Here is a 113,305-nt window from a genome sequence, read left to right as displayed (position 1 = left end):
GATGCCCATCGCAAGACGCGCCGGGTTGGTCACAAACAGGTCATCCCCTACGAGCTGAATCTTGTCACCCAGCCGGTCGGTCAACAACTTCCAGCCGTCCCAATCATCTTCCGAACAGCCATCCTCGATCGAGACGATAGGATAGTCGTCGCAGAGCCGCGCGAGGTAGTCGACATTCTCCTCGGATGTCAGCAACAAGCCTTCGCCATTCATGTTGTATTTGTCGTCGCGGTAGTACTCAGTCGCAGCACAATCCATGGCCAGGTAGAAGTCCTCGCCAGGCTTGTAGCCTGCATTCTCAATCGATTTGAGGATAAAATCCAGCGCATCGCGGGTCGAGCCGATCTCTGGAGCGAAGCCGCCTTCGTCGCCGAGGCCGGTCGACATGCCGGCCATCGAAAGCTCTTTTTTCAGCGTGTGGAACACTTCCGAGCCCATGCGCACGGCTTCGCGTATGTTCGCCGCCGCAACCGGCACAATCATGAATTCCTGGATGTCGATCGGATTGTCGGCATGCTCTCCCCCATTGATGATGTTCATCATGGGCACAGGCAAGACGCGTGCCGAAGTTCCGCCGACATAGCGAAAGAGCGGTTGACCGGTGGACTTGGCCGCTGCTTTGGCAACGGCCAGCGACACTCCGAGTATGGCGTTTGCGCCAAGGCGACCTTTGTTTTCGGTGCCGTCGAGTTCGCACATGGCCATGTCAATGGCCACCTGTTCGGTAGCGTCAAAGCCGACGATGGTCTCGGCGATCTCTGTGTTGACCGCCGCCACTGCCTCTAGAACTCCCTTGCCCATGTAGCGCGCCATATCACAATCGCGGCGCTCAACCGCTTCGTGCAAGCCGGTGGAGGCCCCTGATGGCACGGCAGCACGGCCAAGCGTGCCGTCGTCGAGGGTGACATCGACTTCGACAGTAGGGTTTCCCCGGCTGTCAAGGATTTCGCGTGCGTGGATGTCGATGATGGAGCTCATGGTGTTTCAGCCTTGTTCATTTTGATCAGCGGAAGGTCGCGACACGGATGTTGTTGGTGCTTCCCACTTGCCCGAAAGGGACACCTGACAAGACCACCATCTTGTCCCCGACATTCGGTGCCAGAAGGCGCTGGCATTCCGACCTGGCTGTTTCGACCATGCTGTCATAGTCCTCCGCTGTCGCCTCCAGAACCGAGCGGGCGCCCCAGACCAAAGCCATTCGGCGCGATACGGATTGGTCGCGAGTCATCACGATCAAAGGCAGTTTTGGACGTCGTGCCGCAATGCGCAGGCCTGTCAACCCTGACATGGAATAGGCCATGATGCACTTTGCGTGCAGTGCGCATGCGAGCGTTGCACCAGTATCGGCAATGGCATCGGCATCCGTCTGTGATGGCTCGCGCGAGGCTGTCATCGCCTTGGTGTAAAACGCATGACTTTCGGTTGATCGGATGATCCGGTCCATCACCTCGACGGCCTCAGACGGATAGGCTCCGGTCGCGCTCTCCGCCGACAACATCACGGCATCGGCACCATCATAGATTGCGGTGGCGACGTCTGACGCTTCGGCGCGGGTGGGCGCGGGGGAGGCTGTCATGGATTCCAGCATTTGCGTGGCCACGATCACCGGGCGGCAGGCGCGGCGGCACAGCGCGATGATTTCCTTTTGCCGCGCGGGCACGTCTTCGGGCGGGATTTCCACGCCGAGGTCGCCACGGGCAATCATGATGGCATCGGACCGGTTGATGATCGCGTCGATGCCGTCGAGCGCGGATGGCTTCTCGATCTTCGAGATCAGACCAGCCCGGCCGTCGATGATCCGGGCGATTTCATCGAGATCGGAGGATTTCTGCACGAAAGACAGCGCCACCCAGTCGACGCCGTGGGCAAGGCCGAACTCAAGATCTGCTCGGTCCTTTTCGGTTAGCACCGGCAAGTCGAGCACGCAGTCGGGCAGGTTGACCCCTTTGCGGTCGCTGACCTTGCCGCCTTCGATGACTTCGGCCTCAAGTTTGCCCGCCTGCTTGTCGGTAATTCTAAGTCGCACGCGCCCATCGTCGATGAACACCCGATGGCCCAGCTCAATAGCCGCGAATATCTCAGGGTGAGGCAAAGGCAGACATGTATCGTCTTTGGCCGTTTCAACGGGTAGAAAGCATACCTTCTCATGTCGGTCGAGAATACGAGCGCCACCGGCAATTCGCCCAAGTCTGATCTTCGGTCCCTGCAAATCCTGGAGGATCCCAATCGGCACGCCGACCTCGCTTTCCAAAGCACGGATTGCTGCGATGGTGGTCGCATGAATGTCATGTTCGCCATGGCTGAAATTCAGCCGGAAGGTATCAACCCCCTTGTTGAACAGGCTGCGTAACATGAACGGCGAGGCGCTGGCTGGCCCAACGGTTGCAACGATCTTGGCGCGTCTTTCGCGGATCATGGGATGTCCTTCGGTTAGGCCTGAGCAGGCGTCAAAGCACCACGACGGCGCGGAAATCATTCACATTGGTTAGGGTCGGCCCGGTGCGAATCAGGTCACCAGTGGCCTCGAACAGCGAATAGCTGTCGTGGTTCCTCAGATTGACAGTGCCATCCAGGCCTTTTGTTTGCGCGCGCTCCAGAAAGTCTGGGCCGATCACAGCACCAGCGGCATCTTCGGTGCCGTCGATTCCGTCGGTGTCCACCGCCAGGGCGTGAATGCCGGGATGGCCGTTCAGGGCAATCGCGAGGCTCAGCAGGAACTCGGTGTTCCGTCCGCCGCGCCCCGAGGAAGTATCGCCAATGGACACGGTTGTCTCACCCCCTGACAGCAAGACCACCGGGGCACGCGCTGGCGCAGCGTGACGGGCAACAGATTTCGCGATGCCCGCCATGGCAATGCCCAACTCGCGCGCCTCGCCTTCCAAGGCGTCCCCCAGCAGAACCGGCGTCACTCCAGCCTCTCGCGCCACCGTCGCTGCGGCCTCCAGCGACATCTGCGGTGTCGCGATCATCCTGAAATCGACCTCGAAATCAGTGGTTTTCTCGGCTTTAGCTAAAAGGATTTCACGCGCAGTCAACGGCAGGTCCGGGCCAAGCCGGTCGACCAGCTGCGAGAGGTCGTCGCCCGAAGTGGGGTCAGGCACAGTCGGTCCAGACGCAACAGCCGCAGGATCGTCGCCAGGGACATCGGAGATCGCAAGAGTCACCAATCTCGCTGGACTTGCGGCCTGAGCCAACCCGCCACCCTTGATCTTCGACAGCCTGCGCCGAACGCGGTTCATATCGTCGATGGTCAGGCCGGATTTCAGCAGCAGCTTGTTGACCGTGATCTTCTCTTCCAAGGTCAGCGGCGGTGTCGGCATAGGCATCAGCGCCGATCCGCCGCCCGAGATTAGCGCAATCACGAGATCGCCCTTTCTGGCGGCTTTTGCCGTTTGAAGAATGTCGCGTGCCGCTTCCAAGCCTGCCGCATCGGGTACGGGATGGGAGGCTTCTCGCACCGAAATGCGATCGGTGGGGACCGCGTGGCCAAAGCGGGTTACGACGACGCCCGAAAGCTCGACATCGGGCCAGGCCTTCTCCAGGGCACGCGCCATAGCCGCGGCAGACTTGCCCGCGCCGATGACGATGCAGCGACTCGTGGGCTTTTCAGGCAGGTGCCGTGCCAGAACCGTCGCCGGGTCAGCTGCCGCGATGGCAGCCGTCATCATGCGGCGCAGCAGCGCCTTTACATCGTCCTCGGTCATTTGGCTGTCCTCAGATATTCTCGCCGCGGATCGCGTCGCAGACCGCATCAGTGACGTCCTGAGTGGTCGCTGTGCCGCCCACATCCGGGGTCATGATGCCTTCGGCGCACACCTTTTCCACGGCGCGCATCAGACGTTCCGCCGCAGCGGTCTCGCCCAGATGCTCCAGCATCTGGCTTGCGGTCCAGAAGGTGGCAACTGGATTGGCGATCCCCTTGCCGGTTATGTCGAAGGCCGAACCGTGGATTGGTTCGAACATTGACGGATAGCGGCGCTCGGGGTCAATGTTGCCGGTGGGCGCAACGCCGAGAGACCCCGCCAACGCGCCGGCAAGATCAGACAGAATATCTGCGTGCAGGTTGGTGGCCACAATCGTGTCGAGCGATTTCGGGTTCTTAACCATGCGAACGGTCATGGCGTCGACCAGCATTTTGTCCCAAGTCACATCCGGGAAATCCTTGGATACTTCCAGCGCAATTTCGTCCCACATCACCATGCCGTGGCGCTGTGCGTTCGACTTGGTCACGACAGTCAGGAATTTGCGAGAGCGCGACTGTGCCAGTTTGAAGGCATAGCGCATGATCCGCTCTACGCCGACGCGGGTGAAGATCGACACTTCAGTCGCCACTTCCTCCGGCATTCCCCGATGGGCGCGACCGCCTACGCCGGAATATTCGCCTTCTGAGTTTTCGCGCACGATCACCCAGTCAAGATCGCCCGGGCCAACACCGGCCAGCGGCGAGGAGATTCCCGGCAGGATCTTAGTTGGGCGCACGTTGGCGTATTGGTCAAAGCCCTGGCAGATCGGCAGGCGCAGACCCCAGAGCGTCACGTGATCGGGCACGTCCGGCGCGCCAACCGCACCGAAAAAGATTGCGTCGAAATTTTTCAGCTGTTCGGTGCCGTCCTCTGGCATCAATGCCCCGGTCTTCTTGTAGCGCTCTGAACTCCAATCGAACTCGGTAACATCGAACGCAAAACCGCCGTCACGGCGTGCCAACGCTTCCAGCGCCTGGTGCCCGGCGGCGATGACTTCGGGGCCGATACCATCGGCGGGAATGGAGGCGATCTTGTAGGTTTTCATTTCCTGGGTCCGTTCGTTGAGTTCCTGCGACTGCACTGATGCGCCATTTGCAGGGGCTGTTTGCTGGATCGTCATCTTATCTCCTCCTGTGTGACGTCAGTCCGACACTTGACATGACGCTACAGCTCTGGACTTGCCGCCCTCAATCTGCGTAAGATTATATACAGATGTGAAATAGTGGCTATTGGAACCGCGAGATTGGATACCGACCAGATCAGATGCTTCCTTGCGGTCGCGGAAACCCTGCATTTCGGGCGGGCCGCGCAATCGCTCGATATGTTGCCTGCCTCTCTGGGACGGCAAATTCGCTTACTTGAGGACAAGCTTGAAACGCGACTGTTCCTCCGGACCACGCGCAGCGTATCCCTTACCGAAGCGGGCACCAGCATTCTCGAAGAGGCTCGCGCTCTGGTCGCGCAGGCTGAGCAATTTGAAGAAAAGGTGCGCAACGTGCGCAAGTCAGAGACGCCGGTCCTGAAAGTTGGCGCCATCGATAGCGCGGCCGCAGGATTGATCCCGCAACTCTTGAAGCTGGTGCGTGAGGAGCAACCTGATCTCGAAATCCAGCTCTTCGAACAGAAGACCATCCACCTCTTGCCGAAACTGCTGAGCGGCTCGCTCGATATCGCTTTCTGTCGACCTCCGGATGTGCGCGATCAACGGCTCAACTTCCGGGCGCTGTTTTTCGAAACCGCCGTAGTCGCCTTGCCAGAGAACCATCGGTTGGCTGATCAAAGCAGTATTGCGATCTCTGATCTGGCAGACGAACCTCTGATCGTGCCGGATCGCCGGTCCCGTCCACATTCGCACGATCTGACAATCAAGCTCTTTGTCGATGTCGGACTGACCGCGCGCATTGCCCAGGTGGCCGAAGAAAAGCAAACCATCGTCAACCTCGTTGCGGCGGGAACAGGCCTCGCCATCGTCCCGCGCTGGACGTCGCGGCTTCAGGTTCCGGGCGTGACTTTCGTTCCCCTGACCATTCCGGATGGCACGACGCGGTCAAAACTGATCCTCGCGGCGGCATGGACGCGCGGCACAAGAGATCCGGCACGCGACGCATTTCTGGCCGTGCTTGAAAGCCATCTGCCGGAGTTGGAAGCTACGGCCTGATTATTTCATAATTGAATATAAAATTTGGCGCATAGCCCAAGGCCGTCCATCCCCGCATGATCTGTTTATTGTTGCTGCCCCCAAAATACGGGGCGCATCGGAGGACTCATCGGAGGAGGAAGTTCCATGAAATTCAAGACCATTTCCGCAGTCGCGGCGCTGTGCGCCACGATCGCGATGCCCGTCGCCGCGCAGGATCGCGACGGCTGGCCCAACAGCATCACCATCGGCACCGGTAGCCAGGGCGGCACCTACTTCACCTATGGCTCGGGTTTCGGTGCCATGCTCAGCGAAGAATTGGACCTGAACGCAGGTGTCGAAATCACCGGCGGCCCGGTGCAGAACGTGACGCTGGTGGAAACCGGCGAGCACCAGCTTGGCTTCGTGACGCTTGGACCCGCCGACGAGGCCTATCGCGGCGAAAGCCCGCTGATGCCCGGCGTTCCGCATGAAAACGTGCGCGCGTTGTTCCCGATGTACCAGACGCCGCTGCAGGCGGCGGTCCTGGCTTCGTCGGACATCCAGAACTTTCAGGATCTGAACGGCAAGCGGATCGGCGTCGGCCCGGCAGGCGGCACCTCGGCCACCTACTGGACGCGCTACTTCGAAGCGACCGACTCGGGCGCCACCATCAGCAATGCTGGCGGCTCGGACACTGCGGGCCAACTCAAGGACGGGCTGATCGACGCCTTCGTCTACGCCGCGGGCCTGCCGACCGGCGCCTACGCCCAGCTGGCGGTGGAAAACGACGTGCGCTTCCTGTCGATGGGGCCGGAAACCCTGGCGACGATGAAGGAACTTGCGCCCGCGATGCAGGAGTTCACCATTCCGGCCAACACCTACGAGGATCAGCCGGAACCGCTCCAGACCGTGTCGCTGTGGAACTTCGCCATCGCGCATCAGGACATGCCTGAAAGCCTGGCCTACGAGATCACCAAGCTGGCGATGGAAAACCCGGAGCGGATGGTCCAGAACCACGCCGCTGCCAAGGAAACCCTGGCCGAGAACGTGCTCAAGAACACCGTGATCCCGTTCCATCCGGGGGCCGTCAAGTGGTTCGAAGAGAACGGCTACGAGATCCCTGCTGACCAGAAGTAAGCGCGTCCCGCGTTTGCGCTGCACGGGCGGTCGAGCCTTGTCTCCCGCCCGTGCTCACCATTCAACCCCTTTCATGGGTGACCCATCATGACCAAGACACAGGACTCTCATGGCCGGCCCGAGGCCGAGCCGGACCTTTCGCTGATCGAACAGGAAACCGCCAAGGCGCATGTGGATGAAGACCCGCTTGCCAGCAATCAGCGGGATTTCACTGGCACGCGCAATATGGCCATCGCCACGATGTGTGTCGCCTACTCGGTCTTTCATCTGCTGGTCATGAACGTCTATCCGCTCGAGACCTGGGCCTATCGCCTGAGCCATGTCGGCGGCGGGCTGTTTCTGGGCTTTCTATTGTTTGGCGCCACGTCGCTGTCCGAGGACGCCGAGGGCGAAATCCGCAACCCGATGTCGCTGGCCCTGCTGGGTCTTGCCGCTGCAGGCATCGGCTATGCGCTGATCTCCGTTGCCGCGATTTGGATCAATGGCACGCTCATGGGTGTGGCGCTGCCCCCCGCCTGGGCCATGTCGTCCTTCGGCATTCCGCTGGCCGCCGGGACGGCGCTGGCCATCCTGCATGGCTGGCTTTTCCCGCAACGCGACCGCCGCGCATTTTCCGCCGGCGACATCCTGTTGGCCGTCGCCGCGCTGGTCGCGACCGCCTACCTGATCTTCTTTGCACGCCAGTTGCAGCTGCGCGCCGGTATGCCGATGGCGCTGCCCGGAGACATGTGGGCGGCGATCACCGGCGTGATCCTGATCATCGAACTGACCCGCCGCCTGGCAGGTATGGCCCTGGTGATCATCGCGTCGATCTTTGTCGCCTATTCCTTCCTCGGACCCTGGCTGCCGGGCATTTTTGAGCACCGCGGATATGATGCCAAGCGCTTCTTCTCCTACATCTTCACCGACAACGGCATCCTTGGCGCACCCATCGCGATCTCGTCGACCTACATCATCCTCTTCGTGATCTTCGCCGCCTTCCTGCAGACCACGCGGGTCGGCGAATACTTCGTCAACCTTGCCTTCGCCGCTGCCGGGCACAAGCGCGGCGGCCCGGCCAAGGTGGCGATCTTCGCCTCCGGCCTGATGGGCATGATCAACGGCACCTCGGCGGGCAACGTGGTGGCCACCGGATCGCTGACCATCCCGATGATGAAAAAGGTGGGCTACAAGCCGCAGACCGCCGCTTCGGTTGAAGCCGCGGCATCGACAGGCGGGCAGATCATGCCGCCGATCATGGGCGCAGGCGCCTTCATCATGGCCGAAATCACCGGCATCCCCTACATGGAGATCGTCTCGGCCGCGATCATTCCGGCGGCGCTCTATTTCCTCTCGGTCTATTTCATGATCGACCTGGCGGCGCAGAAGGCGAACCTGAAAGGCCTCCCGCGGGAGCAACTGCCCAAGTTCGGTGTGCTGATCCGTCAGATCTATCTTCTGACCCCCATCATCGTGCTGATATATGCCCTCTTCGCTGGATACTCGGTGATCCGTTGCGGAACCCTGGCGATGATTACGGCCGCCGTGGTTTCCTGGCTCACGCCGCACCGGATGGGGCCGAAGCAGCTGTTTAACGCGCTCGACAATGGCGCGCGCATGGTTCTGCAACTGGTGGCGGTCTGCGCGACCGCGGGCATCATCGTGGGTGTCATCGCCCTGACTGGTATCGGCTCCCGCTTCTCGACAGTTCTGCTGGCGCTTGCGGACCAGAGCCAGATCTTGGCGCTGTTCTTCGCCATGGTCGTTTCCATCGTGCTAGGGATGGGAATGCCCACAACCGCAGCTTATGCTGTCGCAGCAAGTGTCATCGCACCGGGCGTCGTCAATCTTGGCGTAGAGCCGTTGATTGCTCACCTGTTCATTTTCTACTTCGCTGTGATGTCGGCGATCACCCCGCCTGTCGCCCTGGCGGCTTACGCCGGATCTGCGTTGGCAGGGTCCGACCCGGTAAAAACCAGCGTCGAGAGTTTCAAGATCGGCTTAGCGGCCTTTGTGGTCCCTTATATGTTCTTCTACTCCCCTGCGATGCTGCTTGAAGGCACTTGGTTCGAGATCGGCCACATCGCTATCACTGCGATTGTAGGCGTCTATCTTCTCTCCTGTGCCGTTCAGGGGTGGTTCATCGGACACGCAGGTGCTGTCGTTCGGGTTGCCCTTCTGGCAGCGGGTTTGTCAATGATCGCAGGTGGCTGGCTGACGGACGCCTTTGGCCTTGGCCTTGTTGTGCTTATTGCGGTCCTGCAGAAGCGCATTCTGACAGCGAAAGACCTCGCGCACGGCGCAGATTAGTAAAACCGAGGCGGTCGAAATGTTGACCGCCTCGACCACACAAGTTCCAGAGAAGTTAATGGGTCCAGATGATCGCGAACGTCTCTCCAGTCACCAGTAACTTACGTCACAGCTTTTTTGGGTGATGGTGGTATTGGTTAGGTTTATATATGGCGATTTCCGCATTGTTGGGTCACTGCCAAGACGCTTGAACCTAGATTCAGCTTTCCTGAAGTTTTGCTGACCTCCTTGCAGTCGCAAGACTTCAGAATTTTCGTGCAGCGCTCGATAAGACCATGTCCGCTTAGGATCGTAAACGCTCATTTCTTGCGAGGGAGTGAACTGGTGCTATGTCCGCTGACCTGGTCATTGCCCTGTTGAAAATTCTGCGCAGTTCACGAACGGCTGGTTTGGAGAAGCTGCGTTGCAGCGCTCGTCGATTATGTGAACGGCAAGTCTGGGCCGGCAACGACAGGTGGCCCGCTTCAGTCCAGATCGACGCCGCCGAGGCGCGGCGCATGGACATGCGTTTGCACAAGCAATGCAGCGGCCGCGCCGGCCAAAGCGCCGAACAGATGAGCCTCCCACGAGACGCCAGGTTGACCCGGAAGAACGCCCCAGAGAATGGAACCGTAGAGCAAACCGACCACCAGTGTCGCGCCCAGCGTGATCAGTGAGCGATCCACGAGGCCGCGCGCGACGAGGAAGCCAAACCAGCCGAAGACGAGCCCTGACGCGCCGATATGGATGGCCGAGCTTCCGAACAGCCAGACAAAACCGCCGCCGAGGCCGATCACCACGGCGTTCACCGGCAGCAAGGCTCGCGTGGTCGTTGCCACCAACAGCCCACCCATCACCAATAGCGGCGGCGTATTTGCCATAAGGTGCGCGAAACTTCCATGCAGGAGGGGCATGGCGATGACACCATCCAATCCGCTTACGTGCCGGGGGATCAGGCCGAAGGCCGGGTTCAAGCCGTAACCGATAGTCCAATTGAGGAGGTGAACCGCCCAGAGCAGTGCGACAAAGGAGACAAGCGCCGCGGTGCGCCGAAAGAAGGCGCGCATGTGATCCCGGTTCATCATGTTGGCGACAGTAGACGTCCCCACAGCGCCTTCAACGGCTTTCGCGCGCTGCACAGGGTGCCACCTTTGGGAAAGGGGGTTTGAGGCGGCCAACCTCGGTACGGCTCAAGCCAAGAGAATGGCTCCGATCTTACACGGTGTTCCCCGGACGAAAGGGCTGCGGTTCACGCTCGGGGCGCTTCAAGGCTTCGGCGTATTTACGGGCATTGTCATCGATCGTGCCGTGCCAAAGCTTCGAGAAGAAGGCCCGGGCGTCTTGGACTGTCATGTCTTTCAGCGAAGAGGACAGCACCATGAAAAGCTCATCCTCGCTGATCGCAGCGGCGCGGTGCATGGCATCCGCGTAAAATGACGGGTCGTTGAGAACCTGCTCGCTCAGCGGCATCCGCGCGAGGTTCTCTTCCGGGATCGCCATGAAGATCGTGTCCTGCAGGTCGGTCAGATAAGCCCTGTGCGATGTGGACACCGGTTTTCCCGCCGCCTTGGCCTCCAGATATGCCTGCCTTGTCCTGTCGAGCTTCGCCCTTGCATGGGTCATGATGACTTCACGCTTTCGGGCGGGTAGCGCGAATCCGGTGCAGCGCTCGATATGGGCGAGGAGATCTGCAACCTCTGCCTCAACATTAAAGCTCTCGAACCATGGAACCGTCCCTGATCTAGCCGCCACGCGCCCGCCCTCGATGTTACGATAATATATTTATGCATCACATTTACACCTGATCGCAAGCGGGTGGCGTCCTTCACGCCAACGGACACGGAAAGAGGGGAACCGTGATCCCACGGTTCCCCTTTGGGTTCAGATCGTCTCCCCCTCGCGCGCCGATTAGGCGACCAAGGAGAGCCCCGCGCCCGCGTCCTGCGGCTGCTCACCGCTGTCGATGAACGGGATGATCGAGAAGGTCTGCCCGCCGCGCTGTTCTTCGTTCTGCACGGCGTTGACGCGCAGGTCGCCATCAGGCGTGTTGATCAGCAGTGACAGGTAGTCATTGCCCGTGCGGCTGCTTTTGGCCATCCAGGCCGAGCCGACGCGGATCGGTGTGCCCCGGGGCGAGCTGACCTCGACGCGGTAATCCGGGTGGGTCTCCTCGGATTTGTAGCTGTTCTCGATCAGCATGAACTCCAGATCGAACATCATGTTGGCGATGTAGCCGGTGAAGGCGTTGTCAGCGTCCATGGCGGTCAACTCGCCCGAGATCGAGCCGGACTTCATCAGGCCGTTCGAGACCAGCGGGATGATCTCGAATTCGCCGCTTTGGGTCGCGCGCGCCTCTTTCGTCTGCACCGCGTTGACCCGGAACGGGCCCAAGCCGACATCGATCTGCATCGAGACGTAGGGGTTGCCGCTGGTATTGCCGGTCTCGTTCCAGGCCGTGCCGATGCGCACCTTGCGACCGGATTTGTTGACTGCCGTCACGTCAAAATCCGGGCTGCGTTCGGACATCTTGGCCCGCGCCTCCAACTGGATGGCGATGTCAAAGCGCGTCGAGTGGATCATGCCGGTGTACTGAGCGGCTGCGGTCTCGACATTGCGGGTGAGGGTTCCTGCGAACATGGGATGGTTCCTTTTCAGATTGTTCGGTGCCTGACGTTCTTGCCAGCGCATCCGGGATTGCTTTCTCGACCCCTTGAGGGATCACAAATCAGAAAGCCTGCTTTCCTTTCAGCCCCGCCCACGGGTCAGAGCTGCCGTCCGAGTGGGAAGGCCCCCGCGCCTCCGGGTGCTACGCCCCTCCCCTGCCCGTCTGGTCTTGATTGGCTGCCCGAATTTTCAACGCTGTCCTCCGACCGCGCGATGAAGAACTCCGCCTCTTTGCCGTTCAACCGTTGCCCTTCCTGGTCGGTCAGACCGATGCAGCTGCCGTTCGGCACATAGGTGATCAGGTACTGCCCAAGCCGGTCCTTGTGGACAACGTAGCCGGTATTGGCCCAATGCACGGTCTGGCCGGCATCGACGGCCGCCTTGATGTCTTCGAGTGTCATGCGATCCTCCTCAAGAAGAATGGTGGGGAAACGATGCAAGAAGCCCGATCGTCCAACCGGGCTTCCATGCAGTATTCGTTTGGCAAACGGCCAAGAGCTGTCAGGCGCTTTGCGTGGCTTGCGTCGCGCGCGACGCCATCCAATCCTTCAGGCCAAGAACCGTTCTTCCGGCGGCGACCTCGGAGGCCCAGGCAACCCTTGGGTCGCCGCAGGGCTCATTGCCGACATGCCGGTCGATGTGGCCATTTGCCATCCATGGCTCAGGCTGGATCCGTCGAAGCCAGTCCGCCATGCTCGGAATGCGGCCCTGACAGTCTTCGCGGACATGCTGCTCGCCGATCCAGCGCACGGGGATCTCTCGACCTGCGCTATTGGTCAGGGTCAGGCCGAAGACACGTTCGGCCTCGAACAGGCCTTGAGCGTGGTGGCGCATGGCTCGGTGCGTGAAGAGCGCGAGATGCTCTTTCGAGGCGTCAAACCAATCGTGCACAGCCTGATAGTCAGACGGCACCCCGCCGAATTTCCGGGCAGAGCTTTCAGCATGATGAAGCGGATGGGCCATCTCACAGCCCCTCGTCATAGCTGTGCGAGCATTCGACATAGCGGTCGGCATGATCGAGGGTGATGCTGTCTAGTGCTATGTCCCAGGTCAGCGTGCCGTAGCCGCCCTCGTTGTTTTCAAACCCCGGGTGATGATGATAGGCGAGCGACCAGGCGAAATCGCCAACCTCTGTGGCAAGCGCCTCCGGCAGTTGGACCTCTGCAGGCTGCACCGTCACATCCTCGACATTGCCGGAGTCGCCATAGCCTTCGTATTCGGCAGTGACCCCGCTGATGCCAAGCGCACGTAGTTGCGCGAGCAGCTCCGCTCGGGTCGCCTTCAAGGTGGTTTCGCGCTCCGCGCGCAACTGAGCCGCCATCGCGGCATAGTCGATCTGGGGATTGGTCATGGGTCTGTCCTCTCGTCTGAATTTGGGGGGGGCCGGGCGTGGCATTGGTCAGCGCGCGCCCGGTAAGCGCAGACCGGCAAACCCCGATCCGCGACGCCCGACCGGAAGCCCGCTTTGACTTTTCAGGCGGCTTGTTCTGCTGCTCTAGCGGCTCGCTGCCCCACGATCCGGGCCAGAATGCTTCCCGCGTCGATCCCGTCCCCGTGCGGCAGGAACACCCGCAGCTGGAAGGCGATGATCTCAGTGAAACACCCCATTGCCTTGAGGCCATCAATCATGCCCCGATCCGCGCCGCCCAGCTCGAGGCGCATCTCGCCTGCGACACGGCGACGGGTCAGGGTCAGACCCCGGCCCAGATCGACAGGCGCGGTGGTGCCGAGGGCGGCGGTCAACATCTCCTGTGGCGTTTGCGGATTGGAGACGAGGAAGCGGGCGCGCAGCGCGGCCGCCCCTTCCTCGCTCAGCGTGCGCCCGATCATGGCGGTCGCCCCATCGGGCGTGACCCGGTAGATGCGCTCATTGGTGGTCGGAATATCCTTCCAGATCGGCAGCAGCAGCCCGGTCAGCAGGTAGAGCTTGGTCGTGGTGGTTTTTGGCAGGGACGCAGCCTCGGCATCCCAAAGACGTGCGAACTCAGGCCTGTCGATCTCTTCCCAAGCCGAGGACTCAAACCGTGCCTCTTCGAGATAGCTCGACCCGTTTGGCCGCACCGCCTTGCGCATCAGCGTGACGATGTCCTCGTCATACATCTGCATGGGCCGCGCCGAGATGAGCGCCGCGCGACCGGAGACGCGGTTAACCATCGGCAGCTTGTCGGGATTGCGCGATATGGCCTCTTTGGCGCCCAGGACATACACTGGGTCCGTCACCTCAAGTCCGATGATCCGCGTCACGGCGCCGGATTTCGGGCAGGTCCAGAGATCCTCCGTGGAGACCTGTTCGATCTTTTCGCCGCGCAGGGTTTCGACGCCGAGATCGAGCGTGCCCGCCGCGCGCGCCCGTTCAGTCTGATCGGCAATCCGGCGCATGAACTCGGCAAAGAGTGCGTTCTGCATGTGGATGGGAAGGGCCAGAACTCGGTTGAGAAACCGCTGGATCGGCGGCAGCTCCTCGAGCAGCACCCCGTCCTTGTCGATCAGCCGCAGGGCGGTCCAGTCGGTGAAGCTCTCGTAGCCCATCGCCTCAGCGCGCCCGGCGGCAAGATCGGCGAAATACCCACGCAGCGCCGCTCGCGCGATCGGGCTTTCGAGATTGTCCTCCTCGCGGAACATGCCTTGCGAGCCGGTCTCGCGCTGACCCTTGGTCAAGGCCCCCAGCTGGTCGAGGCGCTTGGCTATAGTCGAGGTGAAGCGTTTTTCGCCATGCACATCCGAGGTGCAGACCCGGAAGAAGGGCGCGCTGACCTGAGCCGAGCGATGCGTGCGCCCGAGCCCCTGGATGGCCGCATCCGCGCGCCAGCCGGGCTCCAGAAGATAGTGCCGCCGCCGTTTCTGGTTCTTCGCCGTTTGCGCCGCGTGATAGGACCGGCCCGTCCCGCCCGCATCGGAAAAGATAAGGATATCCTTCTCGCCGTCCATGAAGGCTTGGGTCTCGGATGAATTGCTGCTGGCGGCGCGCTTCTCGATGAAGAGATGACCATCCTCGGCCTTCAAAGGGCGGATGGACCGACCCGTGACCTCTGCGACGGCCTCGTCGCCAAAAGCCCAGAGGATCTGATCGAGCGCCGAGGGGATCGGCGCCAGCGTCATCAACTCCATCATGGCCGCATCGCGCAGGGCGAGCGCCTCGCGCGAGACGACGAGCGCGCCGGTCTCATCCCGCAAGGGTTCCGCCACCATATTGCCGTCGACCTCGACCAGCTTTTGCGCATGGATCGGGAAGGCCTGTTCGAGGTAGCCCAGGACGTAATCGCGCGGCGTCAAGGCACCCTCGACGAGTTCATCCTCGGGGTCCATCGTCTCAAGCCGGCGTTTCAGCAGGCTCTCGCCTGTCGAAACCACCTGGATGACGCAAGCCTTGCCCGCCGCCAGATCGTCCTTGATCGCGCGGATGATGGTCGGGGCTTTCATGCCCATCAGGAGATGGTTGAAGAAGCGCTGTTTCGTGCTCTCGAAGCGGGACTTGGCCGAGGCGTGAGCAGCCGACGCATTGGTCTCGCCCGAGGCGTCGTTGACGCCGGTCGCAGTCAGCGCCGCTTCGAGATTGTGGTGGATCATCCGAAAAGCACCCGCGTATGCGTCGTAGATCTCGATCTGGGCCGGGGTCAGCGCGTGTTCGAGCACGTCATACTCCACCCCATCAAAACTGAGGGCACGCGCCGTGTAGAGCCCGAGCGTCTTGAGATCACGCGCGACCACCTCCATGGCAGCCACGCCGCCGGCTTCCATCGCAGAAACGAAGCTCTCGCGGCTTGGGAAGGGGTATTCGGGGCCCTGCCCCCAGAGACCGAGACGCGCGGCATAGGCGAGGTTCGAGACGCTCGTGGCCCCCGTAGCCGAGATGTAGAAGACACGAGCGCGCGGGGCGGCCAGTTGCAGCCGCAGGCCAGCAAGGCCCTGCTGGGAGGGTTTGACCCCCCTGCCCTGCTCGGACCCTGCCGCGTTCTGCATGGCATGGGCCTCATCAAAAGCCAGCACGCCGTCGAAGTCTTCGCCCATCCAGTCGAGAATCTGGCTCAGTCGCGTGGTGCCGCATTTGCCCGCGGACCGCAGCGTGGCGTAGGTGACAAAAAGGATACCGTCGCCCATCGGGATGGACTGGTCCGGTTTCCATTTGGAGAGCGGCTGGATGTCGGCTGGCGAGCCGCCGAGATCGGTCCAGTCGCGGATGGCGTCCTCGATGAGCGTGGCGGATTTGGAGACCCAGATCGCCTTTCTGCGTCCGGAAAGCCAGTTCACGAGAATGAGCCCGGCGCATTCGCGGCCCTTGCCGCAACCGGTGCCGTCGCCGAGGAAATAGCCAAGGCGATAGGCCCGTGCGTCCGGATCATCATCGGCGCGCGTCAGCTTGGTCTGGTCGTCATCGATTGTAAACCGACCGGGCAGATCACGCCCATGGGCATCATGCGCCATGATGATGGTTTCCAGCTGCGCCTCGGATAGGTCTCCCTCCTCGATCAACCGTGCGGGCAGGCGCAAGTCATCACTGACCGTGTTTGAGGGCATCGGCGGGGCAACCGAGGCCATGGCGATGCTCTCGACGAGCGGGGTGGGATGTTCCTGCGCACCCGCGATCTCGATCCGCTGCGGACGGTAGCGCGCATAGATGTCCGAGACCGGCGTGTTGTCGCGAGGGGTCTCAAAGCTTGTGAAGCTGAGCGGACGGACGGCATTGGCCCGGGGTTTGGAGGCCGCAACAGGCGCAGCGGCGGTCTTGCGCGGGGCAGATGGTGCAACGGTCGGTCGCGCAGCAGTAACCGCTGCCGCCCGTTGGGCGGGGCGCATCTCGGTCCGGGTTGAGGCCACAGCATCAACATATGCCAAGGCTTCATCCAGATCCCGCACAGGGACGCGGATCATCTCGCCGTCCTCCTGCACCTTGTCGAAGACCATCAGCTGGGTTTCGACAGAGGTGCCGAGTTTGCGGTAGACCTGCCCCGGCATCGTCAACGCCAGTCGCAGCGTCAGGAGACCGCAGGCGCGGGACCAATGCGCGGCATCGCGTTCGGGTGTGAATCCCGGCGGCATGATCGCCACCAGCCGCCCACCGGGCGCGAGACGCTTGGCAGCCGCGACGAGATGTTTGGCGGCGATGTGCTTGTCTTGGGAGCGATCGACCGATGAGGCGAAGGGCGGGTTCATCACCACGACGTCGGGTAGAACCGGCGTCTGCAGCAGATCATCGATATGCTCGCCGTCATGGCCTGTGACCTCTCCGCCGAAAACCGCGCGCAGGAGGCGCTGGCGAGAGGGGTCGATCTCGTTGAGCAAAAGCGTGGCACCAGCCCGGGCGGCGAAAGCGGCCAGTGCACCGGTGCCCGCCGAGGGCTCCAGAACGGTCTCGCCCTTGCGGATCGCCGTGGCCTGCAAGACCAGCGCCGCAAATGGCAGCGGCGTGGAAAACTGCTGCAGCCGGATCTGCTGCTCGGAGCGGCGGGTTTCCGTCAGGAGCCGCGAGGCAAGCAGCCTTGCAGCGGCGATATCACCTGCCGCGCCGTCCCCACGCAGCAGCACCTGAACAGCCGCGGCCTGCATCAGGTCATAGGCCATGCGCCAGTCCCAGGCACCGCCGGCATCGCTGCCATGAAACGTCTCGCGCATGATACGCGCGAGCGCTGAACTGCGCAGGGGTTGGTGGTCGATCTCCGCGCCGATTTGCGCGATGGCATTTGCGAGATCAGTGTCAGAGATTGGGAAAGCCGGGTTTGCCGGTTTGGGCTTGGACATGGGGATTTTCCTTTGGATCAGGGTCTGAATTCCAAAGGACAAAAAGCCCGCTTTCGCTTTTCAGGGTGGCGGGATCAGACCACACTGACCTCCAAGGCTTGCTCAGGGCTTGGATTGGCCCTGACGCGTCGCATCAATCAAAGCCTGCGCGGCCTGCATTACCTGAACCTGTGAAGTTCCAGCGCGTGCATCCTCAAGCGCGGCCTTTACCTGCGCGCGAAACCACGCGTCATACGCATTCGCTTCAGCAGCCACGGAAATGCTCTCTGAGACCACGGACCAGAAGCTTTCCGAGGTCATCGGGCATGTCTGCAAAGTGCACATCAATTGGGAAACGGTGACCCGTCAGGTCAGTCGCGCATTGCCCTTCGAGATCGAGGTGCTGACCACCCTTTCCCCTTTCGTCCATCGCGCTTTCTCCGAGCTTATCGTTAGCCAATACTTCATCATTCCGCGTGGCGTCGTAAACGGCAAGGCCATTGTGATCACATCAAGTCGCACAACTCGGGGATCGAATGCCGGAGGGACATAATCATATGTGAAGCTCGAAGCCGCCGTTCATTGGAAGCGCGGCGAAATCTGACTCTGAGCCCATAGTGAAGTATTTCCGCAATGCAGCTAATGTCGGCTTTCAGGTTATTGCCGACTATTCATCAGTGGGCGAGTAACTGGTGTGCATAGCGACGTCACTTTCGCCGTCGCTATCCTCTTCAATCATCGCCGACACTTTAATGTATCAACTGGCCATCCGCTCTTCGTGGGCGAAGGGGCTGAGGCCAAGCCATTTCTGCATGCAAATTGCGATCTCGGGGGTGCCCGTCAAGACCATCCGCCCGCCTTCCACCGCTTTCTCAACTGTATCGACGCCCATCCAGATAGCCGTCATGGTTCGCAAGTGGCTTTCCGCGTAGAGGTCAACTTCGTGACCTGGGTCAGTATAACAAGCCTCAACGCCGGTATTTGGATCCACCAGAAGCCAGTTGTTCTGCTTTGCGGTCGCAAGATCATTGAAGACAAACTGAAGGCACACTCGTTTCTTGGGCAACGGGTCAATGTTTAGGCCGCGGTGCATGTCCCAGATCAGCAATTCTGGGTCGAGATTGTCGAGCGAAAGCCCGCTTTCGACCCATCGTTGCCCCCACACACCGATCCCCATAACGAGGGGCCTTAATTCTTCGCCAGCCATTGTCAGACGATACTCTTTGACGCCTTTGTCTGTCTTGGTGGACTTGATCACGCCTGCCGCTTCTAATTCGACCAATCGCTTTGACAGCAATGTCGGCGACATGCGCGGTAAGCCACGCCTGAGGTCGTTGAACCGCGTGCTGCCGCACAGGAATTCCCGTATCAACAGTAGCGTCCAGCGCGAACACAAGATCTCCGCTGCCATCGCAATTGGGCAAAACTGCCCGTAACCACCTTGCATGATGTATCTCCTGTTGAACCGCTAACGCGTCTATCCGAGCGTAGTCGGGATGCCCGAATGTAGCCAGTACAGTTTCTGGACTATCGCAAAGCAGACCGTCCTGTGACCCTGAGCGAGCATTTTGATGGAAACGGAGATTTCGCTATGAACAAATTTATTGATCGAGCTACAACCGCTGCAAGCCTGAATGAGACAACCAATGCTCTGGCAAAAACGTTCGCTGAACGGGCGGCTGACTATGATGACAATGACAGGTTTATCGACGCCAATTACGCTGAGTTGAAAAGCGCAGGACTGATTTCGGCAGGTGTTCCGTTAGAGCTTGGCGGCGGCGGGGCCGACGTACGAGCGCTATGTGACATGCTGCGCATTATCGCCGGGGCCTGTGGGTCAACCGGGCTTGCCCTTTCGATGCACACCCACCAGGTCGCTATTCCAGCGTGGCGCTGGCATCATCAGGAAACCGCTGGTCATATTGTTGAACCGCTCCTGCGACGGATCGCGGAAGAAAAAATTGTGTTGTTGAGTTCAGGCGGGTCCGACTGGATCGGTGGCTCGGGCACGGCTGAAAAAGTAGACGGCGGGTATCGGATCACCGCCCGCAAAGTGTTCTCATCCGGCGCGCCTGCTGGTGATCTGCTGATGACGGGTGCCATCAATGACGAAGACGGCGACAAGACGGTCCTGCATTTCGGCGTACCGCTTGCCGCGCCTGAGGTCACTGTGCTGGATACGTGGCGCACCATGGGCATGCGGGGAACTGGTTCGCATGACATCACAATCGACGGGCTGTTCATCGCGGATGACAAAATCCCCCTCAAGCGCGTTGCGGGCGAGTGGCATCCGGCGTTTCAGATGATCGCCACCATCGCGTTTCCGCTGATCTACTCGGTATATTTGGGCATTGCCGAAAGCGCGCGAGAGATTGCGGTGAGCATTGCCGCAAAGAAACCCGTGTCGCATAGGGTGCAATCGATTGCCGGACGAATGGATACAGCATTGGCCGCTGCACGTATAGCGCACAACTTCATGATCGAAGCCGTGGAACGCAATGCCCCCTCTGCCGAAACCATCAATGACGTGATGATTGGCCGCCGCTTGGTCGAAGAAAACGCGATCCGGACGGTGGAGCTGGCTATGGAGTTAGCTGGCGGCGCGAGCTTCTATCGCAAGACAGAACTTGAGCGCCGGTTCCGCGACATTCAGGCCGCACGCTATCATCCGCTGCAAAAAGAGGTGCAGGCCGAATACGCCGGAGCCATGGCGCTGGGACAGCCAATTGAGCAGATATTCTAGCGGCCATACTTGCCCAATTTCGAACAATCCCCGCACGCAGGGGCTAATCACAACAAAAAGGATATCGTCATGAAAGTCGCAGTTGTCCAGGAACCGCCCGTCTATCTGAACCTCGCAGCCAGCATGGAGTGCGGGATCAATCTTGTTACGCAGGCCGCAAAAGACGGTGCCAAATTGATGGTCTTTCCAGAAACATGGTTTCCCGGATACCCGACGTTTTGTTGGCGTCTGTCGCCAGGTGCGGACATGGGCAAGACGGACGAATTGTTTGCGCTTTCGCAGGCCAACTCTATCGACTTGAGCCGAGATGGCATGGCCCCGTTGCAAGAAGCTGCCGCAGAGCACGAGATGGTCATTGTGGTCGGCTATCAGGAAATCGACGGGGATGTATCGGGTTCGACGATTTTCAATTCCTGCGCGATCATTGATGCCGACGGTCGGATCGTGAACAATCATCGTAAGCTGATGCCGACCAACCCCGAACGCATGATTTGGGGCTTTGGCGACGCGTCTGGCCTGAACGTGGTCGAAACTGCGGTCGGGCGTATCGGTGCGCTACTGTGTTGGGAAAACTACATGCCCTTGGCGCGCTATGCGCTTTATGCACAAAACATCGACATCTACGTCGCCCCGACCTGGGACACAGGTGAGACGTGGCTTGCCACGATGCAGCACATCGCGCGCGAGGGCGGGTGTTGGGTCATTGGATGCGCAACGGCACTTGAAGCGTCTGACATTCCCGAAGGTATCCCTCATCGCGACATTCTATTCCCGAGCAACGATGAATGGGTCAATGCCGGCGACGCCGTCATCTATAAACCTTTTGGTGGAATCGCAGCCGGTCCGATGCACCGCGAAAAGGGGCTTCTTTGGGCCGATATAGACGTATCCGCTGCCCGCGCCTCACGTAGAAAATTCGATGCAAGCGGCCACTATGCCCGCCCAGATGTATTCTCGCTCACCGTCGACAGAAGCCGAAAAGTGCCGGTTTCATTTAGTTGACCGACTGTCACTGTTTCAGCTACGCATGCATTTAAAACGCGCAATTGGCTGGGATATTTTCACCGTTGGCTCGGTCCGAACGCATTGATAGCAGTCATTCGTACGCGCGCAGCGAAAGCCAGCTTTGTCCTGCACAGCTGCCTCTCGATTGATTGATGATGAAGGTCCGCTCAGACCCGCCGTGGGCGAGATCCATGTCATTCCCGCTGCCCCGCCATAAACTCGGCCAGCACAGGACTTGCCGCGCCCTTTGCGGAGCTGAGCAGCTCCGAGCCAGCGAGCGTCGCTTTCGACAGGCGCACGAGCGCGCCGGTTTCCTCGATGCGATAACAGCGGCGCTTTTGCCGCCCGCGCCTGTAGTGCGTCGCTGTGACGATCTGGCAGGTGCTGCCATCGGAGAGCATCACAGGCGCTGCGAGCCTGATCTTGTCGCCTTCGGCGTAGTCGGGAATCGCGGCCCAGTTCTGACAGCGCTGCCGCCAAGCATGAGCGTAGCTGTCCGGATCTTTCAGCTCGGACAGCAGGGCCAACAGGCTCAGTGGCGCGCGGGATTCGACCGGCCCCGCACTTTCCTCCATGTCCTTGTAGCCCCAGCAGCCGTCATCGTATCGGGTGAGGAAGACAGCCCCGAAAGTGATGGAGCCATCCGGATCGGTCACATAGGTCGCGTCTTCGACAGCGGTGCCGTCGAGATTGGTGACCCTTGCCGCCGCATACCAGGTGGAGCCGACCTTGTAGGCCTTGACCAGTTCGGTATTGCGCCTTTCGCCTTCGAAGGTACACAGCCGGGTGATCTCCGCTTTCTCATCCGCGTAGGTTTTGACGCGGCGGTCGGTGTAGAAGAGCCATCCCATCAAGCCGCCCTCCGATCATCGAGTTCCATCAGCGCATCGAGCGGCACGCGATAGGGCTGCATGGCGTCGAAATCCTCGCAATTGCCGCAGTTCTGCACGATCGCGAAGGTGTCGCAGGCATCCTTGAGGATGACCCGGAAGGTGCGGCCAAGACCTGAAGGCACCTCGTAGGTCCCGCCGATGAGATAGTCCGAGGCCCGGCGCACGAAGACGCGGATGCTGTGGCCATCGGTGGAGAGCCGGATGGCCCCCTGCCCCCGGTCGATGAGCACCTGCACATCGTCGAGGATGTCGGTGTAGAACTGGCCGGTCAGATCGCGAAACGCCATGCGGCGCTGCGCCATCCAGTCTGTATCCCGGAAGGGGTTCATGCCATCAGCGAAGGCGAAGGAGGGATCGGCCTGTTCGGTGGTGACGATACGGGTGGTCGTGCCATCGATGCCGTTTGAGCGCAGATGCACACCATTGCCGACGATCAGGATCAGGGCCGGTTTGTCCACGGGCCCGTTCCAGTTGGGCAGGAAGGTTTTGCAGGCGCGCGCATGGGCGATCTGCGCCGCAACGGCTGAGGCAGAGAACTTGAGAATAGCCATGGGGATGTCTTTCCGTTGGGTGTGGGAGGGTCGACCCGCGCGTGTGGCATGGTCCACGCGCGGGTCGCGTGATGGCTCAGGCCGCTTGCGCGACCGCGCTGTCAGGCTCCGGGGTTTCCACAGTGGGCTCCGCCTCATCTAAGGCGTCCCCAGCCGTCTGCATCATCGGCGGGCACCAAGCGGCCACGGCAGCGCGCTGCGCGTCCGTGAGCGTGGCGAAAGGCTCGGCGAAGAGCTTGTCGCAAAAGGCGACGATCTCCTTCTTGCTCGACGAGGCCAGCGTCACCGCCTCCTGGGCCAGGCCCAAATCCTCGCCGAGGATCTTCAGGAGCCAAGCCTTCTTGAAGCGGTTGAAGAGCGCCGCATTCGGCGTCCAATGCGCCCGGATGTCGGGCATGATCTCGATCTCGAACGCATGCATCAGGCTGTCGCGCTGGCGGACCCGGGCAAAGCAGGACTGCGTGGTGCTGGCGGTGGCACAGGCGACGAGCTTGGCCTTCTCCGCTGCATCGAGCGCGCGGAACGCCGCGAACTGATCGGCGGGCGAGCGGGTGTCATCGAGCCAGGAGAGGTCCAGCGCATCATGCGCCGCCGCCACCTGCTCAAGCGAGGTCTCGTCGATCTCGTCCATTTTGGCATGGCTGCGGTATTCCTTGCGGGCATCGATCTTGATCGCCTGCGTGACACTCATGCCGCTGGCCAGAACGTCGCTCACCAGCTTGAAGAGCGTCAGATCGAGCGTGGCCTCGGGATGTAGCGCCATCGCGGCACCGAGTGCCATGGCCCGCTCGGTCTTGAGGTCCTCGGCCAGCGAGGCTGGATAAGTGATTTCGCCCGGGTCCGGGGCCTCCTCCCCGGTTGGGCTAGCCGAGGAGCCGCGCGCGCCCTCCTCTTTGACGGTGTCTTCCGGGCGGACGAGACCAACATGGAGCGTAATCTGCCCACCCTGCCACGACGCTATCACCCCAGACCGCGAGAGGTCCTCGGCGCTATAGGCCTCCTGCAGATCGCGGGCTTCCTCTTCCAGAGCGTCCACGCGCTCGTAAAGGGCATTGTAGGCATCGTCTTCGAGCCCCTCATCCTCCATCTCGAGTTGCAGTTTCTCAAGTTCAGCGGTGATCTCATCCACGCGCTTCTGGGCGGTCTCATCCGGCTCGACGGGTCCTGGGTAGACGCGGCCATATTCGGCCATGGTCGCGTAATCGTAGCGGACCATCGCATCGGCCCAGGCAAAGCCCAGTTTTGCGCGAGCCTCCTCGGCGGCGACCCCGAGCTTCTCGAGCAGGATGGTCTCGACCAGCGCCGCATCCTCTAGCACGGAATGCTCTTCCAGAAGGTCAGCCGCGACGGCACCGCCACGCGCCTCGTAGTCCGCGCGCACGAAGGCTCCGATATCGTCGCTGACCTGCACGCCGCGGGATTTGAGCGCTTGCCGGACGGTATAGGCCTGCAGATAGCTGTCTTCCTTGGTGAGCGCCTCGTAGACCTCGCGCTGAACCTCCTGGCTCGGGTGCTCGGCAAAGGCCTTCATCGTGTCGAGCGTGATCGTCTTCGCCCGAGCGGCGGCGCGGATATCGGGGTGGATCAGCCCGTAGCGCAACCGGCCTTTCACGGCCGCCACCGTGGTGCCGAAGGTCTTGGCGATCGTCTCGGGCGTTTGGCCGTCGACTTCCATCATCCGGGCGAAGGCCTCGAACTCGTCGATGGCATTCATCGGTGCCTGGGTGATGTTCTCGGCGAGCGACAGTGCCGTGGTGACGTCGCAGTCTTCCGGCACGAGGCGGCAGTCCACCTTGGTCTTCGCCGTGAACCCCTTGGTGGCCTTGTCGGCGATCAGCTCCTTCAGGGCTGCATGGCGCCGGCCACCGGCGAGGACAGCATATTTGCCGTCAAGCTTCTGGACCAGGAGCGGCTGGAGGAGACCCAGAACGGCGATACTGGCTTTCAGATGGGCGATGTTCTCGGGGTCATAGGTTTCCGGCGCGTTGCTGCGCACATTGGCGGGATGCGGGACCAGATCGCCGATGGCGACGGAGACGGGTTTGAAGCTTGTGGTCATGGGGTTTCCTTTTCGGTGGGTTTGGAGCGGCCCGCGCATTCAGATGCGCGGCCAATCCCCGTCTTCAGGGATCACCACGACAAAAGGCCCACTCTCCCTTTGAGGGGTCAGTGGGCCTTCATTGCCTGGAGCGTCAAGAGGGGGGTGTCCTCTGCCCTACCAGTCGCGGGCCAGCATGATGGTCAGCACGCGCATGGTGGTGGCGGGGTTGTCCGGGGTCGCGGCCCCGTAGCGGAAATCCGAGCCTGCTTCATACAGATCCAGTTTCCAGAACACGGTCTCGCCCCGGATCTCGACCGCCCCGAAATCATGCCATCCTTCGGGATCATTCTCCTGCTCGAACGTGGCAAACTCACCGGTGGCCTTCACCGCCTCGGCCATAAAGCCGTCGCCGGCCTCCATAAGCGAGCGGGTGACATGCATCCGGCCCTGGATGGGCTGCGCGGGCGGCACCCCGAGGCACGCAAGCTTGCGAAACGCGTCGTTCTGCGCTGCGATCACACTCGGATTAGGGCTGTCTGTCTGGGGTTGTACGGCGATGGTCATGGGGCATTCCTTTGAAAAGCTGAAACACCCTCCCCAAAGCCTGCTTTCCCTTTACTGGCACAAACCGTTCAAGCAGCCTGGGCGCCCTCCCCTGCACTACCCGCCTCCGACCGTGCGATCAGGTAGTCGCAGGCGCGCTGCGCGTCGGCCGCGTGCTTGAAGATCGCGTTCTTGTCAGAGCGCAGCACGCGCAGCCAGTTGTAGAGGTACGCCGCGTTCATCTCGATTGTATGGGCTGTAAAGCCGAGCGTCTGGCCAACGAACACCGAGGTCAGCTCGGCGACGATTTCTTCGCGGGCATAGGCCGTGTTGCCGAAGCGTGACAAACCGTAGTCCCGGTTCAGCCGATGGCGCGCCTTGGTGGCATGGGCGAGCTCATGCGCCCAGACCCCGTAAAAGTTCCGCGGGTTCTCGAACCTGGAAATGGATGGCATGAACACCTTATCCACGGGCGGCAGGTAGTAGGCTTCCGTCCCGGTGAAGACGGTTGTGATGTCGATGGCATCGAAAAACGCCTGCATGTGCGGGATGGGCTCGGACGGAGGATGCTCGGGCACGGGCTCCGGGTCGGGGAAGAAGCTGTCGGGCAAGCCCTCGATCTGGCAGGCATTGAACACGCGGTAGGATTTCTGGAAGCGGAAGATGCGGGTCTCATCCCCATCTGCCTCGTCGGCGTCTCCAGACGCCTCGTCCTGTTTCCGGCTCTGGCCGTAATAGACCACCACGGAGGACTTCTCGCCCTTGCGGATCTTGGCGCCCAGGGCATTGGCCTGTGGGATGGTCATCCAGAAGGGTGAGTTGTGGCCAGCCATCACGGTCCGCATGGTCAGCAGGAAGTTGTTGACGCCTTGATATGCCTCGCCGTTGTGACGGAGCGGGCGGGAACTGCCACCGGCGGTCCAGGGCTTGCGCCATGGCAGGACGCCGCGCTCGATGATGCGGATGATTTCGTTTGTGATGACCTCGGAGGCATCGAATTTGGGCGTGCGGGATCGGGCCATGGCTGGCCTCCTTTCGAGTTTTGGTGAGAGGGAATGGTGATCAGGTTGACTGGCGGGGGCGCGGATCGTTGGCGATCCTGGCACCGAGGGCTTCGACCATGTCGATGTAGGTGGTCAGCGAGACGGACCTGCCAGGACCGCAAGGGTCAGGGTCAACCGATCCGTCCCGCGCCACGCACGGCAAGTTCGCGAAGGCGATGACGTCACTGATGGGTCGGATATCGATGAACGGGGTTCCTCGTGCGACCGCGAGGGCGGCCAGGGGAAAACGCTCGATTGGCGCGAAGGTCGACACGGTGGTCCAACCGAGATGGAGGAATGTCCCACCCTCCCCGCAGATCACATGCGCGTTTGGCAATGACACTGCCTGCTTCAGATAGCCGAGATCACGCAGGACGGTCTGGCGTTCGAGCCGCTGTGCCAATTCCAGCTGGCCAGTTCGGCGCAGTTCCTTGTGCCGCCACCAGGAGGCGGCGGTCACGCGCAGCACGCGCAAGACACCTGTTTGCATGGGAATGCCCTTCATCAGGAAAGACAGACCGGAACCCGGCCCGGACCCGTCCAAGGAACCCCAAAGCCCCTCATCCGTCAGTCACAAAACCCGAAGGACACTTTCACTTTTCCTGGCCCCACCAGCCCGGGAAAAGAACTTCAGGGGCCGGCACGGCCCCAGTTTTCTTCATTGCACGCAGAAACTCCGGATCGGCAACGAACATCGGCAATGCCAGACCTATGGGTTCCATTTTTAGAATTTATATCAATGAATTATGGCAAATCTCAGATCGGCAATTTTTGCTGGCGACTGTCTGACATATCCTGGCGGTGCTTGTCCTGGGCACCGGATGCGACAAGCCTCTTCACTTCGCTGACAGGGAATAGCTGGTACTACGTCCACCAGCGTCATCCTTCTCAAGTGCTCCCAAGTCGATCAGGTCCAGGATGTCGCGATATGCGGTGTCCTGCGAACACTTCTCGATCTTCGCATATTTCGACGTCGTGAGTTTTCCTTCGAACCCATCCAGGAGGCGGTTAAGCATGTCCCGCTGGCGGTCGTTGATGTTGGCCGTTCCGTATTTCTCCCAGAACCGCGCCTTTTGAAACACGGCCTCCAGAATGATCTCTGCGCCATCAAAAGCACGGTCGAGGCAATTGAGGAACCAATTGAGCCAGGCGGTGACATCAAGCCCGCCCTTCTGCGTCGTCTCGAGCATATCATAATAGGCGCTCCGCTCCTGCCGGATTTGGGTCGACATGCTGTAAAACCGCTGTGAACTGCGTTCGGATCGCGCCAACGCCATATCCGCGATCGCACGCGCAATGCGCCCGTTGCCATCGTCGAAGGGGTGGATCGTGACGAACCACAGATGTGCAATTGCGGCATGAACAACTGGATCCGTGTCAGGGACCTGATTGAACCAGGTCAGAAACCGCCCCATCTCTGTATCAAGCCGTGCTGCTCCCGGCGCCTCAAAATGCACGCGTTCACGACCCATAGGTCCTGAAACAACTTCCATAGGGCCTTCACGCCACTGCCCCACGGTGATCCGGGTCATTCCGCTTCGCCCCGTCGGGAAAAGGGCGGCATGCCAGCCGAACAATCGCTCCGCGTCCAGTGGTTGTTCATACGCTTGCGTCGCGTCCAGCATCATCTCGACGACCCCATCGACATGGCGATCAGACGGGATCAGCCCGCCGATTTCGAGCCCCAGCCGTTTTGCAATGGACGACCGAACCTGATCCTTGTCGAGCGTCTCGCCTTCGATCTCGCTGCTCTTGACGACATCACTGGTGAGAGTTCTCAACATCGCCTCATTGCGAAGATCAAAGCCAAGGCCTTCCATGCGTCCCAAGAGCTTGCCTTGTCGGTGGCGGACAGCGGCAAGTTGTGATGACAGCTTGGCCTTGTCCCAAGAAAACTGCGGCCAATCAGTGAGTTCGTGAATGTAGGTCATATTTTGCGCACTCCTTGCGGAGATTATACCGGGCAATCTCCGCAAGACAACAGTATTCGCCGCGCAATATGCGGAGAATACTGGCGCCAATCTCCGCGTACCCCTCCGGACATCTGAATGTAGAGAAACTGCTGCCCCATCCCATCATGCCGCCTGTCCGCTCAACCGGCCATAGAAACTGCGCTCGAGATGCAGCTCCCCTGCCCCCGCTTTCTGGACAATTCCACGCAGATATCCACCAGGAGATGTGACTTCGCCTGCACAATGCTTTTCGAACGTGAGAACCAGCGCTGCTGTCGCGACTTGAGGCCCAAGCCGGTCCTGCGCTATGTTCCAGGCGTGCTCTGAGACGCCGATCATTGGCCTCAACTGCCCCACGACACGGTGCAGATCGCCCCAATCCTTCAGATATCCGCCCATATTGCGCGCCCAGGACGCAAACTCAGGACAGGCTTGCATGACTGTCGGCAGATCCAGGCTTGCCCCGCGCTTCTTGCGGGTTTCGGCCACCCAGTCTTCCAACTCCTTATCCACCCGCTCTTCCGGTGGCGCATTGGGCACCACGCAAGCCGCTTGCTCAGTTTCTGAGCGATTACAGGTTACAGGATTAAGTTGATTTGTAATTAGTATATGAGGTTCGGAATTGACCTCCCTGGGGTCCATTACTTGAGTCTTCTGAAGCACTTGCTCCGTGGTTTCAACGGTGTTTTCCACATCCTTATCCGCTCGAACTGCCTTGAGGTACGCCGCATCTACACGTTCCTGGAGCTCTTTGAACCACGCGAAGAGCCGTTCCAATGCCTCAGAGGTCGTGTTCCTGCGCGGAAGGCGGTCCAAAAGATCTTCGAAAAGGCTTGTGAGCTGCGTCCATGGGCCTCTCAGCGCGCCGCTGAGCGCAGCCTCGATCCGCGCGCGGATCATCCTGCGGGCCACAGTGATCTGCCGCTTAAGGCGCTGACAGTGAGCGCGCTCAGCATGCAGCTCTGCGTGTAGCTGCTCGAACTCTTCGACGCGCGCGGACAGCGGCGACAAATCAAAGCCGTAGGCCTCAATGATACGGCCCTCTGCGTCCCTGTGGCCCCAACGCTTGCCATTAGGGCTGTCTTTGAAGGCGATTACACCTATTTCGGCCAGGCGACGCGCATGGCGCTTGAGCGCAGAGAGTGAAAAGCCCGTCTGCTCCATCAGATAAGCATTGGAGGCCCAGACGATCGGGCGCTGACCCTCTTCCCAATCTTGCGCCTGCGTGAAGGCCCCAAGCGTATCGAGGAGCATCATGTCTCCTGCCTTGAGGCCAATATGCGCACCTACGCGTTTCACGGCAACAAAGGCCCGTGTCTTGGGCACGGCTGATCCTTCACCAGCCTGTGCGTGCTGTTCAGCGACGGCGAGTCCGGCCGTCGCCTTCCGCCACCCCGTGGGTTGGTTGATATTGGACATACCTTCACCGTTCTGAGGCATGCCTGTCTCAGTCGCTCCATGCGGAGCATCATTGAATTTTGTCATTTTTTAGCTAGGCACAGAAAACCTGTTCGCCCGAAGACGTTTTTCGTTGTTTAGCGATTCGCGGGCTGCTAGGATTGTAGTGTGAAAACAAATCGCGCCTTGTGCGCAGCAGCCCTCGGGACTTCGGTTTCGAGGGTTTTCTATTTGGTGCCGTTCTCCTTTTTGCTCGTTGCCTCTATCTTGGCGGTTAACAGCTGTTAACCGCCGCTATCCTTCGTGGCTCTCTGATTGGAACCGATCGAAGGAATCCTGAATGAGCTTGTCCAGATTCTGATCCAGCCAATTCGCGAATCTCGTGTTCTCCCCTGCCCGCTTGACGGTGACTGAGAGCCCAGACTTACCGCTTTTGATCTGCACACCGGGAACGGGCGAGCGCTCCTCGACAGATCGTTCTTGCTTACCTCGCTTGCCAATTTCCTTGAGAACAAGGTCCAGCCGTCCGTCGGAGTCGAGATCACCAGATTGACCAAGAACACTCAGAACACCCTCCTCCGAGAGTTGTACTTTCTCAAACGCCGTTGCGAGCGTGGTCCATTTCGGGCGCCCTGCCCCTGGAGCTGCGCCAATGGCTTCACCGACAGCCAAGGGTACTAGCCGATTGATACGCTCAAGCTGCGAAAGAGTATTCTTGCTGATAGCCAAAGCCTGACACGCCTCCGCACGTGAGTAGCCTTGCTCCAGGATCGCGTGCGCGAACCGGACACGTTCATAATAGCTCAGCTCCGCGCGGCCGGCATTTTCGAGGCCTTTCGCCATCAATGCATCGGTATCATCGAGCGTCCGGATCAGAGCCCGCACTGGTATCCCTAGGTGGCGGCACGCAAGTATTCGTCTCTGACCGTAGATGATCTCAAAATGCCCATCACGATCCTTCGAAGGACGTAGAAGGACCGGGACTTGCTGCCCGGCATCAGCGATGCTGGTTGCGAGATCCTTGATCGATTCATTCGGTGCGGCGCTGTTAACAGCTGTTAACTCGATATCCAGCCGGTCCTTGGGTCCCCAAGCCAAGATAAGATTTGTATCGATATCCTGGATGCCGCCGAGACCCGCACGAACAGAGCCGATAGTTCCTTTCGGCAATGTTCGATGAGCTCTATCAGAAGCCCCATCTTTCGACGTCTCCGTCGCCGCAGTAATCGCAGCCATGATGCCGGTTTTGTTTTTACCCATAGCCATGATTACCGCCCCCAAGCCTGTTGAAGCATTCCCGCAATCTCCGAACCAACCGCATCCATGCTATTCTTTGCGCGATCATAGGTCGACCTTGTCATCTCGGATCGCGCAACCTCGTAGATCGACATCTTGAGCATCGATGCGTCGCCGATAGCCGTACTACGTAGTCCGGTCGCCCCAACGACACGATCCTGGAACAGAGCACGCATGAGGCTCACGATCTGCTGACTGGGGATATCGCTCGGATCGTCCCGCGTGATGAGGAAGGAAAAAAAATCATGATCGAGTTTAACGCCCGTGTCCTCGATCACACCAAGATAAGCAGAAGTCATTTCGACAAACTGCTGGGTGGAAGCAAGGTCGAGCATGCTCGGCGTCATCGGCACGATGACCGAGGTCGCAGCGTAGAGGCCAGTTAAAGTCAAGAACCCGAGAGCTGGTGGGCTGTCGATAACCACCACGTCGTAGTCGCCCTCAACGGACTGGATCGCCAGGCTGAGCTTCTCAAAAAATGCAACGCCGCGACCTGCATTGACCGCAGTTTCCGTTTCAAACTCGCTTAGAACAAGCCGGGCAGGAGCCAGATGAAGACCAGGGAAATAGGTTTCTACGATGGCCTCGGACATCGGCACCGGGTCTTCATAGCGAAGTGCGTCGTAAATTGACGCCCCTTCAAACTCCAGTTCAGTCTGAATCCCGCAAAAACCCGTGAGGCTCCCTTGCGGATCCAGGTCAATCGCCAAGACCCGGTAACCGTTCAAAGCAAGGTAGTGACACAGATGGATCGCAGAGGTGGACTTCGCAGATCCACCTTTGAAGTTCATCAGCTGAATAACCTGAAGCTTGTCGCCCTCGCGACGACCAGGAAGATATTTGCCGGGCTTACGAGAGCTAGCCTCCAAAAAATGGCGGGCTTGCAGGATCTCTTCACCGGAATAAAAGCGCCGTCCGTTCTTGATTACTTCCGGCTCCGGCAAGGACCCGTCGCTATGGCACTTGCGCAAGAATTGCCCGGTCACCCCTAGAAGATCAGCAGTCTCTGTAGCGCTGAATAGTCTCAAATTCTTGCGTTGATCGGGCGCATAGGCTTGCTGAAGATGCGTCGTGAGCGCGGTGTGTAGACGCGCTGCTATCTGGCTTGTAAGCTCGGATTGAGACGCCGCTTCGATTGGTGCCGTCTGGAACATGGTTGCTATTTCTCTGCTCGAACGCGCTTATTTGCGCAACTTGACTCTAATGGCCGTGATTCACCATGTTAAGTCAAGGATTTTATCCACAAATTGTGCTGTCGGACCAAAGGGCTACTAGGGAAGCCACGCACCCTCTAGAGTTAACAGCTGTTAACAGCACCCACGAACTAGTGGTACAGCAAGACATCTGTCGTCGATTGGCCGTCGCTCCCAACCGATCCAATAACGGTCCCTCGACCGAAAATTAGGCTGGCGAGAGAGACAATGCACATAGGCGGATTGAAACCAAGCACCGACAGATCTACCGCGGAACAAGAGCCCTAATGGGCCATATGTCGAAGTTACATTGATGCTCAAGAGCCGAGGTTAAACGCCGAGAACACATTCGCATCGCATCAACAAGGTTGGTTAAGACCCTGACGTCTGGCGCGTCAACGGTGCCCAGCAGGGTAGGGGGGCAGCACCGTTGCTTTCCCGGCAGGAACAATATTCGACGTAGAGTACCGAGTAGATAGAACCAATTCGACTACACCTCGCCGGACCTCAAAACCTGCTAGTTGAGCCCTCGTTGTTTAGGACGGATGAGTGGCGATACGTGGCAATCTAAGTTCCCGAGTTTGTCCGTAGAACGAACGGTCGGCACTCCCTGCAGCCGATGCGCTCGCTCGGCCGCTTCGGAAAAGCGCTGGAAATGAAGCGCAGATACCGTGCTTGCCGCCGCCCAAACTACGGCTCAATGACGCAACTCCTTCACCAGCTTTCTGGGGGCAGGTTGCGCCCAGTTTCGCTGTCCAGATGATCCACGTTGAACATCGATGACAGTTGCCTTGCGAAGCTCAAACGTGCAGAAACACCCGCCGACGAAATACTAGGGCAGGGGCTCCGGATCAATGTCCAGGTCCTGATCGAAGCGCTTTTCAATTGCCGGAGGCAAGCGGGTTCAGCTGTGACGACGCCGGAGCTTCTCTCGCGGGCATCCAGTCCTTTTGCCTGGTCGAGGATCTGACGATCCAAACCTATCAGGTGGGTCGCGCTATAACGGAGAAGTATCAGTTCTCGGTCTATGACGCGGTGATCGTGGCTGCCGCGCTGATCGCCGGATGCACGACACTGTGGTGCGAGGACATGCACGACGGATTGCTCGTGGAAGAGCAGTTGCGCATCATCAATCCATTCTCCTGACCGAAAAACGGGCGGCAACCTCGCAATCGTTCCATCGGATGGAAGAATTGCAAGGTTGTGATTATTGCGCGGGCTCCAGCAAACCCAACTTCTCCGCCCGTTCCAGCAGCATCCTCACGGACGACGGCTGCCAACTGGCGCGTCCACGCGGGGTGCGTTCGCGCATCGCCTCTAGCCGGTCACATATCGCCTGAAGCGTGATGTCGGGGTCCGCGCCCTTGATGCCAGCGACGATGGCGGGCAGGCGGTCGTCGGTTTCGCGACGTCCGGCGCGGCCAAGAACCTCGGCGGGCAGGAACGCGTCGCGCACATATGCTTTCACGGCGCGCAGAAGGCGGCTTTGCGTCCAGCGGCGATCATGGGGCAGGGGGCCGTTAATGATCCGCAGCACGTCTTCCCAGGCCATATCGGGCCGCAGACGCCGCACATGGGGCACCCAATCCTGCGCGGTCTCGTTTAAGCGCTCCATATATCCGTCCTGCCGCGCCAGCCGCACCTTGCGCAGCGCGGCGGGGTCTTTGGCGCGAAGCCCGGGGTTGCCGCCCACGCGACCCTTGGCGCGGGCCGAGGCAAGCCCGGCCTTTGTGCGCTCGCGGATCAGAGCGCGTTCGAACTCGGCCGCGGCGCCCAGAACCTGCAGCGTAAACTTACCCTGCGGGGAGGACGTGTCGATCGGGTCCTGCAGCGAGCGGAAGAAGGCACCCTTGGCCTCCAGACGTTCGATCACCTCGAGGAGGTGCGACAGAGACCGCGCGAGTCGGTCAATCCGAACGACAACCAGCGTGTCGCTCTTGCTGATGCGATCCAATACTCGAGCAAGCACCGGCCGCGCGCGATTGCCGCCTGAGGCGTGCTCTTCAAGGATTTCGACACATCCCGCAGTTTGCAGGGCCTCAGACTGGGGCAGGGGGGACTGATCGTCTGTGGAAACGCGGGCGTAGCCTATCAGGGGCATGAGAACGGGCCGTTTGCAATTTTAGGTATCACTACTAAACGACCGTTTGTAAACGAACGCAAGCAAGTGTTTTCTCGTCGTGCTGGTGCACAATCCCTTGGTTTCCTTGCGCTGAGCGCAATCTGAGAGGTTCCGCCGGCGGTCGCGCGCGCATGCTATATAAAGAGCATGGGCAATGGCCACAAAACCACTTGGGTAATGTGCATAATACTATTATTATGCACATATGAAGCCGCAAGCATCTACTTTTATTGATGATTTCGACGACCCTCTCATCACTACGGAGGGGGATGAGGAGGCTCACGAAGACGACCTCTGGTTCCTGCCGGGGCCGCTCGAAGAAGGACCGGATGATTTGCCTCCCGGGCCACGGGCGGAACCGCCTGATACCGCGGTCATAGACGATTGGGCAAAGGCAGAGGGGGCTCACTCTGCGCGGCTGGCAAAGGTGGCTGGACGCTTGGGTGCGCTGGATGACCGGTTGCTGCGTGGCCCGAATGGCTGGCGACACAGACTGGCACTGATCGAGGCGGCAGACCTCAGCTGGCTTGCAGGGGATCGGGTGAGTTCTGACCGCCTCGCTCTTTGGATATCAATGCGGTTGTCTGGCGCGCAGGATGATCCGGAAGCGCTGGCCCGAATTGGGTGGGCTGTTCGTCGTCTGACAGGTGGTCCCGGACCGAAGGTCGATCTTGCAGCGTTTCTTGACCGCCGCGATCCCGAGAACATCGAGGACGCCGCCGAGCGTTTCGAAGATCGCGCTGGCGGATGGCTAGCTGTGATGACGGCAGCTTCCGATCTGCACCCAATTACACGCGCCTGTATGGGGAATCACCTTTGGAGCATGGCGGGTCTCGGGCAACACGGCGGCCAGATCGAAGCGGCCGTCACAGCTGCCAGGATCGCGGCCAGCGACGGAAGCGGTGCCATCTTTGCACCGCTGGCCATGGGTGGGGTAGGGGGGCTGCGTGCCTCCGGCTTGCCGCTAGAGCGGTTGGACCGCTGGCTGGATGGCATGGACAGCGCCATTTTGACTGCGATGCGTCATCTGGATGGCATTGAAGTATGGGGCGTTCGCGCGAAGAGTGCGATGGCGCAACTGTCGGGTCGTACACCTGTAGCATTGCGCAAAGTCCTCACGGAATGGCCTTTGACCTCGGCTCCTATGGCCGAGGCCTTGACCGGTGCGAGCAGGGCTGCTGTGCAACGCAATCTGGTCAGGCTGGAAGAAAGCGGCTTGATCCGTGAGATGACAGGGCAGGGGCGCTTTAGGATGTGGCGGATCGACATCTAGGTGTTTTGACAGACCCTGCGCCAACCAAGCCTTGCGGGAAAACAGCCATTCGTTCTGCGCGCAGAGAACGACGGCAGAGAGCCCGAACTCCCTGATGCTGCATCAAGTAGGAATGTCAGCTTTCAGCCTCTCGCCCTAAAGCATCTGGCCCAGCTCGAAGTTGACGGAGGGCTAGACAGAGTCCGTGCCCAGATGGTCATTCATGAACTTGGCGTCAATTCGATGGGCCTGTCGGTTGAGTGGACGAAAGGTAGAAAAACAGCTGCTCCAATTTGGGTGGCTTTTTCGGGAGTTAACCGAAAGCCGGTTCCGGCAGGTCTTCCACGTTTCCACGCTTCAAGATGCTCGTCACAGCAAAATGCCAACATGGACTGGCATTGCGTTTTAGCAGCACACCCGTTCACGTCCGATACTGCGGCCCAGATGACGGTAGCTTCGGGGTGCACGGCTTCTACTTCCAATCCATCCCGGTTGATTGAAACCTTGATCTGCCCTTCACACTCCGGACAGGAAGACTGAACAGTCGTCTCGTGGCCAATCATCGCAGCGGTTCCTAATGCATCAATGGCACAAATAGCGTTGATGCGCCTGCCGCCCAGTGAAACTCGATGCTGCGTCGGGGTCGCGGAGAATGGATAGGCCGCTACAATCACGTCGTCTTCAAAAAGGACCAGATCGCGTCGTTGCAGGCTCCGAAGTGCTGATCTTAAATTCACCAATGTTTGCCCAGTGGACATCTTGAGGTCGTTCAATGTTGGGGGCATTCCAGCCCTGACGAAACCGAGCAGCACCTGTCGGTGAATGGCAAGCTCTTGCGGAGTAATCCCATTCCACCGATCTGCCATCCGTTCCGCTGTCATTAACGCCTCAAGAGCCTTGGCAACATACCCATCAGACACCACTGACCAGTCGAGATAGCTGCTTCGCGCCATGACCGCCTTCATCCTGCACAGCAGGACAGTTTGGCTACATCCTTATCAAATGTTTGTGCGGCCAGCTTCAGCCCCTCGACTGTTGTGAGATAGGGAAAGATCATTGCGCCCAGATCGTCGTAGGTCATTCCCATTTTGATAGCCATCGCTGCGGTCTGGATACTGTCTGCTCCTTCCGGGGCAATGATATGCGCGCCCAATAGCTGCTTAGTGTCCTTGTCCGCGATCAGTTTGATCAGACCGCGCGTGTCGCGGGCAGCCAACGCACGAGGCACGTGCTCCAGGCCCAAGACCGATGTGGCCACTTCATGACCAGCGGACTCGGCCTGCGCCTCGGTAAGGCCGACACTGGCGACCTGTGGATCAGAAAAGACAACAGCGGGCATGACGCCGTTGTCATAGCTGAGTGTGTTTCCATTCATCGCATTCTTGGCGGCGAGCTTCGCGCCATAGGCCGCCATATAGACAAACTGATCAGACCCAGTCACATCGCCTGTGGCATAAACCCCGTCTCGGGTACTGCGCATCTGCGGGTCGATGACAATTCCGCCACGCGCGTTGATGTCGATCCCAGCGACATCAAGCCCCAAAGAACCCGTGTTCGGGATGCGACCCGTCGCCAACAAGAGCTTCTCGGCTTCGATCCTGACCGCCACGCCGTTATGTGTCGCGTGCAACGTGACAACCTCGCCCGATTTTTCAAACCTGTCGTATGATAGCCCGTCCAGCACCTTGATGCCTTCATCGACAAAGGCTTTCGTTAGAGCTTCGCTGACCTCTGGTTCGGCTTCTGGAAGCAAGCCACGACGCGTGACAATGGTTACTTCGACACCTGCGCGGGCAAATATCTGAGCAATCTCAACGCCGATGTAGCCGCCACCCATCACCATGAGTGACTTGGGAAGTTCTGACTGTTCAAGTGCTGAGGTGCTGTCCAGCCAATCGACGTCTTCCACTCCGGGGATATCTGGCACGAGTGGCGAAGACCCCGTCGCGATGATGACTTTTGGCGCGCGAATGGTGCGATGTCCGACTTCTAGAGAGCCATCGCTTGCGAAACGCGCCTGGCCTTCGATGTAGCTCACGCCTTCATAGTTTGGCAGAACGTCAACGTATTTTGCTGCCCGCAGATCATCCACCAAGGCTTGCTTTTGGGCGACCAAGGCCGCCCAATCGGTCACTTTTGCGGTGGCTTCCACACCATCAAACCGGTCAGCGGTTTTGGCTGAATGCAGTGTTTCCACTGCGCGGATCATTGCCTTGGACGGGACGCAACCGACATTGACGCAAGTGCCGCCGATGGTTCCATATCCAATGAGCGCAACGCGGGCATCGCCTTCGGCTGCCGTGATCGCGGCAGAAAATCCAGCAGATCCAGCACCAATGACAGCGAGGTCAAATGTATCGGCATCTGCCGAATTCGAAGAACAACAGTCGGACATGTTTTTGGTCTTTCGGTATCAGGTTATCCGCGCACGGCGGATGAGAGCATAAATCGTGATCAGCGCGAACACAGCAAGAGCGGGCAATAGGACATAATCGAGATGGCCAACTACGGCCGACAGCCCCACAATCCCGAAAAGCACAGCGAGAATTGGCGTGAAGCAACACAGCGCGGCTATCACCGTGCCAAAGATGCCCAGTTTAAGAAGTCTGTCGCTCACCTCGGTCGCCCTCTTTGAAATCGCGGTCTTGCCCGCGCAACCGCATGAAGGATCGTGCCGCCAGAAACGCGATTCCGCCAAGTGTTGCCAGGAGTGCGGTCAGCACATTAGCGCCAGATAGAAAACCAACGGTTCCGAAAAGCGCAGTTCCAACCAGAGCCACCTTTCCACCACAGCAGATGACGACAACCGGGGCAGTCACGATGAAGGCCAGCAAACCTCCTGTTGAGCTATCTTTCATTTGAAGCTCAGGAATTGCCGTCGTTAGAAACAAGCTCGGCTTCGTAGCCCGCAGCCGTTGACGCAAACGCTATATCTTCTGCATTGGCTATGGCGTCGTCAAAGACTACAACGGCCGTTCGAGTGTCTGCATCGGCGCTCACTTGTATAACACCTTCGACGCCGCTCATCGCCGATTCAACAATGAATGGGCAGCTGGCACAGGTCATACCCGGAACCGAGAATGTCACTGTTTGCTCAGCCGCAAAGACAGGAGCGGCGGCCATGAAGCCAATCAAGGCCAAAACTGGTGTGTAGAGTTTCATTATGGTTCCTTTCACAGACCAAGAAGAATGGGGGCGACGACCGGCGCAATCCAATTCCAGAATAACGCGATCACGATGAGAATGGTTGATGCCCAAAGTGCAGATTTGACCAGCCGATTGGGAAGCGGTCGGGCACAAGTCTCTCCATCCGCACAGGCTTTAGGTTTGCGGTAAACCATCCAGTAGCCGTAGCCGAGAAGCCCAAGCGTGATTGCTATGAAGATCGGCTTGTAAGGTTCAAGCGCCGTCAAATTGCCAATCCATGCGCCGGATACGCCAAGGCTGAACAAGATCAATGGAACAATGCAGCAGGTTGAGGCCGCAAGAGCTCCAAGAATGCCGCCCGCCGCAATCATGCGAGCCTTGCGGCTATCAGGGTCGTGTTTGTTCAGGTCAGCGTTTGTTGTGTCAGTCATTCAAGTGCTCGCAATTCAGGATTCTTGGTGTAGCATGCGATCTGTAGGGGCTACAGATGCAAGGGGTTTCTTCAATGCCTGAGGTAACAAAAACGCGAGGCTACGCAATCGGTGAGATGTCCAGACGCACCGGTGTGAACATTGAAACGATCCGCTACTATGAGCGTATCAAACTGATGCCAAAACCGGATCGCACGTCGGGCGGCAACCGGCAGTACAACCATGATCAACTCAAGCGGCTGTCCTTCATCAAGACGTCGCGAGAGCTTGGGTTCAGCATTGATGAAATTCGCGAATTGCTAGAAATGGTTGACCGGCAAGACTTTACCTGTGGCGAGGTGCATGGATTGACCATCGGGCACTTGGCTTCTGTGCGTGAAAAGATCAAAGGGCTGCGCAAGTTGGAAAAGGCACTTGTGGGGATGGCAGCGGAGTGCAGCCAAGGTGACGTTCCCGACTGCCCTATCCTGGAGACGTTGTTCGAAGCGCGGTGAAAGCTGAGTTCCATACCGTGAGCAACCAAGTTCGTAATATTGCGTACGACGCAAGCAGACATTGAAACACGACGGGCCAATTTCCGGTTCGTTTAAGGTTTTTCGATGCAGGCGCAAAATCTCAGAGGATGACTTCACCTGGATCAAAGCAACAATTCAAAAACCGCCCTATTGTTTGCTTAGTAGAAATGGAGGCAGTTATGGCCAACGCAGAATCAGGCGCACATGTCAGGTCTAAGATAACAGGTAGGGCCATATCGGTTTTTGGCGTGACCTTTTCTTTTCTGGCGATGCTGGTCAGCGGTGCGCTGTTGTATTTCGCACCGAAAGGAAAGATTTCCAACGCGATTGACTGGCAGGTGATGGGTGTGGACCGGCAAGGATGGGATGACATCCATATTGTCTTGGCCTCGCTGTTTGTCGGGTTTTCACTTTGGCATGCCGCGCTACATCTTCGAACCTTCCAAACGATGATCTTGGGCAACAGAATGTGCCCTCATGGGCATAGGCTTGAAGCCGTGATCGGTCTGGCGGTCGTGATTGTGCTGATCGTGTTGACAGTATTTGGCCTGCCACCGGCGAGTTGGCTTCTCGACCTGAATGATTTCTTTAAGCATGAATTCTGGTCGAGTTGATCACACATGAAACCCCCACAACGATTGTACGCTGTGGGGGTTTTGTTGGTTGTGGGTCGCCAATTAGTCGTCGTTTTTGTCGCCGTAATCGCTAGCCTTGTTGTCATCATCATCGTCCATGTCTGACATCTGGCGCAGCGGCTCACCGGTTGTGGCGTCTAGGTAGGCCTCGACTTCAAAGCCGTTGGCGTCGCGCATTTCGACCTCATAGAAGCGGCCATCTTCGCGCTCGATTTCCAGAACCTGATAGCCCTGTGCTTCCATCTTGGCGACGATTTCGCCCACGGGCATCCAGACGATGTTTGCAGGTGAAGCCGGTTGGACGGTGTCGGTCGCGGCGTTGACGGCAAAAGCTGTGGCAGTGACGGCGATCAGGGTGGTGGCAAGAAGGATCTTTTTCATGGTGTTCTCCAGTTTCAGTCGGGCGGGATTGCCCTGTTGATGCCCTCTTTTGTCATATGAACACTGATGCCGATCTGACGATGAGTGTCAGTGAACTGTCAGTGCAAAAGCGTTAGGCTACGGGTATGAAACATGTTCTCATCATCCTGATGTGTGCCTTAACCACACCCGCAGTTGCGTCCGGCGATCATGATGCGGCACGCGACGCGGTGCGTCAGAAACAGGTGATTCCGCTCGCAGAAATCATTCCGGTCATTCTGAATGAATTCGACGCCCGGCTTCTTGAGGCGGAGTTCGAACGCGAACATGGCACCTATGTCTACGAGCTGGAGCTGATCACCCGCGCTGGCCGAATGATCGAGGTCATGGTGGATGCCACCACGGGCGAGATACTCGAAGTCGAACAGGAAGGCTGGCAGGAAAGGAACGATTGATGCGGCTTCTCGCGGTCGAAGATGATCCGGTCATCCGCAAGGATGTGAAGGCGGCTCTGCAAGCCTCCGGTTTTCATGTGGAAACGGCTGAGGATGGCGAGGATGCGTGGTTCCTGGGCGATACCGAGGATTACGACCTTGTTGTGCTTGATCTGGGGCTGCCAGGCATGGACGGCCTCAGCGTCCTGAAACGCTGGCGTGCCAATGGTCGGGAAATGCCGGTGCTGGTGCTGACCGCGCGTGGTGCCTGGCATGAACGGGTCGAAGGGATCGAAGCCGGGGCTGACGATTATCTGCCCAAGCCGTTCCGCATGGAAGAACTGGTTGCGAGAGCGCGGGCATTGGTGCGCCGTTCCGTCGGTCAGGGTTCACCAGTGCAGACCTTGGGTGATCTGGCCATTGATACGAACAGGATGGCCGTGTCAGTTCGCGGGGTACCGGTTTCGGTGACCGCGCTGGAATATCGGCTGTTGTCTTACCTGATGCTGCATCGCGACCGCGTGGTTCCGCCAACCGAACTTCTTGAGCATCTTTACGGCGATGATGATGCCCGCGAAGCCAATGCGCTCGAAGCCATCCTGACCCGGCTGCGCAAGAAGCTGGGCGCCGGAGTTATCGGCACGAGGCGCGGGTTCGGATATTTCCTTGACGCGGCGGAGGGTCGTGGGTGAAGACCGGCTCACTCCGCCTTCGGTTATTCGCGGCCTCGGCAATTTCCGTGTCCGTCGCACTGTTGCTTGCGTTCTGGGGCTTGGGGCAACTGTTTGCCTCACACGTGGAACGGCGTGCCATTGATGAGCTTTCGGTTCAACTCGACCAAATCCTCGCCGGGGTCGAACGCGATGCAACCGGACAAATCAGGATCGGATCGGCCCCTGCAGATGCGCGGTTTATCACCCCCTTTGGTGGCCTGTATTGGCAGATCGAAGCCGCGGACCAGCAGATGCGTTCCAGATCGCTATGGGACTTTGCGTTGGACCTTCCGCCTGATCACCTGAAGGACGGGGCGGTGCATGTGCACGACCTTGCCGGCCCGGGCGACACGCAGCTGCTTGTCATGGAGCGTAGCGTGCAGCTCCCCGCGCGCCTTGGCGGCATTCCGCTGCGTGCTGCGGTGGCCATGGACGCCGCCAAACTGGCGGAAAGCACCGACGAGTTTCGCGAAGACCTGTTGCCCTATACGCTTGTCCTGGCCCTCTTCTTTGTAACAGCCGGGGTTGTTCAGGTTGTTTTCGGTCTTCGCCCCCTGAACGCTGTCGAACAGCGTCTTGCAAGGATAAGGACCGGCGAAGAGGATCGTGTGGGTGCGGATTTTCCATCCGAGATTCGCCCGCTAACGGGCGAGGTCGACGCCCTGCTGGTTCAGCGCGAGAAAGACATCGAACAGGCGCGATATCGGGCGGGTGACCTGGCGCACGGGCTTAAGACACCGCTGCAGGCGCTTCTGGGCGAAGCAGGCCGGGTGCGAGCGGCTGGATTGAATGACACCGCAGAGTCCATCGAGCATATTGCGGACAACATGCAAAGGCATGTCGATCGGGAACTCAACAGGGTTCGCATTGCTTCACGCGGTGCTGCCGCCAAAACCGACCTTGCCAGCGGGGTAGATCGGGTTGTCGCCGTTGTTCAGAAGGCCACCCCGAGCAAGGAGATTAACTGGGAGGTGGATGCGCCGGGCAACCTGATGGTTGCGGCCAGCACGGAGGATTTGTTTGAAATCCTGGGCGCAATTCTGGAAAATGCCTCCCGCCACGCGAAGAACAAGGTCACTATTGTCGCAAGAAAGCGTGCCGCTCAGGCGATTGTGAGTGTTCTTGATGATGGCCCTGGCATTCCCGGGGAAAAGATCGAAACCCTCATGCGCCGAGGTGGACGTGAAGACGAAAGCGGCACGGGCCTCGGGCTGGCAATCGCGCAAGAGTTGACCGAAACCCTGGGCGGGTCTTTGGAGCTCATTGGCCGCGATCCCGGATTGATGGTTCGGATAAAGCTGCCCCTGGCCACAACCTGACAATTTCCTGACAGCCCCCATCAGGCCAGCATCAGGGCGTCTCTGACAAACTGAAGCCGAGTTTGATGAGAGGCAGAATCGATGAGCGACATTCCCGCGCCGTTCGAAGGGCTGGTCGATGACAGACACCTCGTCTGGGACAGGTTCATTCGGGTGTTCCATTGGGGGTTGGTGGCAAGTGTGACCACGGCCCTGGTGTCCGGATTCCTGCTGGATGCCTCGTGGATACGCCTGCACCTGACGTCCGGCTCCTTTGCCGTTGCGCTAGTCTCGGCCAGGATAGTCTGGGGGTTTACCGGTCCGACCTACGCCAGGTTTTCACAGTTTCTTCCAAGTGTCGGGCAAGTAGTCAGTCACCTGAAGACGGGCACGTCCCATGCTCGTCATATCGGGCACAATCCGCTTGGCGCGCTGATGGTTTTTGCCCTGCTGATGCTGATCATCGGCTTGGGCGTTACAGGTATCGCGGCTTTGGGTAGTGGGTTGAAGAGCGGGCCGCTTGCGGTCTTTTTGCCCGCCGCCCAGGGTTCATTCTGGACCGAATTTCACGAACTGGCTGGGTTTGCCTTGCTGGGCCTTGTTGTCCTGCATGTCGCTGGCGTCATCATCGAAAGCCGACGTAGTCATGAAAACCTTGCCCGCGCGATGATCACTGGGCGCAAGGAGATGCGCGACGGTGATCTGGTTGCGCCGCCGAAACCAGCGCAGTTGATGCTTGCGGTGCTTTCGGTTTCCGGTTTGGTGATTGGAGTCGGTGTCACACTCAACGGTCTGTCGCAACGCCCCCTGACCCTTCCGCCAATTGCGCCGATGGCACAAATCTATGTTGACGAATGCGCCGCCTGCCACATGGCCTTTCACCCGTCCACACGCCCAGCCGAGTCCTGGCAATTGATGATGAACCGGCTGAATGATCATTTCGGAGAGGATGCCAGCCTGCCGGACGACACCGGCGACGAGATTGCGGACTGGCTGGGCAATCACGCCGCGGCATCCACGGACAGCAAACCGGCAACGCTATGGGCAGATTTGCAGGAAACGACCCCCGTCGGTCTGCCTGACACCAAGATGTGGCAACGCCTTCATGCCTCGATTGACGAGGACACGTTCAAGCACCGGACCATCTACAGCCGCTCGAATTGCATCGCTTGCCACAAGGATGCCGAAACCGGTTGGTTCAGCCCGTTCCAGATTTCCATTCCCAAGGAGCCCTCCCAATGAAACACGTACTGATCCTAACAGCTGTATTGCTGGCGCACCCGGCGCTGGCGCAGGACACCTCGCCACAGGCCCTGATTGACCAATACAGCAACGAGGCAGGCGCAACACCGTCGCCGGAAAATGGACAGGCCCTGTTCATGGCCACGCATTCCGGCGGCAAACCCGACACGCCGTCCTGCACGACCTGCCATACGGCTGACCCCACGAAGGGCGGTCAGGCCCGCACCGGCAAGCCGATTGATCCGCTTGCCCCCGGCGTGAACAGCGAACGCTTCACCGACACGAAATTTGTCGAGAAGTGGTTCGGACGTAATTGCAACTCGGTACTTGGGCGCGACTGCAGCGCGCAGGAAAAAGCCGACATTATCTCCTGGCTTATGAGCCTCTGAAGAAAGGATCCTCCTATGAAACACACACTTCCAATCGCCGCATTGGCGTTTGTCGCGGCACCGGTATTCGCCAGCGAAGGCGAATACATGCAGCCTGTCACCCATGCCGCCACCAAGGCCGAATGCAGCGAATGCCACATGGCCTACCCGGCCGGGTTCCTGCCACAGCGGTCCTGGACGATGATCATGACCACGCTGGAGGACCACTTTGGCGAAAACGCGACGCTGGATGAAGCCTCCCGCGCCGAAATCGAGGCCTACCTGGTTCAGAATGCTGCCGATGCAGGTGGGCGGTCCTCGGGGTTGTTGAACCGGGTGGCGCCAGACGACACACCGCTGCGGATTTCCGAAATGCCCTGGTTCCGCTCTGAGCACGATGGCGAGGTTTCTTCCCGCAAGCTCAAGAAGGCCGGGTCCATGGCGAATTGCGCCGCGTGTCATCGTGGCGCTGACCGAGGAATCTTTGAGGACTGAGTGATACGCCGAAGGTGCATGGTGCATCTTCGGTGCAAATCGCTCTCGCGAGCTACTCAGTTTGCAGATAGCAAGGGGGCGAACTCCGTAAGAGGATCACGTGTCGCGCAAATTTGCCCTCTGGTCGATCCCGGTTGCCCTGCTGGTCTTCCTGCTCAAGCTTTTAGCATGGAAGATGACCGGCTCGGTCGCCTTGTTGTCGGATGCGCTTGAAAGCACCGTCAACGTCATCGCGGCGGGCTTGGCCTACTATGCTGTGCGCCTGGCGGACAAACCTGCCGACAGCCGCCATCCATACGGCCACACCAAGGCCGAATACCTGTCTGCAGTTGCGGAAGGCGTCATGATCCTGATCGCCGCGCTTCTGGTCATTCGAGAAGCTGTCGCAGCGCTGCCCAATCCTCATATCGAAGACGCCCCCATGCTGGGGATCGGAGTCAATGTAATTGCTGCGATCATCAACGGGCTGTGGGCCTATGCCCTGTTGCGCGTCGGAAGGCGAAACCGCTCGCCCGCACTTCAGGCGAGCGCCCGCCACATCTTTACCGATGTTCTGACTTCCGCCGGGGTTGTGGTCGGGGTGATTTTGGCTTTGGCAACCGGATGGCTGATCCTCGACCCGATCCTCGCCATCCTCGTCGCGCTGAACATTCTGCGAGAAGGCTGGCACGTGATTTCAGAAAGCGTTGATGGTCTGATGGATGCCAGCATAGACAGCGACACCCGCGCGGAGGTTAAGCGCATTATCGAACAGGAAATGGACGGCGCACTTCAGTTTCATGATCTGAGGGCGCGGTCCTCCGGCGCCGTTTTGTTCGCAGAGTTTCATTTGGTCGTCGGATGCGACATGGCTGTCGGGGACGCACATGACATATGCGACAGGATCGAAAAGGCGCTTGAAACCCAATTCCCAGGGTCTTCGTTCACGATCCACCTTGAACCGGACACCGAACTCAAAAAGTGAACCTGTGTATCGGTGAAGAAGGTTCTTCCCACGCCGTGGTTTTCAGTGCGGGATTTGGGATGGGGTTTCGGCACCGGCAATTCCGGTTGTGAAACGAGAACGGCCGAGCCGACGGCCGTCAATTGCGCGGGCCCAGGCATCGTTGAGTGACAGGACGGGTAGGCATACACTTAATCCGTCCAGCTCGGAGATTAACATGTCGGCAAAGCAAGGCGGTGAAGAGGCAACTCAATCTATATCTCCTGGCCAGTGGGCCAGATTGGGTGTGGTGTATCTTCTGATCCCGCTGATCCTGTTGATTTGTGGCGGGGACCCTGGTTGGTGGCAGGCATGGCTTTACTCCCCTCTGATCATAGTCGCTGGAATAGGGGGGCGCATTTGGGCGGAGCGCCGACACCCGGGATTGACGGCTGAACGGCAAGATACTGAAATTATTCAGAGCGCCAAACCCTGGGATAAAGTGCTCGCCCCACTGATGGCGCTGAGTGTCGGATACCCCGCCGTCATCGTGGCAGGGCTGGATCACCGCTATGGTTGGTCTCCCGAAATCCCGCTTTGGCTCGTTGGTATTGGCTTCCTCATAATATCGGCCGGATACGCATTTGCGGCATGGGCCTTTGCGGAGAACCGCTTTTTCTACAGCGTCGTGCGCATTGGAACAGATCAAGGGCATGTGGTGTGCGACAGCGGTCCGTACCGATTTGTGCGGCATCCGGGTTATGCCGGAAACATCTATGCCCTGTTCGGTATCGTTCTTGCTCTTGGTTCGGTGTGGACCCTGATTCCTGTTGTGGCCGCAACTGCCATCTCGGCCCTAAGAACTACATTGGAAGATCGGACCTTGCAGGAAGAGTTGCCAGGTTATCGAGACTATGCGCGTCGTGTGCGCTACAGGCTGGTTCCCGGGCTATATTGAGAAACCTGGAAGGTGGGTGGTCCGGTTCGTGCCGTTAGCGCTGGCTGCAAGGGTTCGACCCAAGGACGAGATAGTCCCACTACCCAGTATTAGCTTAAGCGTGGGCTGAAGGCGAAAAGACGATCCACCGCTTTGTTTCGCCTTCAGCCCACGCCACGTCGCACAGCTTCGACTCGGCGGTTTATTCCGCCAATCAGATGCCGATAGACCCACATTCGGAAGCCATCCGGTCGGTTTCGGTAGTTCTCACTGTCATAATAAAACGACGGATCATCCCACGTGCCATGGTCATCGGTCACCGCTGCCATCTGTTGATAAACCTCATGATCAAGGTTCAGATCGGCACCGGCCTCGCCGTCCTCCAGCGCCACCGAATAGCCCACCGTCCAGCCTAGGTGCTTAATCTTGGCCTTGGCCGCATCGAATAGCGTCTTGTCGTTGATGAATGTGTCGACCCGCCGCCATTGGCCCTCGATTTCCACCTCGATCCACGAATGAGAGATTTCCTTCGGCATCAGCCAATAGGCGAGACCCCTGAAGAAACCCTTCTGGATATCCTTGGTGATCAACGAGAAATGGATGCGCGACGGTATCTCCGCCGCCTTACACAGGGCAAGCAAAAGCGTCGCCTTGGTGTTGCACTGCCCGTATCCCAGCCTGATCGTTTCCGACGCCTTCACGAAGTCGCCGTTTACCGGAAACCCAAATCGGATTTCGTCGCGCACAAAATGGAAGATCCGGTCGAGCATTCCGCGAGGCGTTGTCTCGGATCGGGTCAATTTGGTTGCTAGCTTTTTGACGACCTGATTGTCGTAGTCAGCAAGTTTATCCATCACCGCTAATTATCGGATTCCGGTGTCGTTCGCGTTGACGCAAATCAAGGCTCCATTTCAGCTTCAGACCGTAACTGATCAAGGGCAACACATAGAACTGGCAGCCGTGTTCAACAGCGGCTTTCTGCACTAGCCCGCCTTTGGAACGATCCGCAGCATTAATCACTAATGGGATGTACCGGCTGCTTCACCCGGCAGGTTAGGCTCTGCCTATTTCTGCAAAGAGGAGAAGTAGCTATGAAATCGAAGAACTCAGAAGCCATCGCCAAGATCGCAGTTATTGGCGTCGACATCGGAAAAGACACGTTCCACCTCGTTGGCTTTGATGATGCGGGTCATCGCGTTTTGCGCAAGAAGATTAAGCGATTGGCGTTGCAGCCGACGTTTGAGGGTTTGCCGCGCTGTATCGTTGGCATGGAAGCCTGCATGAGCGCGCATTTTGTCAGTCGCATGCTGCGTAAACTTGGTTTTGAGCCTAGGATCATTCCTGCGATCTATGTGAAGCCATTCAATAAAGGTCAGAAGAACGATTACAATGATGCGGAAGCCATCGCAGAGGCCGCAATGCGGCCGAACTTGCGGACCGTTACCGAGAAAAGCCAGGATCAATTGGACCTGCAGGCAATGCATCGTGTTCGGTCGAGGCTGGTGGCACGCCGCACCGCCACAATCAATCAGATCCGGGCGTTCCTGATCGAGCAAGGTATAACTGTGCGGGCGGGGCGGCATAGGTTGCAGGGCTCGTTTGAGGCAATCCTTGAAAACCGGCGCGATGAAATCTCACCGCGGATGCGCAGCACGCTCTTGGGGCTTTACGGCGATTGGCTCTGGGTCGATGAACGGATCAGGGCAATCTCGTCAGAGATTGAAGAGATCAGTAAGTCAGAGGAAAACAGCGCCAACATCATGACTATCCCAGGGATCGGTCCACTGATCTCGACAGCTATCGTGGCTGCCATTGGCAAGGGTGAGGTGTTTGATAGAGGTCGTGACTTCGCGGCATGGCTCGGCCTCGTTCCGCGTCAGTTCAGCACCGGCGGGCGGACAATCCTTGGTCGGATCAGCAAGCGGGGCAACGGCTATCTCAGGATGCTTTTGGTGCAGGCCGCCAATGTCATATTGATGCGTCCACACCGCTGGGATGCCTTGGGATTGGGGCCATGGTTGCGAGGTGTCGTAGCCCGTATGCCCCACAACAAGGCCGCTGTCGCCCTGGCCAACAAACTGGCCCGCACCGCATGGAGCATTCTGCGTCACGGATCGAAGTATACGGTTCAAGGAGATGAGGCCTTAGGTGCCATCTGAAGCACCCGAAGCCCAAAGAAGTTCGCGAAGGAGAAAAGCATGGAACGGAGACAATACGCCCCCAGAATCTGAGAGCCCAAATGGTCGTCATCGACCTGGTCACTAATGAGATCAAGGCGCGTGCGTAACCCAAAATGGCCACGGCCCGCGAGCCGATAAACAGGCCGGATACATATCAGCGACTACCGCTAGCCACGCCAATATCTCACTTGCGAACAGCAGCCGGTACAAACATTGGGCTCTTCCAGTGATTTCGCCGCGATCCGCTCGAAGGTCGGCTTATGATACGATTCCGCCCCCAACCGGAATCGACCCCAGACAGTCGTTCGATCAACATTTGGCGCACGGTTCCAAAGCGCTTCGCCTCCTGGCAGCCTAACCAAATCTTAACCAACAGCGAACCGCGCTGAAATCTTGCGGGATTATTCTGTCTGCATCCGGCTGCTGTCTGGAATGGGCACCAGCGGGGAGGAAACGTCGAATCCAACCAGACAAAGGATGATTAGGATGAACAAATTTGCTAGAATTACCGCGGCGACGGCTTTCGCGGTGCTGTCGGCGGGCCCGGCATTGGCCGTGGATGAACATTACATCGCCGGCGATGCGGTCGTGGGTGGCTATGATGTGGTCGCCTATCATACTGTCGGCGCACCGACGATGGGATCAGCGGACTACTCCGCGACCTATCAGGGCGCGACGTGGTATTTCTCATCGGCTGAAAACCTCGAGATGTTCAACGCCGACCCGGCGAAATTTGCCCCAGCCTACGGCGGCTGGTGCTCGGCCGGAGCAAGCAAGGGCAAAAAGGTGCCCACGCAACCTGACCTTTTCGCCATCGTCGACGGTCAGCTCTATCTCAACAGCAGCCCGGGAGCACACAACAACCTGTTCCTGGCGGACACGGAAACCGTGATCCGCAAGGGCGAGGGCAACTGGAAGCAAATCTTCGCAACCCCAGCCAGCGACCTGTAATCAAGACTGCACCCCGCCGGCCGCCCCGATTTCCCGGGGCGGCGGTTCTCTCAACGGAACCTTAGCGGCGCGCTTTGCGGATCACTGGATTGTCAGTCCGTGTGATCCCCAATCGCGCTTAAGGTGAGACACTCGTTTTTCGCGGAGCCCGTATCATCGAACCCATCGCATCCACCTTGGTGGTCGAGGATGACATAAACATCCTTAACCTGCTGAGCGCCTATCTAGAACGCGCCGGGCACCGCGTTGCGACCGCCAGCACTGGCTGCGCGGGGCTGGAAATGGCGATGGGTGCTGACTTTGACATGTGTATTTTCGACGTCATGCTGCCGGGCAAGACGGGTACCGACATTGCCGCCGCCATGCGCGCCGCCGGTGACCAGACGCCTGTTTTATTTCTGACCGCGTTGGGGAACGAGGTCGACATTTTGCGCGGGTTCTCGGTGGGTGCCGATGACTACATCGTCAAGCCGTTCTCCCCCCGGGAGCTTTTGGTGCGGGTAAAGGCGATCTTGCGGCGCAGTTCTTTCCCAAGGCCGGAGCAGGGCAACCAGATCATTGCGGGTCCGATCCGGCTGGATGACGCCCAGCCGACCTGCAATGTCAATGGAGCAACTATCGACCTGACCCCGCATGAATACCGAATTTTACGACGCCTTCTTGGACGTCCGAACCGGGTTTTCGAACGCGGCTCGCTGATTGCCGCCATTTACGGCAACGAGGATGCCGTCAGCCCCAAGGCCATTGATGTGCATGTCCACCACCTGCGCGCCAAGCTTGGGCAGGACGCTGGCGCCATGATCCAGACCGTTCGCGGGTTCGGGTACAAGTTCTCGCCCCAGGGCAGCTTTAAGATGGCAAGCGCCTGTGTTTGAACGATTGCACAGACTGCCGTGGCTGACCTTGCAGATCATCGCGGCCAATGCGGCGGTGATCCTGGCCCTCGCCGCAGCCTGGTATCTGGCATTCATGCGCCAAAGCAGCGTCTATTCTGAACGGTTGATGTCGACATTCAATATCGAGCCAGGTAGCTTGCACGCAATGTATGTCGACGACGTCGAACGCCAGCTTTGGGCCACCGTCATCATCGGATTGCTGGCAGCAATTCTTGCCTCGATCGGGCTGGCATTCCTGATTGTGCGCCCGTTGCGGTCGCTGGCTCGGGCGACGGAACGTCTGCGCCACGGCGATTACCGCGTCCGGTCGGCCATCGAGGGGGGCGAGGTTGGCCATTTGGCCGAAAACTTCAACGCACTTGCCGCAGCGCTTGAACAAGAGGACCAACGCCGCGCCCAATACCTGGCGGATCTCAGCCACGAGCTGCGCACCCCGATTACCAGCCTTCGCGGTTACACCGAAGGGTTGGAGGATGGCGTATTTCAGGCCGATGAAGCGTTCTTCAAACTGATGGCGAGCGAACTTAGCCACCTTTCAGCGTTGACCCATTCAATCGAAGCGATGCAACTGCAACACCCTGCCAACGACGACGACCTGAAACCTTGCAGCGGCACACCGGTCGGCGAGTGCATAAGCGATGCAAAGATCCGTTGGGATGCAAGGTTTCAGAAACGCGGCCTAAAGTTGGATCTGGATGTTTCTTCCACTCTGTTGGGGCAGAGGTTTGCAGTGTCGGAGAACATCCTGCGGCAGATCGCAGACAACCTTTTGTCCAACATGGCGCGATACGCCTCGGACAACAAATCGTGTCGAATTAGCGCAGCCAAAAGCGTTGGCGAGAATGTTGCCAGACTGAAATTTAGCAATGACGCCCCCGACGTCAACCACGCTGCGCTGCCGTTCTTGTTCGACCGCTTCTATCGTGTGTCCGACAGCCGTACTCGTACCCAGCAGGACCACTCTAGCGGGCTGGGTCTGTCCATTGTCAAACAGCTTTGCCTGTCCAATCAGGGCAATGTCGACGCAACGCTGAACGGTCAGCGCTTGGAAATCGCGGTTCATTTGCCGTTGAAGTAAGCGGCTTGAACTTCACGACAGGCCGCTGGTGGAGGATTACGGCGTTGAGCAGCGCTTAACCACTCACCTTTTTTCTTCATAGAGGTATTATCGAGTAGTTATCATGCGGCCTCGCACGCGGATTTGACGGGTCAACTTAGTCCGAAAATCCGTCGACTAGGGCCACTTTTCCAACGGACAGCAACTAGAGGTTCAAGAGGAAAACTCCGTGCTAAGTACGATGGTGACCATCATTGGGCATATGAGCCTGTTTTTGGCAAAACCATTGAGTTTCTGCCACTTTTCTCGGGGAAACATACGTCTTGGTTTGCAAAATCATTGCGCCATATGATGACTGATGCGAGACAAGAGAGCGAAGAAAAAAACCAATGTGCCTTGAGGAATCCCATTCATGTACAAACGAAGCGCAATTCTTCTTTCCACCGTGCTGGTACTTGGAGCCTGCTCCGCAGATTTTTCAAACTCGCAGGGTTCGGAAGCTCTTCCACCTCTCCCTGAAGAAGTTGCGGCGCTCGCGGCTCCAAATCAGGACCTTGCAACAGCCCGTCTGGTCCCCGAAGACAATTGCTACTGGTATATGCATGCCGGTTCCGTCGAGACGACGCTCTTGCCGCTCAGGACAGTTCGTGGAAACCCGATCTGCGTGAAGCAGGCTTCTTAGGCGTCATTGCAAATTTGGACTGCACACTCGACCCCAGGGAGATACCTAGCTGACGATTCTGGCGCGTGACGCCTTGGATGCGTTGCGGATTAACTTCGCGCCGTAACGCTGTCTTCGGCGGAGTAGAGAGTCGCAGTCGAGCCGATGGCGACCTTGGGATACAATTCGTTGATATGCGCCATCACCATTCGAACACATCCCGAACTGGCCCGACCGCCTATTGACCTCGACTGGGGCGACCCATGGATGCGCAGGTATGTGTCACGCTGGCCGACAAAGAGATAAAGGGCACGTGACCCAAGTGCGTTCCTTGGGCCGGGCTCTTGACCATTTGCAAATTCGGCATATTGCGGGTTGCGCTCGATCATCGATTTGGTCGGCGTCCAATGCGGCCACTCGACCTTGCGACGGATAGTGTAGGTTCCCGGCTCATAGAGATTGCCACGGGCAATCGCCACACCGTAGCGCATCGCCGTTCCGCCCTCTTCAATGCGGTAAAGGTATCTTGCCACCGCGTCGACATGAATGTCTCCCGGCGTCAGACCATCCCTTGCTTCGACCCGCCGCGGCAGGAAACGTGGCTGTAATCCCCAGGGATTGGAGGTTTCGAGATCGAAATCCGGTGGGGTCACCTGCGCATCCCAGGCGGCCTTTTAAGAGGCAGTTGGCCATGTGCTGGCGAGCACAGGGTTTGCAATCGGCGTCGAAAACAGCGCCGCACCCGTTGCTATGAAATGGCGTCTCGTCAACATCTCGATCTAGTCTCCATCGTCTTGGTCATTTGGCGTGCCGATTGCCCACCTGTAGGCTTTTGGATACAGCTTACACCCGCTAGAACTTCAAGAAAAAAGACGACTCCACACGCGCTTGTGTATTAGCAGATACTTCCTTGTAAGGCCCAGTCTGAAGAACACCTAATGCTCTAAGCTCACTTCGCTACCACGCAAGACGCCGAAGTTTAGGCAAAGATCGGGAAACTGAAGTCGTTGGAAAGCGAACTCGTTCGAATACCGATAGGATGTGATGAACGCGGCATGTCCGAGGATTGCTATGTTCCGGCGTCTTAGGCGTACCCGGTACTTTGAACGGAAACCTGAGCAACGCCCCTTGAGACATCACGTGCCCATCTTACGCCGCTTTTGCGGATTTGCCATAAACAAGCCAGCCGTAGAGCAACCCTCCTAAAATGGCTGGGATGACCCCGCTCAGAATGAACAGGGTCGTGTTTTTGTCGCCCCCGAAATAGCCCAGTTGGGCGTCGATCTTGCTGCAAAGCCAGGCGCAGTAGCTGCCGACCGCCGCCATTACCAGTGCGGCTCCCCAGACGGCCTCTCCACCCTGGAACCGCTCCTCCACCCAGAGATAGGTCAAGGCGCCGATCACCAGCCCCATCGCGACACCACAAGTCATTGTCCAGACCAATTTACCGGCGACGTTGCCTTCCGGAAACAAGTACAATCCCCAGACCGTGAAGTAGACGATCTCGGCCGCCGTGGTGAGTGTAACGGCGATTATGAAGATACGATGTAGTGCGTGAATGTTTTCATCAGCCATGGCTGTGGTTTCCTTCCTTCTCAATTGCCGACAAATCGATTGCTTCGGCACCGCTTTCATCGAGGCAATGCGTCTCGATCTGAAGCGTGACGAAGAAGAACCCGAAGGTTTCGCGAAGCTGGGAATGCGCTTCCTCCAGGATTGCGTGCTGGTGAGCGCCTTCCGCGATACGCAAATGCGCTGAAAACACGTGCCGCCCGCTCGTCAGCGCCCAGGCATGGGCGTGATGAACGTCTTCGACACCCCCGAGCGCTTCGAGCGCCCGGCTGACCTCGGGCAGGCTGACATCGGGCGGTGTGCCCTCCATCAACAGATGCGCCGCCTCCCTGAGGATTCCCCAACTGGCCCAGATCAGGACAAACCCGAATCCCATGCCCAGAAGCGGGTCGATCAGCAAGAAACCGGTATAGCGGATCACCAGTGCGGTCACGATGATCAGAAGGCTGCCGACGAAGGTCTGGATGACATGCCAGAGCGCGCCCTTGGTGTTGAGATCGTCCTTGCTCTGCTTCCAGATCAGGCCTAGCGATATGAACTCAGTGATTAGCCCGCCGGCGGCTGCGATCAGCATTGGGCCTGTCGGAAGATCGATCGGTGAGGAGAGACGCATAGCGGCCATGGCGATGACGACGAGCGCCATGGCCAACAGAAACCCACCATTGACGAGCGCCCCGATGATCTCGGCGCGATACCAGCCGAAGCTGCGCTCCTCATCCGCGGGTCGCCGCGCCAGCTTTGCAGCCACGATAGCGACCAACACGCCTCCGACCGCCGAGAAAGTGTGAAAAGCGTCCGAGATCACGGCGATGGAACCGGTCCAGAGGCCTATCCCAAGCTCGATGACAAAATACACACCCGTCAGCCAAGCCGAAATCGCCAATCCGCGACCGCTGGAGGGCATGTGTCCCTGATGTCCGTTCGCCATGGGTTTTCACTCCTGTGCCACAATCAAATTTTCACCCGCCGCAGCCGCAGCGCATTCGAAATGACCGAGACAGATGACAGGCTCATCGCCGCGGCGGCAATCATTGGCGACAGCAAGAGGCCGAAAACCGGGTATAGAATACCGGCCGCGACCGGAACGCCGGCGGCGTTGTAGGCGAAGGCAAAAAACAGGTTTTGCTTGATGTTGCGCAAGGTCGCTTTGGCAAGTTTGCGGGCCCGCACGATTCCCACCAGGTCACCGCCGAGAAGCGTGATCCCGGCACTTTCGACGGCCACGTCAGCCCCGGTGCCCATGGCAATGCCGACATCGGCGGCCGCGAGGGCAGGGGCATCGTTCACCCCGTCGCCGGCCATGGCGATATGGGCCCCATTGCTGCGCAGTTCCTCGACCAGGGCCTTCTTGTCCTCTGGCAGAACGCCCGCGCGCACCTCGTCGATGCCAAGTTTTCCAGCTACGGCCTCCGCGGTGCGCTGGTTGTCGCCTGTCGCCATGATGACGCGCAGACCCAGCACGTGCAGGTCCCGGATTGCACCTGCGGTCGTCTCCTTGATCGGATCGGCGACGGCAACAATTCCGGAGAGCGCGTCGTCGACCGCGATGTACATCGCCGTTTTCCCGTCGCTGCGCAGACCATCTGCGATCTCGTCCGCCGATGCCGTGTCGAGACCCAATTGCTGCATCATCGCGGGATTACCGAGCGCGACCGTGCTTCCTTCCACGACACCCTGTACACCCTTGCCTGTGACGGCCTCGAACTGCTCGGCCTGTGACAGGGTTATGCCTTGCTCCTGGGCCCCTTCGACAATGGCTTCGGCCAGCGGGTGTTCTGACCCGCGTTCAAGTGCTGCGGCAAGCGCCAGGACCTCTTGTTCGTCCCGATCCGCGAGAGCCAGCACATCGGTCAGTTTCGGTTTCCCGAGGGTCAGGGTGCCGGTCTTGTCGACAATCACGGTGTCGACGCGCGCCATTCTCTCCAAGGCTTCGGCATCCTTGATGAGAACGCCGACCTGCGCACCGCGCCCGGCGGCGGTCGTGATCGAAATCGGTGTTGCCAGACCGAGGGCACAGGGGCAGGCGATGATCAGAACCGACACGGAAGCGGCAATCGCAAAGACCAGCGCCGGGCTCGGCCCAAATGCCAGCCAGAACAGGAATGCGGCAATCGCACAGATAACAACAGTGGGCACGAAGATTGAGGAGACCTTGTCGGCCAAGCCCTGAATCGGAGCGCGGGAGCGGCGCGCGCCAGAGACCATGTCAACGATCTGGGCCAGAACGGTGTCCGCGCCAACCTGGGTGGCCCGGATGGCAATGGTGCCGTTCTTGTTGATGGTGCCGCCGGTGACCCGGTCATGTTCGGTCTTTTCGACCGGCACTGGCTCGCCGGTGAGCATGCTTTCGTCGATCGAAGTCCGGCCATCGACAACCTCGCCATCGACCGGGACGCTGTCACCGGGACGGACGCGGAGCAGATCACCTTCAACGATGTTTTCAAGCGGTGCGTCATATTCCGTACCATCGGGCAGGATCCGGCGCGCGGTCTTGGGCGCCAGATCGAGAAGCGCGCGGATTGCATCGCCCGTTCGTTCGCGCGCCCGCAATTCAAGCACCTGGCCTACGAAGACCAGGGCCACGATGACCACGGCGGCTTCGAAATAGGTGCCCACGGCTTCGCCGACGCGGTATTGCTCGGGGAACAGCCCCGGAAGAAACGTCGCAATGAGCGAGTAGACATAGGCCGCACCAACGCCCAGCGAGATCAACGTCCACATGTTGGGCGAATTGTTCCTGATAGAGTCCCATCCACGTTGAAAAAAGGGCCGGGCCGCCCATAGGATGATGGGGGTCGCCAAAAGAAACTCGACATATGATGCGATGCGATGCCCGATCCAGTCGCGCACCGGCAGGCCGACCAGTTCGCCCATGGTCAGAATGACCAGCGGGACGGCCGCTGCGGCGCTGATCCACATGCGCCGGGTGAAATCGGTGAGTTCCTCGCTCGGCTCGTCCGACGGCACCATCGGTTCCAGCGCCATACCGCAAATCGGGCAGGCGCCAGGTTCGTCGCGGATGATTTCGGGATGCATCGGGCAGGTCCATTGCGCGCCCGTCTGAACCTGTTGGCCCGCTTTCTCGGCGTTGCCTGAAGCAAAGAACCAAGGATCGGTCTCAAACTTGATCTGGCAACTGTCCGAGCAAAAAAAGTATTCTTGATCGTTGAATTCCGCTGTTCTGGTCTCGGCTGAGATTTCGACCTCCATGCCGCAAACGGGATCGAGTACGGTGTCAGCGCCGGGTTGCCTTTTGTCCGAACCGTGTTCGTGCCCATGGTGGTGGTGATGGTTCATATGGTCGGCCATCGATTTCTCCTGTCTTTCCAAAAAGGTGACACCTCCAGTCACTGGAAGGTCAACGGGAGAACTGTAACAATTGGTATCGAGCGACTTCCCAGAGCGCATTATTATTTTAATTCAGTTAGTTATGGTCAAGCCTGGTAGCGACCATCTGATGGATTGCGTCTCAGTGCGATAATCAGAAGCGGCATTGCGGTGAGAAAACCAAGCCCGAGTGTCAGCCACTCCGCCGCACCGAAATCGCCAGATATGGCCTCACTGCCAAAATGAGCCAACACAAAACTGGCGGGAATGATCCCTGCGAATGTCGCGAGCAAGAACCGCCAAAGCTGAAGGCTACTCAACCCCGCGGCGTAGCTCATCGCGTCGAAAGAAATGAACGGAAGTAACCGGCTTGAAAACACGATCACGGTAAGTGCGTTTTGCGAGCCGAGAAGCCCGTAGTCTGTCTTGCTACCAAGCAACTTCACCACAGCGTCCCTCCCCAGATGGCGCGCGACTAGAAACGCGATCATCGCTCCCAGTTCGGAACCGATTGCGACATAGGCGGCTCCGGCGTAGTGACCGTAGGCTGCTCCGGCAGCCAATGCGATCGGGGCGCTCGGAATCGGGCTGGCAACCACTGCAACAGTCATCAAGAGAACTATGAGAGCTGGGCCAATGACCCCGGTGTCTGAGACAAAGTGCTCAACTGTTTCGCGATCAAAAAAGCTAAACTGCTCTGGAGACCAGGCGAGCAAGAGGAGACCCAGTGCAAAGAGGGCCAACAAAGGCAGCATGGGTCGGATTTGCTTGTTAAACCTGTTTCCCTGGTTTTTGATTTTATCCTCTTAACTTTGTACTTCGCCGCCTTATCGCTTTTTTCAAAGGAGTGCGGCGGGCAAAACGGCCAAGGCTTCGTTCATCGACACAACCGGAAGACCTGCGGCTATCCAACCCGGGCCGAGACGGTTTCCGAGCATTCCTTCCGATACGTCGACAAATCCCGCATGACCGGCTTGCCGCAGGGCATTCATTACGGCGCCAGACCGTCCGCCTGTTGCGCAGATCAGGGCAACGGTTCGGCCTTCTGCCAATTGCCGCGTTGCGAACAACCGTTCAGGGAACCGCTTTTCGTGCATGCTGACCAACCAGGCCCCCTGGGCGACTCCGGTTTCCCGCCACTCTTCGCGGGATCGGATATCCAAGAGCCTGACCTGATCCTTCAGTAAAGCCGCGTGCGCTTGCTTGGCTGACCAGACTTTGCGGCTTTGAGCCAGCGCGGGTGTCGCGAATGTCGGAGCGGAGATAGCGGCCGACATCGCAAGGAATGTTCGGCGATCAAATCTCATTGCGAATTGTCCTCCTAACAACGATCAAGCCTTTTCTACCGCCTCAATCAGCATTTCGCGTACCTCCCCGGCAACTGCGTGCAGGTCCCGGTTGTCCACGGCAGACATTGACGCGACCGGATCGACCGCGCTGATTTCCGTTCCGCCTTCGAGGCTTCGCAGGATCACATTACAAGGCAGCATGGCCCCGATCCGAGCCTCGATACCCAGAGCCTGATGCGCCATGTTCGGGTTGCATGCGCCGAGAATGCGATACCCATCCATATCTACGCCGATCTTATTTTTCATCGTCTCCTTCACATCGATCTCGGTCAGGACGCCAAATCCCTTCTCTTTCAGTGCTTCGCGAACGCGCATATCCGCGTCATCAATGTGAACTCCTGCCAATAGCCGATCATATGTATAGCTCATTCCGATACTCCAGATTGGAAATCGCCCTGGTCAAACGAGAGGACGCAACGTTCAACCAGGGCGGGGGAAACCGCGTTGCCGCGGATCAGTTTTCGTCTTTGCTCATGTCGGTGCCACCCATCATCGCGCCCGGCTTCATGTCCCCGCGCATCATGGTCATGCGCTCCATTTTGTCAGCAGGCGCAGTCATCTCACCAGCGGTCACCTTGCCGTCGCCATCCGCATCGAGATGCTGAAATCGGTCAACCATGGCTTCGCGGATCATGGAACTGTGCAGCATCTCGAACTCATCGATCGAGAGAGTGCTGTCGCCGTTCGCATCAAAACTCGAATGCATCGCTTGAAGTTGCCCGTGCGCTTCTTCCGATGTGACCTTGCCATCACCGTCTGCATCGAACTTGGCCATCATCGGACCCATCATGCCCGATATGCCGCCGTTGCCCATCATGCCCATCTGCCCCATGCCGGTGCCGCCCATCATGCCAGCGTGCATGCGCATCATCATTTGCATCATGTTATGCCCGCCGCCATTCATCATGTTCTGCCCGCCGCCTTTCATCCCGGCACTCGGCCCGGCATTCGGTGCGTTGGCACCATGGCCGTGTCCAGTGTCGGCGAACGCAATACCGGCTGATGCTGTCGAAAGAACGATAGTAACTGCAAGAACGGAGATCTTTTTCATTGGTTCCTCACGTGTTTGGTTTCGATGTCTTTCAGTTCGGTATGAGAAATCGAATTTTGAATGGCCTGCACGGAGCGTTTTGTAATGGCCTGTCGCAAGACCCGTGAGTTGATACAATTGGTGACAAAATAGGCCCTGACCCTTCGAAACCACACTGATTAAAAGGAAAAACATGTCCGAGGCACCGCATATCCTGGTGGTCGATGACCACAAAGAAATTCGAGAGAGCGTATCGCGCTTTCTCGAAAAGAACGGCATGCGCGCGACTGCTGCAAAAGACGCGCATGACATGGACGCCAAACTCGCCTTGGGACATTTCGATCTCATTGTGCTTGACGTCATGATGCCGGGAGAAAGTGGTCTCTCGGCTTGCCAACGGCTTTCTGCAGATCGCAGTTTGCCGATCATCTTGCTAACAGCTCTTGGTGAGGAGACGGACCGGATCGTCGGGCTTGAGATCGGAGCTGATGACTACGTGAGCAAGCCATTCAACCCCCGCGAATTGCTCGCTCGCATCAAGGCAGTGCTTCGACGATCCGAGCGACCGGAAATGCATGCGGGCGACTTCGCGGGCAAAAAAGTGCACTTCGCACATCTGACGCTTGATACCGACAGGCACGTCCTAATTGATGAGGCCGGAGTAGAAACACCTCTGACCACTTCGGACTTCAAATTGCTGACGGTTCTTCTTGAACGGGCGCGCATGGTGCTCAGCCGCGAACAATTGCTGGACTTGACTGCGGGTCGAATGGCCGGGCCGCTTGATCGAACGATCGACAACCAGATTAGCCGGCTGCGCCGAAAAATCGAACCTGACATTCTCCGCCCAAAGATCATCACAACGGTTAGAAATGGCGGGTATTGCCTTGCGGCGGATGCCGAGGTTCTCGAATGATGCAGTGGCCATTCAACACATTGCGCGTCCAGTTGGTCTTGTTGGTCGTGGCAGCGTTGACCGCGGCGCAGATCGTTAGTCTTTGGCTCTTTGTCGATGAGCGAAGCTTGGCGATCCGGGCTGCCTTCGGATTCGAGGCAGCCGGAAGAGCTGCAAACGTCGCGCGGCTAATCGACGAAGCGCCGCCGGATTTACATGCCTCGATTTTGCGTGCAGCCAACTCCCCCTTAGTTCGCTTCGACATGTCGGACGAGCCGATCGTGACGCATACTGGTCACTCCGACGGCGGATTGGTCGAAGCCCGTGTCAGGGCTTTACTTGGTGATACCTACAGCCGCGATATCCGTGTCGAGTTGCATCAAATCGAAGGACAAATACTGCCGTTGCCACATTTGTCGGAAGAAATGGCAGAAATGCATATGGCCATGATGCAAGGAGAATTGTCGGCGGTCGAGATGAACCTTTCTATCGCCATTTCAGGCGGGCAGTGGCTGAATGTGGGCACGAGGTTCGAACGACCGCCGCTTCAATGGCCACTGTTTTCAACACTGACATTCGCGCTTACTGCGGCGCTGCTCTTGATTGTCGTCTTTTGGTTTTTGCTGTCACGCCTAACAGGTCCGCTGCAACGACTGGTGAAGGCCGCTGATGCCCTTGGCAGGGGTGAAGACGTGGCTGATTTGCCGATGTCGGGACCCAAAGAGGTGCGCGATCTCACGACAGCATTTAATCGAATGCAGGACCGCCTCACGCGCTTTGTCGCCGATCGGACAAGGCTGCTTGCCGCCCTGGGGCATGATTTGCGTTCGCCGCTGACGGCGCTGCGCGTTCGAGCTGAAATGGTGGAAGAAGCGGAAACGCGCGACAGTCTTGTGACCTCGATCGAAGAAATGCAGACCATGGTCGACGCAACGCTTACATTTGCACGCGGGCTGACCGGATCTGAAGAAGCAGTCGAGGTGGACATCGGCGAGTTTCTATCGACGCTTCGCATCGATATGGTCGAGCAATTCGAGCTCGAAACAGGTGCAAGCATGCATACGCGTGTTCGTCCGAGTGCTTTTCGGCGCGCTCTTCGCAATGTCATCGAGAATGCGGTTCGTTATGGGAAGAGTGCTCGCGTTAGCTACACGGTCCGAAAGAGTGATCTTCTGATTTTCGTCGATGACTCGGGGCCGGGCATCCCGGCAACCGAACTGGAGCGCGTTTTCGATCCGTTCTATCGGCTTGAAGAATCGCGGTCTCTCGAAACCGGGGGGCATGGTCTCGGACTTGCCATCGCGCGCACGATCATCCGCGCGCACGGTGGTGATATTTCACTGGCAAACCTGGAAGAAGGCGGAGTGCGAGCCAGTATCGCAATTCCTCTCGCTGGCGATGCCATTCAAGGAGAAGAGGAATGAAGAAATGCGATTTTTCAATATGTTGTCCACATCTACGACAGCTCTCTTGCCATCCATCGCGCTCGCAGATCAGCGAAGTGACGGGCCGTGGGACTATGGTCACATGATGTGGGGTGGAGGGTATGGAATGTTTGGCGGTTTGATGATGCTGGTTTTCTGGGGACTGGTTATCTTTCTGATTGTGGTTGCAGTCCGCCGGTTCACCAATGGGAACAGCGCTCCCAAACAGCCGGACGCGCTGGACATTTTGAGGGACCGCTTCGCCAAAGGTGAAATCGACGAGGAGGAATTCCAGAAGCGCAAAAGCACCCTGGAAAGCTGAATCCCGACTCCACACCCTATTTGAGCTTCGAACCCGCAACCGAACACATACGAACTGGAAGACACCATGACACCCGAATTCGGCCACTTCGCTTTGGCACTCGCATTGGCACTTGCGCTCGTCCAAAGCGTGCTTCCCATCCTCGGTGCGGCACGTGGCAACCTAATGTGGATGCGCTCGGCGCGGGCTTTGTCAGTGGCTCAACTGTTGTTCGTTGGCTTGGCATTCGCGGCATTGATGCGCGCGTTTACTGTCAGCGATTTTACGGTTTTGAATGTCGCCGAAAACTCACACTCCCTGAAGCCGATGCTTTACAAGGTTGCGGCGACCTGGGGCAGCCATGAGGGGTCGCTCCTTCTTTGGGTTCTCATTCTGACGGCATTCGGCGCTGCGGTTTCCTTTTTCGGTTCAAACATCCCCGAGCCTCTCAAGGCCCGAACCTTGTCGGTGCAGGCCTGGATCAGCGTCGGATTCCTGTCCTTCATGCTGTTGACCTCAAACCCCTTCGAACGCCTGTTTCCACCGCCAATCGACGGCAATGATCTGAACCCGCTGCTTCAGGATGTCGGGTTGGCGATGCACCCACCGCTATTATACCTGGGCTATGTCGGGTTCTCGATTGTCTTTTCATTTGCCGTTGCGGCCTTGCTGGAGGGGAGGATCGATACGGCCTGGGCGCGGTGGGTCCGACCGTGGACACTGGCGGCGTGGATGAGCCTGACCGCGGGTATCGCACTTGGGTCATGGTGGGCATATTACGAGCTAGGCTGGGGGGGATGGTGGTTCTGGGATCCGGTTGAGAACGTCAGCTTCATGCCATGGCTGCTTGGCACGGCGCTGCTGCATTCGGCCATCGTGACCGAGAAACGCGACGCATTCAAAAGCTGGACGATCCTTCTGGCGATCCTGACGTTTTCGCTATCGCTGCTGGGTACCTTTGTCGTGCGGTCAGGGCTTTTGACGTCGGTCCATGCCTTCGCGGTCGATCCCGAACGCGGGCTCTACATTTTGATGCTTCTGGCGCTGTCAATCGGCGGTTCACTGGCGCTATTTGCGTGGCGTGCACCGATGATGGAAGCAGGTGGACTCTTCAAGCCAGTCAGCCGGGAGGCGGGGCTACTGGTAAACAACCTCATTCTGGCGGCGGCCACTGGAACGGTTCTGTTCGGAACGCTGTACCCGCTCTTTCTGGAGGCTGTGACCGGTGACAAGATTTCGGTTGGACCACCGTTTTTCAACGCCTCTTTCATTCCGATGATGCTGCCTCTTGTCTTTGTGATGGGGCTTGGTCCGTATTTGTCATGGAAGCGCGCCGACCTTGCTGGAGTCTTTCAGCGGCTTCGCTTCGTCGCCATTCTGTCGGTGCTGGGAGTCCTTGCCATTTGGTATATGACTATGGGCGGCCCGGTTCTTGCCTATCTTTCGATCCTTCTGGCGATCTGGCTGTTCCTTGCGACCTTACGGGAATGGGCGCTTAGAATTCGACTGTTCGATGTCTCCTTCAAAGAGGCACTGCGACGCGCGCGAAACCTGCCAAGGGCAACCCATGGTATGACTATGGCGCATGCGGGTCTTGCAGTCGCAATATTCGGTTTTGTTGGATCGAGCGCCTGGAAATCTGAACAGGTCGTGTTTGTCGGGCCAGGTTCGAACATCTTCATTGCCGGTTTTGACGTTACGTTTGAAGGTGTTCAGCGCCTTAGCGGCCCGAATTACTTTGCAGACCGAGGCACGTTGGTCGTGCGTCGCGACGGTGAGATCGTGACGATGCTCTATCCCGAACGCCGAACATTTCCGGTGGCACAAAGCTCGACGACGGAATCCGCGATCCGCTCGACCCTGGCAGGCGATCTATACGCTTCGATTGCAGCGCCTGCTTCGGAAGATGCCGAAGAAAGCGGCGCCTGGACGCTTCGCATTCTTTATGAGCCCCTGGTGAACTTCATCTGGATCGGATCGTTCATGCTGGTTCTTGGAGGGGGGCTGTCCCTTTCGGACAGGAGGCTACGGGTTGGCGCGCCTCGGCGCAGAACCATTGACGCGACCACCTCGGTTCCGGCGGAGTAGAAGATGAAACGTATTCTTGCCTTTGCGCCCCTTGTGATCGCTGTGATCTTTGGAGGGTTCTTCCTCTGGGGTCTGAATCCAAACCGTGATCCAAGCGAGATCCCTTCGGTTCTTATTGAACAGCCTGCGCCGGAGTTCGAGCTTGCAGCGGTTGAGGGTCTGCAAACACCGGGATTGTCGCGCGCCGATTTGACCGGGCATGATCGCCCGATCGTGCTCAACGTGTTTGCCTCATGGTGCGTTCCGTGCCGCGCCGAGCATACAGTGTTGACCAACCTGGTCGAACGCGATGGCATCCGGCTGTTCGGGATCAATTACAAGGATAAGCCCAAGGATGCGGTGCGCTGGCTTGCCAATCTTGGAAACCCGTACGAGCGGATCGGATCGGACCTGAACGGTAGGATCGGGATCGAGTGGGGGATTTCCGGTGTTCCGGAAAGTTTCATCATCGGAACGGATGGCACGGTTCTTTTCCGCTATGTCGGACCGGTCGTGGGCGATGAGGCCATTGCAAAGTTCCGTGAAGCGCTCACTCAGGCTGGCGCGCTTGAGGAAAGGAACAGCTAATGCATCGGTTTGTCGTTCCGCTTGTCTTCATGCTCCTTCTGCCGCTGTCAGCGCAAGCGGTGGAACCCGACGAAATGCTTGCTGACCCGGTGCTTGAGGAACGGGCGCGCGTTATCTCGAAGGATCTGCGCTGCGTTGTCTGTCAAAACCAGGACATCGACAGTTCCAACGCGGGCGTCGCGAGAGATCTGAGGCTACTGGTCCGGGAACGGTTGCTGGAGGGAGACAGCAACAATCAGGTGATGGCCTACATCCAGGCACGCTATGGCGACTATGTCCTGCTGAAGCCTCCATTCAAACCGTCGACCTACGCTTTGTGGGGCACACCGATCGCCTTGACGCTGATCGCTCTGCTCTTTGGTCTGAACATCGTTCTGCGAGGCAGGCGGAAAAGCGCGTTACCTGAATTAACAGAAGCCGAAGAGCGTCAGGTGGCGAAGTTTATCGACAATGAAAAATCAGGAGATCCATCATGATCTGGGCCGGTTTCGGGTTTATGACCCTGATAGCGGTGCTGTTCGCAGCCTGGCCGCTTTTAGCAAAGGGCAAGGGTGTTGTCGCCACCGAGGATGGAACCTCGGCGGTATTGGTGGACCAGCTGGACGAAGTCCAAAGAGACCATGAGCGCGGCGTGATTTCCGAGGGTGAAGCCGACGCCGCCAGGATGGAGATCAAGCGGCGAATCCTGGCGTTGTCGCGTAAAACCTCTGACGCAGGCCCGCAATCAGCTGGCGATGGAAACGCCGCCATGTATTTGGCCGCGTTGTTCGTTCCAATTCTGGCTATTGGATACTATTCGATTAACGGCACTCCTGTTTCATCAAGCCGTGCGTTGGAAGCACTTCAGGCCGAGCGCGAAGAAGAACAAAAAATCGCTGACTTGGCGCAGAAGCTTTTTGAACGCCTGACCAGCGAACCAAATGGCGGTCAATCGGACGGGTGGATGCTGCTTGGGCAGACCTATATGCGCATGGGGAAACACAGTGACGCCGTTCAGGCCTTTGACGTCATCACGCGTCGTGAAGGTGCCACATCTGAAACCTGGTCGCGGCTTGCCGAAGCATTGGTCATGGCAGAGGCTGGGATTGTCACGCCTCGGGCACAGTCGGCGATCGACCAAGCGTTCAGGTTGGACCCTGCCAATCCGGCAGCGGCCTTTTACATGGCGGTCTCATTGGAACAGGCCGGTAAAACGAAGGACGCACATGACCTGTTGATCAGCCGCCTGAATGAAGCGGAGGGTTTCGCGCCTTGGATGGAAACCTTTGTCGCCAAAGCGAACCGAATTGGAAGCGAGATTGGCCGCGCCCCGGTAAACTTGGCCAGCTTTGCTCCGATGGTAGCGGGCCCGGGACCATCGGCGGACGATGTCGCGGCAGCTGGCGACATGACCGAAGAGGACAGGTCCGCCTTTATCCGGTCCATGGTTGAACGCCTGGCATCCCGTCTCGAAGACGAGCCGGACGACCTGGAAGGCTGGATGAGGCTGGCAAACGCCTACACCGTGCTTGGCGAGCGCGATAACGCAGTATCCGCATATGAGAAAGCGAGCGCCTTGTTGCAGAACGCACCGGAAACCGATCCGAGACGACAAAGGATCGAACGCGCGTTATCGGAATTGAAAGGATAGAGCCATGAAACGGCGTGATTTACTGAAAGGCGGGATGGCAATGTCGGCATTCGCTGCGGCAACACCCCTGCTGGCGCATGACGAGATTATCCCGGACTACCAGTTGCCCGAAGCGTTCATGCCCCGCGAGGTCCGGCTCGAAACGGATTTTGAGCCCAATGAAATCCATGTCGATCCCGGCCAGTTTGCGCTCTACTGGACGTTGCCGAAAAAGAAAGCCCTCAGATACACAGTGGGTATTGGTCGACCTGGGCTCTATGAGGCGGGCGAGTTTTTTGTCGGAGCGAAAAGAGAGTGGCCCTATTGGAGGCCCACTCCCGACATGATCAGGCGCGAACCGAACCGGTACGGGCGGCTTTCGAATGGGCTGCCCGGTGGTCTCAACAACCCGCTGGGCGCACGGGCGCTTTATCTGTTCCAGCCCGGTCGTGGCGACACCTATCTGCGGATTCACGGGACCAATGAACCTTCGACGCTGGCACGCCGCGTATCTAACGGGTGTGCGCGTTTGGTGAATGATCAGGTTATCGATCTGTACAACCGTGTTCCCATGGAAACCCGCGTGGTTCTGCATCCCGTCGCCTGAAGTCGAGCTTTGAAGAACTTCCGAGGTCCAGATGGACCTCAGCCGAAACAGCTTTGACCGGGCAACTCGGGCCGACGCAACGATAGGCATACCAAAATGATCCCTTTTCCGGACATCTCCCCCGAACTGTTCGCATTCGACGTCTTTGGCTTTGAGGTTGCCCTCAGATGGTATGCCCTGGCCTATATCGTTGGGATCCTTATTGCCTGGCGGTTGGCCAAGGTGGTGTTGGCGCGGCCGCAAATGTGGCGTAATGACCAGCCTGTGATGCAGCCCGACCAGTTCGAAGATCTGGTCACCTACCTGATCCTGGGCATCATCCTCGGTGGCCGGATGGGATATGTCCTGTTCTACAATCCCGGGCAGTTTTCCAACGATCCGCTGGCGATTTTGAAGATCTGGCAAGGCGGGATGTCGTTTCACGGCGGGCTTCTCGGCGTTGCCATCGTGGCCCTGGTCTATGCATTGCGGCAAAAATTGTCGCTACTTTCGACCGGTGATCTGCTGGCGCTGATTACGGCGCCGGGCCTGTTCCTCGGCAGGGTGGCCAATTTCATCAATGCCGAGCTTTGGGGCCGCCCCACCGATTTGCCCTGGAGCGTGGTATTCCCCGGACGGGCGGCGCAGGATTGCGGGCAGCAGATCGGGCAGCTCTGCGCCCGCCACCCATCCCAGCTCTATGAAGCGGCGCTTGAGGGCATTCTGCTCGGTACGGTCATTATCTGGCTTGCGTTTCGAAAGGCCGGGTTCAGAAGGCCCGGATTATTGATGGGTGTCTTTTTTGCCGGCTATGGTCTGGCGAGGTTTACTGTCGAGTTCGTACGCCAGCCGGACGCGCAGTTTGTCAGCGCGGGCAATCCGACCGGGTTTGCCTGGCAGATTGGCGATCTAGGGCTGACACAGGGTCAAGCATTGACGCTTCCGATGATCGCTGTGGGGTTGGTGCTGATCTGGCGCGCCGCTGCGGGCGAAGGCAAGGCATTGGGCAGATCTGCAAACTGAGTGCCAAAGCGCTTCAAGACCGACCCTGTAGACAGGTGGTTTCAAGACACCCTATTCGCCTTGGTAACTTGCGAATACCTCGGTCGTGCCATCCTTTTTCATCAAAAGCACATCGTAGGCGTCTCGTTCGCTCTCGGGACCCATTCCGGGCGACCCATAAGGCATGCCGGGCACGGTCAATCCAATCGCATCGGGGCGCTCGGCAAGCAGGCGACGCACATCGGATGCTGGAACGTGGCCTTCAACGAAATACCCCTCGATCGTCGCGGTGTGGCATGAGGCAAGGTCTTCGGAAATTCCGTTTCTGAGTTTGTAACCATAAAGAGCCTCATTTGACGCGTTCTGAACGGTGACATCAAACCCCGAAACACGCATTATCTTGATCCAAGCACCGCAGCATCCGCAATTGGGATCCTTGATCACGTGGAGTGTAGAGTTGCTTTGAGCAATTGCAGGCAGGGTGGATGCAATCAGCGCGGCCGCAGCGCTTTGCAAAACGGCTCTGCGGTTGGGGTTGATTGGTGGCATGGTGTTTTCCTTCGTTTAATGTGCCGAGCTTGCTTGGCCGTTAGAAATCAGTTGCGAGTTTGCTCTTGATATTGAACTGTGGCGCTTTGAACCATGACTTTGCTCAAGCTTCACGGCGAAGTGAATTCAAAGCGTGGTATTCGTCAGCGTGCCTTCCTCTGACAAGGAGGACAAATCGTGTGTGCATCGGCTTAGTTCTGTGCCGCGGCAACCGGCGTTGCGAGACGGGCATCTTCCAAAGCTTGGAGAACGGTAGCCGCCGAGAGAATCTCCGACAACACGATCCCGTTCGGGGCACCCGGGCCGTAGACCGCGTTAAACGGAATGCCGAAGCGGTTGAAACCTTCCAAGTAGCGCGAGATGGCCTCGTTTGGCCGTGTCCAGTCTGCTTGCATTTGTGTGACATCATCACTTCGCAGAGCCTGGAGGACGGGTTCGCGATCGAGAACAAGTGCCTTGTTCGCTTTGCAGGTCAAACACCAGTCGGCGGTGACATCGACAAACACCACCTCGCCACGAGAGACCAGGCGGGCAATTTCGGCGCGGTCGAATGCCGTCCATTCCTGAGTTGTTGCGCTTACGTGGTTGGCGGCAGGTTGCGCCAGCATGGTGGATGCGACGAGCGGCAGGATCGATAACACCGCGATTCCCGGCCAGCGCAGCCGGGGTGACAGGCCGCCGCGGGACTGGACCAGGATCAAGGCTGCTGACAGGGCGGCAACCGCAATCGCCGCCCGGGTACCGGCGACGCCTGTGAGAACCCAAAACAGCCAGAGTGCGGTGACAACCAGAAGCAGGCCCAACACAAGCTTCAATCCGACCATCCAACGGCCGGGCTTTGGCAGGAAGGTCACTAGGCGCGGGGATGCGGCGACAACCAGGTAAGGTGTGGCGAGCCCGAGACCGAGAAAGGTGAAAACGATCAGCAGATCGGTTCCACGACCAGCGAGCGCGAAGGCGATAGCGGTACCAAGAAATGGCGCTGAACACGGCGTCGCCATAACCGCGCCGAACAAGCCTGTGAAAAAGTCGGAGGTATAGCCATGCCTGCGGCCAGTATTGGAGAGCCGCGTCTGCAGGCCGGATGGCAAAGCGATTTCGAACAACCCGAAAAGGTTTGCCGAAAACACAGCCAGGACGGTGAACATCAGGGCCAGGAACACGGGGTTTTGAAACTGAAGCCCCCAACCGACCATGACTCCGAAGCGTTGCAGCAGGAAAAGCACGGCGGCAAGCCCCCACATGAACACCATGACGCCTGCAGCGGCCGCAAGAAATCCGCCACGTACTACCTGTTTGTCACGGCCCTGCTGTTTGAGGGCGGAAGAAAGCTTGATCGACAGGACCGGAAGCACGCAAGGCATGGCGTTTAGGATCATCCCGCCAAGAAACGCAACCAGCGCGATCCAGGCGAGTTGGTCAATGCCGGGACCAAGCACATTGAGGCGGAAAGGCGGCGCGGGCTGCGTCTCGACCCGGTCGGGGGTCACGGTGAAGGCGCGACCGGCACCATCAGTAACGGTGACGATCGGAGGCCTGGAGCGCTCCTCGTCATATGACAACACCGTGAAGCGCGCCCAAAGCAGGGTTCCGCGATCGCCCAGCCGAATGTCAGGTTTGCCAAGAGCGGTGCCGGTTCCGAGTTCAGGGAACACGTCAGGCGCCTGAAATGGCGCAGCGGCCTTTACCGAAATCGTCAATTCCGAAAAACCGTCATCAACATGCGCAATGGCGGATTCCAGCTGTGCATCCTTCTCTTCGAGCGGCACCCGCGCAATAAATTCGCTCAGCCGGCTGGCGCTTTTATTATCAATTCCGATTCCCGAGGGAAGGGTCAGCGACAGTTCGAAATTCTGCGGGACACAGACATTCGAGCAGATCAGCAGAGAAACCCTGGCAAAAAGGGAGACGGGTTTGCCTGGCTGCTCCAGTTGAACCTCCAGAGGGAAAACGACCTCATCGCTGTAGCCGAAGTTCTCGATCCCGAATGCCGTGAACCGGGTTGGTGCCGGCCAAAGCATTTTGACATTCGCGACGTTCTGCGATCTGCTCCAGTCGATTTCCGGAGGAAGACCAACCTCTCCTGGCGATCGCCAGTAGGCCTTCCAGCCTTCACCGAGGTCTAGGTCCAGCCCCGCAGATATTGTGTTCGCATCAGGGGCCACACCGTTCTGGACCGAAATGAGCGCCGCCGTTACAGCAGGAGAGTTGAATTTGGCGGATACCTCAGCCTGTGCCGCGTGATTTTGAAGCACAGAAAACACAATTGAAGTCAAAACCAAAAGAATGACTTGGCACTTGCTGCGCGCCATCAGCATACCTGTGCCCATCCTTCTGAGCGCTCCAGGTCGATAATTTTCAGTAGGTTGCGATCGGAAATCTGGCCCTGAATGACAGTACGGCCAACCACCAATGCGGGCGTTCCGATAAACCCGAAAATCTCAGATAAGATCGAGCTGGTATCAAGCTCTTGCAACACATCCTTGCTTTCCATGTCCGAAACCAGGCGTGCGTGATCGAGGTCAAGAGACTCTGCGAGCAATTGTAAGTACTCAGGTGTTGCCTGAAATGGGCTGGAAAGAAGACGTTCGTGGAATTGGACGTATGCACCCTGCCTTTTCGCCGCCAAAGCAGCTTTTGCGGCGAGCATTGATGTATCGCCAAGCAAAGGCAGTTCGTGCCAGACAACTTTAACACCAGCGCCCAGCTGTTCCGCCAAACCAGCCAAGCGTTTTGTCTGAACCCGGCAATATGGACAATAATAGTCCGAGAAAGATGCCAAGGGAACGAAACCGAAGTTTTCGTCCGTTTCCCCGAAAAGAGCCTTGCAGAGGTTCTGCCGAACATCACTAGGAGTGCGCAGCCTAGTTCGCTCGTTCGGATCAGCCAAACCAACAAAAGGATCAAAACCGGTTGATGACGGACCTCCAGAGATTTCTCGAAATCCAACTGGATCGGTCAAATCCTGAAACTCGGGGAGAGGTTCCAGAAATGATCGCGCGTATCGAATGGACATAACACCCGCTGCGAATGCCGCAATGCCAAAGACAACTCCACGCCTGCTTGCCATTCCATAGACCCTCTCGAATGGTTATTTATTTAATAATTACATAGCCCTGGCGCCCGTTTGCGCAGGAAATGGCTTGCACGGAGCCGGAAGGAGATCCTTCAATTCTACACCCTTCTGGAATCGCAGAAGCGGTGCCTTTCGAAGACACCGCCGGGCCATCCGGTTTGACGCATTGATCAACAGTTGAAGAACAGCCAGTAACTGCGAGCCCTAGCAAGCTTACACAAACAACGCGACAACGACCGGCCAATTCACACCCCTTGGCGTTGGGATTTTTCCATTCGTTGGTCCGTGAGTAATGGAATCGCCTTTGTCGTTCCTTCGTCCTCTGAAGCCCCATGACAGGATTTCCCCATCATCTTATGCATCACGAAATGCGCCCCGACACAAAGCACAAGCGGCAGAAAGACCGCTGATTTGCCCCAAAGCCCGCCAATCGTTCCTCCAGCAACAAAATAGCCTGCAATCGGCAATAGCATAACGGCACAGCACACCATCATGCCGTAGTGCATAATCTTTGAGTGGCCTGACCCGGTTGGGCTGGATTTTTTAGTCATCGATTCCTCGCAACATTTGATCGCACCCCCATTTGCAGGCCTCACATATGGTAAGGTCAAGGTTACATATGGATACAAAAATCACTGCCTTGTCAGGTTGATGTCGAGCAGTCTTCTAGTAGAAAAAATCCGAAGACCTAAGCGGATGATCCTACTAATTGGAGGCAAGACATGGGCAGGTTCAGATCAATCCAGATCACCAGACGAACTTTGTTCTTTGGAGCGTCAGCATTCCTTGCCGCTCCCTCGATAGTGCGGGCGCAGGAATCTGAACCTGTGCGCCGCAACATATCGTCGTTCGCATTGCACGACTGGCGGGATCATTTCGACGGCTTGGGCAAGGGAGTAATCGTGTCCGACACAACCACCAAGGTTCTCCAGCATTGGACAACGGACGGGGAGATGCGAGTCTACCCCACGTCGGTGCCACTGACGGACGAGCTGACAAAGCGCGGCTACACCGAAGTTGTCGAAAAGCGAAAAAATCCGGGCTGGGCTCCAACCCCATCCATGCGTGAGCGCAATCCTGAATGGCCCGCATACGTCAAAGGCGGCGATCCGATAAACCCTCTCGGGACACGGGCGCTCTACCTTTCGTGGCAATACTACCGGATCCACGGAACCCAGGACACACGCAAAATCGGGCGAAAATCGTCGAACGGATGCATTGGTCTTTTCAACGAGCAAATCGAGGAAGTGTACGAGCGGACGCCGATCGGGACACAAGTCAAGCTTATCTGAAGAAAACCGCCCCAAGACGGGAAAAGGACGACAAATGAATAAACCTGGTCTGTTCGTTGGAGGGGTCTTGCTTGCGGGTTTGGCCGTGGCAGTGTTGCAGTTTCTGCAACCCGCACCCGCCACTCAGGGTCATTCGATGGTGACACCGGACACAAGCCGGATCGCCCAGGGCGAACCAATCGTTGAGCTTCGCATGCCAGCCAATTTGTCTGCTGAAGCGGAGTTCGGCAAGCGTGCATTCGAGGCAAAATGCGCGGACTGCCACGGTGAAAATGCGGCAGGCCAGAACGGTGTCGCACCTCCGTTGGTTCACAAGATTTACGAGCCAAGCCACCATTCAGACATGGCATTCGTTTTGGCCGCTAAAAACGGCGTGCGCGCGCACCACTGGAAGTTCGGAAACATGCCTCCGGTCAAAGGGCTGACCCAAGCAGACGTGAAATACATTGCGCGCTACGTGCGCGAGCTTCAACGGGAGAACGGGATCAACTGATGCATCTTTCGAGAGGAAATCAGGTAAGTCTTCTAGTCCGTGTTGTCGTTGTGACTGTGCTTGGTGTTTTTCTGGCGCTTCCTGAAGCGGTGCGCGCGCATCCCGAAGTTGAATTCGCCATTGCCGGAGAGCACGAGAAGTCCCACCGGGGTGCGCATGACGCAGATTTCGCGGAGATTTCTGGTCACTGCCATCCCGGCTTGGACTGTTACGTGACCGCCGTTCTAACGCTGCAACCGAACTTTACAGTCGCAAGTGCCGAAACCCCCTTGCCATTTTCTTTCACCAGCCATTCACGCGAAAGCTGGTTGGCTTTGTCTGATCCACCACCTCCGCGCGTTCGGTCCTGATTGCAGATACATCAACTCATACAGATCAAGGACCAAACCGATGAAAAAACTCACCGTAATTACCGCTTTTGTTTTCACCTCGGCCGCGCTCGCCGCCTACGCTCATGGCGGCGCTACCGGAATTGTCAAAGAACGCATGGATGCCATGAGCGCCATGGGAAAAGCTGTTAAAGCGATCACCCCAATGATGCGTGGCGAAATCGAATTCAATGCCGCCACTGTTCGTTCGGTAGCAAAAACGATTGGAAATCACGCAGGCGCTGATCTCACAGAGCTTTTCCCGGAAGGCAGTGGCGGTGCCCCGTCGGAAACCAGGGATGCGGTCTGGACCAACTGGAACGAATTCACCGAATTGGCCGAGCAACTTGAGATCTATGCTGACGGACTGGCGAGAGCGGCCAACAACGGCATGATGGCAGGCACCCAAAGTGGCATGTCTTCTGGCGCAATGATGGGCGGCAGTTCGATGATGGGTGGCGGCACCATGATGGGCGGTGGAATGATGCAGGGGTCGATGACGGCTGACGACATTGCGGGTATGCCGGTGGATGGCGCCTTCGCAATGGTCAGTCAGGTTTGCTCGGCCTGTCATACAAAATTCCGTGCGGAGTCAAAATAAGATGAAGCGAATTGTCTTATTTGGTTCCGGCGTAGCGTTACTGGGCATCGTTGGGCTTGGAACACTGGTGATTTGGCCGATAGGCCTGAAACCCGATCCAATCGAGTTGATAGGTGACGTGGATCGGGGCGCCTATCTCGCGCGTGCAAGCGGTTGCATTGCGTGCCACACTGATTTTGAGGACCGCGGCGCTCCACTTGCGGGTGGTGTGAAGTTGGACACGCCCTTCGGGGCACTCTTTTCCGCAAACCTGACCACCGATCCGGAGCGTGGCATCGGTGATTGGACAATCGAGGAGTTTGCAAAAGCGGTTCGGCAGGGCATCTCGCCCGAGGGAGAGCCGTACTACCCGGCCTTCACCTATCCGTTTTATGCGAATTTCACAGATCAGGACATTGCAGATCTTTGGGCGGCCTTTCAGACCGTCCCTGCGGTGTCTCAACCGGCCCCAAGTCATCAAATGGCGTTTCCGTTTAATCAACGATGGGGTCTGAAACTGTGGCGCGCGGCATTTCTTGAGCCACCTCGGACAGCCCCGATAGAAGGTAACGACCTTGTCTGGAACCGTGGGCGGGAACTCGTCGAAGGAGCGACGCATTGCGCGGCCTGCCACACAGGCAGAAACATCCTTGGCGCTCGAAACTCCGATGACGAGCATTTCGCCGGCAACCCATCTCTTCCAGGAGGCAACAAAGCGCCGGCGATCGACCATGAAACGCTCCAGTCTCGTGACTGGACAGTGGATGCGCTCGCCTACGCCCTGAAGACGGGAATTACGCCCAGCGGAGACGCCTTCGGTGGTTCAATGGGTGAGGTTGTTCTTCAAGGAACGCAATTCCTGACGGATGCAGATCGACAGGCCATCGCAACCTATTTGATGGATGATCATTCTGGTGGGTGACAAGATTGTGGGCGGTCCCAGACTGCCCGCAAAAACGAAAGGGACGACATGCCACAAACACGGCGGGAATTTCTGCAAGCAAGCGGCGCAGTGGGATTACTCGGAGCACTGCCGAATGCGGGATTTGCTGCTTCGGAAGAGATGGCCGTGATGACGGCTCGACCAGCTAGAGTACAGTTGGCGCCGTCAGCGTATCCGCAGACTGAGATTTGGGGATATGACGGGCAAATGCCGGGACCTGCGATCCGGGCAAAACAAGGTGAGCGCGTTGCGAGACGGTTTGTCAACGAGCTGCCGCAAGCAAGCTCTGTCCATTGGCATGGGCTTCGGATCGACAATGCTATGGACGGAGTTGCAGGTCTCACCCAAGATGCGGTGGAGCCGGGAAAAAGCTTTGACTACGATTTCGTTGCCCCTGATGCGGGAACTTTCTGGTTTCATGCTCATAATCGCTCTTTTGAACAGGTTGCCAGAGGGCTTTATGGTGCGTTGATTGTCGAAGAACCGGTTGCGGCGGACGTTGACCGTGACGAGGTGCTGATACTTGATGATTGGCTTCTTGACCCGAAAACGGCCCAAATCGATCCGGAATTTGAGGCTCCGCACGATCGCAGTCATGCGGGCCGGCGGGGCAATTACATAGCGACCAATGGCACGTCCGGTTTCACATTGCCAGTCAAGCGCAACGAGCGACTTCGCTTGCGCTTGATCAACGCGGCGAACGCCCGGATTTTCGAACTGGGCCTTGCTGGGTTGAAAGGTTGGGTGATGGCTTACGACGGTATGCCTTTGGCAAAGCCGGAGTTGGTTGAAGGGGCATTCTTGCTGTCCCCGGGAGAGCGGGTCGATCTTTTCGTTGATGTTGTTGCCGAGTCCGGAGATATGGCTCATCTCGTCCGAATTGATGACCAGCAGCAGTATTCGCAAACGACTTTCACGGTTGCCGGCGACGCGGCTGCAACGTCGCGCGCTGATCCGGTGCCACTTCCGCCCAACCCGAACATGGAAATAGAGGGTGTTGAAACAGCACGACGGTTGCGCCTGAACATGGAAGGTGGGGCGATGGGTGGCCTGAATGCCGCAGAGCTAAACGGTGAGCGCAATTCCTTTCGCCAACTCGCGCAGGCCAACCAGTTCTGGGCATTCAACGGGGCGGTCGGCATGACCGACGCTCCACTTGCCCGTTTATCGCGTCGAGAAACCGCACGTCTGGAAATTTACAATGACACGTCGTTTCCGCACGCGATGCATCTTCATGGCATGCATTTTCGTGAGTTGCTGAAGGATGGTTCGGTAGGGCCTTTGCGGGATACGGTTTTGATGTTTGGCGGTGAAACGCGCGAAATCGCATTTGTCGCGGACAACCCGGGCAAGTGGCTTTTCCACTGCCACATGCTCTCACATGCGGCTTCGGGCATGATGACATGGATCGACGTATCATGAACAAACCAACCATTTTGCTCGGTGCGGCGGCTATCGTCCTCATAGGAGCGACCGGGTGGGTTGTCTCGCAAGAAAGCAGCCCCCAATCCATAACCGCTCCCAACGAACCAGACATCCAAGTTGGACAGGCTTTGTATGGCGAGTATTGCGCGTCATGCCATGGCGATAATCTCGAGGGGCAACAAGACTGGCGCTCACCGGGAGAGGACGGGCGATTGCCCGCCCCTCCGCATGATGAGACCGGGCACACATGGCACCACGCAGATCGAATGCTTTTTGACTACACGAAGCGTGGCGGGAAAGCTGTTTTGGCCGACCAAGGGGTTGAGTTTGACAGCGGCATGCCGGGATTTGGCGATGATCTGGGCGACGAAGAAATCTGGAGCATTCTAGCGTTTATCCAATCAACCTGGCCTGAGCGTCAGCGTCAGCTCCAGGCTGAACGAACACGTTTCGATAATGAACGGGGAGGAAACTGAAATGAGATTCAGACAAGGAATTGCGGCGCTTACGCTGGCAATCATGGCACCTTTCACGGCCTATGCCGATGGACTGGATGAAGCGCGCGTACGAGAGCTGGTTCTTGAGACAATCCGCGCAAATCCGCAAATCGTGATGGAGGCGGTCGCCATCCTTGAACAACAGCAGGCAGGCGCCCAAGCATCTGCGCAAGCTGAGGTTCTGATCAACCAAAGGAACCTTTTGGAACAAGACCCCAATGCACCGGTTCTAGGTAATCCGGATGGAGATGTGACGGTTGTTGAGTTCTTCGATTACAATTGTTCTTTCTGCCGCAGGGCCATGCCGCAAGTTCAGGGCCTGCTTGATGGCGACCCGAATGTGCGGCTTGTCTACCGAGAGTGGCCGATCTTGGGGGACGGATCAGTGTTTGCGGCCAAAGCAGCCCTGGCCGCGCGCAACCAGGGCAAATACGAAGAATTCCACTGGGCCATGATGGGGATGAGCGGCCGCGCCGAAGAGGCATCGGTTCTGCGCATCGCGAAAGAGGTGGGTCTTGATATCGGCCAGCTTCGTCGGGACATGGAGGCACCGGAAGTGCAAGAGCACATTGCGTCTTCCATGCGCCTGACACAGGCCCTAGGTTTCAACGGTACGCCATCATTCGTGATTGGTGATGCTTTGGTACCAGGTTTCGTGGAGCAATCCGAACTGGAGATCTATGTTTCCGACGCCCGGTTCGGCCGGGACGAGTGAAAGAACGGACGTGCCGCCTCAAGTCTGATCCTGAGGCGGCAGTTTTTCAAGCAGCGGCAGGTTCAGACTCGTACCCTGCCGCTTTGATCGCCAGGCTCACATCCGCCTGTGAAAGGGAGGTATCAACGGCCACACGACGGGTGTCGAGATCGCAATTAACCGTTGCCGCTGGATCTACATCCTTGACGGCTTTTTCAATTGCGGCCGTGCAATGCCCGCAGCTCATTTCGGGAACACTGAATTCCATGATTGGCTCCTAATCTTGATGTCTTTTCGGGATATGGGGGCTCCAGTAGGGGGAGGGTCAAGTCGGTTTCGCTCTGTTGAACATATTTCTCTCTCGCCCTTGACCTTACAGTAACTGGAATCCCTAGATGTAAGGTTGAAAGCCGGAATCGGAGACGACAATGACCAACCCAACAAGCGCAACGCTGTCCATTGAATCGATGACCTGTGCGTCCTGTGTCGGGCGCGTGGATCGCGCGCTTGGTTCCCTGGAGGGCGTGGACGATGTTTCGGTAAATCTGGCCAATGAGACCGCCCGTGTGTCAGTCGATGCGCCGGAACGGCTGCGCGAAATCGCAGGGACACTTGACGAGGCGGGTTATCCAGCACGTCGCGCCAGTGTAACGCTCAATGTCGCCTCGATGACCTGCGCGTCCTGCGTTGGCCGCGTTGACAAGGCGCTGGCCGCCGTGCCTGGCGTTCTCGACGTGAACGTTAACCTCGCGTCGGAGACTGCCACTATTTCCTACCTTGAGGGAGCAACGGATGCTGCGGCGCTTGCCAAAGCCGCTACACAGGCTGGTTATCCAGCCGAGATTGCCGAGGCGGATGCGTCGTTGGATCGTGCTGCCCGCAAGGAAGAAGAGGCTCGTGAAATCGCCCGACGAACGATCCTGGCGGCGTCTTTGGCACTGCCGGTGTTTCTGCTCGAAATGGGCGCGCATCTTGTTCCAGGCATGCATGAATGGATCGGTCGCGCGATCGGCCACCAGACAAGCTGGCTGATTCAGTTCGCCCTGACCACGGCGGTTTTGTTGGGGCCGGGTCGGTTTTTCTATCTCAAGGGCTTTCCTTCGCTTTTGAAGGGTGCGCCTGACATGAACAGCCTTGTCGCGGTCGGTACAGGTGCAGCCTATGCTTATTCGGTGGTTGCGACGTTCCTGCCCGCAGTTCTTCCTGCATCGGTGCGGGCGGTGTATTTTGAGGCGGCGGCGGTCATCGTCGTGCTGATATTAGTCGGCCGGTATCTGGAGGCGCGTGCAAAAGGACGCACTGGCGCCGCGATACAGAAACTCCTGGGCCTGCAGGCCCGCACGGCGCGGGTTCTTCGGGATGGAGAACCGATTGAGTTGGCCATCGAAGAACTGAGGGTTGGCGATACGGTTCAAGTGCGCCCCGGAGAGCGCATTGCCGTGGACGGCGAAGTCACAGATGGCGTGAGCCACCTTGACGAAAGCATGATCACCGGCGAGCCGGTTCCCGTGGCAAAGGCGCCGGGTGACGCGGTTACTGGTGGGACGGTCAACGGAGTTGGGAGTATCCAATTTCGCGCCACACGCGTTGGGGCGGACACTACGCTGGCACAGATTATCCGGATGGTAGAAGAGGCGCAGGGCGCGAAACTTCCGATTCAGGGGCTCGTGGACCGGATCACCCTCTGGTTTGTTCCCGCGGTCATGGGGGTTGCGTTGCTGACAGTCCTTGTCTGGCTGTTTGTGGGGCCAGATCCGGCGCTTACCTTTGCGTTGGTTGCCGGGGTGTCGGTTCTGATCATAGCATGCCCGTGCGCGATGGGGCTGGCCACGCCGACTTCAATCATGGTGGGCACCGGGCGCGCGGCCGAAATGGGCGTTTTGTTTCGCAAGGGGGATGCCCTGCAACAGCTAACCTCGGTCGGGGTTGTGGCGCTCGACAAGACCGGCACTGTTACGCAAGGCCGCCCCGAACTTACCGATGTCATCCTGACAGACGGGTTTCAGCGTACAGCGGTGCTGGCGCAAGTCGCGGCGGTCGAAGAAAAGTCCGAGCATCCGATCGCCCAGGCGATTGTACGCGCGGCGCTAGTCGAGAAGGCTGCTGATGTCAAAGCCTCCGGGTTTCAGTCCGTCACGGGCTATGGTGTGAAAGCAGATGTGGACGGTGTCGAAGTTCTGGTCGGGGCCGACAGGTTCATGCTTCGTGAAGGGATTGACCCGGGAACGCTCGCAGAAGCCGAAATCGATCTGGCGAAACGTGGACGCACGGCGCTTTATGCTGCAATCGGAGGACGGATCGCTGCCGTAATCGGGGTCTCTGACCCTGTAAAAGCCAGCAGCCGCGAAGCAATCGAAGCGCTGCATCGCCAAGGCTTGAAAGTGGCGATGATTACCGGTGACAAACAGCAGACAGCCGATGCGATCGCGGCGGAAACCGGAATCGATCATGTCGTTGCGGGTGTGCTGCCGGACGGAAAAGTCGAAGCACTCGACCGGCTCAGGGCAGGCGGGCAGAAAATCGCTTTCGTAGGTGACGGCATAAACGATGCCCCGGCGCTCGCCCATGCGGATGTGGGCATCGCCATCGGGACCGGAACAGATGTCGCCATCGAATCCGCCGATGTTGTTCTCATGTCCGGCGACCTGCGAGGCGTGGTCAATGCGTTCGAAGTTTCAACGCGCACGATGCGTAACATCCGTCAGAACCTGTTCTGGGCGTTCAGTTACAATACCGCGCTGATCCCGGTGGCCGCGGGCGTTTTGTACCCGGCGTTCGGGCTGATGCTTTCGCCGGTTCTGGCAGCAGGTGCGATGGCGCTTTCTTCGGTATTTGTTCTGACGAACGCCCTGAGACTGCGCCGCGTGGCACCACTTCTTGACGAAAATGAAACCAGGGGTAGGGAAGCCGTGCAAGCGGTTCCCGCCCCGGCGGAATAAAGGAGAAAAGCATGAACATTGGAGATGTTGCACGCCAGTCCGGCCTGCCCGCAAAGACGATCCGGTATTATGAGGACATCAGTCTGGTCAAACCCAAGCGTGAAACGAACGGATATCGGGTATTTAACGATGCCGATGTTCACAAACTGACCTTTCTGGCACGTGCGCGCGCTTTGGGCTTCACCATTGAAGATTGCCGGACGCTGCTTGCGCTTTACGAGGACAAGTCCCGCGCCAGTGCAGAGGTCAAGAAAGTCACCGGAAAACATCTCAATGAAATTGAGGCCAAGATCGCCGACCTGCAGGCCATGCACGCCACGCTCACGCGCCTGTCTGAAGAGTGTGCCGGTGATCATCGCCCCGACTGTCCAATCCTGGAAGAGTTGAGCGGCAAAGATCGCCACTCGAACACACATGATGCCAAGCAGTAAGGAATTCAGTTAATGATCACTCGACGCGGTCTGATTACCGGTCTCGGCGCTGGCGCCGTTGCAACGTTCATCCCGAAGCTTTCCTGGGCGAACCGTGAGGCGGGTCCCCTTGCCATGCCTCCGCTTCTGGATGCGACAGGTACGGGGCGATTTCGGCTTGCGGCCCAATCGGGCCAAACGAACTTCCTGGGAAATACAGCGACAGAAACCTGGGGTTTCAACCAAGCCTTTCTGGGTCCAACCGTGCGCGTCGCTAACAAGGGCGCGGTTCAGGCCGAAGTAGAAAATCGCCTGAACGAAGCGATGTCCGTACATTGGCACGGTTTGGTCATCCCTGGTGATGTCGATGGCGGACCGCACCAACCCATTGCACCCGGGGCCACATGGTCACCGGAATTACCCGTCGACCAGGCGTCAGCGACGGTTTGGTATCACACTCATATTCACGGCGAAACCGCGCGTCAGGTCCACATGGGGCTGGCAGGTGTTCTTCAGCTTAGCGATGGGTTGGATGATGAAAGGGGCTTGCCGTCGACCTATGGCATCGATGATCTGACCCTCGTTCTTCAGGATCGGCGTTTTGATAGGCGCGGCCGCATGGACTACAGCTTGTCGATGCCGGACCAGATGATGGGATTCCTTGGCGACACGATGCTCATCAATGGCCAGGTCAGCGCAACGGCAATGGTGCCCCGAGGCATCGTGCGACTTCGCCTGTTGAACGGATCGAATGCCCGGATTTACACGCTTTCAATGTCCGATGATCGCGCAATGCATCTGGTAGCTACGGATACCGGTTTGCTCGACAAACCCATCGAGTTGAACGAACTGACCCTTTCACCAGGCGAACGCTATGAGGTTCTTGTGGATTTCGGGGACGGGAAAGATGTGTCGCTTATAAGCCAACAAAGCACAAACATGGGGATGATGGGTGGCGGCATGATGGGCGGCCATCGAGCGGCCGGACCACCATTCGAAATACTTCCGTTCAAAGTGGACACAGCGCTCAATGCGCGTATCGCTGCACTTCCCCTAGACCTCGGTGGATCGCGGCCTGATATGGACGAAACCAAAGCAACTCGCCGCAAAGTAACACTGGATATGGGGATGGGGCCGGGGATGATGATGCGCCGGAGTTCGAACCGGTTTTCGATCAACGGCCGGTCGTTCGATATGCGACGCACGGATTTCACCATCCAGCGTGGAGCATTGGAGCGGTGGTCCGTGTCGGCAAACATGATGATGCACCCATTCCACGTGCACGGTGTGACGTTCCAAGTGCTTAGCGAAAACGGCCGCGCACCGAATCCACAGAACACCGGTTGGAAGGACACGGTCCTGATTGATGGTCGCGCCGAACTCTTGATGAGGTTTGATCAGCCCGCCAGTGAAGCCTTGCCGTTCATGTTTCACTGTCACATCCTCGAGCATGAAGATGGCGGCATGATGGGGCAGTTCGCGGTTGTTTAGCGCTCAATCCGTGTCGCCGATGGTGATACCGCCTCAAGTATCGCTAGTGGCGCATATCGCCTCGAGCGAGTGCGAGGTGGTGCTGCTGATGGTGCGCGCCCACGGTCATAAGGCCAACAAATCCAAGAGAGCGGATGCGCGGAGCATCACCGGTTGCCGTGAAGGCCACACCCTTGTCTGTTTCCTTCACCGTGAAATCCCAGCCCTCCGTGCCGTTCATGGTCGCGGCATGTGCAAACGACATGCGCCGGATCGATGCGACGACGTTTGCATCGGGGGAGGAAACAACAAAACGCGCGCCGCCGTCGATCGCCTCTGCCTCTACATCCGCACGCATCGTCACATTGTTCATGTCGACAAGATGTTGCCTGAGCGCCGAAACATCCACTCGATCCCAATTGGTCGCCGGGTCAGACATGAGAATCATCACGATCTCCTGAATGGCGGCGAACGCCGCTTGTCCGCCTTGGGTCGGGGCATTCCCCGCAGACGAAGAACCTTGCACCATCATCGTGTGATCAGAGCTCCCGTGATTCATGCCATCGTGGGCGCTCATGCTTTGCGTGATCGCGGGCGAAGGCAAGCCAATGGCTGCGACAAACAAAAGGTGGATTGGTTTCACTGGGGTTCTCCTGGCGCATTCTGGGTCACCCTCTTTGTGACACGTGCGCAGCAAGCCTCATATGATAGCAATCATGTCTAGCGCGCTTGACGATATTTTCGCCAGTGCGATGACCCGCCGGTTGTCACCTGGCCAGAGCCTCTTTTCAGTAGGTGATCCGGTAAAAGTCATGATCCGGGTAAACTTCGGAGCGGTTGCACTGCGCCGGGTGACTGAACAAGGAACCGTCTTGACCCTCCATGTCGCGCGTCGCGGTGAAGTTCTTGCCGAAGCATCGCTCCATTCTGCACACTATCATTGCGAAGCTGCGGCACGTGAAGCCAGCGAAGTCGCATTGCTTCCAACACATGAGTTTCGGGATGCCTTGCGGAGAGACGATGACCTGGTTGAGATTTGGGTTCGAATCCTGTCTCGGACAGTGCAGGAAACCCGAATGCGCGCGGAAATTCGTACGATTCGGACCGTTTCAGACCGTCTCGATGCCTGGCTGTCTCTCAATAATAGCCTTCCGCCATGATCCAGACACTCATCGCGGCAATGCCCCTCGAGAAGAAATCCAATCTGAAGGTCAAGTCACTCAAGCAGATACTTGCACTGACCGGTGGGGTGACCTCGCGCATTTTCGCCCTGATCAAGGATCTTTCCATCGACGCCATTGTAACAGGTGATGAATGCATCACCGATGACGCAATCGTAAAATGGACGCCGGTTTGGTCGCGCCATGCGAACCCCCATCGGCGGCTCGAGAAGTCCGGGGTGTGAAGCCGCACCCGCTGCCCAAGACTGTCGCGCCGCTGCCAGACGAGTTGTTGTCAGGTTGGTTGTCTCGGTTGGCTGCGGCCAACTACTGTGATGACGCCGAACTGCTGGCTCATATCAAGATCGATACCGCGCATAGCACCGCCTTGGACCTCAACATCGAAGCGGTGGCGGCAGAGAAGATTGCCAGCGCTGCACGTGTCGCCCCAGACGTCGTGCGATCTTTGACCTTTCCAATAATGACGCCACGAGAAGCCTCGCTGACAGCCCAGATGCCATTCCAGCATTGCCCGCAATGCTCCCGAGAGGGCCTTTCGCTCAAGCATTGGAGGCGGGCCTGGGCATTCGACTGCCAGGTTTGCGGGGCGAGACTTGTGCAGACCCTCGGCAAAGCAGACGACGAACAAGTATCCGAGAAACTGACATACCGAGCGCGTCGTGGGGCAGGGATGCTTGAGTGCGCCGCGCGATCACGCGGCCCCAGACCACTTCGGCGCGCAATGCGTGCAGTCGCCTTTGCCATGTCACTCAAAACCTTCCGCGGGGATCCGTCGTTCGCTCTCCAGAACCCCAGATCGGAAGTGAGGCTGTTCTGTCTTGCCGCAATCGCCGCTGCTCGGTCTTATCCCTTGGCTAAGGCAGCCATCGCCATCCACAGCATCGACGACTATGCAAGGGTTGCTCTATTGCGCGCCTTCGAGAAGGAGCCACGTCTGCTTGTTGCGGTTGATCATATCGCGCAAAGGCGCGCGAAAAGCATAGGCGCGATGGCAGTCGAATCTCATAATTAAGGGCAAAAAATATCCCCGAACGCGTCGTGTTTCAGATTTAAGGGCAACGCGACAGCTGTCGACCGGAGTATCAGCAGCGACACCTGGATCTTGTAGTCGGTAAGATTGAAAGCCGCAATATGTGCCGACGATTTGGCTTGGTCGCCAATGCGACGGCATCGCCAGGCAGCCGAATGCGAGACGAGCTGTCAGACTTCGGATGGAAGCCAGGCCGTCTGTTGACGGTGATCTCGGACGGCGAGCCAGCTTTGCCAAATCTGATCCGAAATGCCACCAACGGCGACGCCCCGGTGAAGCATATTCTCGACTGGTGGCACATCTCCATGCGTGTGCAGCATGTCGAGGCAGCCGTTCAGGGGCTCGTCCAGACACAAAGTTTTGCCGGCAATCCAGTGCTGTTCCAGCGCCCTGCGAAAAGCCTCCGCTGGTGGCTTTGGCACGGCAGAGCACGTGTCGCGGAAACTTATCTGAAGGGGCTCATGCACGATTGCGCCCGCCTTGCGGAAGAACCTCTGGCTGTCCGCACCGCTGCCGCTCGCGTGCAGGTCCGCTGCGAGACACTGTACACCTATCTCGCGAACAACATGGAATCCCTTGTCGACTATGGCCGACGGTACCGTAAAGGGCTGCCCATCTCGTCTTCTCGTGCCGAAGGATCAGTCGATGACATTGCCAATTCCCGCATGGGAAAGCGCAGAAGGATGAGGTGGTCACCAAAAGGGGCTCACCGAGTTGCCATCACACGGGCCGCCGTCCTCGACGGTCGCCTGACGGTTGCAAACAGCAAACGCGCCACATGACCCCCATGTTCCGTCCACTCCCCGTCGTGTCTCAGTTTTAAGGGCAACGCGACAGCAATTTTTTGAGGTGCCCAAAGAAAAGTCAAACTCTGCGAAGGCACCAATGAATGGTGCTCACTGCAACTCCTTCCCGATCTGGCAGAGATTGCAATCTGACCGCGTCACCGGTCAGCGACAACAAGTTTCGTCCGCCAGGCATCACATGACGTGGCCAGGTCCGCGGGCAAGGGCCGATCGGTAAAAAACGTGTCAATATCAGCGAGTGAGGCAATCCGGGCCGGGGCGCTGCGTGAAAGTTTCGACTGGTCGGCGACCAAATATGTCTTGCGGGACTGGCGCAGGATGGCCTGGCTGACGCTGACCTCCTGAATGTCGAAATCCAAAAGGTCGCCTTCGCGATCCAGCGCGGAACAGCCAATCACGGCCAGATCGAATTTGAACTGGCGGATTGTTTCCGCGGCCAGATTGCCAACCAGCCCGCCATCGGCGCGGCGCAATTGTCCGCCGGTTACGATGATTTCGCAATCGCGGTTCCCGGCAAGGATATTGGCCACGTTCATGTTGTTGGTGACAACCATGAGGTTTTCATGATGCATCAGCTCTTGCGCGACGGCCTCGGTTGACGTGCCGATATTGAGAAACAGCGAAATGCCGTTCGGGATCTCCGCTGCACATGCGCGGGCCATGGCGCGCTTTTCGTCGGACTTGAGCGAGCGGCGCTCTTCATAGCCGATATTGGTTGTGCCCGACGGCAGGACCGCGCCGCCATGCACCCGTTCCAGACGCCCCGCATCGGCAAGATCCGTCAGATCCCGGCGAATGGTCTGAAGCGTCACGTCAAAATGCCGGGCAAGCCCCTCGACCGTAACCTTGCCTTCGCGGCGCACGATCTCAAGAATTTCGGGATGGCGGAATGTTTGCGACATGATCGGCCTTGTCTCCCAATATCGTTTACGGCCGGATCTGTGCGGCGTTGGGGCAAGAGCTTCGCGAAAAACGAATAGAAAGGCAACAAAAATTCCCCAGGTTGGCTCTGTTCTGTCTGATCTCGCGCAAATTGACGTTGGGGTAAGCCGTTGATATTCCCCAGTAAGCTCAGAATCGAACATAAACGAAAATTTTTGTGTTGCGATCTTCCTGCGATTTCGTCACAAATGTGGCACAACGCGCTTGGAGGAGAATCGCGTGGCACACCCGACCGACACGGAAATCACGGACCTGTTCATCATTGGCGGCGGCATCAATGGCTGCGGCATCGCCCGGGACGCGGCGGGGCGTGGGCTATCGGTGACATTGGCGGAAATGAACGACCTTGCCTCGGCGACATCGTCGGCATCGACCAAGCTGTTTCATGGCGGGTTGCGGTACCTGGAATATTTCGAATTCCGGCTGGTACGCGAGGCGCTGATCGAGCGGGAAACGCTTTTGAAGGCGATGCCACATATCAGCTGGCCGATGCGTTTTGTGCTTCCTTATCATAAAGATATGCGGTTTGAGTCGGATACGCCGACTTCCAAACTTCTCAGCCTCTTCATGCCGTGGATGAAAGGGCGCAGGCCCGCTTGGCTCATCCGGTTGGGGCTGTTTATGTATGACCACCTGGGCGGGCGCAAGATCCTGCCGGGGACGTCGACCGTGGAGCTGAGCGGCTCGAAAGAGGGCGCGCCGCTGCAGGATCGTTTTGCCAAGGCCTATGAATATTCTGACTGCTGGGTTGAGGATTCGCGCCTTGTGGTGCTCAATGCCCGCGACGCCGAAGCACGCGGCGCGCATGTCATGACCCGTACACAGGTTGTCAGTGCGACAAGCGAAAATGGGCTATGGCGCATTGAAACGCGCAATACCGAAAACAACCATCTGCGGACTTTTTATGCCCGGATGCTGGTCAACGCGGGCGGACCCTGGGTCGGGGACATCATCCAGACCAAGGTGCGGCTGAATTCGCGTGAAGGTGTGCGGCTGGTCCGCGGCTCCCATATCGTGACCCGCAAGCTATACGATCACGACAAATGCTATTTCTTTCAGGGAGCGGACGGGCGGATCATCTTTTCGATCCCCTATGAGACCGACTATACCCTGATCGGCACCACGGATGCCGAACATTCTGATCCCTCGGTCAAACCGGATTGCACGCCCGAGGAACAGGATTACCTGCTTGGCTTTGCCAACCAGTATTTCAAACAGCAGCTGACCCGCGACGATGTGGTCTGGACCTATTCCGGCGTTCGCCCGCTTTATGATGACGGCGCAAGCAGCGCCACGGCGGCAACGCGGGACTATACGCTCAAGGTTGATACCAGCGCAGGCGCGCCGGTGCTGAATATCTTTGGCGGCAAGATCACCACCTATCGCCGCCTCGCGGAAAGCGCGATGGAGAAAATCGGGGAACACCTGACACTGACCAAGGGCAAATGGACCGCTGGCGTCGCACTGCCCGGCGGGGATTTTCCGGTCGATGGGGTGGCGCGTCTGGTGGCCGATCTGCAGTCCCGTTTTCCGTTCCTGAACGATTTCTGGGCGCTGCGGCTGGTACGCGCCTATGGCACAGAGGCCCTAGGCATTCTGGGCGATGCAAAGCAAGCCACTGATCTTGGGCAGGAATTCGGCGCCACGCTGACCGAGACCGAGATCCGCTGGCTCATGACACATGAATATGCGCGCACGGCAGAGGACGTGATCTGGCGGCGCAACAAGCTGGGGCTGCGGCTGACGGCCGAGCAAACCCAGGCGCTCGATAAGTGGATGGCGCAACGTCGCCATTCCACACCCGCGGCGGCGGAATAAGGAGGAGGACCTGATGACGCTCGAATTGAGAGGCGTATCAAAGACCGTCGAGGGGCAGACACATATCTACCCGACGGATCTGACGCTGGAAAAGGGCACGATGAATGTGCTGCTTGGACCGACCCTGTCGGGCAAGACATCGCTGATGCGGCTGATGGCCGGGCTCGATGTGCCCGCCACGGGACAGGTGATCTGGAACGATCAGGATGTCACCGGCCAGCGCGTTCAGGACCGGAAGGTGGCGATGGTTTACCAGCAGTTCATCAACTACCCGACGATGAGTGTCTATGACAACATCGCCTCGCCGATGAAGCTGATGGGCGCGAACAAGGCCGAGATCGAGGCCCGCGTCCGCGAAACCGCAGAATTGATGAAGCTGACCCCGATGCTGGAGCGCAAGCCGCTGGAATTGTCGGGCGGTCAGCAACAGCGCTGCGCTTTGGCGCGCGCGCTGGTCAAGAATGCCGGGCTTGTACTGCTCGACGAGCCGCTCGCGAACCTCGATTACAAGCTGCGCGAAGAGCTGCGGGTCGAGATTCCGAAAATCTTTGAGGCCTCGGGCTCGATCTTTGTCTATGCTACGACAGAGCCGGAAGAGGCGCTGCTTCTGGGCGGCAATGTCGCCACCCTGTCCGAAGGGCGTATCACCCAGTTCGGCCCGACCCCGTCGGTCTATCGCCAGCCGGTGGATGCCACCACGGCGCGGGTCTTCTCGGATCCGCCGATGAACTTCCTGCCGATCTCCAAGACTGGCGACCGCATCATGTTCGGCGATGGTCAGAGCACCGCGGCAACCGGCAAGCTCGCCGAATTGGCCGATGGCCGCTACACCGCCGGGTTCCGCCCGAACCATCTTGAGATCAGCCAGCATTCGGCAAACGCGATGCAATTCGCCACGAAACTGTCGGTGACCGAGCTGACCGGGTCGGAAACCTTTGTTCACCTGGACCATTTCGGCGAACGCTGGGTCGGGTTGATCCATGGGGTTCATGAGCTGGAACTGGGTGCGCGGCTCGATGTCTGGCTGGACCCCCGCCATGTCTACATTTTTGGCGAAGACGGCAAGCTGGTGGCCCCCGCCGCCTATGCGCTTGCGGCCTGAGGGAGGACACCATGGCCAAGATCACACTTGATAACCTCGCGCATTCCTACCTGCCCAACCCGGGCAGCGAAGATGACTTTGCACTGAAGGAACTGAACCATGACTGGACCGACGGCGAAGCCTATGCGCTGCTCGGCTCGTCGGGCTGTGGCAAGTCCACGCTGCTCAACATCATTTCAGGGCTTCTGCACCCGTCGCAGGGCCGCATCCTGTTCGACGGGCAGGACGTGACACACGCCCCCACCGCCGAGCGCAACATCGCCCAGGTGTTCCAGTTCCCGGTGGTCTACGACACGATGACGGTGCACGACAACCTAGCCTTCCCGCTGCGCAATCGCGGCCACGACGAGGCCTATGTCGCGGCACGTGTGCAGGAAATCGCACGCATGATCGGCATGGAAGAGACACTGCGGAACAAGGCGCGCGGATTGACCGCCGATGCCAAGCAAAAGATTTCGCTGGGCCGTGGCATGGTGCGCAAGGACGTGAACGCGCTCTTGTTTGACGAGCCGCTAACCGTGATTGACCCGCATATGAAATGGGAGCTGCGGACTCAGTTGAAACAGCTGCACCACGATTTCGGTCACACCATGATCTATGTGACCCATGACCAGACCGAGGCGTTGACCTTCGCCGACAAGGTTGTCGTCATGTATGACGGTCGCGTGGTACAGATCGGCACGCCCGAAGAGCTGTTCGAGCGGCCCGAACATACTTTCGTGGGCTATTTCATCGGCTCGCCCGGCATGAACGTGATCCCGGCAAAGATCGACGGCAACAAGGCTTATGTGAACGGCTCCTATGTCGAGCTGGCCCAAGGCTATAAACCGCTCGACGGCAAGGTCGAGATCGGCGTACGCCCGGAATTCGCCAAGCTGAGCCAGACCGAGGGCCTGCCGGTCAAGGTGCGACGTGTTGAGGATGTGGGCCGCCACAAGCTGGTCCGGGCCGAATTCTTCGGCACTGACATCAACATCATCGCGGGCGAAGACGACCATATCAGCGCCGATATGAACCGCGTCACCTTTGATGCTACCCGCGTCAATGTCTACGCCAATGACTGGCGCGTCAGCGGGGAGGTCGCGTGATGGATGGCCGTCCGATCCTGACATCGCAACAGATCATGGAACGCCAGATCCAAATGGTTGACCGTTTCCTCGATCAGGCATCCGCACAAATCGCGCGCCCCGTGGCGCAATCTTCCGGGGAGGGGGCGAAGTAATGGAAAAGACAGTCAATCAAAAGGCATGGTTTCTCGTCCTGCCTATGCTGCTTCTGGTGGCCTTTTCGGCGGTGATCCCGCTGATGACCGTGGTCAACTACTCCGTGCAGGACACGTTCGGGAATAACCAGTTCTTCTGGGCCGGGCTCGAATGGTTCGAAGAAATGCTGCGCTCGGAACGCATGTGGGACGCGCTTGGCCGCCAGCTCATGTTCTCGGGCATCATTCTGGCCATCGAAATCCCGCTGGGCATCTTCGTGGCGCTGAACATGCCGAAATCCGGCTTTTGGTCGTCCTTCTGCCTTGTGCTGATGTCGCTGCCGCTGCTCATTCCATGGAACGTGGTTGGCACGATCTGGCAGATCTTTGGCCGTGTTGACATTGGTCTGCTGGGCTACACGCTTGATGCGCTCGGCATCAACTACAACTACACGCAGGACATCGTTGCGGCCTGGATCACCATCATCGTGATGGATGTGTGGCACTGGACCTCGCTTGTTGCGCTTCTGGCCTTTGCCGGTCTGAAGTCGATCCCCGACGCCTATTATCAGGCGGCCAAGATCGACCAGGCGTCGCGCTGGAAAGTGTTCCGCTTCATCGAACTGCCCAAGATGGCGGGCGTCTTGATGATCGCGATCCTGTTGCGCTTCATGGACAGCTTCATGATCTATACCGAGCCGTTCGTCGTCACCGGCGGTGGCCCCGGCAACGCCACCACGCTTCTGTCGATCGACCTCGTCAAGATGGCGCTGGGACAGTTCGACCTTGGACCGGCGGCGGCTTTCTCGATCATGTATTTCCTCGTGATCCTTCTCATCTCCTGGGTGTTCTACACCGTGATGACCAACCTTGATAAGCGGGAGGGCTGACCCATGGCCGATATGACCGTAAACCAAACCGCGTCCCGCAGGCGTGCGCTGCCCAAGATCAACAGCCGTCTCGTGGTGATGACCCTCTATCTCCTGTTCCTTCTGCTGCCGATCTACTGGCTGCTGAACATGAGCCTGAAGACCAACACCGAGATCCTGAACGAGTTCACGCTGTTCCCGCGCAATCTCACATTCGCCAACTACGCCACGATCCTCACCGATCCGGCCTGGTATATGGGCTATGTGAACTCGATCATCTACGTGACGGTGAACACGGTGATTTCCCTCGCGGTGGCGCTGCCGGCGGCTTATGCCTTCTCGCGCTACCACTTCATGGGCGACAAGCACCTGTTCTTCTGGCTCTTGACCAACCGGATGGCGCCGCCCGCGGTTTTCGCGCTGCCATTCTTCCAGCTCTACAGCTCGGTGGGTCTGTTCGACACGCATATCGCCGTGGCGCTGGCGCATACCCTGTTCAACGTGCCGCTCGCGGTGTGGATTTTGGAAGGCTTCATGCGCGGTGTGCCCAAGGAGATCGACGAAACCGCCTATATCGACGGCTACAGCTTTGGCGCCTTCTTCGTGAAGATCTTTACGCCGCTGATTGCCAGTGGCATCGGGGTTGCCGCATTCTTCTGCTTCATGTTCTCATGGGTGGAACTGCTGCTGAGCCGAACGCTGACCACCGTCGCCGCCAAACCGATTGCCGCGATCATGACCCGGACCCAAGGGGCATCGGGCATCGACTGGGGCGTGCTGGCGGCCGCCGGTATCCTGACCATCGTGCCCGGCGCGCTCGTGATCTACTTCGTCCGCAACTACATCGCCAAGGGCTTTGCCCTGGGTCGTGTGTAAGTCTGAAGCAAGGGAGGACTTTCAATGGACTGGATGGCATGGACCTGGCCGACCGCGATTTTCTTCATGGTCATCGCCTCATTGCTGATCACCTTCACGGTGCTCGCGATCAAATTCCCGGAAACGCCCCGCGTGGGGCTGCTGCGGATCGAAACCACGAGGGGCGACCGGCTCTTCATCACCCTTCTGGGCTCGGCTTTTATCAATCTGGCCTGGCTCGGGATCGTTGGGGCGCAACAACCTTACGCCCTCATCGTCTGCCTGATCTACGCCGCAGCGGTCTTCCGCTGGGTGTAGTCACAGGCCCCCGTGGCCGGGACAGGAGGAGACCCGGCCACGTTTCGAACTTCCTCATTCATCGGTTCAAAATGGGAGGGTAAAACCAATGAACCTTAACCTCAAATCCACCACAGCGGCGCTGTTGGTCCTTGCGGGACCAGCCTTTGCCGACATGGATGCCGCCAAGGCGTTCCTCGATGCGGAAATCGGCGATCTGTCGTCGATCAGCCGCGCCGAGCAGGAAGCGGAGATGCAGTTCTTCATCGACGCGGCCAAGCCGTTCGAAGGCATGGAGATCAAGGTCGTTTCCGAGACCATCACCACGCATGAGTACGAATCCCAGGTGCTGGCCCCGGCCTTTACCGCGATCACCGGCATCAAGGTCACCCATGACCTGATTGGCGAAGGCGACGTGGTCGAAAAACTGCAGACGCAGATGCAGTCCGGCGAAAACATCTATGACGCCTATGTCAATGACTCCGACCTGATCGGTACCCACTGGCGCTATCAGCAGGTGCGCAACCTGACCGACTGGATGGCAGGCGAAGGCGCGGCGGTGACCCTGCCGACGCTGGATCTGGAAGATTTCATCGGCCTGAGCTTCACCACCGGTCCGGATGGCAAAGTCTACCAGATGCCGACCCAGCAATTCGCGAACCTCTATTGGTTCCGCTATGACTGGTTCAACGACGAGAAGAACAAGGCCGACTTCAAAGCGGCCTATGGCTACGATCTCGGCGTTCCGGTCAACTGGTCGGCCTATGAGGACATCGCGGAATTCTTCACCGGTCGCGACCTGTCGCATCTGGGTGTCGAAGGCGAAGTCTTTGGCAACATGGACTACGGCAAGAAAGACCCCTCGCTGGGCTGGCGCTACACCGATGCTTGGATGTCGATGGCCGGTATGGGAGACGTGGGTGAGCCCAACGGTCTGCCCGTGGACGAATGGGGCATTCGTGTGAACGAAAACTCCCAGCCCACCGGTTCTTGTGTGGCCCGCGGCGGTGCGACCAACTCTCCGGCGGCTGTCTACGCGGTCGAGAAGGCCATCGAATGGCTGAACAAATACTCGCCCCCCGCTGCCGCAGGCATGACCTTCTCCGAAGCAGGCCCGATCCCTGCGCAGGGCAACGTCGCGCAGCAGATGTTCTGGTACACCGCCTTTACCGCCGATACCGTAAAGCCCGGCCTGCCGGTGATGAACGAGGACGGCACGCCGAAATGGCGCATGGCTCCCAGCCCGCATGGCGTCTACTGGAAAGAAGGCCAGAAGGTCGGCTATCAGGACGCTGGCTCCTGGACGTTGATGCAGTCCACCCCGGTGGATCGTGCGCAAGCCGCGTGGCTCTATGCCCAGTTCGTCACCTCCAAGACCGTGGACGTGAAGAAATCCCATGTGGGTCTGACCTTCATCCGCGAATCCACTGTGCAGCATGACAGCTTCACCGAGCGTGCCGACAAACTGGGTGGTCTGGTCGAATTCTACCGTTCGCCCGCCCGTGTCGCATGGTCGCCCACCGGCACCAACGTTCCGGATTACCCGAAGCTGGCCCAGCTGTGGTGGCAGAATATCGGTGACGCCATGTCCGGCGCCAAGACCGCACAGGAAGCGCTGGACAGCCTTTGCGCCGACCAGGAGCGTGTTCTTGAGCGTCTGGAGCGTGCCGGTATCCAGGGTGACATCGGTCCCAAGCTGAACGAAGAGATGGATGCGGAGCACTGGTTCGCCCAGCCCGGCGCCCCTTACGCCAAGCTTGAGAACGAGGACGAAGAGCCCAAGACCGTTAGCTACGACGAGCTGATCGCGTCCTGGCAGTAAGCCTTCCTCCCCGGTCGGGGCCCTCTTTGGGCCTCGACCACCAAGTCACTTCCCACGACAACTTGCCCATTGCGGCACCGACAAACATCGCTTTGAGGAGAGGCGGTCATGACCCATATTCTGGCCATTGATCAGGGCACGACATCGACACGGGCGATTTTATTTGACGGCGCGATGAAGGCTGTCGCCTCGGCGCAGGAAGAGTTCCCCCAGCATTTCCCCGACAGCGGCTGGGTTGAACATGATCCGGGCGATCTCTGGGCCACCACTGCCGCGACCTGCCGCGCCGCTATCGAGAAATCCGGCGGCGCCGAAATCGCCGCCATCGGCATCACCAACCAGCGCGAAACCACGCTGGTTTGGGACCGCAAAACCGGCAAACCCATCCACAACGCCATCGTCTGGCAGGACCGGCGCACCTCGGCCATGTGCAAGGCGCTGAAGGATGACGGGTTTGAGGAGGTCGTGACCGACCGCACGGGGCTGCTGCTCGACCCCTATTTCAGCGGCACGAAACTGGCTTGGCTGCTCGACAATGTCGAGGGTGCGCGGGCGCGCGCCGAAGCCGGGGAGCTGGTCTTTGGCACGGTGGATACATGGCTCGTCTGGAACCTCACCGGCGGCAAGCAGCACCTGACCGACGCCACCAATGCCGCGCGCACCATGCTTTATGACATTCGCAAAGGGCGCTGGTCGCAGACCATTTGCGACAGGCTGAACATCCCCATCTCCATGCTGCCCGAGGTCCGCGATTGCGCGTCTGAGTTCGGCGAAGCGCGCCCCGATCTCTTTGGCCGTCCCATCCCGATCCTGGGCATCGCGGGCGATCAGCAGGCCGCCACCCTGGGGCAGGCCTGTTTCGAACCCGGCATGCTGAAATCGACCTATGGCACGGGCTGTTTCGCGCTGATCAACACGGGCGAGACGCCGGTGCGGTCGCAAAACCGGCTGCTCACCACCATCGCCTATCAGCTGGACGGCAAACCGACCTATGCGCTGGAGGGCTCGATCTTTATCGCCGGTGCCGTGGTGCAATGGCTGCGCGACGGGCTGAAGATCATCCGCGAGGCCAAGGAAACCCAACCATTGGCAGACGCCGCCGACGCCGCGCAGAACGTGGTGCTGGTGCCCGCCTTCACCGGGCTGGGCGCGCCTTATTGGAATGCCGAATGCCGCGGCGCGGTGTTTGGCCTGACCCGTGGCTCCGGGCCTGCGGAACTGGCCCGTGCGGCGCTGGAAAGCGTGGGCTATCAGACCCGCGATCTGCTGGCAGCGATGCAGGCGGATATGGGCGGAAAAGGCGATGCGGTGCTGCGCGTAGACGGCGGCATGAGCGCGTCGGATTACACGATGCAGTTTCTCTCCGACATCATCGACGCCCGCGTGGACCGGCCCAAAGTGCTGGAGACCACGGCGCTTGGGGCGGCCTGGCTGGCGGGCAGCCGCGCAGGTATTTACCCTGACATGGATGGCTTTGCCGCGACATGGGCGCTGGAACGGAGTTTCGAGCCATCGATGGCGGGCGAGGACCGCGACCGAAAATATGCGGCATGGCAACGGGCCGTGACCGCGACGATGAGTTTCTGAGCATGTCCGAACCGATCACACTACGCCGCTTCCTGACCCGCTATGCCGAGCCCGGCGGGCTTGATCCCAATCTCATTTTCCTGATCGAGGACATCGCCTCGGCCTGCCGGGTGATCGGCAACCGGCTGCGCAACGCGGCGTTCGAGGGCAACCATGGCCTTGCCGGGGACACCAATGTGCAGGGCGAAGACCAGAAGAAACTCGACGTGATCGCCGACGAGGTCTTTGCCCGCATTTGCGAAAGCTCGCCGCGTCTTGCCGCGCTGGTCAGCGAAGAGCGCGAAGATGCGGTCTGGCTCAAGGAGCCGGAAGAAGGCGATTATCTGTTGTTCTATGACCCGCTGGACGGATCTTCGAATATCGACGTCAACCTGTCCGTCGGCTCAATCTTTTCGGTTTGCACTGCCGAGGCGGACAGCGACCGGGATGTTCTGAAACCCGGGCACGCGCAGCTCTGTTCGGGCTACGCGATTTATGGGCCAACCATGATGTTCGTCCTGACCGTGGGCAATGGCGTCTACGGGTTTTCCTGTGAATACGGGACCGGGGATTTCCGGCTGACCCATCCGCAGATGACGATCCCGGAAGAGACGGCGGAATTTGCCATAAACACGTCACGTTATCGCCTGTGGGACGCGGCAGTGCGGCGCTATGTGGATGAATGCCTGGCAGGTAGCACCGGTCCACGTGGACGCGATTTCAATATGCGCTGGACCGCCTCCATGGTGGCCGAAGTGCACCGCATCCTGACCCGCGGCGGTGTCTTTCTCTACCCGGCCGATGACGACAATCGCGCAGCGGGGGGTAAACTGCGCCTACTCTACGAGGCCAACCCGATGGCGCTTTTGGTGGAACAGGCGGGCGGTGCCGCCACAGACGGTGCGACCCGCATTCTCGATATCCAGCCAACGGGCCATCATCAACGCGTGCCGGTCATCCTTGGCTCCGCGAATGAGGTGGAACGAATTGCACAATATCAAACAGTGGACGCCGGTTCGGCCGCGTCCTGAAGAAAGGACATCTTCATGGCTCTCGTATCCCTGCGTCAGCTACTCGATCACGCGGCAGAACATGATTACGCGCTGCCCGCGTTCAACGTGAACAACATGGAGCAGATGCTGGCCATCATGGCGGCAGCGGACGCCACCCAAAGCCCGGTCATCATGCAGGCCAGCCGGGGCGCGCGCGCCTTTGCCAATGACATCGTGCTGTCACACCTGATCCGCGCCGCGATCGAGCTTTACCCGCATATCCCGGTCTGCATGCATCAGGACCATGGCAACGCGCCCGCGACCTGCCTTTCGGCGATCACCAACGGGTTCTCCTCGGTCATGATGGACGGCTCTCTCAAAGCCGATGGCAAGACGCCCACCACGTTTGACGAAAACGTTGCCGTGACGGCCAAGGTCGTCGAAATGGCGCATCTGGTGGGTGTGTCGGTGGAGGGGGAAATCGGGCATCTGGGGTCGCTCGAAACCCTGCGCGGAGAGGCCGAGGACGGTCATGGGTTCGAAGGGGCCTTGTCGCGTGAACAGCTTCTGACCGACCCGGAAGAAGCGGCAGACTTCGTGCGTCTGACCGGCGTCGATGCGCTGGCGGTAGCCATCGGCACATCGCACGGGGCCTACAAGTTCACCCGCAAACCGGATGGCGACATCCTCGCGATTGACCGCCTGCGCGAGATTCATGCGCGTCTGCCGGACACGCATCTGGTGATGCACGGCTCCTCCTCTGTGCCGCAGGAGTTGCAGGACATCATCAATGCTCATGGCGGCGAGATTGCCCCAACCTGGGGCGTACCGGTCGAGGAAATCCAGAACGGCATCCGCTATGGCGTGCGCAAGGTCAATGTGGATACGGATCTGCGGCTGGCATTGACAGGCGCGATCCGCACGGTCTTTGCCAAACACCCCGGTGAGTTCGATCCGCGCAAATACCTCGCGCCGGGCATCGAGGCCATGTCCGCCGTCTGCCGCGATCGGTTCGAGCAATTCGGCAGCGCGGGCTATGCGCCCCGGATCAAGCCCATCGCCCTGTCCGACATGGCCGCGCACTATGCCCGCCAGGTAACCGGGAGCGCCGCCGCCGCATGACAGGTTTTGCGCTGACCGCCCCGAAACGTACGATTTTCGGTCGTGACTGTCGTGCTACGGCCGCGGCCGAGATCGCCGGGATTGGACCCCGTGTCTTGCTGGTACGGGGAAGGTCGGTGGCATGGGTGGACGAACTGGCCGCGGACCTGATCCGTTCGGGCTGCTGCCTGCAAGTCGTGTATTCGGCGGGAGAGCCGGATCTTGAAGGCGTCCGCAATGCCGTTGCCGTCGCCCGCGATCACAGGGCAGAGTGCATTGTCTCTGTTGGGGGCGGCGCGACTCTTGATCTGGGCAAGGCCGTTGCCGGGCTCTGCGTCAGCGAGGGCGACGTCGCGGAGTATCTGGAACTGGGCACCGCATCCCCGCGACAGCTGAATGATCCCTTGCCATTCATTGCCATCCCGACAACCGCCGGAACCGGCGCCGAAGCGACGCGCAATGCGGTGATTGGCGTTCCCGAACGGCGGGCAAAGATCAGCATGCGGGATCCGCGCCTCGTGCCGGATCTGGCAATCGTGGACCCTGCACTGACCGACAGGTCCCCAAAAAGCCTGACACTGGCGAGCGCGCTGGACGCGATTACCCAGCTTATCGAAAGCTATCTGTGCAACCGGGCCAATCCGGTGACGGACGCTCTGTGCGAGGCCAATATCCGTCCGGCCATGGCCGCATTGCACAGGCTGATGACGTGTGAAGACGCCAAAGCACGCGACGCACTGGCCCGCGCGAGCTTTCTCAGCGGTATAGCCTTGGCGAATTCTGGATTGGGAATCATTCATGGTCTCGCCTCTGTTATCGGCGGGCGGGGCGCGGCCCACGGGGCCATCTGCGGAAGGCTTCTGGCTTCCGGGCTTACCATCAATTCCGAGGCCTTGAAGCGCCGATCAGAGAGCGTCGCGCGATTTGACGAAGTGGACGGATGGCTCGCCAATGGCCTTGGCGTCCCGATGGGGAGCGGAGTGTTATCCCTACACCGGTTTGTCGATTCCAATGGATTGCCGAGTCTGTACGACTTAGGTGTTCTCGAAACGGAAATCGAGACAATCGGGAAGCTCAGCGCGAATGCCTCATCCACCAAGGCCAATCCTGTCGTTCTTGACCAAAGTGAAATCTGCGAAATTCTGCAACGTGCTTGACCGGCAGTTTTTAGAAGTTGCCAGCAATAACTGACGTGGATTTGACGTTCTTCTTAGGATTGCTTACCTCAAAACTGCGATCTAGAGCATCGCCCAGAATTAATTAACATAAACTTCATTATGCGTTTATATATTTAGCGTTGGAGCGCGCTACCATGAAGTGCGACTCCTGTTAGAAAACAATGAGTTATCTAATAGGAGGAATATCGCATGGGAGCGGTTTACACGCAACTGAGCTTGAAAGAACGCCGCAGAATTGAGGATTGGTGGCATGCGAAAGTCCCCGTCCGAGAGATGGCGCGCGTTTTGAAACGTCACAAATCCACGATTTTTCGAGAGATCAAGCGCAACTTTTGGGCCGATGATGCATTCCCCAAGAAGTATGCTGGATACTTCGGTCATGCGGCTCAATTACAAACGGACAAGCGTCGATCCGTGCAACGCAAACTGATCCGGCATCCTGATCTGTGCAAGACAGTTGTGGCTAAGGTTAAGCTTGGCTGGACCCCCGAGCAGATCGGCAACCGGATGATTTATGAAGGCGCTAAGTTACGCGTCTGCCAGGAAACCATTTATCGCTACATCTATTCCAAAGAAGGCATGGATCAGGAACTGTGGTGGTACCTGCCCGAGCATCGCATGACTGCCGAAAAAGGAGATGAGGCCGCCGAGACGTTGTTGTCCGCCACTCCGACGCGGCCCGAGGTCATCATATGTGTGAATGATCTGGTGGTCGTCGGCGCAATCCACGCCTGCCGCAAGGCCGGCCACCGCATTCCCGACGACATATCGATCACCGGGTACAACGATATTCCCCTGATCGACATCAATGATCCGCCGCTGACCATCGTTCGAATGCACTTGTACGAAATCGGACTAGCGGCGGGCCAGCTGATGTTGGATTAATTCGAAGGCCCAAACGTGGCATCCCGCCCCGTCCGCATTGGTTCCGAATCGGTGTTACGTACGTCTTCGTAAGAGCCTTCAGGATCGAATTTTTTAACATTCTGTCGATAGTCAACGGATCAAATTCTTCCTCAGCGCCGTGGCCACAAGCTGATAGTTGGTCTTGCACCCCACTTTACGTCGTGCCGAGGCAAGCCTTTCTTTAGCCGCAGACTCAGATATTCCCAGATGTTCCGCTGCTTCTTTAACATTCTTGTCTTCAGACAGGCATTGCAACACGGCGATCTCGCCTTGCGACAACGCACGCTCGTCTTCAAGGCTTTCAAAAAAATCAGTCGCTAGTCCGGACAGAAACAAGATTTCATGAGGCAGCAATTCCCGGTCATGGCGCGAGACACTCAGCAAGGACCGGTTGGTCCCAGTCTTTCGGCTGAACGCGGCACCATAGACCAATCCATATTTCTTTGCGGAGTTCATGAACCGGCGCAGGTCAGGGATCGGTACCTCGGACCAGCGCTTGTCTCCTGTAGAAAACAGCGACCAGACCAGAACAGGATCAAAGGCAAAGTAGCGCCGCTTCTCGTATTCTTCCTTCCATTCGGGCGGGTACGTGCTTTCAAAATACTCGTATCCGCGCACATTTACATTCACCAGAAGGCTGTATCCGGAAATGGCAATTTCCTCGATATCCGCCCGAAACGGTGCAAAGGCTTTGGAAACAGCATTCGTTGTTTCGATAGCATCGGGGTTCTGTTGGATCCCCTTTTCGTAGATCTCCAAAGCTGATTCCCCCACTCATCACATACCGGACCTGACCCTAGGTCAGATCTGCACCGACGGTAGGTCGGGGCAAACCTGAGGTTTCTGGCCTCAGGTCAGTTTCTATCAATAAGTGAACGATTTTGCTAGACCTGCCCACCCGCTCGGTGACTGATTGGCATGTCAAATCATCGAATCCGAAAGCGAACCATGGCCCACACACAAACAAATGTATTGGCACCCCGATCAAAAGACGGTGTCTCCTGTGTCGTCGCGCAAATGCCGCAAGAGCTGTTTTCCCCACGCGCTGCCTTTTCGTCAGAAATGCGCCTGATCGGGCATTTTCTGGACCTTAGGAAACGCGTCTTTGCCTTGGGCAAGGGCTGGAAAGTCTGGATCTCAGGACAGACCGATCTCGATCAATATGACCGCCCCGACTCTGTCTACATCATCGCTCTGTTGGAAGGCACAAACATGGTTGTGGGTGGTGCGCGACTTGTGCGCACCGACAGCGTTGCAGGTGCTGCAGATCATGGCTTGTTCTCCTACATGATCCGCGACGCATGTCGCGGTCTGCTCGATGGCTTGCCTGTTGATCTTTGTACTGGCGTTCCGCCTGTCGATCGCGGCACCTGGGAACTCACACGCCTTGTCACCGATGGCACGCCCGGCGCTGGGGCTGCGGTGCTGCAGGCATCGAATGCCTTTCTTGCATCACAAAGGGCAGATAGCTGCTTGTTTCTCGGTCCGATCGGGTTTCAGAAAATGGCGCGGTCGATGGGTTTCACACCCACCACGATCGGTCCGATTTGTGGCAATAATGATGGGCGTTTCCAGGCTTTTGCCTGCCCCGTGATCTATGAGGATCTGAACAAGCCGCGAGAGAGCGGCAAATGACTGTAGGTAAGGACAATACGCAACCAGACCTGCCAGCTCAAAGGTTGAGAAGGTCCATGAACCAGGGTGACAGTGCACCCTGCAGCACGCAATCCGTTGGCTTGCGAGGCAAAAGGAACGTCTCCAACCAATATCCCAGTTGGACCGCAGACGATGTGTAAGAAGCTGCTCTTCGCCAAACCCATCTCTGAAGCTGTCATGCGGGAAGAAACCACGGAACGGCTTGTCTGGCGGGACTACCTCTGGAACTCCGGTCAGGTGATACGCGTATGGTTTGAGGATCCTTCAGCAATTGATGACACCATGATTAGTGTGCACTTGCTCGGAGACAATGACATTTCACCCGGTCAATAGGTATACCAGGCCGAATGACCCATCATTCCCTTATAGTCGCCATACTCAACCAATACCGCGCGGCGATAGAGGGACGGAAGGCGTCCATCTTCAGGATAGGGGATCGTTTGACCGTTCTGGCTGACAAAACTGATTGGCCAAGCTGTCCTCGACTTATAAACTCGGATGAGGACCTGGCAGTTGCTGTTCTCATGATCGCATGAGCGAAGGGACCAGTCCCATTTCCGTGGCCCAGTATCTTCCTTATACGACGTCCCATAAAACCAGAGCACACGTGTCCGCCGCAACCAAGCATAATCGGACGTGGAAACATCCACCTCCCATTTCCCGCCTGAACCTCCCAATTCAACTGGCGCCGCCGCGAAGGAGCAGATTCCAAACGGTGGTCGTATCGGCCAGGGCGTGATGCGCCGGATCATTTCCGCATAGGCGGCTGAACAGACCGCCCCCGGCGGAAACCCTCCCGCCATGCAGAGCATGATCGCGCAATCCATGTCGTAGGCGCGACTGGGCTTGGCTGAGATCGGTAGAATCATCGCTGAAAAGATCAAGTTGAGAATGAATGAGCGCATCAGCCCCTCCTTATGGCGGTCTAAATCAAGCTCAACTTAGTGGGGATTTCGGCCTGTTTCCACATATTTCTATTTCCTACGTTTTATATATATTGACTCTATCTATGCTTTTCGTGATGTTTGCATCATGTATGAAGGTCTCTCAAAGGGAGAGACCATGCCGATAGCGAGACACCTGAGTCTGATCACACTGGATGGTGTGAAAGACCTCATTCAGAGGAAGGTGGCGTTCACCTGTCGGTATGAGCTCGTAGGAGGTACAGGTGACGGTAAGCCGCTGTACCAGTGCATCTATTGCGTCGGGGATGAAGAACTCATCCTGGTCGCAGCCAAGGTCCAGAAACACGGACCCAAGGTGCGCCACTTCGCGATCTGGCCGGGGCTTGTCAATCACCACACCAGCTTTGGTGATGGTCGCCCTGTCTCTATCGATCTCGATATCCGCAACGCCGAGGGCGGCGATGGCGGACCTGATGGTGATCAGGGCTGACGGCAGCGTCAGAACGTCCGGCTGGAACGATCACGGGCGAGAATCGGCGGAACACGAGGTCGCACGCCTAAAGCCATCTCATCTTGAAACCCGTCACGCGATCCTCTCGGCCATCCGCGCAACATCAGAACGTCACGTTGCGAACCGCTCCCTGCTTTCCATCAAGCTCTCACCCGCCGATTGGCATTTTCTGTTCCAGGCATTGATCGAAGCCGAAAGTGGTTACAACCCGACTGCTGTCAGCCCCAAAGGAGCTTATGGTCTTGGCCAGCTGATGCCCGCGACAGCACATGATCTGGGAATTGACCCGACCGACCCCGTCCAAAACCTCGAAGGGGCAGCGCGGTATCTGATGGCCCAGATAGGTGCGTTTCGTGATGTCGATCTGGCGCTCGCTGCCTACAACGCAGGTCCTCATCGCGTCAGGGCTTATGGCGGCGTGCCTCCCTTCACAGAGACCCGGGACTTCATCGCCCGCATTCACAACATTCGAGATCGTTTATCCCGTCAACAGACAGGCCTGCCTGGCAATCTGGTTTCAACCAGGCGCAGCACGCGCGCGCCCGTCGTGATCGCGTTGCAATGATCCATCGCAAAGGACCGACTATGAGATATTCTCGCCTCCGACACTTATTGCTCGCCACGGCAGCACAGGCGCTTTGTTCCAACCCTGCGCTTGCGCAAGACCTCTCGCCGATCCAAACCATGCTGGAGACGGTCGAGGCGGCCCTCACGGGTCCAATTGGCATTGCCGTGTCCACGCTTGCCGTCATCGGCACTGGCTTCATGTGCATGATGGGGCGGTTGAACTGGGGATGGTTTGCCTCCGTCATCATCGGAATTGTGTTGATTTTCTCGGCCGGCACTATCGTTGACGGGTTCACCTGATGTTTGTCTCACCCTTCTGGCTCCAATCGGTGAGGTAGGCTGATGGCAGAACGATCCCCTTTGTTTTTGGGTCTTGCGAGGCCTCCCAAATATCTAGGTCTCCCTGTTGGCTATCTGGTTGTCTTAGCCTTGGGGGTTGTTCTGCCGTTCATCTGGACGAAGTCATTGGTGTTTTTCCTGATCGGGATGATCGCCTACCCGGTGCTCTGGGTCGTGGCCGACAAGGAGCCTCATTTTTTCGAGGTGCTGCGGGTCTCTTACGGTTCCGTCCGCGCTACGAAGAACCGCGCCCTGCATGGAGGTGACAGCTTTGGCACTTGATGGCAGCAAATCCACATCCCCTGCGCTTTTGGCAGCGGACGGGCGTACATTCGCACGGGAGAGCTTTCTCGCAGAGCACCTGCCGTATTTTGCGCGGGTGGCGGAAGATGTGCTGATCCTACGCGAGGGCGATCTGTTGGCCACCCTGCGCCTTGATGGTCTCAACCCAATGACTTCGCCGGATGCGGAGCTCGACGCGCTTCGACGCGCAGTTGCCGCCATCGTTGCCCAGACCGGCGATCTCTTCGGCTTCTATGTGCATCGGATCTCGATGCCGCAGGATCTTTTGCTGCATCCCATTGAAGGCGACAGCTTTGCCTCTGAGATTGATCGGCGCTGGCAGCGCCATGTCACAGACCTGCAACCGAAGAAGACACAACTCTATCTCACCATCCTACGCCGTCCTGAACTATCCTCACGGCTGCCGCTCCTGCGTGGCCTCGCCCGCAAAGGCTGGGTTAAGGATCGCACTGCGCGGGTGCATGAGCTGAATGAAGTCATTGGGTTCTTCGAGGTCGCCCTGGCCAATGCTAAACCGAAACGCCTGACCACGGCGAGCGGTGAATGGCTTGGGTTTCTGAACACGCTGAACTCAGGATCGTTTGCGCCGGTGGCGTTTGGCCAAAGCGCCCTGCCCTTGTCTCATCAGTTGGGCGATGTCCGTGCAACTTTCGAAGGCGACACGGTCTGGGTTGAGTGCGCCACCACCGGTACAACCCGATACGGCGCGCTGTTCAGCATCAAGTCCTACCCCGCCCTCACGGATGTCACGCTGCTCGACGGGCTCGACCTGCCGCTCGACATGGTGCTGACCAATTCTTTCACTCCGATTCCGACCAATATCATGGCCGAGCGTATCCAGCGGATCATCCGCCAGATGCACGCCTCGGATGATGCCGCCGTCTCGCTGCGCGACCAACTCGCCATTGCCGCAGATGATCAGGAGGCGGGCCGCATCGCCTTTGGCAATCATCACCTCTCCATCGCCGTCTACGCAGAAAGCCGCGAAATGCTCGAGCGCGCCGCAGCACAGATCAAACGCGCGGGCCAGGAGATCATGGCCGTGATCGTGCGCGAGAACATGGCGCTGAAAGCCACTTATTTCGCTCAACATCCCGGGAACTTTGGCTACCGGGCGAGGCGCACGCCGATCTCCTCGATCAACTTCGCGGATTTCGCGGCGCTGCATGGGTCGGTCGAAGGGCGCGGCGGGCAGGACAGTCCGTGGGGTGAACCCATCACCGTACTGCCAAGCGCTGGAACGTCCGGTTATAGGTTCAATTTCCACGAGGCAGGCGACGCGGTCGAAGAACCCACTGTCGGCCATACGCTGGTGCTGGGCCGCACCGGCACCGGCAAGACGCTGACGACGGCCTTTCTCGCGGCGCAGTCGCAGCGGGTAGGGACCCGGCTGTTCTTCTTCGACAAGGACCGCGGCCTCGAGATGGCCGTGCGCGCCTTGGGCGGCAAGTATCACGAGGTGCGGGCCGGTGTGCCCACGGGTCTCAACCCGTTGGCCACAGAAACCGATGAACGAGGTCGTGCCTGGTTGTCTGACTGGCTGGGCACGCTTCTTTCCACCCACGGCACCCTCTCGGGCGAACAGTCCCGCCACGTCCAAAGCGCGGTGCGCCAGAACGCGGGTGCCGGGGCTTCGCTGCAATCCTTCGAGAGTTTCGAGACCCTGTTCCGCGCACTCGACGATGGCGGCGAGTTGCAATCACGCGTTGGCGAATGGGTACCGGGCGGACGCTACGGCTGGGTGTTTGCCGCGAACTCTTCCGGTCCCGCGCTGTCACTCGACAGCGATATCGTCGGGTTTGACATGACCGAGATCCTGGACATGTCAACCGAGCGCATGGCAGTGCTGTCCTACATCTTCCGCCAAATCGAACGCGTGGTTGAAGATCGCCGCCCCACGATCATCGTTCTCGATGAGGCCTGGAAGCTGCTCGATGATCCCTACTTCGGCGCGCGGCTGGAAAACTGGTTGGTGACCCTTCGCAAGATGAACTGCGTCGTGGTGATGATGACGCAATATCCAAGTCAGTTGCGCGACGCCCGGGTCGGCAAGACCATCGTCGAAACCGTTCCAACCCAAATTCTCTTTCCCAATGATCGGGCCACGCCCGCTGATTATGACTTCCTACGCGTCTCGGAAAAGGAAGCCTCCCTGCTCACCCAGCCAACGGCCGGTCAGCGGATCGCGCTGGTCCGATCCGCCGGCGACAGCCTCTTTGTCGATGCTGATCTGTCAGCCCTAGGGGACTTGCTCCCGATCCTCGGGGGTGGGCGGACCGGCGAGGCCCAGGTCGAACCCGATTGGCGCACCACCCCTGAATTCTGGAGGAACCCATGCGAATGACTTTGTTGATGATCACACTTCTCGGTGTTGCCGCCTGCGAACGTTACACCGAGAAGACCTCCCCCTGTTTCGGCAAGAACGGTGAACCAGGTGTGTCGCGCAACGCGACCCCACACCTATCGTTCTCCACGAAATCCCCTGACATCGAAAGTGATTGCACATTCGAGCCGGTGCTGGGCGGCTGATGCGGGCCACGCTCCTCATATCTGCAGCCACTTTCTGTCTGCCTGTCTGCGTGCCTTTTGACGCGCTCGCGCAAGGCGTGCCGGTCCAGGACAATTCCGGGCTTGGGCAGCTGGTGGCGATGCTTGGTCAGTTGGGTGAGGACGCGACAACACAACGTGAGGTTCTGTCCACGGAGGAGCAACTGGCTGAAATCCAGGCCGAACAGTTGCGTGTGCTGGAAGAGATCACCGATGCCATCACCGGACAGGGCTTCAACATCCAGTCCCTTGAGGGCAATGCCAGTTTCCCGGCCTCGGCGATCTATCCGTCTACCTCTAATCATCCGATGGACAGCCGCATTTTCGGCGAAGGCCGCGAAACCATCGAGATGATGATTGTTCAAGTCGCTGGGGAATATGCCGGATCTCCCGGCGTGGCGCGGGCGGGCCTGTCTCCCACCCAGTGGCGCTGCCTGTTCCAGGCCCTGATCAAGCAGGAAAGTCGGTTCAGCGTCACCGCCCAAAGCCCGGTCGGCGCCTATGGTCTCACCCAGCTCATGCCCGGCACTGCCTCTGACATGGGTGTCGACCGCTATGATGTCATGGACAATCTGCGCGGTGGCGCGCGCTACATCACCACGCAACTGGGTAGCTTTGGCAATATCCCGCACGCATTGGCCGCCTATAATGCCGGGCCCGGTCGGGTGCAGCAATATGGCGGTGTACCGCCCTTCCCGGAAACCCAAGGCTATGTGCGCAACATCTCGCATTTCTACAATGAATACCTCGCCGTGGTCGGCGGCGCGGATGCGCTTGGCACGCTGACGCCGGCCGATATGGCGCTGGCGGAGTATTCCAACATCTCGGATGCGAGCCTTTATTATGCCGCCGATGCTCACGCGACAACCGAGCAGGTGGTCAACCGACTGGCCGCGATCATCCGGCAGATTGATGAACAGCCGAATGTGAAGGCAGCAATCGAGCTCAACTCCTACGCACGGGCCGAGATCGCCCGCATCCTCTCTCTCCGCGTCCGGCTGATGGCTGCAAACCAGATGCGCGAGGCAGCCCGCGCCCAGCATCTCGTCGTGGATCGCCTGGAAGAGAGGAAGTTCATGGCCATGGAGGTATCCGAATGAAACGCATTCTACTCAGCGCGGCCACCGCGCTCAGCCTTTGCACATCCGCAGTCCTAATTTCTCCGGTCCTTGTCACCCCAGCCACGGCTCAAGGCGTGCCCACGTTTGACGGGCAAGCGCTGAAACAACTCCTGCTGCAACTGGAGCACATGGCTGAAGATCTCGGCATCCAGCATGAACAGCTGACAACGCTCCGGAGGGAGTTGGAAACACAACTGATGCAGCTCGAAAACCTTGAGGCCCAATTGCGCTCGCTCATCAACGGCAACGGGCTGGGTGATCTCTTCGCCACGATAGAAGAATTCGAAGAGCTGCGCGGCGCTCTGGTCGGACCTCTCGAAACCTTGCAGGCACTGGCTAACGGGGATTTTACCTCCGGGTTTATCTCCGGATCGGATCTGGCAAGCCAGGTCGAGACCGCACTCACCGGTACCGGACTCACCTCCACCCAGCTCTCAGACCTGTCCGCTTCCACGGAATCCGCCGACAACCGCCTCGCCACCTCGGCAGGTGCCAGCGCCATGCTCTCGGTGGCAGCGCAAGAATCCCACGAGGAAGCCGGGGCCAGCCTTGAGCGGTTGGAAACCATGGTGGGCCTCATTGATGATCAGGACGGGCTGAAGGCGGCGGTCGATCTCAACACCCGTGTCACCGCTGAGCTCGGGATCATCATGACCCAGATCTGGCGCCTCGAAGCAGCCCAGGGTGTGAGCGCAGGCCAGCTCGGCGTTGTCGATGCCGCCACTCTCGCCGCCGAACGACGCTTCCGCTCCATGGAGGTGTCCGAGTGATCCGACGTATCGATATCGCGCTTGGGCTTTTGCTGGCCTTCGCAGGGCCGGGTTTCGCCCAGACTTCCGGCAGCTTTGAATCCATGGCCCAGCCTGAAGAACAGGCTGAAGCATGTGTTGCGCCGCGTCCGCCACGCGAACTGCATTCCTTCGCCCTTGTCCGCAATGGCTACCGTGAAATCTTACGTATCGTCGCGGCGGAAAGGGCCATCGAGACGCGCAACTGTGGCTGCCAGTTCGATGCGGTGTCATGGGATGACGCCGTCGTTGCGCATGAACGGTTCCAGACGTCTGACAACCCAAAACTCCCCTTCGATGTTATCGCATTGCGTGGGCAAGCCGACGCTCTGGAAGCCGAGTTCCAAGAGGTCTGCTCGGAGTAATGGGGATCATTCGCGACATACTCAGCGAGGTGGATGACGCCATCGATTCCGTCGCGGAAGCCGGGTTTGTCCAGGCCGCCGGTCAGATCGGCGACGTGATTTCCATCGGTTCAGGCGTCTTGCTGATCCTGCTCGGCGTCAATGTCGTGATGCAGTTGCGCCCCATGAGTTTCGGCAGCGGATTTGCCTTCGGCATCAAAGTGGCCCTGGTTGGCCTCTTCGCGCAGAGTTGGGACAATTTCTCCATCATCTACGGGATCGCAACGGATGTTCCAGACGCCATCGGGGCCCGCATCCTGTCTCTCACGGCATCCGGCGACGAAGCCGGCGTCTATGAAAGCCTCGATTCCATGGTCAATCGCATCACCGCCTATGGCGATGCGATCGGCGACAATGCGGGCTGGGTCTTTGGCGCAGTGCTGGGCGCGATCTTCTTTGTTCTGTCAGCCATCTTTGCTGCTGTCACAGCCGGGATCATCGCCTTCGCCAAGATCGTCTTCACCCTGATGATCGTGATCGCGCCCTTCATGATCCTGGCCTCGCTCTTCAAACCCACCCAGTCGCTCTTCGAGGCATGGTCGCGCGCCACCATTGGCTATGCCCTCATGCCTGTAGCAGCAGCCGGTGCTGCTGGCATCATCGTCGCCATCGCCGAGATTATCGGGGCCTCCTCGGCCGATCCTGACAACGTGGCCACGGTCAGCCTGATCCTACCCTTCCTCGTCATCCTGATCCTGAGCGCAGGCATCATGGCCTCGGTGCCTTACATCGCCTCGAACCTCACCGGCGTGGTCGGGATCGCCTCCAATGCTATCGGTCTCACCGGATTGGCGCGTCAAGGCGTCGTGAACGCAGGTGAATACGGCACGGGCGGCGGGACCCGCATAGCCACCGGCAAAACACCGCATGAGTTGCGCCATGCCACCAGCGATGGCCTCGTCAAAACCGGTCAGGTCATCCGCCAAACTCCCGGTGCGATGCTGGCGCGCGCCAAGTCTTTCCGCAACACGAGCGAGGCCACCTGATCCATGAGTAAAGCACGTGACGCCTTCGAGGCTGATTTCATCTATGGGCCAAGACGGCGGGAGCGATTTGCGTATTTCGTGGCAGCGGCAGGCGTGGTCGTCGGGCTGGTTGGATTTCTCGGAGCCGTATCCCTCTTCCCTCTGAAATCTGTCGAGACTTTTGTCGTCGTCGTCGATAAGAAAACCGGCGAGATGGATCGCGTATCCCAGGTCGCGGCCCTCACCCTTGATGAAAGCGACGCCATCATCCAGGCCAACCTCGTTTCTTACGTCGATGATCGGGAGACCTATGACCTCACCGATGGCGAACAACGCATCAACTCGGTGCTGGACCGTTCCGAAGGCGATGCCGCCCGTACCCTGCGCGATCTCTGGTCATCGACCAACGAGGATTACCCGATCACCATCTATGGCCGCGAGGCCAAGATCGATGTGGTAATCCGCTCGGTGAACCAGATCGAGCCCGGCGTCGCCCAGGTCCGTTTCACCCGCACGCTTCGCCGAGAACGTGACACCCGCACCGTGACCCGGCCCTACGTCGCCACCCTCGCCTATGAATTTCGCCCGGAAACCCGCCAGCGCCTGCAGGATGTCTGGGCCAATCCCCTTGGCTTTGTCGTCACCTCCTACCGCGTCGATGCTGAAACTCTCGAGAATTGATCCCAAATGAAAATTCTGCCCACACTGCTCCTAGCCCTTTCTTTACCATTAGACGCCTTCGCCGAGGCCACGCCCACGGGCGGCCCGCTTGATGTTCGCATCCGCTACGCCGTCTACAACGAGAACCAGGTCTTCCGAATTGAGACCGATCTACGCCATTCGACCACTCTCCACTTCGGGCGCGGCGAGCGGTTCGAAGCTGTGATCGTCGGTGACACGGAAAGCTTCCAGGTTGATCCAATCCCCGAGCTCGGCAACGTGCTGACGATCAAACCACATGTTGAAGGGTCCTCCACCAACATGACGGTGATCACCAACCGGCGGAGCTACTCTTTCCATCTGCGCGAAGGCTCGATCCCGAACCGAACGGGCATGTTTTTCGAAGTGCGGTTTCGCTATCCGGAGGAAGAACGCAGAACCAGCACGCCCAAAGGCTTTGAGGCGCCGCGCAACTACGCTTATCTCGTCTCCGGCGAAAGCGATTTCCGCACGGCAACGGTCTATGACGATGGGCGCTACACCTATTTCACTTTTCCCGAAAACGGCCGCCAGCCCGCGATCTTCAAGGCCAACGAGCAGGGCCGCGAGCGTACTGTCAACTGGACGCAGGATGGCAACACCGTCCGCGTGCTCGGTGTGAATGACTACTGGACTCTGCGTATCGACGACGAGGCGCTCTGCATCGCGCGGGATCGATCCGCCATCTATGTGAGCAACTGACCATGGCCGATGATCCTGATCTTCAAAAACGCCTCGACACGTTCAAGGACGGTAAGACAAAAACCCGGTCCGGTGGAGTCGGCGTGGGTGCCTTGGCCATCGCCCTGGGGCTGGGCGGTGCTGCCGTTGCCTATTGGCTCGCAACCGCCGCCCAGGACGGTCCTGCGCCGCTCGAGACATCCGAAGTCACGCCATTCCAGGATGGACAACCCGGCGGTGGGCGGCTGGAGTTCCCCCCTGATGAGACGGACCGGCGGGTCAATGACGCGCTCATCGCGGTCGAGGAGGCGCTCGACGTACCGGCCACCCCTGCCCCGGAACCGAGTCGCGAAATGCTTGATGAGCTTGCCCACCTGCGTGAGGCCCTCACCACCAGCCAATCCGAGCGCAATGCGGAAATCCAAGCCGCCGTTGGTGATCTGCGCGATGCTTTTGATGCCCAAACCAAAGCGCTCGAAGGGCAGATCGCAGAAAGGGAGCGCGAGTTGACAGCCTTGGAGCGGGAAAACGCATCCCGCATGAGCAGTCTGCAAAGCCTGCTCGATGCGGAACGCGCGCAGCGGGAAGCGCTCGAGGCCGAGTTGCATCAGGGTGCCCTCATTGCCGATCAGCGCCTTCTCGAGGAACGTCGTCGGCAGGAAGAAGAACAGCGACAACGGGATGCCGAGCGCGAGGCCGCGGAACTCCTCACCGCGCAAATCAGGTCACCTGCTATTGTTTATGCCG

General features: G+C 58.6%; 120 protein-coding genes and 2 pseudogenes (1 of these 122 cut by a window edge). 74 read left to right on the top strand and 48 right to left on the bottom strand.

Annotated elements, in window-relative coordinates:
• The 4 genes in view from eno to Q0864_RS15395 are tightly spaced (at most 31 nt apart) and all read right to left on the bottom strand, a layout consistent with a single transcriptional unit that may run on beyond the window.
• A protein-coding gene (eno, locus tag Q0864_RS15410; protein ID WP_242110408.1) for a phosphopyruvate hydratase crosses the window boundary here: on the bottom strand, window positions 1-978 show its 5' portion. The gene continues 300 nt to the left of window position 1, outside the view; the window shows 978 of its 1,278 coding nt (coding positions 1-978); it begins with the start codon at window positions 976-978; the stop codon falls past the left edge of the window.
• A 25-nt stretch (window positions 979-1,003) separates the two neighbouring features.
• On the bottom strand, window positions 1,004-2,416 hold the full coding sequence (pyk, locus tag Q0864_RS15405) for a pyruvate kinase (RefSeq protein WP_271421647.1): 1,413 nt from the start codon (window positions 2,414-2,416) through the stop codon (window positions 1,004-1,006).
• Between the two features lie 31 nt (window positions 2,417-2,447).
• On the bottom strand, window positions 2,448-3,704 hold the full coding sequence (locus Q0864_RS15400; protein ID WP_298571443.1) for a glycerate kinase: 1,257 nt from the start codon (window positions 3,702-3,704) through the stop codon (window positions 2,448-2,450).
• Between the two features lie 10 nt (window positions 3,705-3,714).
• Entirely contained in the window at window positions 3,715-4,788 is a 1,074-nt protein-coding gene (locus tag Q0864_RS15395) for a tartrate dehydrogenase (RefSeq protein ID WP_242110469.1), read from the bottom strand.
• Window positions 4,789-4,965: 177 nt separating this feature from the next.
• On the opposite strand from Q0864_RS15395, the gene Q0864_RS15390 reads away from it, so the two are divergent.
• The 3 genes from Q0864_RS15390 (at window position 4,966) to Q0864_RS15380 (ending at window position 9,288) form a co-directional block, all read left to right on the top strand.
• The gene (locus Q0864_RS15390) at window positions 4,966-5,901 is read left to right on the top strand and encodes a LysR substrate-binding domain-containing protein (protein ID WP_298571440.1); all 936 of its coding nucleotides are present in this window, start codon (window positions 4,966-4,968) and stop codon (window positions 5,899-5,901) included.
• Window positions 5,902-6,027: 126 nt separating this feature from the next.
• Window positions 6,028-6,999: a TAXI family TRAP transporter solute-binding subunit gene (locus tag Q0864_RS15385; RefSeq protein WP_298571437.1), complete on the top strand. Its 972-nt coding sequence runs from the start codon at window positions 6,028-6,030 to the stop codon at window positions 6,997-6,999.
• Between the two features lie 87 nt (window positions 7,000-7,086).
• Entirely contained in the window at window positions 7,087-9,288 is a 2,202-nt protein-coding gene (locus tag Q0864_RS15380) for a TRAP transporter permease (protein ID WP_298571434.1), read from the top strand.
• A 464-nt stretch (window positions 9,289-9,752) separates the two neighbouring features.
• Here the strand turns inward: Q0864_RS15380 and Q0864_RS15375 are convergent, their stop codons facing one another.
• The 8 genes from Q0864_RS15375 to Q0864_RS15340 form a co-directional block, all read right to left on the bottom strand.
• Window positions 9,753-10,334, bottom strand: coding sequence for a rhomboid family intramembrane serine protease (locus Q0864_RS15375; protein WP_298571521.1), 582 nt, complete (start codon window positions 10,332-10,334; stop codon window positions 9,753-9,755).
• 148 nt (window positions 10,335-10,482) lie between these two features.
• The gene (locus Q0864_RS15370; RefSeq protein ID WP_298571432.1) at window positions 10,483-11,019 is read right to left on the bottom strand and encodes a hypothetical protein; all 537 of its coding nucleotides are present in this window, start codon (window positions 11,017-11,019) and stop codon (window positions 10,483-10,485) included.
• Window positions 11,020-11,175: 156 nt separating this feature from the next.
• Window positions 11,176-11,904, bottom strand: coding sequence for a DUF736 family protein (locus tag Q0864_RS15365; protein ID WP_298571429.1), 729 nt, complete (start codon window positions 11,902-11,904; stop codon window positions 11,176-11,178).
• 125 nt (window positions 11,905-12,029) lie between these two features.
• On the bottom strand, window positions 12,030-12,332 hold the full coding sequence (locus Q0864_RS15360) for a hypothetical protein (protein ID WP_298571426.1): 303 nt from the start codon (window positions 12,330-12,332) through the stop codon (window positions 12,030-12,032).
• A gap of 100 nt (window positions 12,333-12,432) precedes the next feature.
• Window positions 12,433-12,894, bottom strand: a complete 462-nt coding sequence (locus Q0864_RS15355; RefSeq protein WP_090270149.1) for a hypothetical protein — start codon at window positions 12,892-12,894, stop codon at window positions 12,433-12,435.
• Between the two features lies 1 nt (window position 12,895).
• The gene (locus Q0864_RS15350) at window positions 12,896-13,282 is read right to left on the bottom strand and encodes a DUF6878 family protein (RefSeq protein ID WP_271421656.1); all 387 of its coding nucleotides are present in this window, start codon (window positions 13,280-13,282) and stop codon (window positions 12,896-12,898) included.
• Window positions 13,283-13,404: 122 nt separating this feature from the next.
• The gene (locus tag Q0864_RS15345) at window positions 13,405-17,667 is read right to left on the bottom strand and encodes a strawberry notch-like NTP hydrolase domain-containing protein (protein WP_298571421.1); all 4,263 of its coding nucleotides are present in this window, start codon (window positions 17,665-17,667) and stop codon (window positions 13,405-13,407) included.
• Window positions 17,668-17,769: 102 nt separating this feature from the next.
• Window positions 17,770-17,922, bottom strand: coding sequence for a StaA (locus Q0864_RS15340; protein WP_298571418.1), 153 nt, complete (start codon window positions 17,920-17,922; stop codon window positions 17,770-17,772).
• Between the two features lie 4 nt (window positions 17,923-17,926).
• Here Q0864_RS15340 and Q0864_RS15335 point away from each other — a divergent pair, with 4 nt between their 5' ends.
• Entirely contained in the window at window positions 17,927-18,199 is a 273-nt protein-coding gene (locus Q0864_RS15335) for a hypothetical protein (protein ID WP_298571415.1), read from the top strand.
• 204 nt (window positions 18,200-18,403) lie between these two features.
• Here the strand turns inward: Q0864_RS15335 and Q0864_RS15330 are convergent, their stop codons facing one another.
• Window positions 18,404-19,093: a helix-turn-helix domain-containing protein gene (locus Q0864_RS15330; RefSeq protein ID WP_298571412.1), complete on the bottom strand. Its 690-nt coding sequence runs from the start codon at window positions 19,091-19,093 to the stop codon at window positions 18,404-18,406.
• 144 nt (window positions 19,094-19,237) lie between these two features.
• Between Q0864_RS15330 and Q0864_RS15325 the strand changes: the two genes are divergently transcribed.
• On the top strand, window positions 19,238-20,389 hold the full coding sequence (locus Q0864_RS15325; protein WP_298571410.1) for an acyl-CoA dehydrogenase family protein: 1,152 nt from the start codon (window positions 19,238-19,240) through the stop codon (window positions 20,387-20,389).
• Between the two features lie 69 nt (window positions 20,390-20,458).
• Complete coding sequence (locus Q0864_RS15320; protein WP_298571407.1) at window positions 20,459-21,391, top strand: carbon-nitrogen hydrolase family protein; 933 nt, start codon at window positions 20,459-20,461, stop codon at window positions 21,389-21,391.
• Between the two features lie 197 nt (window positions 21,392-21,588).
• Here the strand turns inward: Q0864_RS15320 and Q0864_RS15315 are convergent, their stop codons facing one another.
• The 10 genes from Q0864_RS15315 to repA form a co-directional block, all read right to left on the bottom strand.
• A complete protein-coding gene (locus Q0864_RS15315; protein WP_298571519.1) occupies window positions 21,589-22,245 on the bottom strand; it encodes a hypothetical protein in 657 nt (218 codons plus the stop codon).
• A complete protein-coding gene (locus Q0864_RS15310) occupies window positions 22,245-22,838 on the bottom strand; it encodes a regulator (RefSeq protein ID WP_298571404.1) in 594 nt (197 codons plus the stop codon). Before Q0864_RS15310 ends, Q0864_RS15315 begins: the two co-directional genes overlap by 1 nt.
• Window positions 22,839-22,914: 76 nt before the next feature.
• Entirely contained in the window at window positions 22,915-24,897 is a 1,983-nt protein-coding gene (locus Q0864_RS15305; protein WP_298571401.1) for a ParB/RepB/Spo0J family partition protein, read from the bottom strand.
• Window positions 24,898-25,053: 156 nt separating this feature from the next.
• On the bottom strand, window positions 25,054-25,443 hold the full coding sequence (locus tag Q0864_RS15300) for a DUF3768 domain-containing protein (RefSeq protein WP_298571398.1): 390 nt from the start codon (window positions 25,441-25,443) through the stop codon (window positions 25,054-25,056).
• Window positions 25,444-25,511: 68 nt separating this feature from the next.
• Entirely contained in the window at window positions 25,512-26,444 is a 933-nt protein-coding gene (locus Q0864_RS15295) for a zincin-like metallopeptidase domain-containing protein (protein ID WP_298571395.1), read from the bottom strand.
• A gap of 40 nt (window positions 26,445-26,484) precedes the next feature.
• Window positions 26,485-26,970 carry a hypothetical protein gene (locus tag Q0864_RS15290; RefSeq protein ID WP_363317627.1) on the bottom strand — a complete coding sequence of 162 codons (486 nt, stop codon included), beginning with the start codon at window positions 26,968-26,970 and terminating at the stop codon, window positions 26,485-26,487.
• Window positions 26,971-27,301: 331 nt separating this feature from the next.
• Window positions 27,302-28,396, bottom strand: a complete 1,095-nt coding sequence (locus Q0864_RS15285) for a Fic family protein (protein WP_298571390.1) — start codon at window positions 28,394-28,396, stop codon at window positions 27,302-27,304.
• A 144-nt stretch (window positions 28,397-28,540) separates the two neighbouring features.
• Window positions 28,541-29,836, bottom strand: coding sequence for a plasmid replication protein RepC (gene repC, locus Q0864_RS15280; protein WP_298571387.1), 1,296 nt, complete (start codon window positions 29,834-29,836; stop codon window positions 28,541-28,543).
• 273 nt (window positions 29,837-30,109) lie between these two features.
• Window positions 30,110-31,081, bottom strand: a complete 972-nt coding sequence (repB, locus tag Q0864_RS15275; RefSeq protein ID WP_298571384.1) for a plasmid partitioning protein RepB — start codon at window positions 31,079-31,081, stop codon at window positions 30,110-30,112.
• A 2-nt stretch (window positions 31,082-31,083) separates the two neighbouring features.
• On the bottom strand, window positions 31,084-32,265 hold the full coding sequence (gene repA, locus Q0864_RS15270) for a plasmid partitioning protein RepA (protein ID WP_298571381.1): 1,182 nt from the start codon (window positions 32,263-32,265) through the stop codon (window positions 31,084-31,086).
• A gap of 924 nt (window positions 32,266-33,189) precedes the next feature.
• On the opposite strand from repA, the gene Q0864_RS15265 reads away from it, so the two are divergent.
• On the top strand, window positions 33,190-33,450 hold the full coding sequence (locus Q0864_RS15265) for a hypothetical protein (RefSeq protein ID WP_298571378.1): 261 nt from the start codon (window positions 33,190-33,192) through the stop codon (window positions 33,448-33,450).
• A 61-nt stretch (window positions 33,451-33,511) separates the two neighbouring features.
• Here Q0864_RS15265 and Q0864_RS15260 read toward each other — a convergent pair whose 3' ends face one another.
• Entirely contained in the window at window positions 33,512-34,405 is an 894-nt protein-coding gene (locus Q0864_RS15260) for a recombinase family protein (protein ID WP_298571375.1), read from the bottom strand.
• Window positions 34,406-34,631: 226 nt separating this feature from the next.
• On the opposite strand from Q0864_RS15260, the gene Q0864_RS15255 reads away from it, so the two are divergent.
• Window positions 34,632-35,699 (top strand): hypothetical protein, encoded by a 1,068-nt coding sequence (locus Q0864_RS15255; RefSeq protein WP_298571373.1) that lies wholly within the window; start codon window positions 34,632-34,634, stop codon window positions 35,697-35,699.
• 200 nt (window positions 35,700-35,899) lie between these two features.
• On the opposite strand, the gene Q0864_RS15250 is transcribed toward Q0864_RS15255, so the two are convergent.
• The 5 genes from Q0864_RS15250 to Q0864_RS15230 all read right to left on the bottom strand — a co-directional run bounded on the left by Q0864_RS15250 (window position 35,900) and on the right by Q0864_RS15230 (window position 39,256).
• Window positions 35,900-36,631, bottom strand: coding sequence for an alkylmercury lyase family protein (locus Q0864_RS15250; protein WP_298571370.1), 732 nt, complete (start codon window positions 36,629-36,631; stop codon window positions 35,900-35,902).
• Between the two features lie 8 nt (window positions 36,632-36,639).
• Window positions 36,640-38,073, bottom strand: a complete 1,434-nt coding sequence (gene merA, locus Q0864_RS15245) for a mercury(II) reductase (protein ID WP_298571368.1) — start codon at window positions 38,071-38,073, stop codon at window positions 36,640-36,642.
• Window positions 38,074-38,091: 18 nt separating this feature from the next.
• Complete coding sequence (gene merF, locus Q0864_RS15240) at window positions 38,092-38,295, bottom strand: mercury resistance system transport protein MerF (protein ID WP_298571366.1); 204 nt, start codon at window positions 38,293-38,295, stop codon at window positions 38,092-38,094.
• 248 nt (window positions 38,296-38,543) lie between these two features.
• Window positions 38,544-38,840, bottom strand: coding sequence for a cation transporter (locus tag Q0864_RS15235; protein WP_298571364.1), 297 nt, complete (start codon window positions 38,838-38,840; stop codon window positions 38,544-38,546).
• An 11-nt stretch (window positions 38,841-38,851) separates the two neighbouring features.
• Window positions 38,852-39,256 (bottom strand): mercuric transporter MerT family protein, encoded by a 405-nt coding sequence (locus Q0864_RS15230; protein WP_298571362.1) that lies wholly within the window; start codon window positions 39,254-39,256, stop codon window positions 38,852-38,854.
• Between the two features lie 74 nt (window positions 39,257-39,330).
• Between Q0864_RS15230 and Q0864_RS15225 the strand changes: the two genes are divergently transcribed.
• Entirely contained in the window at window positions 39,331-39,750 is a 420-nt protein-coding gene (locus tag Q0864_RS15225) for a helix-turn-helix domain-containing protein (protein WP_203240508.1), read from the top strand.
• Between the two features lie 200 nt (window positions 39,751-39,950).
• A complete protein-coding gene (locus tag Q0864_RS15220; RefSeq protein ID WP_203240509.1) occupies window positions 39,951-40,385 on the top strand; it encodes a DUF4405 domain-containing protein in 435 nt (144 codons plus the stop codon).
• 63 nt (window positions 40,386-40,448) lie between these two features.
• Here Q0864_RS15220 and Q0864_RS15215 read toward each other — a convergent pair whose 3' ends face one another.
• Complete coding sequence (locus tag Q0864_RS15215; protein ID WP_298571357.1) at window positions 40,449-40,787, bottom strand: PepSY domain-containing protein; 339 nt, start codon at window positions 40,785-40,787, stop codon at window positions 40,449-40,451.
• A gap of 125 nt (window positions 40,788-40,912) precedes the next feature.
• Here Q0864_RS15215 and Q0864_RS15210 point away from each other — a divergent pair, with 125 nt between their 5' ends.
• The 8 genes from Q0864_RS15210 to Q0864_RS15175 all read left to right on the top strand — a co-directional run bounded on the left by Q0864_RS15210 (window position 40,913) and on the right by Q0864_RS15175 (window position 47,196).
• Complete coding sequence (locus Q0864_RS15210; protein WP_298571355.1) at window positions 40,913-41,221, top strand: PepSY domain-containing protein; 309 nt, start codon at window positions 40,913-40,915, stop codon at window positions 41,219-41,221.
• Complete coding sequence (locus Q0864_RS15205) at window positions 41,221-41,892, top strand: response regulator transcription factor (protein ID WP_298571353.1); 672 nt, start codon at window positions 41,221-41,223, stop codon at window positions 41,890-41,892. Before Q0864_RS15210 ends, Q0864_RS15205 begins: the two co-directional genes overlap by 1 nt.
• Before the next feature lie 47 nt (window positions 41,893-41,939).
• Window positions 41,940-43,232, top strand: coding sequence for a HAMP domain-containing sensor histidine kinase (locus tag Q0864_RS15200; RefSeq protein ID WP_298571351.1), 1,293 nt, complete (start codon window positions 41,940-41,942; stop codon window positions 43,230-43,232).
• Between the two features lie 81 nt (window positions 43,233-43,313).
• Window positions 43,314-44,453: a cytochrome b/b6 domain-containing protein gene (locus Q0864_RS15195; protein ID WP_298571349.1), complete on the top strand. Its 1,140-nt coding sequence runs from the start codon at window positions 43,314-43,316 to the stop codon at window positions 44,451-44,453.
• On the top strand, window positions 44,450-44,842 hold the full coding sequence (locus Q0864_RS15190; RefSeq protein WP_298571347.1) for a DUF1924 domain-containing protein: 393 nt from the start codon (window positions 44,450-44,452) through the stop codon (window positions 44,840-44,842). The genes Q0864_RS15195 and Q0864_RS15190 overlap by 4 nt, the downstream gene beginning before the upstream one ends.
• A gap of 15 nt (window positions 44,843-44,857) precedes the next feature.
• Entirely contained in the window at window positions 44,858-45,316 is a 459-nt protein-coding gene (locus Q0864_RS15185) for a diheme cytochrome c (RefSeq protein WP_298571345.1), read from the top strand.
• A 100-nt stretch (window positions 45,317-45,416) separates the two neighbouring features.
• On the top strand, window positions 45,417-46,280 hold the full coding sequence (locus Q0864_RS15180; protein WP_298571343.1) for a cation diffusion facilitator family transporter: 864 nt from the start codon (window positions 45,417-45,419) through the stop codon (window positions 46,278-46,280).
• Between the two features lie 196 nt (window positions 46,281-46,476).
• Window positions 46,477-47,196 carry an isoprenylcysteine carboxylmethyltransferase family protein gene (locus Q0864_RS15175; RefSeq protein WP_298571341.1) on the top strand — a complete coding sequence of 240 codons (720 nt, stop codon included), beginning with the start codon at window positions 46,477-46,479 and terminating at the stop codon, window positions 47,194-47,196.
• Between the two features lie 143 nt (window positions 47,197-47,339).
• Here the strand turns inward: Q0864_RS15175 and Q0864_RS15170 are convergent, their stop codons facing one another.
• Complete coding sequence (locus tag Q0864_RS15170; protein WP_298571339.1) at window positions 47,340-48,029, bottom strand: transglutaminase family protein; 690 nt, start codon at window positions 48,027-48,029, stop codon at window positions 47,340-47,342.
• Window positions 48,030-48,266: 237 nt separating this feature from the next.
• Between Q0864_RS15170 and Q0864_RS15165 the strand changes: the two genes are divergently transcribed.
• From Q0864_RS15165 to Q0864_RS15145, 5 genes are all read left to right on the top strand, one after another.
• The gene (locus Q0864_RS15165; protein ID WP_298571337.1) at window positions 48,267-49,334 is read left to right on the top strand and encodes an IS110 family transposase; all 1,068 of its coding nucleotides are present in this window, start codon (window positions 48,267-48,269) and stop codon (window positions 49,332-49,334) included.
• A 507-nt stretch (window positions 49,335-49,841) separates the two neighbouring features.
• Window positions 49,842-50,306 (top strand): YHS domain-containing (seleno)protein, encoded by a 465-nt coding sequence (locus tag Q0864_RS15160; RefSeq protein WP_298571335.1) that lies wholly within the window; start codon window positions 49,842-49,844, stop codon window positions 50,304-50,306.
• Window positions 50,307-50,485: 179 nt separating this feature from the next.
• Window positions 50,486-51,181 carry a response regulator transcription factor gene (locus Q0864_RS15155; RefSeq protein ID WP_298571517.1) on the top strand — a complete coding sequence of 232 codons (696 nt, stop codon included), beginning with the start codon at window positions 50,486-50,488 and terminating at the stop codon, window positions 51,179-51,181.
• Window positions 51,174-52,280, top strand: coding sequence for an ATP-binding protein (locus Q0864_RS15150; protein ID WP_298571333.1), 1,107 nt, complete (start codon window positions 51,174-51,176; stop codon window positions 52,278-52,280). The genes Q0864_RS15155 and Q0864_RS15150 overlap by 8 nt, the downstream gene beginning before the upstream one ends.
• 391 nt (window positions 52,281-52,671) lie before the next feature.
• Window positions 52,672-52,941 carry a hypothetical protein gene (locus Q0864_RS15145; RefSeq protein ID WP_298571331.1) on the top strand — a complete coding sequence of 90 codons (270 nt, stop codon included), beginning with the start codon at window positions 52,672-52,674 and terminating at the stop codon, window positions 52,939-52,941.
• A gap of 89 nt (window positions 52,942-53,030) precedes the next feature.
• Here the strand turns inward: Q0864_RS15145 and Q0864_RS15140 are convergent, their stop codons facing one another.
• From Q0864_RS15140 to Q0864_RS15105, 8 genes are all read right to left on the bottom strand, one after another.
• Complete coding sequence (locus tag Q0864_RS15140; RefSeq protein WP_298571329.1) at window positions 53,031-53,573, bottom strand: L,D-transpeptidase; 543 nt, start codon at window positions 53,571-53,573, stop codon at window positions 53,031-53,033.
• A 496-nt stretch (window positions 53,574-54,069) separates the two neighbouring features.
• Window positions 54,070-54,495, bottom strand: a complete 426-nt coding sequence (locus Q0864_RS15135; protein WP_298571328.1) for a hypothetical protein — start codon at window positions 54,493-54,495, stop codon at window positions 54,070-54,072.
• Complete coding sequence (locus tag Q0864_RS15130) at window positions 54,488-55,420, bottom strand: cation diffusion facilitator family transporter (RefSeq protein ID WP_298571327.1); 933 nt, start codon at window positions 55,418-55,420, stop codon at window positions 54,488-54,490. The genes Q0864_RS15135 and Q0864_RS15130 overlap by 8 nt, the downstream gene beginning before the upstream one ends.
• Before the next feature lie 23 nt (window positions 55,421-55,443).
• Entirely contained in the window at window positions 55,444-57,789 is a 2,346-nt protein-coding gene (locus Q0864_RS15125; protein ID WP_298571515.1) for a heavy metal translocating P-type ATPase, read from the bottom strand.
• A gap of 137 nt (window positions 57,790-57,926) precedes the next feature.
• Complete coding sequence (locus tag Q0864_RS15120; RefSeq protein ID WP_298571326.1) at window positions 57,927-58,574, bottom strand: VTT domain-containing protein; 648 nt, start codon at window positions 58,572-58,574, stop codon at window positions 57,927-57,929.
• Between the two features lie 84 nt (window positions 58,575-58,658).
• Window positions 58,659-59,126, bottom strand: coding sequence for a rhodanese-like domain-containing protein (locus Q0864_RS15115; RefSeq protein WP_298571324.1), 468 nt, complete (start codon window positions 59,124-59,126; stop codon window positions 58,659-58,661).
• A gap of 24 nt (window positions 59,127-59,150) precedes the next feature.
• Window positions 59,151-59,537 (bottom strand): DUF302 domain-containing protein, encoded by a 387-nt coding sequence (locus Q0864_RS15110; protein WP_298571322.1) that lies wholly within the window; start codon window positions 59,535-59,537, stop codon window positions 59,151-59,153.
• An 85-nt stretch (window positions 59,538-59,622) separates the two neighbouring features.
• Complete coding sequence (locus Q0864_RS15105) at window positions 59,623-60,393, bottom strand: calcium-binding protein (RefSeq protein WP_298571321.1); 771 nt, start codon at window positions 60,391-60,393, stop codon at window positions 59,623-59,625.
• On the opposite strand from Q0864_RS15105, the gene Q0864_RS15100 reads away from it, so the two are divergent.
• The 9 genes from Q0864_RS15100 (at window position 60,392) to lgt (ending at window position 68,691) form a co-directional block, all read left to right on the top strand.
• The gene (locus Q0864_RS15100; protein WP_298571319.1) at window positions 60,392-61,114 is read left to right on the top strand and encodes a response regulator; all 723 of its coding nucleotides are present in this window, start codon (window positions 60,392-60,394) and stop codon (window positions 61,112-61,114) included. The two genes, Q0864_RS15105 and Q0864_RS15100, sit on opposite strands and share 2 nt — an antisense overlap.
• Entirely contained in the window at window positions 61,114-62,517 is a 1,404-nt protein-coding gene (locus tag Q0864_RS15095; protein WP_298571512.1) for an ATP-binding protein, read from the top strand. Before Q0864_RS15100 ends, Q0864_RS15095 begins: the two co-directional genes overlap by 1 nt.
• Before the next feature lie 127 nt (window positions 62,518-62,644).
• On the top strand, window positions 62,645-62,839 hold the full coding sequence (locus Q0864_RS15090) for an SHOCT domain-containing protein (protein ID WP_058243010.1): 195 nt from the start codon (window positions 62,645-62,647) through the stop codon (window positions 62,837-62,839).
• Between the two features lie 66 nt (window positions 62,840-62,905).
• Window positions 62,906-64,906, top strand: coding sequence for a heme lyase CcmF/NrfE family subunit (locus tag Q0864_RS15085; RefSeq protein WP_298571317.1), 2,001 nt, complete (start codon window positions 62,906-62,908; stop codon window positions 64,904-64,906).
• A gap of 3 nt (window positions 64,907-64,909) precedes the next feature.
• Entirely contained in the window at window positions 64,910-65,473 is a 564-nt protein-coding gene (locus Q0864_RS15080; protein WP_298571316.1) for a DsbE family thiol:disulfide interchange protein, read from the top strand.
• Window positions 65,473-65,949 (top strand): cytochrome c-type biogenesis protein, encoded by a 477-nt coding sequence (locus Q0864_RS15075; protein ID WP_298571315.1) that lies wholly within the window; start codon window positions 65,473-65,475, stop codon window positions 65,947-65,949. The genes Q0864_RS15080 and Q0864_RS15075 overlap by 1 nt, the downstream gene beginning before the upstream one ends.
• Complete coding sequence (ccmI, locus tag Q0864_RS15070; RefSeq protein ID WP_298571313.1) at window positions 65,946-67,103, top strand: c-type cytochrome biogenesis protein CcmI; 1,158 nt, start codon at window positions 65,946-65,948, stop codon at window positions 67,101-67,103. Before Q0864_RS15075 ends, ccmI begins: the two co-directional genes overlap by 4 nt.
• A 4-nt stretch (window positions 67,104-67,107) precedes the next feature.
• Window positions 67,108-67,689, top strand: coding sequence for a L,D-transpeptidase (locus Q0864_RS15065; RefSeq protein ID WP_298571311.1), 582 nt, complete (start codon window positions 67,108-67,110; stop codon window positions 67,687-67,689).
• A 96-nt stretch (window positions 67,690-67,785) separates the two neighbouring features.
• On the top strand, window positions 67,786-68,691 hold the full coding sequence (gene lgt / locus Q0864_RS15060) for a prolipoprotein diacylglyceryl transferase (protein ID WP_298571309.1): 906 nt from the start codon (window positions 67,786-67,788) through the stop codon (window positions 68,689-68,691).
• 51 nt (window positions 68,692-68,742) lie between these two features.
• Here the strand turns inward: lgt and Q0864_RS15055 are convergent, their stop codons facing one another.
• The 4 genes from Q0864_RS15055 to Q0864_RS15040 form a co-directional block, all read right to left on the bottom strand.
• Complete coding sequence (locus Q0864_RS15055; protein ID WP_058243003.1) at window positions 68,743-69,219, bottom strand: DUF411 domain-containing protein; 477 nt, start codon at window positions 69,217-69,219, stop codon at window positions 68,743-68,745.
• Window positions 69,220-69,410: 191 nt separating this feature from the next.
• Window positions 69,411-71,537 (bottom strand): protein-disulfide reductase DsbD domain-containing protein, encoded by a 2,127-nt coding sequence (locus tag Q0864_RS15050; protein ID WP_298571307.1) that lies wholly within the window; start codon window positions 71,535-71,537, stop codon window positions 69,411-69,413.
• Window positions 71,531-72,289 (bottom strand): DsbA family protein, encoded by a 759-nt coding sequence (locus Q0864_RS15045; RefSeq protein WP_298571305.1) that lies wholly within the window; start codon window positions 72,287-72,289, stop codon window positions 71,531-71,533. The genes Q0864_RS15050 and Q0864_RS15045 overlap by 7 nt, the downstream gene beginning before the upstream one ends.
• 251 nt (window positions 72,290-72,540) lie before the next feature.
• Window positions 72,541-72,846: a DUF2933 domain-containing protein gene (locus tag Q0864_RS15040; protein ID WP_298571303.1), complete on the bottom strand. Its 306-nt coding sequence runs from the start codon at window positions 72,844-72,846 to the stop codon at window positions 72,541-72,543.
• Window positions 72,847-73,017: 171 nt separating this feature from the next.
• On the opposite strand from Q0864_RS15040, the gene Q0864_RS15035 reads away from it, so the two are divergent.
• Genes Q0864_RS15035 through Q0864_RS15000 form a run of 8 tightly spaced genes read left to right on the top strand, consistent with a single transcriptional unit; the run spans window position 73,018 to window position 78,608 of the window.
• Entirely contained in the window at window positions 73,018-73,587 is a 570-nt protein-coding gene (locus Q0864_RS15035; protein ID WP_298571301.1) for a L,D-transpeptidase, read from the top strand.
• Window positions 73,588-73,621: 34 nt separating this feature from the next.
• Entirely contained in the window at window positions 73,622-74,080 is a 459-nt protein-coding gene (locus Q0864_RS15030; RefSeq protein ID WP_298571299.1) for a cytochrome c, read from the top strand.
• Window positions 74,080-74,430 (top strand): hypothetical protein, encoded by a 351-nt coding sequence (locus Q0864_RS15025; RefSeq protein WP_298571296.1) that lies wholly within the window; start codon window positions 74,080-74,082, stop codon window positions 74,428-74,430. The genes Q0864_RS15030 and Q0864_RS15025 overlap by 1 nt, the downstream gene beginning before the upstream one ends.
• A gap of 40 nt (window positions 74,431-74,470) precedes the next feature.
• Window positions 74,471-75,049, top strand: a complete 579-nt coding sequence (locus Q0864_RS15020) for a cytochrome c (protein ID WP_298571294.1) — start codon at window positions 74,471-74,473, stop codon at window positions 75,047-75,049.
• A gap of 1 nt (window position 75,050) precedes the next feature.
• Entirely contained in the window at window positions 75,051-75,950 is a 900-nt protein-coding gene (locus Q0864_RS15015; RefSeq protein ID WP_298571510.1) for a cytochrome c, read from the top strand.
• A 48-nt stretch (window positions 75,951-75,998) separates the two neighbouring features.
• Window positions 75,999-77,393 (top strand): multicopper oxidase family protein, encoded by a 1,395-nt coding sequence (locus Q0864_RS15010; protein WP_298571292.1) that lies wholly within the window; start codon window positions 75,999-76,001, stop codon window positions 77,391-77,393.
• Window positions 77,390-77,872 (top strand): cytochrome c, encoded by a 483-nt coding sequence (locus Q0864_RS15005; RefSeq protein WP_298571290.1) that lies wholly within the window; start codon window positions 77,390-77,392, stop codon window positions 77,870-77,872. Before Q0864_RS15010 ends, Q0864_RS15005 begins: the two co-directional genes overlap by 4 nt.
• Before the next feature lies 1 nt (window position 77,873).
• Complete coding sequence (locus Q0864_RS15000; protein WP_298571288.1) at window positions 77,874-78,608, top strand: DsbA family protein; 735 nt, start codon at window positions 77,874-77,876, stop codon at window positions 78,606-78,608.
• A gap of 46 nt (window positions 78,609-78,654) precedes the next feature.
• On the opposite strand, the gene Q0864_RS14995 is transcribed toward Q0864_RS15000, so the two are convergent.
• Entirely contained in the window at window positions 78,655-78,855 is a 201-nt protein-coding gene (locus Q0864_RS14995; protein ID WP_298571286.1) for a heavy-metal-associated domain-containing protein, read from the bottom strand.
• A 160-nt stretch (window positions 78,856-79,015) separates the two neighbouring features.
• Here Q0864_RS14995 and Q0864_RS14990 point away from each other — a divergent pair, with 160 nt between their 5' ends.
• From Q0864_RS14990 to Q0864_RS14980, 3 genes are read left to right on the top strand one after another with little or no spacing between them, the layout of a single operon-like run.
• Entirely contained in the window at window positions 79,016-81,526 is a 2,511-nt protein-coding gene (locus tag Q0864_RS14990) for a heavy metal translocating P-type ATPase (protein WP_298571284.1), read from the top strand.
• A gap of 11 nt (window positions 81,527-81,537) precedes the next feature.
• On the top strand, window positions 81,538-81,957 hold the full coding sequence (gene cueR / locus Q0864_RS14985; RefSeq protein ID WP_298571282.1) for a Cu(I)-responsive transcriptional regulator: 420 nt from the start codon (window positions 81,538-81,540) through the stop codon (window positions 81,955-81,957).
• A gap of 12 nt (window positions 81,958-81,969) precedes the next feature.
• Window positions 81,970-83,427, top strand: coding sequence for a multicopper oxidase domain-containing protein (locus tag Q0864_RS14980; protein WP_298571280.1), 1,458 nt, complete (start codon window positions 81,970-81,972; stop codon window positions 83,425-83,427).
• A gap of 43 nt (window positions 83,428-83,470) precedes the next feature.
• On the opposite strand, the gene Q0864_RS14975 is transcribed toward Q0864_RS14980, so the two are convergent.
• Complete coding sequence (locus Q0864_RS14975) at window positions 83,471-83,983, bottom strand: hypothetical protein (RefSeq protein ID WP_298571278.1); 513 nt, start codon at window positions 83,981-83,983, stop codon at window positions 83,471-83,473.
• A gap of 139 nt (window positions 83,984-84,122) precedes the next feature.
• On the opposite strand from Q0864_RS14975, the gene Q0864_RS14970 reads away from it, so the two are divergent.
• The 4 genes and pseudogenes from Q0864_RS14970 to Q0864_RS14955 all read left to right on the top strand — a co-directional run.
• Window positions 84,123-84,566, top strand: a complete 444-nt coding sequence (locus Q0864_RS14970; RefSeq protein ID WP_298571276.1) for a Crp/Fnr family transcriptional regulator — start codon at window positions 84,123-84,125, stop codon at window positions 84,564-84,566.
• Window positions 84,563-84,811, top strand: coding sequence for a hypothetical protein (locus Q0864_RS14965; RefSeq protein WP_298571274.1), 249 nt, complete (start codon window positions 84,563-84,565; stop codon window positions 84,809-84,811). The genes Q0864_RS14970 and Q0864_RS14965 overlap by 4 nt, the downstream gene beginning before the upstream one ends.
• A complete protein-coding gene (locus tag Q0864_RS14960) occupies window positions 84,808-85,599 on the top strand; it encodes a TniQ family protein (protein ID WP_298571272.1) in 792 nt (263 codons plus the stop codon). Before Q0864_RS14965 ends, Q0864_RS14960 begins: the two co-directional genes overlap by 4 nt.
• A 56-nt stretch (window positions 85,600-85,655) precedes the next feature.
• Window positions 85,656-86,399: pseudogene (locus Q0864_RS14955) on the top strand (ISKra4 family transposase); the annotation flags it as partial.
• Window positions 86,400-86,560: 161 nt separating this feature from the next.
• Here Q0864_RS14955 and Q0864_RS14950 read toward each other — a convergent pair.
• Entirely contained in the window at window positions 86,561-87,325 is a 765-nt protein-coding gene (locus tag Q0864_RS14950; protein WP_298571270.1) for a DeoR/GlpR family DNA-binding transcription regulator, read from the bottom strand.
• 259 nt (window positions 87,326-87,584) lie between these two features.
• Between Q0864_RS14950 and glpD the strand changes: the two genes are divergently transcribed.
• From glpD to Q0864_RS14885, 13 genes are all read left to right on the top strand, one after another.
• Window positions 87,585-89,183, top strand: coding sequence for a glycerol-3-phosphate dehydrogenase (gene glpD, locus Q0864_RS14945; RefSeq protein WP_298571268.1), 1,599 nt, complete (start codon window positions 87,585-87,587; stop codon window positions 89,181-89,183).
• 13 nt (window positions 89,184-89,196) lie between these two features.
• The gene (locus Q0864_RS14940; protein WP_298571266.1) at window positions 89,197-90,285 is read left to right on the top strand and encodes an ABC transporter ATP-binding protein; all 1,089 of its coding nucleotides are present in this window, start codon (window positions 89,197-89,199) and stop codon (window positions 90,283-90,285) included.
• Window positions 90,286-90,296: 11 nt separating this feature from the next.
• Window positions 90,297-91,373 (top strand): ABC transporter ATP-binding protein, encoded by a 1,077-nt coding sequence (locus tag Q0864_RS14935; RefSeq protein ID WP_298571264.1) that lies wholly within the window; start codon window positions 90,297-90,299, stop codon window positions 91,371-91,373.
• A complete protein-coding gene (locus tag Q0864_RS14930; protein WP_298571262.1) occupies window positions 91,373-91,507 on the top strand; it encodes a hypothetical protein in 135 nt (44 codons plus the stop codon). Before Q0864_RS14935 ends, Q0864_RS14930 begins: the two co-directional genes overlap by 1 nt.
• Window positions 91,507-92,376: a sugar ABC transporter permease gene (locus tag Q0864_RS14925; RefSeq protein WP_298571260.1), complete on the top strand. Its 870-nt coding sequence runs from the start codon at window positions 91,507-91,509 to the stop codon at window positions 92,374-92,376. The genes Q0864_RS14930 and Q0864_RS14925 overlap by 1 nt, the downstream gene beginning before the upstream one ends.
• A 3-nt stretch (window positions 92,377-92,379) precedes the next feature.
• Window positions 92,380-93,231, top strand: a complete 852-nt coding sequence (locus tag Q0864_RS14920; protein WP_298571258.1) for a carbohydrate ABC transporter permease — start codon at window positions 92,380-92,382, stop codon at window positions 93,229-93,231.
• Between the two features lie 24 nt (window positions 93,232-93,255).
• Window positions 93,256-93,528, top strand: a complete 273-nt coding sequence (locus Q0864_RS14915) for a DUF2160 domain-containing protein (RefSeq protein WP_298571256.1) — start codon at window positions 93,256-93,258, stop codon at window positions 93,526-93,528.
• 88 nt (window positions 93,529-93,616) lie between these two features.
• Complete coding sequence (locus tag Q0864_RS14910; protein ID WP_298571254.1) at window positions 93,617-95,329, top strand: ABC transporter substrate-binding protein; 1,713 nt, start codon at window positions 93,617-93,619, stop codon at window positions 95,327-95,329.
• 108 nt (window positions 95,330-95,437) lie between these two features.
• On the top strand, window positions 95,438-96,916 hold the full coding sequence (gene glpK / locus Q0864_RS14905) for a glycerol kinase GlpK (RefSeq protein ID WP_298571252.1): 1,479 nt from the start codon (window positions 95,438-95,440) through the stop codon (window positions 96,914-96,916).
• Complete coding sequence (locus tag Q0864_RS14900) at window positions 96,880-97,926, top strand: class 1 fructose-bisphosphatase (protein WP_363317626.1); 1,047 nt, start codon at window positions 96,880-96,882, stop codon at window positions 97,924-97,926. The genes glpK and Q0864_RS14900 overlap by 37 nt, the downstream gene beginning before the upstream one ends.
• A gap of 15 nt (window positions 97,927-97,941) precedes the next feature.
• Window positions 97,942-99,009, top strand: coding sequence for a class II fructose-bisphosphate aldolase (gene fba, locus Q0864_RS14895; RefSeq protein ID WP_298571248.1), 1,068 nt, complete (start codon window positions 97,942-97,944; stop codon window positions 99,007-99,009).
• The gene (locus Q0864_RS14890; RefSeq protein ID WP_298571246.1) at window positions 99,006-100,145 is read left to right on the top strand and encodes an iron-containing alcohol dehydrogenase; all 1,140 of its coding nucleotides are present in this window, start codon (window positions 99,006-99,008) and stop codon (window positions 100,143-100,145) included. Before fba ends, Q0864_RS14890 begins: the two co-directional genes overlap by 4 nt.
• A 210-nt stretch (window positions 100,146-100,355) precedes the next feature.
• Entirely contained in the window at window positions 100,356-101,051 is a 696-nt protein-coding gene (locus Q0864_RS14885; RefSeq protein ID WP_298571244.1) for a helix-turn-helix domain-containing protein, read from the top strand.
• Window positions 101,052-101,162: 111 nt separating this feature from the next.
• Here the strand turns inward: Q0864_RS14885 and Q0864_RS14880 are convergent, their stop codons facing one another.
• Window positions 101,163-101,831, bottom strand: coding sequence for a LuxR family transcriptional regulator (locus Q0864_RS14880; RefSeq protein WP_298571242.1), 669 nt, complete (start codon window positions 101,829-101,831; stop codon window positions 101,163-101,165).
• A 189-nt stretch (window positions 101,832-102,020) separates the two neighbouring features.
• On the opposite strand from Q0864_RS14880, the gene Q0864_RS14875 reads away from it, so the two are divergent.
• On the top strand, window positions 102,021-102,707 hold the full coding sequence (locus Q0864_RS14875; RefSeq protein ID WP_298571240.1) for an acyl-homoserine-lactone synthase: 687 nt from the start codon (window positions 102,021-102,023) through the stop codon (window positions 102,705-102,707).
• 347 nt (window positions 102,708-103,054) lie between these two features.
• Here Q0864_RS14875 and Q0864_RS14870 read toward each other — a convergent pair whose 3' ends face one another.
• Window positions 103,055-103,633: a hypothetical protein gene (locus Q0864_RS14870; protein WP_298571238.1), complete on the bottom strand. Its 579-nt coding sequence runs from the start codon at window positions 103,631-103,633 to the stop codon at window positions 103,055-103,057.
• Between the two features lie 157 nt (window positions 103,634-103,790).
• On the opposite strand from Q0864_RS14870, the gene Q0864_RS14865 reads away from it, so the two are divergent.
• The 13 genes and pseudogenes from Q0864_RS14865 to Q0864_RS14805 all read left to right on the top strand — a co-directional run.
• Complete coding sequence (locus tag Q0864_RS14865) at window positions 103,791-104,123, top strand: hypothetical protein (RefSeq protein ID WP_298571237.1); 333 nt, start codon at window positions 103,791-103,793, stop codon at window positions 104,121-104,123.
• A complete protein-coding gene (locus tag Q0864_RS14860) occupies window positions 104,095-104,709 on the top strand; it encodes a lytic transglycosylase domain-containing protein (protein ID WP_298571236.1) in 615 nt (204 codons plus the stop codon). The genes Q0864_RS14865 and Q0864_RS14860 overlap by 29 nt, the downstream gene beginning before the upstream one ends.
• A 20-nt stretch (window positions 104,710-104,729) precedes the next feature.
• Window positions 104,730-105,011: a TrbC/VirB2 family protein gene (locus Q0864_RS14855; protein ID WP_298571234.1), complete on the top strand. Its 282-nt coding sequence runs from the start codon at window positions 104,730-104,732 to the stop codon at window positions 105,009-105,011.
• Window positions 105,012-105,053: 42 nt separating this feature from the next.
• Complete coding sequence (locus Q0864_RS14850) at window positions 105,054-105,332, top strand: VirB3 family type IV secretion system protein (protein WP_298571231.1); 279 nt, start codon at window positions 105,054-105,056, stop codon at window positions 105,330-105,332.
• Entirely contained in the window at window positions 105,307-107,697 is a 2,391-nt protein-coding gene (locus tag Q0864_RS14845; protein WP_298571229.1) for a type IV secretion system protein B4, read from the top strand. The genes Q0864_RS14850 and Q0864_RS14845 overlap by 26 nt, the downstream gene beginning before the upstream one ends.
• 8 nt (window positions 107,698-107,705) lie before the next feature.
• Window positions 107,706-107,882 carry a hypothetical protein gene (locus Q0864_RS14840; RefSeq protein WP_298571227.1) on the top strand — a complete coding sequence of 59 codons (177 nt, stop codon included), beginning with the start codon at window positions 107,706-107,708 and terminating at the stop codon, window positions 107,880-107,882.
• Complete coding sequence (locus tag Q0864_RS14835) at window positions 107,882-109,000, top strand: lytic transglycosylase domain-containing protein (protein ID WP_298571225.1); 1,119 nt, start codon at window positions 107,882-107,884, stop codon at window positions 108,998-109,000. The genes Q0864_RS14840 and Q0864_RS14835 overlap by 1 nt, the downstream gene beginning before the upstream one ends.
• Window positions 108,997-109,791: a type IV secretion system protein gene (locus Q0864_RS14830; RefSeq protein WP_298571223.1), complete on the top strand. Its 795-nt coding sequence runs from the start codon at window positions 108,997-108,999 to the stop codon at window positions 109,789-109,791. Before Q0864_RS14835 ends, Q0864_RS14830 begins: the two co-directional genes overlap by 4 nt.
• Entirely contained in the window at window positions 109,788-110,174 is a 387-nt protein-coding gene (locus Q0864_RS14825; RefSeq protein WP_298571222.1) for a hypothetical protein, read from the top strand. Before Q0864_RS14830 ends, Q0864_RS14825 begins: the two co-directional genes overlap by 4 nt.
• A complete protein-coding gene (locus Q0864_RS14820) occupies window positions 110,174-111,199 on the top strand; it encodes a type IV secretion system protein (RefSeq protein ID WP_298571221.1) in 1,026 nt (341 codons plus the stop codon). Before Q0864_RS14825 ends, Q0864_RS14820 begins: the two co-directional genes overlap by 1 nt.
• Before the next feature lie 3 nt (window positions 111,200-111,202).
• Complete coding sequence (locus tag Q0864_RS14815; RefSeq protein ID WP_298571219.1) at window positions 111,203-111,859, top strand: type IV secretion system protein; 657 nt, start codon at window positions 111,203-111,205, stop codon at window positions 111,857-111,859.
• A gap of 6 nt (window positions 111,860-111,865) precedes the next feature.
• On the top strand, window positions 111,866-112,579 hold the full coding sequence (locus Q0864_RS14810; RefSeq protein WP_298571217.1) for a TrbG/VirB9 family P-type conjugative transfer protein: 714 nt from the start codon (window positions 111,866-111,868) through the stop codon (window positions 112,577-112,579).
• 2 nt (window positions 112,580-112,581) lie between these two features.
• A pseudogene (locus Q0864_RS14805) lies at window positions 112,582-113,305 on the top strand (type IV secretion system protein B10); the annotation flags it as partial.

The sequence above is a fragment of the uncultured Aliiroseovarius sp. genome, assembly GCF_947497285.1.
Classification (GTDB): Bacteria; Pseudomonadota; Alphaproteobacteria; order Rhodobacterales; family Rhodobacteraceae; genus Aliiroseovarius.
This window is presented reverse-complemented; position numbering and strand designations above follow the sequence as displayed.

Coding starts and splice junctions, on each gene's coding strand:
- Q0864_RS15145 (WP_298571331.1), top strand. CDS start 52,672: ATGTACAAACGAAGCGCAATTCTTCTTTCCACCGTGCTGGTACTTGGA.
- repA (WP_298571381.1), bottom strand. CDS start 32,265: ATGTTCCAGACGGCACCAATCGAAGCGGCGTCTCAATCCGAGCTTACA.
- glpK (WP_298571252.1), top strand. CDS start 95,438: ATGACCCATATTCTGGCCATTGATCAGGGCACGACATCGACACGGGCG.
- Q0864_RS15065 (WP_298571311.1), top strand. CDS start 67,108: ATGAAACGGCGTGATTTACTGAAAGGCGGGATGGCAATGTCGGCATTC.
- Q0864_RS15295 (WP_298571395.1), bottom strand. CDS start 26,444: ATGGCCCGATCCCGCACGCCCAAATTCGATGCCTCCGAGGTCATCACA.
- Q0864_RS15205 (WP_298571353.1), top strand. CDS start 41,221: ATGCGGCTTCTCGCGGTCGAAGATGATCCGGTCATCCGCAAGGATGTG.
- Q0864_RS15230 (WP_298571362.1), bottom strand. CDS start 39,256: ATGACTGACACAACAAACGCTGACCTGAACAAACACGACCCTGATAGC.
- Q0864_RS14980 (WP_298571280.1), top strand. CDS start 81,970: ATGATCACTCGACGCGGTCTGATTACCGGTCTCGGCGCTGGCGCCGTT.
- Q0864_RS14820 (WP_298571221.1), top strand. CDS start 110,174: ATGGGGATCATTCGCGACATACTCAGCGAGGTGGATGACGCCATCGAT.
- Q0864_RS15375 (WP_298571521.1), bottom strand. CDS start 10,334: ATGCGCGCCTTCTTTCGGCGCACCGCGGCGCTTGTCTCCTTTGTCGCA.
- Q0864_RS15055 (WP_058243003.1), bottom strand. CDS start 69,219: ATGCCACCAATCAACCCCAACCGCAGAGCCGTTTTGCAAAGCGCTGCG.
- cueR (WP_298571282.1), top strand. CDS start 81,538: ATGAACATTGGAGATGTTGCACGCCAGTCCGGCCTGCCCGCAAAGACG.
- Q0864_RS15290 (WP_363317627.1), bottom strand. CDS start 26,970: ATGAAGGGCATTCCCATGCAAACAGGTGTCTTGCGCGTGCTGCGCGTG.
- Q0864_RS14860 (WP_298571236.1), top strand. CDS start 104,095: ATGGCGGACCTGATGGTGATCAGGGCTGACGGCAGCGTCAGAACGTCC.
- Q0864_RS14950 (WP_298571270.1), bottom strand. CDS start 87,325: ATGTCGCAAACATTCCGCCATCCCGAAATTCTTGAGATCGTGCGCCGC.
- Q0864_RS15365 (WP_298571429.1), bottom strand. CDS start 11,904: ATGTTCGCAGGAACCCTCACCCGCAATGTCGAGACCGCAGCCGCTCAG.
- Q0864_RS14990 (WP_298571284.1), top strand. CDS start 79,016: ATGACCAACCCAACAAGCGCAACGCTGTCCATTGAATCGATGACCTGT.
- Q0864_RS15235 (WP_298571364.1), bottom strand. CDS start 38,840: ATGAAACTCTACACACCAGTTTTGGCCTTGATTGGCTTCATGGCCGCC.
- Q0864_RS15285 (WP_298571390.1), bottom strand. CDS start 28,396: ATGACCTACATTCACGAACTCACTGATTGGCCGCAGTTTTCTTGGGAC.
- Q0864_RS15045 (WP_298571305.1), bottom strand. CDS start 72,289: ATGGCAAGCAGGCGTGGAGTTGTCTTTGGCATTGCGGCATTCGCAGCG.
- Q0864_RS15170 (WP_298571339.1), bottom strand. CDS start 48,029: ATGGATAAACTTGCTGACTACGACAATCAGGTCGTCAAAAAGCTAGCA.
- Q0864_RS15100 (WP_298571319.1), top strand. CDS start 60,392: ATGTCCGAGGCACCGCATATCCTGGTGGTCGATGACCACAAAGAAATT.
- Q0864_RS14900 (WP_363317626.1), top strand. CDS start 96,880: ATGGCAACGGGCCGTGACCGCGACGATGAGTTTCTGAGCATGTCCGAA.
- Q0864_RS15260 (WP_298571375.1), bottom strand. CDS start 34,405: ATGCCCCTGATAGGCTACGCCCGCGTTTCCACAGACGATCAGTCCCCC.
- Q0864_RS15315 (WP_298571519.1), bottom strand. CDS start 22,245: ATGGGATGGCTCTTCTACACCGACCGCCGCGTCAAAACCTACGCGGAT.
- Q0864_RS14855 (WP_298571234.1), top strand. CDS start 104,730: ATGAGATATTCTCGCCTCCGACACTTATTGCTCGCCACGGCAGCACAG.
- Q0864_RS14885 (WP_298571244.1), top strand. CDS start 100,356: ATGGGAGCGGTTTACACGCAACTGAGCTTGAAAGAACGCCGCAGAATT.
- Q0864_RS15300 (WP_298571398.1), bottom strand. CDS start 25,443: ATGACCATCGCCGTACAACCCCAGACAGACAGCCCTAATCCGAGTGTG.
- Q0864_RS15020 (WP_298571294.1), top strand. CDS start 74,471: ATGAAAAAACTCACCGTAATTACCGCTTTTGTTTTCACCTCGGCCGCG.
- Q0864_RS15135 (WP_298571328.1), bottom strand. CDS start 54,495: ATGGCTGATGAAAACATTCACGCACTACATCGTATCTTCATAATCGCC.
- Q0864_RS15085 (WP_298571317.1), top strand. CDS start 62,906: ATGACACCCGAATTCGGCCACTTCGCTTTGGCACTCGCATTGGCACTT.
- Q0864_RS15015 (WP_298571510.1), top strand. CDS start 75,051: ATGAAGCGAATTGTCTTATTTGGTTCCGGCGTAGCGTTACTGGGCATC.
- Q0864_RS14925 (WP_298571260.1), top strand. CDS start 91,507: ATGGAAAAGACAGTCAATCAAAAGGCATGGTTTCTCGTCCTGCCTATG.
- Q0864_RS15400 (WP_298571443.1), bottom strand. CDS start 3,704: ATGACCGAGGACGATGTAAAGGCGCTGCTGCGCCGCATGATGACGGCT.
- Q0864_RS15125 (WP_298571515.1), bottom strand. CDS start 57,789: ATGAACCATCACCACCACCATGGGCACGAACACGGTTCGGACAAAAGG.
- Q0864_RS15010 (WP_298571292.1), top strand. CDS start 75,999: ATGCCACAAACACGGCGGGAATTTCTGCAAGCAAGCGGCGCAGTGGGA.
- Q0864_RS14940 (WP_298571266.1), top strand. CDS start 89,197: ATGACGCTCGAATTGAGAGGCGTATCAAAGACCGTCGAGGGGCAGACA.
- fba (WP_298571248.1), top strand. CDS start 97,942: ATGGCTCTCGTATCCCTGCGTCAGCTACTCGATCACGCGGCAGAACAT.
- Q0864_RS15330 (WP_298571412.1), bottom strand. CDS start 19,093: ATGCAAGGTGGTTACGGGCAGTTTTGCCCAATTGCGATGGCAGCGGAG.
- Q0864_RS15165 (WP_298571337.1), top strand. CDS start 48,267: ATGAAATCGAAGAACTCAGAAGCCATCGCCAAGATCGCAGTTATTGGC.
- Q0864_RS15310 (WP_298571404.1), bottom strand. CDS start 22,838: ATGGCTATTCTCAAGTTCTCTGCCTCAGCCGTTGCGGCGCAGATCGCC.
- Q0864_RS15115 (WP_298571324.1), bottom strand. CDS start 59,126: ATGAGATTTGATCGCCGAACATTCCTTGCGATGTCGGCCGCTATCTCC.
- Q0864_RS14890 (WP_298571246.1), top strand. CDS start 99,006: ATGACAGGTTTTGCGCTGACCGCCCCGAAACGTACGATTTTCGGTCGT.
- Q0864_RS15335 (WP_298571415.1), top strand. CDS start 17,927: ATGCTCTCTGAGACCACGGACCAGAAGCTTTCCGAGGTCATCGGGCAT.
- Q0864_RS14850 (WP_298571231.1), top strand. CDS start 105,054: ATGGCAGAACGATCCCCTTTGTTTTTGGGTCTTGCGAGGCCTCCCAAA.
- Q0864_RS15025 (WP_298571296.1), top strand. CDS start 74,080: ATGCATCTTTCGAGAGGAAATCAGGTAAGTCTTCTAGTCCGTGTTGTC.
- Q0864_RS14845 (WP_298571229.1), top strand. CDS start 105,307: ATGGAGGTGACAGCTTTGGCACTTGATGGCAGCAAATCCACATCCCCT.
- Q0864_RS15160 (WP_298571335.1), top strand. CDS start 49,842: ATGAACAAATTTGCTAGAATTACCGCGGCGACGGCTTTCGCGGTGCTG.
- Q0864_RS15355 (WP_090270149.1), bottom strand. CDS start 12,894: ATGGCCCATCCGCTTCATCATGCTGAAAGCTCTGCCCGGAAATTCGGC.
- Q0864_RS14835 (WP_298571225.1), top strand. CDS start 107,882: ATGCGGGCCACGCTCCTCATATCTGCAGCCACTTTCTGTCTGCCTGTC.
- Q0864_RS15080 (WP_298571316.1), top strand. CDS start 64,910: ATGAAACGTATTCTTGCCTTTGCGCCCCTTGTGATCGCTGTGATCTTT.
- Q0864_RS14970 (WP_298571276.1), top strand. CDS start 84,123: ATGTCTAGCGCGCTTGACGATATTTTCGCCAGTGCGATGACCCGCCGG.
- lgt (WP_298571309.1), top strand. CDS start 67,786: ATGATCCCTTTTCCGGACATCTCCCCCGAACTGTTCGCATTCGACGTC.
- Q0864_RS15350 (WP_271421656.1), bottom strand. CDS start 13,282: ATGACCAATCCCCAGATCGACTATGCCGCGATGGCGGCTCAGTTGCGC.
- Q0864_RS15395 (WP_242110469.1), bottom strand. CDS start 4,788: ATGAAAACCTACAAGATCGCCTCCATTCCCGCCGATGGTATCGGCCCC.
- Q0864_RS15345 (WP_298571421.1), bottom strand. CDS start 17,667: ATGTCCAAGCCCAAACCGGCAAACCCGGCTTTCCCAATCTCTGACACT.
- Q0864_RS14815 (WP_298571219.1), top strand. CDS start 111,203: ATGAGTAAAGCACGTGACGCCTTCGAGGCTGATTTCATCTATGGGCCA.
- Q0864_RS15305 (WP_298571401.1), bottom strand. CDS start 24,897: ATGACCACAAGCTTCAAACCCGTCTCCGTCGCCATCGGCGATCTGGTC.
- Q0864_RS15075 (WP_298571315.1), top strand. CDS start 65,473: ATGCATCGGTTTGTCGTTCCGCTTGTCTTCATGCTCCTTCTGCCGCTG.
- Q0864_RS15000 (WP_298571288.1), top strand. CDS start 77,874: ATGAGATTCAGACAAGGAATTGCGGCGCTTACGCTGGCAATCATGGCA.
- Q0864_RS14830 (WP_298571223.1), top strand. CDS start 108,997: ATGAAACGCATTCTACTCAGCGCGGCCACCGCGCTCAGCCTTTGCACA.
- Q0864_RS14915 (WP_298571256.1), top strand. CDS start 93,256: ATGGACTGGATGGCATGGACCTGGCCGACCGCGATTTTCTTCATGGTC.
- repC (WP_298571387.1), bottom strand. CDS start 29,836: ATGTCCAATATCAACCAACCCACGGGGTGGCGGAAGGCGACGGCCGGA.
- Q0864_RS14870 (WP_298571238.1), bottom strand. CDS start 103,633: ATGCGCTCATTCATTCTCAACTTGATCTTTTCAGCGATGATTCTACCG.
- Q0864_RS15215 (WP_298571357.1), bottom strand. CDS start 40,787: ATGAAAAAGATCCTTCTTGCCACCACCCTGATCGCCGTCACTGCCACA.
- Q0864_RS15095 (WP_298571512.1), top strand. CDS start 61,114: ATGCAGTGGCCATTCAACACATTGCGCGTCCAGTTGGTCTTGTTGGTC.
- Q0864_RS14875 (WP_298571240.1), top strand. CDS start 102,021: ATGGCCCACACACAAACAAATGTATTGGCACCCCGATCAAAAGACGGT.
- repB (WP_298571384.1), bottom strand. CDS start 31,081: ATGGCTATGGGTAAAAACAAAACCGGCATCATGGCTGCGATTACTGCG.
- Q0864_RS15035 (WP_298571301.1), top strand. CDS start 73,018: ATGGGCAGGTTCAGATCAATCCAGATCACCAGACGAACTTTGTTCTTT.
- Q0864_RS14910 (WP_298571254.1), top strand. CDS start 93,617: ATGAACCTTAACCTCAAATCCACCACAGCGGCGCTGTTGGTCCTTGCG.
- merA (WP_298571368.1), bottom strand. CDS start 38,073: ATGTCCGACTGTTGTTCTTCGAATTCGGCAGATGCCGATACATTTGAC.
- Q0864_RS15210 (WP_298571355.1), top strand. CDS start 40,913: ATGAAACATGTTCTCATCATCCTGATGTGTGCCTTAACCACACCCGCA.
- Q0864_RS15105 (WP_298571321.1), bottom strand. CDS start 60,393: ATGTTTTTCCTTTTAATCAGTGTGGTTTCGAAGGGTCAGGGCCTATTT.
- Q0864_RS14865 (WP_298571237.1), top strand. CDS start 103,791: ATGCCGATAGCGAGACACCTGAGTCTGATCACACTGGATGGTGTGAAA.
- pyk (WP_271421647.1), bottom strand. CDS start 2,416: ATGATCCGCGAAAGACGCGCCAAGATCGTTGCAACCGTTGGGCCAGCC.
- Q0864_RS15250 (WP_298571370.1), bottom strand. CDS start 36,631: ATGGCGCGAAGCAGCTATCTCGACTGGTCAGTGGTGTCTGATGGGTAT.
- Q0864_RS15225 (WP_203240508.1), top strand. CDS start 39,331: ATGCCTGAGGTAACAAAAACGCGAGGCTACGCAATCGGTGAGATGTCC.
- Q0864_RS15325 (WP_298571410.1), top strand. CDS start 19,238: ATGAACAAATTTATTGATCGAGCTACAACCGCTGCAAGCCTGAATGAG.
- Q0864_RS15255 (WP_298571373.1), top strand. CDS start 34,632: ATGAAGCCGCAAGCATCTACTTTTATTGATGATTTCGACGACCCTCTC.
- Q0864_RS15090 (WP_058243010.1), top strand. CDS start 62,645: ATGTTTGGCGGTTTGATGATGCTGGTTTTCTGGGGACTGGTTATCTTT.
- Q0864_RS15320 (WP_298571407.1), top strand. CDS start 20,459: ATGAAAGTCGCAGTTGTCCAGGAACCGCCCGTCTATCTGAACCTCGCA.
- Q0864_RS15220 (WP_203240509.1), top strand. CDS start 39,951: ATGGCCAACGCAGAATCAGGCGCACATGTCAGGTCTAAGATAACAGGT.
- ccmI (WP_298571313.1), top strand. CDS start 65,946: ATGATCTGGGCCGGTTTCGGGTTTATGACCCTGATAGCGGTGCTGTTC.
- Q0864_RS15050 (WP_298571307.1), bottom strand. CDS start 71,537: ATGCTGATGGCGCGCAGCAAGTGCCAAGTCATTCTTTTGGTTTTGACT.
- Q0864_RS14930 (WP_298571262.1), top strand. CDS start 91,373: ATGGATGGCCGTCCGATCCTGACATCGCAACAGATCATGGAACGCCAG.
- Q0864_RS15385 (WP_298571437.1), top strand. CDS start 6,028: ATGAAATTCAAGACCATTTCCGCAGTCGCGGCGCTGTGCGCCACGATC.
- Q0864_RS15380 (WP_298571434.1), top strand. CDS start 7,087: ATGACCAAGACACAGGACTCTCATGGCCGGCCCGAGGCCGAGCCGGAC.
- Q0864_RS15040 (WP_298571303.1), bottom strand. CDS start 72,846: ATGACTAAAAAATCCAGCCCAACCGGGTCAGGCCACTCAAAGATTATG.
- Q0864_RS15185 (WP_298571345.1), top strand. CDS start 44,858: ATGAAACACACACTTCCAATCGCCGCATTGGCGTTTGTCGCGGCACCG.
- Q0864_RS15175 (WP_298571341.1), top strand. CDS start 46,477: ATGTCGGCAAAGCAAGGCGGTGAAGAGGCAACTCAATCTATATCTCCT.
- Q0864_RS15005 (WP_298571290.1), top strand. CDS start 77,390: ATGAACAAACCAACCATTTTGCTCGGTGCGGCGGCTATCGTCCTCATA.
- Q0864_RS14995 (WP_298571286.1), bottom strand. CDS start 78,855: ATGGAATTCAGTGTTCCCGAAATGAGCTGCGGGCATTGCACGGCCGCA.
- Q0864_RS14920 (WP_298571258.1), top strand. CDS start 92,380: ATGGCCGATATGACCGTAAACCAAACCGCGTCCCGCAGGCGTGCGCTG.
- Q0864_RS15360 (WP_298571426.1), bottom strand. CDS start 12,332: ATGACACTCGAAGACATCAAGGCGGCCGTCGATGCCGGCCAGACCGTG.
- Q0864_RS15130 (WP_298571327.1), bottom strand. CDS start 55,420: ATGGCGAACGGACATCAGGGACACATGCCCTCCAGCGGTCGCGGATTG.
- Q0864_RS15030 (WP_298571299.1), top strand. CDS start 73,622: ATGAATAAACCTGGTCTGTTCGTTGGAGGGGTCTTGCTTGCGGGTTTG.
- Q0864_RS15120 (WP_298571326.1), bottom strand. CDS start 58,574: ATGCTGCCTTTGTTGGCCCTCTTTGCACTGGGTCTCCTCTTGCTCGCC.
- Q0864_RS15190 (WP_298571347.1), top strand. CDS start 44,450: ATGAAACACGTACTGATCCTAACAGCTGTATTGCTGGCGCACCCGGCG.
- Q0864_RS14975 (WP_298571278.1), bottom strand. CDS start 83,983: ATGAGCGCCCACGATGGCATGAATCACGGGAGCTCTGATCACACGATG.
- Q0864_RS14935 (WP_298571264.1), top strand. CDS start 90,297: ATGGCCAAGATCACACTTGATAACCTCGCGCATTCCTACCTGCCCAAC.
- Q0864_RS15110 (WP_298571322.1), bottom strand. CDS start 59,537: ATGAGCTATACATATGATCGGCTATTGGCAGGAGTTCACATTGATGAC.
- Q0864_RS15195 (WP_298571349.1), top strand. CDS start 43,314: ATGAGCGACATTCCCGCGCCGTTCGAAGGGCTGGTCGATGACAGACAC.
- Q0864_RS14965 (WP_298571274.1), top strand. CDS start 84,563: ATGATCCAGACACTCATCGCGGCAATGCCCCTCGAGAAGAAATCCAAT.
- Q0864_RS14840 (WP_298571227.1), top strand. CDS start 107,706: ATGATCACACTTCTCGGTGTTGCCGCCTGCGAACGTTACACCGAGAAG.
- Q0864_RS14810 (WP_298571217.1), top strand. CDS start 111,866: ATGAAAATTCTGCCCACACTGCTCCTAGCCCTTTCTTTACCATTAGAC.